Origin of the sequence: Pseudomonas sp. FR229a (genome assembly GCF_030209115.1) — a bacterium.
GTDB lineage: Bacteria > Pseudomonadota > Gammaproteobacteria > Pseudomonadales > Pseudomonadaceae > Aquipseudomonas > Aquipseudomonas moraviensis_A.
On sequence record NZ_JARVSP010000023.1, the window covers coordinates 1 to 115343 of the forward strand.

The 115343-nt window shown below is 62.1% G+C and carries 76 protein-coding genes and 1 pseudogene (1 of these 77 running past the window's edge); 36 read left to right on the forward strand and 41 right to left on the reverse strand.

The window, feature by feature from the left end:
• Positions 1–453 precede the first annotated feature (453 nt).
• The 6 genes from hglS to QRN33_RS18945 all read right to left on the reverse strand — a co-directional run bounded on the left by hglS (position 454) and on the right by QRN33_RS18945 (position 8274).
• Complete coding sequence (gene hglS / locus QRN33_RS18920; protein ID WP_285409535.1) at positions 454–1842, reverse strand: 2-oxoadipate dioxygenase/decarboxylase HglS; 1389 nt, start codon at positions 1840–1842, stop codon at positions 454–456.
• An 88-nt stretch (positions 1843–1930) separates the two neighbouring features.
• Positions 1931–3151 carry a glycolate oxidase subunit GlcF gene (gene glcF / locus QRN33_RS18925; protein WP_285409536.1) on the reverse strand — a complete coding sequence of 407 codons (1221 nt, stop codon included), beginning with the start codon at positions 3149–3151 and terminating at the stop codon, positions 1931–1933.
• 2 nt (positions 3152–3153) lie between these two features.
• Positions 3154–4203 carry a glycolate oxidase subunit GlcE gene (gene glcE / locus QRN33_RS18930; RefSeq protein ID WP_285409537.1) on the reverse strand — a complete coding sequence of 350 codons (1050 nt, stop codon included), beginning with the start codon at positions 4201–4203 and terminating at the stop codon, positions 3154–3156.
• Positions 4203–5702 (reverse strand): glycolate oxidase subunit GlcD, encoded by a 1500-nt coding sequence (gene glcD, locus QRN33_RS18935; RefSeq protein WP_285409538.1) that lies wholly within the window; start codon positions 5700–5702, stop codon positions 4203–4205. Before glcD ends, glcE begins: the two co-directional genes overlap by 1 nt.
• A 169-nt stretch (positions 5703–5871) precedes the next feature.
• Positions 5872–6798: an alpha/beta fold hydrolase gene (locus QRN33_RS18940; RefSeq protein WP_042609516.1), complete on the reverse strand. Its 927-nt coding sequence runs from the start codon at positions 6796–6798 to the stop codon at positions 5872–5874.
• A gap of 21 nt (positions 6799–6819) precedes the next feature.
• Positions 6820–8274, reverse strand: a complete 1455-nt coding sequence (locus tag QRN33_RS18945; RefSeq protein WP_285409539.1) for a flavin-containing monooxygenase — start codon at positions 8272–8274, stop codon at positions 6820–6822.
• A 189-nt stretch (positions 8275–8463) separates the two neighbouring features.
• On the opposite strand from QRN33_RS18945, the gene QRN33_RS18950 reads away from it, so the two are divergent.
• From QRN33_RS18950 to QRN33_RS18960, 3 genes and pseudogenes are all read left to right on the forward strand, one after another.
• Positions 8464–9537 (forward strand): diguanylate cyclase, encoded by a 1074-nt coding sequence (locus tag QRN33_RS18950; RefSeq protein ID WP_285409540.1) that lies wholly within the window; start codon positions 8464–8466, stop codon positions 9535–9537.
• Positions 9538–9750: 213 nt separating this feature from the next.
• Positions 9751–10986: a M20/M25/M40 family metallo-hydrolase gene (locus tag QRN33_RS18955; RefSeq protein WP_116658919.1), complete on the forward strand. Its 1236-nt coding sequence runs from the start codon at positions 9751–9753 to the stop codon at positions 10984–10986.
• A gap of 314 nt (positions 10987–11300) precedes the next feature.
• Positions 11301–11489, forward strand: a pseudogene (locus QRN33_RS18960) (hypothetical protein); the annotation flags it as partial.
• A gap of 120 nt (positions 11490–11609) precedes the next feature.
• On the opposite strand, the gene QRN33_RS18965 reads toward QRN33_RS18960, so the two are convergent.
• The 8 genes from QRN33_RS18965 to QRN33_RS19000 form a co-directional block, all read right to left on the reverse strand.
• Complete coding sequence (locus QRN33_RS18965) at positions 11610–12479, reverse strand: oxaloacetate decarboxylase (protein ID WP_024012471.1); 870 nt, start codon at positions 12477–12479, stop codon at positions 11610–11612.
• 154 nt (positions 12480–12633) lie between these two features.
• The gene (astA, locus tag QRN33_RS18970) at positions 12634–13668 is read right to left on the reverse strand and encodes an arginine N-succinyltransferase (protein ID WP_285409541.1); all 1035 of its coding nucleotides are present in this window, start codon (positions 13666–13668) and stop codon (positions 12634–12636) included.
• Positions 13669–13717: 49 nt separating this feature from the next.
• Positions 13718–14734, reverse strand: a complete 1017-nt coding sequence (locus tag QRN33_RS18975; protein ID WP_285409542.1) for an arginine N-succinyltransferase — start codon at positions 14732–14734, stop codon at positions 13718–13720.
• Between the two features lie 118 nt (positions 14735–14852).
• Complete coding sequence (locus tag QRN33_RS18980; protein WP_065616997.1) at positions 14853–16202, reverse strand: APC family permease; 1350 nt, start codon at positions 16200–16202, stop codon at positions 14853–14855.
• A 68-nt stretch (positions 16203–16270) separates the two neighbouring features.
• On the reverse strand, positions 16271–17023 hold the full coding sequence (locus tag QRN33_RS18985; protein WP_285409543.1) for an N-formylglutamate amidohydrolase: 753 nt from the start codon (positions 17021–17023) through the stop codon (positions 16271–16273).
• Positions 17007–18338, reverse strand: a complete 1332-nt coding sequence (locus tag QRN33_RS18990) for a type I glutamate--ammonia ligase (RefSeq protein WP_083353112.1) — start codon at positions 18336–18338, stop codon at positions 17007–17009. The genes QRN33_RS18985 and QRN33_RS18990 overlap by 17 nt, the downstream gene beginning before the upstream one ends.
• The gene (locus QRN33_RS18995) at positions 18335–18979 is read right to left on the reverse strand and encodes a cysteine hydrolase family protein (RefSeq protein ID WP_064362024.1); all 645 of its coding nucleotides are present in this window, start codon (positions 18977–18979) and stop codon (positions 18335–18337) included. Before QRN33_RS18995 ends, QRN33_RS18990 begins: the two co-directional genes overlap by 4 nt.
• Positions 18980–18981: 2 nt before the next feature.
• Complete coding sequence (locus tag QRN33_RS19000) at positions 18982–19836, reverse strand: MurR/RpiR family transcriptional regulator (protein ID WP_042609526.1); 855 nt, start codon at positions 19834–19836, stop codon at positions 18982–18984.
• A 320-nt stretch (positions 19837–20156) separates the two neighbouring features.
• Here QRN33_RS19000 and QRN33_RS19005 point away from each other — a divergent pair, with 320 nt between their 5' ends.
• Both QRN33_RS19005 and cobF read left to right on the forward strand, forming a co-directional pair.
• Entirely contained in the window at positions 20157–20726 is a 570-nt protein-coding gene (locus QRN33_RS19005; protein ID WP_285409544.1) for a histidine phosphatase family protein, read from the forward strand.
• Entirely contained in the window at positions 20726–21481 is a 756-nt protein-coding gene (gene cobF / locus QRN33_RS19010; protein WP_285409545.1) for a precorrin-6A synthase (deacetylating), read from the forward strand. Before QRN33_RS19005 ends, cobF begins: the two co-directional genes overlap by 1 nt.
• Positions 21482–21701: 220 nt before the next feature.
• Here the strand turns inward: cobF and QRN33_RS19015 are convergent, their stop codons facing one another.
• Genes QRN33_RS19015 through QRN33_RS19025 form a run of 3 tightly spaced genes read right to left on the reverse strand, consistent with a single transcriptional unit; the run spans position 21702 to position 24283 of the window.
• Positions 21702–22883, reverse strand: coding sequence for an acetyl-CoA C-acetyltransferase (locus QRN33_RS19015; RefSeq protein WP_285409546.1), 1182 nt, complete (start codon positions 22881–22883; stop codon positions 21702–21704).
• An 11-nt stretch (positions 22884–22894) separates the two neighbouring features.
• Positions 22895–23560, reverse strand: a complete 666-nt coding sequence (locus tag QRN33_RS19020) for a CoA transferase subunit B (protein ID WP_039762320.1) — start codon at positions 23558–23560, stop codon at positions 22895–22897.
• A gap of 24 nt (positions 23561–23584) precedes the next feature.
• Positions 23585–24283, reverse strand: coding sequence for a CoA transferase subunit A (locus QRN33_RS19025; RefSeq protein WP_042609530.1), 699 nt, complete (start codon positions 24281–24283; stop codon positions 23585–23587).
• 285 nt (positions 24284–24568) lie between these two features.
• Here QRN33_RS19025 and QRN33_RS19030 point away from each other — a divergent pair, with 285 nt between their 5' ends.
• Complete coding sequence (locus QRN33_RS19030) at positions 24569–25489, forward strand: LysR family transcriptional regulator (protein ID WP_083353107.1); 921 nt, start codon at positions 24569–24571, stop codon at positions 25487–25489.
• A gap of 59 nt (positions 25490–25548) precedes the next feature.
• Here the strand turns inward: QRN33_RS19030 and QRN33_RS19035 are convergent, their stop codons facing one another.
• Positions 25549–26166 (reverse strand): DNA-3-methyladenine glycosylase family protein, encoded by a 618-nt coding sequence (locus QRN33_RS19035; RefSeq protein ID WP_285409547.1) that lies wholly within the window; start codon positions 26164–26166, stop codon positions 25549–25551.
• A gap of 58 nt (positions 26167–26224) precedes the next feature.
• On the reverse strand, positions 26225–27307 hold the full coding sequence (locus QRN33_RS19040; RefSeq protein WP_042609533.1) for a bifunctional transcriptional activator/DNA repair enzyme AdaA: 1083 nt from the start codon (positions 27305–27307) through the stop codon (positions 26225–26227).
• Positions 27308–27416: 109 nt separating this feature from the next.
• Here QRN33_RS19040 and QRN33_RS19045 point away from each other — a divergent pair, with 109 nt between their 5' ends.
• Positions 27417–27848: a VOC family protein gene (locus QRN33_RS19045; RefSeq protein ID WP_065617005.1), complete on the forward strand. Its 432-nt coding sequence runs from the start codon at positions 27417–27419 to the stop codon at positions 27846–27848.
• Here the strand turns inward: QRN33_RS19045 and QRN33_RS19050 are convergent.
• Positions 27830–28948, reverse strand: coding sequence for a carboxylate-amine ligase (locus QRN33_RS19050; protein ID WP_285409548.1), 1119 nt, complete (start codon positions 28946–28948; stop codon positions 27830–27832). The two genes, QRN33_RS19045 and QRN33_RS19050, sit on opposite strands and share 19 nt — an antisense overlap.
• 159 nt (positions 28949–29107) lie before the next feature.
• Here QRN33_RS19050 and QRN33_RS19055 point away from each other — a divergent pair, with 159 nt between their 5' ends.
• The 4 genes from QRN33_RS19055 to QRN33_RS19070 all read left to right on the forward strand — a co-directional run bounded on the left by QRN33_RS19055 (position 29108) and on the right by QRN33_RS19070 (position 33311).
• Positions 29108–29386 (forward strand): hypothetical protein, encoded by a 279-nt coding sequence (locus tag QRN33_RS19055; protein ID WP_285409549.1) that lies wholly within the window; start codon positions 29108–29110, stop codon positions 29384–29386.
• A gap of 195 nt (positions 29387–29581) precedes the next feature.
• Entirely contained in the window at positions 29582–30187 is a 606-nt protein-coding gene (locus tag QRN33_RS19060; protein WP_285409550.1) for a biliverdin-producing heme oxygenase, read from the forward strand.
• Entirely contained in the window at positions 30184–32421 is a 2238-nt protein-coding gene (locus tag QRN33_RS19065) for an ATP-binding protein (RefSeq protein ID WP_285409551.1), read from the forward strand. Before QRN33_RS19060 ends, QRN33_RS19065 begins: the two co-directional genes overlap by 4 nt.
• A gap of 302 nt (positions 32422–32723) precedes the next feature.
• A complete protein-coding gene (locus QRN33_RS19070; RefSeq protein ID WP_042609538.1) occupies positions 32724–33311 on the forward strand; it encodes a LysE family translocator in 588 nt (195 codons plus the stop codon).
• A 141-nt stretch (positions 33312–33452) separates the two neighbouring features.
• Here QRN33_RS19070 and QRN33_RS19075 read toward each other — a convergent pair whose 3' ends face one another.
• Positions 33453–34286 carry an AraC family transcriptional regulator gene (locus QRN33_RS19075; RefSeq protein WP_285409552.1) on the reverse strand — a complete coding sequence of 278 codons (834 nt, stop codon included), beginning with the start codon at positions 34284–34286 and terminating at the stop codon, positions 33453–33455.
• 218 nt (positions 34287–34504) lie between these two features.
• On the opposite strand from QRN33_RS19075, the gene QRN33_RS19080 reads away from it, so the two are divergent.
• Positions 34505–34897, forward strand: a complete 393-nt coding sequence (locus QRN33_RS19080; RefSeq protein WP_285409553.1) for a GFA family protein — start codon at positions 34505–34507, stop codon at positions 34895–34897.
• 148 nt (positions 34898–35045) lie between these two features.
• Here QRN33_RS19080 and QRN33_RS19085 read toward each other — a convergent pair whose 3' ends face one another.
• A complete protein-coding gene (locus QRN33_RS19085; RefSeq protein WP_039763251.1) occupies positions 35046–35876 on the reverse strand; it encodes an alpha/beta fold hydrolase in 831 nt (276 codons plus the stop codon).
• A gap of 247 nt (positions 35877–36123) precedes the next feature.
• Between QRN33_RS19085 and QRN33_RS19090 the strand changes: the two genes are divergently transcribed.
• The 5 genes from QRN33_RS19090 to QRN33_RS19110 all read left to right on the forward strand — a co-directional run bounded on the left by QRN33_RS19090 (position 36124) and on the right by QRN33_RS19110 (position 43494).
• Positions 36124–36579 (forward strand): (2Fe-2S)-binding protein, encoded by a 456-nt coding sequence (locus QRN33_RS19090; protein WP_042609542.1) that lies wholly within the window; start codon positions 36124–36126, stop codon positions 36577–36579.
• 22 nt (positions 36580–36601) lie between these two features.
• On the forward strand, positions 36602–38764 hold the full coding sequence (locus tag QRN33_RS19095) for a xanthine dehydrogenase family protein molybdopterin-binding subunit (protein WP_285409554.1): 2163 nt from the start codon (positions 36602–36604) through the stop codon (positions 38762–38764).
• A gap of 1 nt (position 38765) precedes the next feature.
• Entirely contained in the window at positions 38766–39344 is a 579-nt protein-coding gene (locus QRN33_RS19100; protein WP_285409555.1) for a hypothetical protein, read from the forward strand.
• A gap of 149 nt (positions 39345–39493) precedes the next feature.
• A complete protein-coding gene (locus QRN33_RS19105) occupies positions 39494–42400 on the forward strand; it encodes a hypothetical protein (protein WP_252875948.1) in 2907 nt (968 codons plus the stop codon).
• A 131-nt stretch (positions 42401–42531) separates the two neighbouring features.
• Positions 42532–43494 carry a sensor domain-containing diguanylate cyclase gene (locus QRN33_RS19110; RefSeq protein WP_064362011.1) on the forward strand — a complete coding sequence of 321 codons (963 nt, stop codon included), beginning with the start codon at positions 42532–42534 and terminating at the stop codon, positions 43492–43494.
• 147 nt (positions 43495–43641) lie between these two features.
• Here QRN33_RS19110 and QRN33_RS19115 read toward each other — a convergent pair whose 3' ends face one another.
• The 9 genes from QRN33_RS19115 to gloB form a co-directional block, all read right to left on the reverse strand.
• Positions 43642–46764 carry a hypothetical protein gene (locus QRN33_RS19115; RefSeq protein WP_285409556.1) on the reverse strand — a complete coding sequence of 1041 codons (3123 nt, stop codon included), beginning with the start codon at positions 46762–46764 and terminating at the stop codon, positions 43642–43644.
• 149 nt (positions 46765–46913) lie between these two features.
• On the reverse strand, positions 46914–47708 hold the full coding sequence (gene fabI / locus QRN33_RS19120) for an enoyl-ACP reductase FabI (RefSeq protein ID WP_003202751.1): 795 nt from the start codon (positions 47706–47708) through the stop codon (positions 46914–46916).
• Positions 47709–47727: 19 nt separating this feature from the next.
• The gene (locus QRN33_RS19125) at positions 47728–49338 is read right to left on the reverse strand and encodes an ABC transporter ATP-binding protein (protein ID WP_042609547.1); all 1611 of its coding nucleotides are present in this window, start codon (positions 49336–49338) and stop codon (positions 47728–47730) included.
• A gap of 1 nt (position 49339) precedes the next feature.
• Positions 49340–50359 (reverse strand): ABC transporter permease, encoded by a 1020-nt coding sequence (locus QRN33_RS19130; RefSeq protein WP_042609548.1) that lies wholly within the window; start codon positions 50357–50359, stop codon positions 49340–49342.
• 1 nt (position 50360) lies between these two features.
• Complete coding sequence (locus QRN33_RS19135; RefSeq protein ID WP_016774154.1) at positions 50361–51434, reverse strand: microcin C ABC transporter permease YejB; 1074 nt, start codon at positions 51432–51434, stop codon at positions 50361–50363.
• 4 nt (positions 51435–51438) lie between these two features.
• Complete coding sequence (locus QRN33_RS19140) at positions 51439–53280, reverse strand: extracellular solute-binding protein (protein WP_285409557.1); 1842 nt, start codon at positions 53278–53280, stop codon at positions 51439–51441.
• A complete protein-coding gene (locus QRN33_RS19145; RefSeq protein WP_285409558.1) occupies positions 53277–55109 on the reverse strand; it encodes an extracellular solute-binding protein in 1833 nt (610 codons plus the stop codon). Before QRN33_RS19145 ends, QRN33_RS19140 begins: the two co-directional genes overlap by 4 nt.
• Before the next feature lie 312 nt (positions 55110–55421).
• A complete protein-coding gene (locus tag QRN33_RS19150; protein WP_285409559.1) occupies positions 55422–56885 on the reverse strand; it encodes a transglycosylase SLT domain-containing protein in 1464 nt (487 codons plus the stop codon).
• Positions 56886–56984: 99 nt separating this feature from the next.
• A complete protein-coding gene (gloB, locus tag QRN33_RS19155) occupies positions 56985–57752 on the reverse strand; it encodes a hydroxyacylglutathione hydrolase (RefSeq protein WP_083354333.1) in 768 nt (255 codons plus the stop codon).
• Positions 57753–57818: 66 nt separating this feature from the next.
• Between gloB and QRN33_RS19160 the strand changes: the two genes are divergently transcribed.
• The 4 genes from QRN33_RS19160 (at position 57819) to QRN33_RS19175 (ending at position 61024) form a co-directional block, all read left to right on the forward strand.
• Positions 57819–58577, forward strand: a complete 759-nt coding sequence (locus tag QRN33_RS19160; protein WP_041480625.1) for a class I SAM-dependent methyltransferase — start codon at positions 57819–57821, stop codon at positions 58575–58577.
• Between the two features lie 90 nt (positions 58578–58667).
• A complete protein-coding gene (gene rnhA, locus QRN33_RS19165; protein WP_007910572.1) occupies positions 58668–59138 on the forward strand; it encodes a ribonuclease HI in 471 nt (156 codons plus the stop codon).
• A 203-nt stretch (positions 59139–59341) separates the two neighbouring features.
• The gene (gene dnaQ, locus QRN33_RS19170) at positions 59342–60100 is read left to right on the forward strand and encodes a DNA polymerase III subunit epsilon (RefSeq protein ID WP_285409560.1); all 759 of its coding nucleotides are present in this window, start codon (positions 59342–59344) and stop codon (positions 60098–60100) included.
• Positions 60101–60409: 309 nt separating this feature from the next.
• Entirely contained in the window at positions 60410–61024 is a 615-nt protein-coding gene (locus QRN33_RS19175; protein WP_042609553.1) for a GNAT family N-acetyltransferase, read from the forward strand.
• Here QRN33_RS19175 and QRN33_RS19180 read toward each other — a convergent pair.
• Positions 60990–61883, reverse strand: coding sequence for a LysR family transcriptional regulator (locus QRN33_RS19180; protein WP_285409561.1), 894 nt, complete (start codon positions 61881–61883; stop codon positions 60990–60992). The two genes, QRN33_RS19175 and QRN33_RS19180, sit on opposite strands and share 35 nt — an antisense overlap.
• Before the next feature lie 85 nt (positions 61884–61968).
• The gene (locus tag QRN33_RS19185; protein WP_042609555.1) at positions 61969–62199 is read right to left on the reverse strand and encodes a hypothetical protein; all 231 of its coding nucleotides are present in this window, start codon (positions 62197–62199) and stop codon (positions 61969–61971) included.
• A 183-nt stretch (positions 62200–62382) separates the two neighbouring features.
• Between QRN33_RS19185 and QRN33_RS19190 the strand changes: the two genes are divergently transcribed.
• Both QRN33_RS19190 and QRN33_RS19195 read left to right on the forward strand, forming a co-directional pair.
• Complete coding sequence (locus QRN33_RS19190; protein ID WP_042609556.1) at positions 62383–62940, forward strand: NADPH-dependent FMN reductase; 558 nt, start codon at positions 62383–62385, stop codon at positions 62938–62940.
• Positions 62941–63084: 144 nt separating this feature from the next.
• Complete coding sequence (locus QRN33_RS19195; RefSeq protein ID WP_285409562.1) at positions 63085–64368, forward strand: arsenic transporter; 1284 nt, start codon at positions 63085–63087, stop codon at positions 64366–64368.
• A gap of 106 nt (positions 64369–64474) precedes the next feature.
• Here QRN33_RS19195 and QRN33_RS19200 read toward each other — a convergent pair whose 3' ends face one another.
• The gene (locus QRN33_RS19200) at positions 64475–65425 is read right to left on the reverse strand and encodes a DUF1853 family protein (protein WP_064362002.1); all 951 of its coding nucleotides are present in this window, start codon (positions 65423–65425) and stop codon (positions 64475–64477) included.
• Positions 65426–65539: 114 nt separating this feature from the next.
• On the opposite strand from QRN33_RS19200, the gene QRN33_RS19205 reads away from it, so the two are divergent.
• From QRN33_RS19205 to pepN, 6 genes are read left to right on the forward strand one after another with little or no spacing between them, the layout of a single operon-like run.
• On the forward strand, positions 65540–66430 hold the full coding sequence (locus QRN33_RS19205) for an NAD(+) kinase (RefSeq protein WP_041480619.1): 891 nt from the start codon (positions 65540–65542) through the stop codon (positions 66428–66430).
• A complete protein-coding gene (locus QRN33_RS19210) occupies positions 66430–67401 on the forward strand; it encodes a metallophosphoesterase (protein WP_064362001.1) in 972 nt (323 codons plus the stop codon). Before QRN33_RS19205 ends, QRN33_RS19210 begins: the two co-directional genes overlap by 1 nt.
• Positions 67398–68267, forward strand: a complete 870-nt coding sequence (locus QRN33_RS19215) for a rhomboid family intramembrane serine protease (RefSeq protein ID WP_285409563.1) — start codon at positions 67398–67400, stop codon at positions 68265–68267. Before QRN33_RS19210 ends, QRN33_RS19215 begins: the two co-directional genes overlap by 4 nt.
• A gap of 34 nt (positions 68268–68301) precedes the next feature.
• Positions 68302–68562 carry a YeaC family protein gene (locus tag QRN33_RS19220; RefSeq protein WP_042609561.1) on the forward strand — a complete coding sequence of 87 codons (261 nt, stop codon included), beginning with the start codon at positions 68302–68304 and terminating at the stop codon, positions 68560–68562.
• Complete coding sequence (locus tag QRN33_RS19225) at positions 68559–69389, forward strand: DUF2797 domain-containing protein (RefSeq protein ID WP_042609562.1); 831 nt, start codon at positions 68559–68561, stop codon at positions 69387–69389. The genes QRN33_RS19220 and QRN33_RS19225 overlap by 4 nt, the downstream gene beginning before the upstream one ends.
• A gap of 10 nt (positions 69390–69399) precedes the next feature.
• A complete protein-coding gene (gene pepN / locus QRN33_RS19230; RefSeq protein WP_285409564.1) occupies positions 69400–72057 on the forward strand; it encodes an aminopeptidase N in 2658 nt (885 codons plus the stop codon).
• A 264-nt stretch (positions 72058–72321) separates the two neighbouring features.
• Here the strand turns inward: pepN and katG are convergent, their stop codons facing one another.
• On the reverse strand, positions 72322–74598 hold the full coding sequence (katG, locus tag QRN33_RS19235; RefSeq protein ID WP_285409565.1) for a catalase/peroxidase HPI: 2277 nt from the start codon (positions 74596–74598) through the stop codon (positions 72322–72324).
• 220 nt (positions 74599–74818) lie between these two features.
• The gene (locus QRN33_RS19240) at positions 74819–77029 is read right to left on the reverse strand and encodes an LTA synthase family protein (RefSeq protein ID WP_285409566.1); all 2211 of its coding nucleotides are present in this window, start codon (positions 77027–77029) and stop codon (positions 74819–74821) included.
• Between the two features lie 328 nt (positions 77030–77357).
• Between QRN33_RS19240 and QRN33_RS19245 the strand changes: the two genes are divergently transcribed.
• Complete coding sequence (locus QRN33_RS19245; RefSeq protein ID WP_285409567.1) at positions 77358–78374, forward strand: ABC transporter substrate-binding protein; 1017 nt, start codon at positions 77358–77360, stop codon at positions 78372–78374.
• A gap of 948 nt (positions 78375–79322) precedes the next feature.
• Here the strand turns inward: QRN33_RS19245 and QRN33_RS19250 are convergent.
• The 4 genes from QRN33_RS19250 to QRN33_RS19265 all read right to left on the reverse strand — a co-directional run bounded on the left by QRN33_RS19250 (position 79323) and on the right by QRN33_RS19265 (position 82794).
• On the reverse strand, positions 79323–79802 hold the full coding sequence (locus tag QRN33_RS19250) for a copper chaperone PCu(A)C (protein ID WP_285409568.1): 480 nt from the start codon (positions 79800–79802) through the stop codon (positions 79323–79325).
• Positions 79802–80407, reverse strand: a complete 606-nt coding sequence (locus tag QRN33_RS19255) for an SCO family protein (protein ID WP_016774221.1) — start codon at positions 80405–80407, stop codon at positions 79802–79804. Before QRN33_RS19255 ends, QRN33_RS19250 begins: the two co-directional genes overlap by 1 nt.
• Before the next feature lie 156 nt (positions 80408–80563).
• Positions 80564–81928 (reverse strand): efflux transporter outer membrane subunit, encoded by a 1365-nt coding sequence (locus QRN33_RS19260; protein WP_285409569.1) that lies wholly within the window; start codon positions 81926–81928, stop codon positions 80564–80566.
• 71 nt (positions 81929–81999) lie between these two features.
• Positions 82000–82794 carry a helix-turn-helix transcriptional regulator gene (locus tag QRN33_RS19265; protein ID WP_083353086.1) on the reverse strand — a complete coding sequence of 265 codons (795 nt, stop codon included), beginning with the start codon at positions 82792–82794 and terminating at the stop codon, positions 82000–82002.
• A gap of 474 nt (positions 82795–83268) precedes the next feature.
• Between QRN33_RS19265 and QRN33_RS19270 the strand changes: the two genes are divergently transcribed.
• The 5 genes from QRN33_RS19270 (at position 83269) to QRN33_RS19290 (ending at position 114276) form a co-directional block, all read left to right on the forward strand.
• Positions 83269–89679 carry a non-ribosomal peptide synthetase gene (locus QRN33_RS19270; RefSeq protein ID WP_285409570.1) on the forward strand — a complete coding sequence of 2137 codons (6411 nt, stop codon included), beginning with the start codon at positions 83269–83271 and terminating at the stop codon, positions 89677–89679.
• Positions 89680–89840: 161 nt separating this feature from the next.
• Positions 89841–102806 (forward strand): non-ribosomal peptide synthetase, encoded by a 12966-nt coding sequence (locus tag QRN33_RS19275; RefSeq protein WP_285409571.1) that lies wholly within the window; start codon positions 89841–89843, stop codon positions 102804–102806.
• The gene (locus tag QRN33_RS19280; protein WP_285409572.1) at positions 102803–111100 is read left to right on the forward strand and encodes a non-ribosomal peptide synthetase; all 8298 of its coding nucleotides are present in this window, start codon (positions 102803–102805) and stop codon (positions 111098–111100) included. Before QRN33_RS19275 ends, QRN33_RS19280 begins: the two co-directional genes overlap by 4 nt.
• A gap of 66 nt (positions 111101–111166) precedes the next feature.
• Positions 111167–112315, forward strand: coding sequence for a macrolide transporter subunit MacA (gene macA, locus QRN33_RS19285; protein WP_065617027.1), 1149 nt, complete (start codon positions 111167–111169; stop codon positions 112313–112315).
• A 2-nt stretch (positions 112316–112317) separates the two neighbouring features.
• The gene (locus tag QRN33_RS19290) at positions 112318–114276 is read left to right on the forward strand and encodes a MacB family efflux pump subunit (protein WP_285409573.1); all 1959 of its coding nucleotides are present in this window, start codon (positions 112318–112320) and stop codon (positions 114274–114276) included.
• Between the two features lie 10 nt (positions 114277–114286).
• On the opposite strand, the gene QRN33_RS19295 is transcribed toward QRN33_RS19290, so the two are convergent.
• Entirely contained in the window at positions 114287–115009 is a 723-nt protein-coding gene (locus QRN33_RS19295) for a helix-turn-helix transcriptional regulator (RefSeq protein ID WP_285409574.1), read from the reverse strand.
• Positions 115010–115257: 248 nt separating this feature from the next.
• Here QRN33_RS19295 and QRN33_RS19300 point away from each other — a divergent pair, with 248 nt between their 5' ends.
• Positions 115258–115343, forward strand: the start of a protein-coding gene (locus tag QRN33_RS19300) for a Gfo/Idh/MocA family protein (protein WP_285409575.1). It continues 841 nt past the right edge of the window; the window shows 86 of its 927 coding nt (coding positions 1–86); its start codon is at positions 115258–115260; its stop codon lies off the right edge, out of view.

A 115343-nucleotide genomic window follows, 5' to 3' on the forward strand; every position in this document is an offset into this window, starting at 1 on the left:
AAGTTGCGCAGTACTGCGCAACTTCTTGCGCACTTGGCTGCAGGCCTTGCACTGCTTGGGCTGCAGAGGATTTAGGCCCTGAAATATTACGACCTACTGCGCAACTTCTTGCGCAGTTGGGGATTTGCCGGGACCGAGGTGACTGCTTCGCGAGCAGGCTCGCTCCCACATGGAATTCGTGGATCGCCCTAAGGCTTGGGCCTACACCGAACCTGTGGGAGCGAGCCTGCTCGCGAAGGCGGCTGTTCAGGCAAATCATTGGTGACTGATAGACCGCTATCGCGAGCAGGCTCACTCCTACAGGGGGATAAGTGGTTTGCCCCGAAGTCGTGTTCATGCGCGAAACCTGTGGGAGCGAGCCTGCTCGCGAAGGCGGCTGTTCAGGCAAATCATTGGCGACTGATAGACCGCTATCGCGAGCAGGCTCACTCCTACAGGAGAGTGGCGCAAAGCTCAGGTCAGGTTGATACCCAAAGTTTCGGCACATTCTTCAAGCGAACGCCGTTGCGTCTCGGCATACAACTCCAACTCATCAATGGTCGAGCGCCCCAGCGCCTGTTCGAATGCCTGGCGATTGGAATGTTCGGCGTATTGCGTCTGCGCAGAATCGCCAAGGTTCGACTGAAAAATCCCCGCCGCGCTCACCGGCAGGAAATCTTCGTACACCAGCGGCTCCGCTTTCACATAGCCCTCGCGCAGCAATTCATCCAGAGACGATCCCCCCAGTCCTCGCGCCGCCAGGCCCTTATCCGTAGCGAAATAACGAAAGTACGCCAGCCCCTGTTCGCGCATGCCCTCGACGCTGTCAGGAAATTCCACAAAGTGCTGAGTCATCAGCGCGTTGTAATGTGCAGCATTGGCTTCGTTGGGAAAATCGCCCAGTTCGTCGCGGGCTGCATTCAGCAGACGGTCATACAGCGCGCGCCCCTTGGGTGTCAGGGCAGCGCCGCGTTGTTCGATTTCGCCGAACCGGGCGCTGTGGCTGCCAAGGATTTCAGGCTGGTCGCTGAAGGCGATCGGCTCGTCCAGCGCCTTGAAGCTGGTCTGGCGCAGCAGGATCGGGCACTTGCGGCGCGGTGGGCCTTCAATCACCGCTTTGGGTGTGATGCCATGGGCGGGCATCTGCTCCTGCACGGTGTCGATGTCCAGCGTACGTGGCGTAAGGTGATTGATGTGCGGGCCTTTGAACGCCACGACGTCGGCGACCAAGCGGTGCTGGGCGCTGAGTTTCTGGTACTGCGCGCCAGTGACGGTGGCGCTGTGGTGCCAGCGAAAAGTCTCCAGTGCCTGTCGGACAAATTCTGCGGCGTCAGCTTCGTTTAGCCCGCCCGCTGTTTCCGCCTGTTCAATCAGGCGCAACGCGGAGTCGGTAAAAATCGAACGCCGGGCCAGCACCGACTCGGCAAAAGAACGCAGTTCAGGGGCTTCAATCAGCTCCAGGCGCAGCAACGAGGTGAACACACGAAACGGGCTGATTCGCAGCGCCTCTTCATGCACCGCGCGAAACGCCGTCGAATGCACCGGCACGCCCGCCGGCGTCAGGTCGTAATAACCCACCGGCTGCATACCCATCACCGCGAACAGGCGGGCGAGGGTGGCCAGTTCGCTCGCCGTGCCGACGCGAATGGCACCGTGGCGTTCCATGTCCAGCCGCTCGATTTCGCCGGTGCGCCTGAGGTGCCCGGCAATCTCAGGCTGACGTGCCAGCACGTCGCGATTGGTGTTCTCTACCAGTTCCATCAGCGCGCCGTACAGCGGCACCTCTTCGCGGTACATGTCGGACATCGCTCGGGAGAAGCGTTGGCGGATCAGGTCGGGGCTGACGAACGGCTGCACGGTCATGAAAAAAATTCCTGCCACGGTCACGGAATGGATGCCGGAAAAGATCGCAGCCTTCGCCCACGCGGGCAAACGAAGAATCCTACGAACTTCATTCTGCCAACGACTGATCCACCAGCTCGATCCAATGCTTGACCGGCGTGCGCCCGGCGCTGGCCAGATGGCTCTGACAGCCGACGTTGGACGTGACGATCAATTCCGGCCGGCCACTTTCGAGCGCGTTGAGGCGCTGGTCGCGCAGTTGCCGCGCCAGCACGGGTTGGGTCAGCGAGTAAGTGCCCGCCGAGCCGCAGCACAAATGGCCGTCCGCTACCTGAGTGAGGTTGAAACCGAGTCGGGTCAGCACTGCTTCCACCGCGCCGCCGAGTTTCAGTGCGTGCTGCAAAGTGCACGGGCAATGCACGGCGATGCGCCGTTCGCTGGCGGCGCACACCTGTTCCAGCGGTTCCGCCGCGATGACTTGCACCAGATCCCGAGTCATTTCGCTGATCCGCCGTGCTTTTAACGCATAGACTGGATCGCCCGCCAGCAAATGCCCGTAATCCTTGATGAACGCGCCACAACCACTGGCTGTCTGCACGATGGCTTCGGCACCGTTCTGCAGATGCGGCCACCAGGCATCGATATTCTGTCGTGCGCGGTCGAGGCCCTTGGCCTGGGCGTCGAGGTGATAGTCGAGTGCGCCGCAACAACCGGCCTCGCTCACCGGCGTCACGCTGATGCCCAGACGATCGAGGACCCGCGCCGTCGCGTCATTGGTGTTCGGCGACAGCCCCGGTTGCACGCAACCTTCAAGCAACAACACCCGGCGCGCATGCCGTGGAGCGGGGCGCGTACTCGTAACGGCGGCGTGCTGCGGCAGTTTGCTTTCCAGCAGGCGTGGCAGCAGCGGTCGAAAGGTCGCGCCCATTCGCAGCAAGCCCTTGAACAAACGCGGATTCGGCGCCAGCGCGCGCAAGCCTTCGCGCAGCAAGCGCTGGGCTGCCGGGCGCGGCACCGCGTGATCAACCACCGCGCGGCCAATGTCGAGCAGGTTGTGATAATCGACCCCGGACGGACAGGTGGTTTCACAGTTGCGGCACGACAGGCAGCGATCCAGATGCAGCTGCGTCTGCTCGGTGGCCGGCGCGCCTTCCAGCACTTGCTTGATCAGATAAATGCGCCCGCGCGGCCCGTCGAGCTCATCGCCGAGCAATTGATAGGTCGGGCACGTCGCGTTGCAGAAGCCGCAATGCACGCAGGTGCGCAGGATTTTTTCCGCCTCGGCGGCGCGGGGTAATTGGCGCGATTGCTCGCTGAGCGTGGTTTGCATGGCTAGACCTCCGCGTACATTCGTCCGGGGTTGAACAGCCCTTGCGGGTCGAGTTGTGCCTTGAGTTGCCGGTGGTAGCGCAGCAAGGTCGGCGCCAAAGGTTGAAACGGCGAATCGGTGGCGCCATGCGTAAAGCACGTCGCATGGCCGCCAAAGGACTGGGCGAGGGCGTGAATCTCGGTGCTATCAGATTTAAGCCAGCGTTGTGCGCCCGCCCAGTCGATCAGTTGCTCGCCGGGCAGCTCGAGCGGGCCGAGATCGTTTGGCAATGACAGGCGCCACAGCGGCAAGCCTTCGTCGAAAAACCTCAGGCGCTGTTCGTTGAGATCGCGCCAGAAAACCGAATCCAGCGGTTCGCCGCCGAGGCGTTGATGCGCCGCCGTCACCGATCCTTCGCCACCTTCCAGGCGCAAATACAGACTCTGGCCGTCGTGACACGCGGCGCTGATCGGCAGCGGTTGCTGACCCCACTCGGCGAGTTTGCTCAGAGCGCGGACACAATCGATGTCGAGGCGAATGCTCAGGCACTGGCGTGGTTTCGGCAGGACTTTCAGCGACACTTCGGTCAGCACGCCGAGGCAGCCGAAACTCCCGGCCATCAGTCGCGACAGGTCGTAACCGGCGACGTTTTTCATCACTTCGCCGCCGAAGCGCAGATGCTGACCGAGACCGGTGATCACCCGCGTGCCGAGGACGAAATCGCGTACCGAACCGGACCACGGCCGGCGTGGCCCGGACAACCCTGCGGCGATCATGCCGCCGACCGTGGCACTGTCAGCGAAGGACGGCGGTTCGCAGGGCAGCATTTGCCCGGCGTCATCCAGCGCCGCGAGCAGCTCGGACAATGGCGTGCCGGCGCGCACCGTGACCACCAGTTCCGTCGGATCGTACTGGACGATGCCGCGATGGGCGCGGCTGTCGAGCACTTCGCCGGCCACCTCGCGACCAAGAAACGCCTTGCTGTTGCCGCCCTGAATCTTCAACGGCATGGCATTGGCCCGCGCAGCATTCACTTGGTCGAGCAGGGCCTCGGCGGCATCGAAATCAGCCATCAGAATCGCTCCAGCTCGGGGAAGGGCAGTTGCCCGGCGTGGATGTGCATGGCGCCAAATTCGGCGCAGCGGTGCAGGGTCGGAATGTTCTTGCCGGGGTTGAGCAGGCCCTGCGGATCAAATGCAGTTTTGACCGCGTGAAACAGCAGCAACTCGTCGCTGTTGAACTGCGCGCACATCTGATTGATTTTCTCGCGCCCGACGCCGTGCTCACCGGTAATGCTGCCGCCGACCTTCACGCACAGTTCGAGGATCTTGCCGCCCAACGCCTCGGCGCGATGCAGCTCGCCCGGCTGGTTGGCGTCGAACAGGATCAGCGGGTGCATGTTGCCGTCACCGGCGTGGAAAACATTGGCCACGCGCAGGCCAAATTCCTCGCCGAGGCTGGCGATACCTTGCAGCACAGCGGGCAGTTCGCGGCGCGGGATGGTGCCGTCCATGCAGTAATAATCCGGCGACAACCGACCGATCGCCGGGAAGGCATTTTTGCGCCCGGCCCAGAAACGCACGCGTTCGGCCTCGTCCTGAGCCTGGCGCACCTCAGTGGCCCCGGCTGCTGTCATGACTTCGCGCACGCGTTGGCAATCGTCGTGCACGTCGGCTTCGACGCCGTCGAGTTCGCACAGCAGAATCGCCTCGGCATTGACCGGGTAACCGGCGTGGATAAAGTCTTCAGCGGCGCGAATGGCCAGGTTGTCCATCATTTCCAGACCACCGGGGATGATCCCGGCGGCGATGATTTCGGCGACCGCGCGGCCGGCCTTTTCCACTGAATCGAAACTGCCAAGCAAAACCTTGGCGACTTGCGGTTTGGGCAATAACTTCACCGTGACTTCGGTGATGATGCCCAGCAATCCCTCGGAGCCGGTGAACAAGGCGAGCAGGTCAAAACCGGCTGAATCGAGCGCCTCGGAGCCCAGTGTCAGGCGTTCGCCCTCGATGGTCAGCACTTCGATTTTCAGCACGTTGTGCACGGTCAGGCCGTACTTGAGGCAATGCACGCCACCTGCGTTTTCCGCGACGTTGCCGCCGATCGAACAGGCGATCTGCGATGACGGATCGGGCGCGTAATACAGGCCGAACGGAGCTGCGGCCTGGGAGATGGCGAGGTTGCGCACGCCGGGTTGAACCCGCGCGATACGTGCGGCGGGGTCGATATGCAGGATGTTGTTGAAGCGCGCCATCACCAGCAGCAGGCCTTTTTCCAGTGGCAGCGCGCCGCCAGACAATCCCGTGCCGGCACCTCGGGCGACCACCGGCACATTGTTCCGATGGCAAAGTTTCAGCAGGGTTTGCACTTGCTCGATTCGCCGGGGCAGGGCGACCAGCATGGGCGTGGTGCGGTAGGCGGAGAGGCCGTCGCATTCGTAGGGCTTGAGTTCATCCTCGCGCCAGAGAATGTCCAGATCCGGCAGGGCCTGCTGCAGGGTCTTGAGCAGTTCGGCCTTGTTCACTTCGGGCAATGGACCGTCGAGGCGTTCGTCGTAAAGGATGTTCATCGCCCACCGCCGATGTCCTGTTGAAATACCCACCTGTTGCGAGGGAGCTTGCTCCCGCTGGGGCGCGAAGCGGCCCCTCTGCTACCAATGCGCGTCTGATTCAACGCGCCGGGATTGGGTCTGCTGCGCAGCCCAGCGGGAGCAAGCTCCCTCGCCACGAGGTAAGCGTTCATTTTTGCGATCCCAGGAATTGCTGATACCGCCGCGCCGTGTTCGCCGGCTGTTCGACCATCGGCATGTGCCCGACGTGATCCCACACATCCACTTCAAGGTTGGCAATGCCCTTGCTCCAGACCGGCACGCTGCTGACGTCGATCAAGCGATCCTTGCGCCCCCACAGCAGCAGCGCCGGACATTTGATGTCGGCCAGTTTCGGCTCCATCGGCGGGCTGGCATGGAAGTCGCGGAAGATTTCTTCGAGCTCGTCACGTTGTTGCTCGTAGCGCTGGGCGACGGCGTCCAGCACCAGTTTCGGCACCCACGGCGGCGACTCCATGGTCATGGCGTAGAAACGCTGGAATTCTTCACGGGAGTTGATCAGGAACGGATTGTGCCCGCGTGCCAGGTGGCGCTCCATGTCGCTCGGCTCTGGTGCGGTGACGCCGGCCGGGTCGATCAAGGCCAGCGAAGCGATCCGCTCGGGATAGCTCGCCGCGAGCCACGCAGCGATGTAGCCGCCCATGGAGTTGCCGATCACATGGACTTTCTCCACGCCGCAGACATCGAGTAGCTGAATCATGCGTTTGGCCTGAACCGCGATGTCATAACCGCCTCCGGCCTTGAAGCCGGTTTCGCCGTGGCCGGCCAGATCCGGGATGATCACCCGATACTCGCGTACAAAATGCCGGGCGCAGCGCAGCCAGAGGTTTTTGTCGGCGCTGAAGCCGTGCAGCATCAGAATCGCGCTGGACGCCTCGTATGGCCCGCCTTGCCAGGTCGACACAGTCATCTCGGCGATCGGCACTTCGATCTTGTGCAGTTTGTACAACCTGGCCTCGATGGCCATGGCCAGGTCGTACAGCCAATGGCCGACCGCTGGGTAACTCAACCAGCTCCAGGCCACGAAAACCGCGAGGGCGACAAACAGCAAAAGCATCGACGTCTTCCTTATACGTGTTCAGGACAAAATATGGTCGGCCGGTTTCAGCGCTCGGGTCAGCAGGTGATAGCTGAAACTGAAGCCGGGAAACATCGCGATCACATGGCCGCTCTCGCTCTGGTACCAACTGTGGCAACCGCCGGACTTCCACACGGTGCGCTGCATTTCCCGGTGGATCATTGCAGTGTAGGTACGTTCCGCGTCATGGCGCACTTCGATGCTGCGCAGGCCTTTGGCCTGCACGGTGCGAATGCAGTCGAGGATGTAGTTCATCTGCGATTCGATGATGAACAGCGCCGAAGTGTGGCCAATGCCGGTGTTCGGCCCGGTGACGATAAACAGGTTGGGGAAATCCGGCAGGCTGGTGCCCAGGTAGGCGCGCGGATATTCGGCCCAGACATCTCTGAGTTGCACCGCGTTCTTGCCGCTGACCGGGTAGGAAATCACCCCGTCGGTGGCGTCGTAACCGGTCGACCAGACGATCAGATCAACATCGACATGCTCGCCGTCCACCGTGTTGATCCCGCTTTCGTCGATCGAAGCGATGCCATGCTCGCGACTGTGCAGCGTGACGTTGGCGCGGCTCAGCGCCGGGTAATACGTGCTGGAGACCAGCACCCGCTTGCAGCCGATGGTGAAATCCGGGGTGAGTTGCTGCCGCAGCACCGGGTCGGGAACCTGGCGTTTGAGGAACCGCAGCGCATGTTGCTGGACCAGGTGAATCGCCGGTTTCGAGTATTTGAAGGCGATCACCCGGGTTTCGAATTGCCAGTAGATCAGCCAGCGCAGCAGCTTGTACGCCGGCTTCAAGCCGAGCAGCCAACGCTGGAAGCGGCCGAATTTGCGATCGGCACGTGGCAGCACCCAATGCGGCGTGCGCTGGAACACATGCAGGTGTTCGACCTGGGGTGCAATTGCCGGAATCACCTGGGCCGCGCTGGCACCGCTGCCGACAATCGCCACGCGTTTACCGCGATAGTCGTAGCTGTGATCCCAATGGTTTGTATGAAACGTCTTGCCTTGAAAGCGATCCATCCCGGGGAAGTGTGGGATGACCGGCTGACTTAACGGCCCGGAGGCGTTGATCAGGAACTGTGTGTGAAAGATGCCTTTGGCACGGGTGTACACCGTCCAGCACTTATCCGCTTCGTCCCATTCGACGCGCTCGACGTCGGCTTGCAGCTCCACGCGGTCGCGCAAACCGAACTGCTCGATCACTTGCTCGGTGTAGCGCTGCAGTTCTGCCTGTCCGGCAAACATCTGCGACCAGCGGTAGGGTGCGAACGAGAGCGAATACAGCGGCGACGGCACGTCCACCGCTGCCCCGGGGTAGGTGTTCTGGCACCAGGTGCCGCCGAAAAAGTCGCGTCGCTCCAGTATGCGAAAGTCATCGATCCCGGCCTTGACCAGGTTGACCGCCGCGCACTGGCCGCCGAAACCGCTGCCGATGATCAACACATGGTAGGTGTGCATGGGCCCCCTTTTTATAGTTGTTTTTCCTTTTCCCCTGTTTCATTTATAGCCAACTCTGGGCTTCGTGTGCGGCGCTGATAGCGCTCTATTCAGGCCGCTGGCCGGTGATGGCTATTTAGCGGCGCCCTGATAGACTCCGAACACATCCGTGTCGGGGTGAAACCATTGCAGCGCGCGGTCGAGGCCCTTATGGGAAATACGCGGGGAAAGGGACTTTCACTGGCCAGGAGGCTGTACAGGTCGCGGGTGTTCGGGCTGCTGCTCGGGCTCATGTGCGTCAGCGTGGCGATGTATTCCCTCGATCCGCCGCTGTGGGTGTGGGGCCTGATGCTGTTCAATGGCCTGATCTGGCCGCATCTGGCGTTTCAATGGGCGCGCCGCTCGAGCGTGCCGTTCCGCGCCGAACACCGCAACTTGCTGATCGATGCATTCATGGGCGGCTTCTGGGTCGCTGCCATGCAGTTCAATCCGCTGCCCAGCGCAACCACGATTTCGATGATGGCGATGAACAATGTCGCCATTGGCGGTGGCCGATTCCTGCTCGCCGGGACGGCGGCACAGCTATTGGGTATCGGCGTCGGGCTGGTGGTGTTCGCACCGGCGTACATCCCGCCGACTTCGCCATTGCAGCTTTACGCCTGTTTGCCTTTGTTGTTGCTGTATCCGCTGGCGCTTGGCTGGATCTGCTTTCGTCAGGCCTCCACCCTCGGCCGGCACAAGCGTGAGCTGTTGGCGTTGAGTCGCACCGACAGCCTGACCGGGCTGCTCAATCACGGCGCGTGGAAGGATCAACTGAACCTCGCATTCCAGCGCTGTAAGCGCCAGCAGCAAGGCGCGGCGATTGCGTTGATCGACATCGATCACTTCAAGGCGATCAATGACACCTACGGCCATGTCGCCGGCGATATCGTCCTGCGCCAGTTGAGCAAACTGCTCAAGCAGAATCTGCGCGCCACCGATGTCGCCGGGCGCTACGGCGGGGATGAGTTCTGCGTGATCCTGCCGGAACTGCCGCTGTTCAATGCCGCTCAGGCCATGGAAGCCTTGCGCGAACGCTTCGCGATGCTGGGCTATGAGCAGAATCCGGCGTTGAAGGTCAGTCTGAGCATTGGCCTGGCCGCGTATGACCCGAGCCATGCCGACGCCACGCGTTGGCTGGACGATGCCGATCAGGCCTTGTACGAAGCCAAGGCGAGTGGGCGCAATCGGGTCATCTGCAACAGCGACAACAAGCCGAGGCAGGCGCTGCTGGATTCGGTCTGAGGGACACCCCGCCGATTGAAACTGTAGGAGTGAGCCTGCTCGCGATAGCAATCTGTCAGTGATTTGAATGCTGACTGATACAACGCTATCGCGAGCAGGCTCACTCCTACAGGTTTGTTCGGTGTCGGTCTGGAGAGTGTCGCATTCGCTATAGAGCCTTGCGTCAATGTCGGTTACGGTTGAATCCCTCCGATACGAAACAAGGACTGCTTCATGACGTTCTCATTTCCCCGCTCTCTGCTGGCCGCCAGCCTCGGTCTGTCCCTCGCATTCTCGGCCGCAAACGCCGCCGAACCGCACAAACAAGTGCTCGCCGATGCCGAGCAGTATCAGCCCGAAGCCCTGAAATTGTTGGAGCGACTGGTCAATATCGACTCCGGCTCAGGTTATGAGCCGGGCCTGAAACAGGTCAGCGACATTGCCATCGATGAACTGAAAAAACTCGGCGCCACCATCGAACTGGTGCCCAACACCCCGGAAAAATCCAACCACGTGCTGGCCACGCTCAAAGGCACCGGCAAAGCGAAGATCCTCCTGATGGCGCACATGGACACGGTGTTCAAGGAAGGCTCCGCCGCCGAGCGGCCTTTCCACATCAAGGACGGCCGCGCCTACGGGCCGGGTGTAATGGACGACAAGGGCGGCATCGTCGCCGGCATCTACGCATTGAAAGTGCTGAAGAACCTCGACTTCAAGGATTACGCGCAGATCACCTTCCTGCTCGACGCCAGCGAAGAAACCGGCTCGGACGTCGCCACCGACCTGATCAAGAAAACCGCCAAACAGCACGACGTCACCCTCAACCTCGAACCGGGGCGCCCGGCCGATGGTCTGGTGGTGTGGCGCAAGGGCAGTGCGACGGCGCTGGTCGAAGTCAAAGGCAAAGCCGCCCACGCCGGGGTCGCGCCAGAATTGGGCCGGAACGCGGCGATGGAAGCGGCGCACCAGATTCTGCAACTGGGCAAGCTCGGCGATGAGGCGAAGAAGACCACCATCAACTTTACCGTGCTCAAGGCCGGTGATCGCACCAACGTAATCCCGGACCAGGCCACGGCCAAGGCTGATGTGCGCGCGGCGGTGCCGGAAGAGTTCGATCGTATCGAGAAGGATCTGGCGCGGGTCTCGCAGGACAAGTTGATTGCCGAGACCGAGGTGAAAACCTCTCTGCAGCGCGGATTGCCGCCGATGCCGCAGACCGCTGAGTCCGATCGCTTGATGGCCATGGCTCAAGGCATTTACGGCGAAATTGGCCGCAAGCTCACCGAGGAGGGCAGCGGCGGCGCGGCGGATGCCAGTTTGTCCGCAGGCGTAGGGACACCGACGCTGGATGGCTTCGGGATCGTCGGCGGCAATATTCACACGCCGGAGGAATATGCCGAAGTGGCGAGCGTGGCGCCGCGGATTTATCTGTTGTCGCGGATGATCATGGAGTTGGCGAAGCCGCGGTGATGGAATTGGTGGTGTGAATGTTTGGGGCGGGGTGTCAGTTGACTCGCCCCTCACCCTAGCCCTCTCCCCCAGGAGAGGGGACTGACCGCGTTGTTTGTAGTCAATGCGGCAAGCTTGAGATTTTCTGCTGAATTCAATTTCGCATTCAACACGGTCCACCACGTCGGCGCAGATCCTGAGCATCCCCCAATCGGTTCCCTCTCCCTCCGGGAGAGGGCTAGGGTGAGGGGCTTTTATAGTCTCGGTTCGCAGATAACTCTGCGACGATCTTGGCCGGTCGAATACAGAACCTGACCTTTCTGGAGTGAACTCGGGCCGCCTGTGCGATGCACCAGTTTGTTGTCGTGCGGGATCTGGCCGATACCTTTGCCAGCCTTAACCTCAAGGGCATCTCCGATTGTGATTTGACGCGGGTGACCAGCGCGGTTCATCTGCTGATGCGCGAGGGCTGCGCGATTCTGAATGTGATTCAGGCGCGGGCGGCGCAGCGGGAGGAGGGGTAGAAGACGCCGGTTTAGCGGTGCCGCAATAGACGCTTTCGCGAGCAGGCTCGCTCCCACAGGGGACCGCATTTCAACTGTGGGAGCGAGCCTGCTCGCGAAGGGGCCGGTGCAGCGTGTGCATCACTCCTTGACGCTCATGTATTCCTTGGCCCAGAGAATGTATTCCTCCGGCTGGGTATAGGTGTGCGTCAATTCGGTCGCGCTCAGGTCGGCGGCCTGGGTGAAGATCTGCCGCTGTTCGCGCAGGCTGTCGTAAGTCGCTTTGATCGCAGCGAAGTAGGCGCCGTGGCCGTCGATGGTCACGCGTACGCCGAGTTCGGCCAGGCGTTTGTCGTCGCGCAGGGCCGGGTTGCCGTAAGTGACCAGCATCAGCGGCACGGTGAGATGCTCGGCGATCTGTTCCAGTTGATCGAAGTCCTGCACGCCGACCATGCAGATACCGTCAGCGCCCGCCGCCTGATATTGGCGGGTGCGGCTGATGATTTCCTGGTTCGGCAGAATGCCGGCGTTGGTGCGGGCGATGATCGCCATTTCCGTGTCGACCCGCGCTTCCAGCGCCGCGCGGATCTTGCCGACGCCTTCGGCGACGGTGATCAGGTCGGTGGATTTGCGCCCGAATTGTGCGGGCAGCAGGGTGTCTTCGATGGTCAGTGCCGCGACGCCGGCGCGTTCCAGTTCGACGATGGTGCGCATGACGTTAAGAGCGTTACCGTAGCCGTGATCGGCGTCGGCGATCACTGGCAATTGGGCGACGCGGCCGATGCGCGTGGCCTGTTCGGCGAATTCGCTGAGGGTGATCAGGGCGAAGTCCGGGGCGCCGAGCACCTGCAGGGAGGCCACGGAACCGCCGAGGATACCCACTTCAAAACCCAGGTCAGCGGCGATGCGGGCGGACATCGGGTCGAACACCGAAGCCGTGTGATAGCAGGTGTCGGAGGCCAGCAACTGACGGAAATTACGGCGCAAATCTTGATGGGAAAGCCTGGTCATACGAGTTCCACCAATACATAAGGAATGGAGAGGCTTGAGCAAAGGTGTCAACGCCGAAGAATGAAAAGGCTATCACGCGAATGGGTCAGGAATCATGACGAATTTGCGCGGCAGGACTGGCGGCTGAAAGGTTTAATCTCTCGCGCCGGGCATATCAGGCCGCCACGGCGTGTTGCTGTTGATGGGGCAGGAGCACCGCACGCACCGAATTACCCGGCTGAAGTTGCAGGCGTTTGGCGGTGAGACGATCGACCATAAGGCTGTTACCCACCAGTCGCCCGGGCGCCACGGTGATGCGGCAGTTTTCCAGGCGGCGGTTGTGAATCAGCCACAACGGCGCCTTCTCGTCCGGGATGCCGAGGCTCAGGGTCAGTTCGAGACTGTCACGCACCGTGCGAATGCTGCGGATCGGCGCTTCGATGACCGGGCCACCGTCGAAAATGTCGATGTAACCCTGGTGCGCAAAACCTTCAGCCTGAAGGATTTTCAATGCCGGTTGGGTGTTCGGGTGAGTCTGGCCGATCGCCGCCTGTGCCTGTTCGGTCAGCAGGCAGGTGTACAGCGGCTGACGTGGCATCAGTTCGGCGATAAAGGCTTTGTTGCCCAGCCCCGACAAGTGATCGGCGTGGGTGAAATCCATCTGGAAAAAGTGTCGGCCAAGGCTGTCCCAGAACGGCGAGCAACCGTTTTCATCGGCACTGCCGCGCAGTTCGGCGATCATCTTCTCGCCAAACAGATGCGGAAACTCGGCGACAAACAGCAGGCGCCCCAGCGACAACAGGCGGCCATTGCTGCCGCTGCGCTGGTCATGGCGCAGAAACAGCGAGCACAGTTCCGATTGTCCGGTCAGTTCATTGTTGAGGAACAACGTCGGAATCTGCCGCTGAATGCCCAGGTCCGGCGCCGAACTGACGGTCACGCCGAGCCGGTAGTTGTACCAGGGTTCGCGCAGCCCAACCGCGCCAGCCATCGCGCTGACACCGACCACGCGCTGCTCATCATCCTCGAGGACAAACAGATAATCGGCATCGGCACGTTCCACCTGTTCGGCGAACGCCCGTTGCGCCCAACGCACCCGGTGCGCGAGGCGGTCCTCGTTGGCAGGAAGGGTGGTGAAGCCCGGCCCGGCCTGTTCGACGAGCGTCATCAAGGCAGGCAGGTCGCTGACTTTTACCGGACGGACAATCATGCTCCTACTCCTTCTGCGTACCGATTCAGGCACCAACGGCGAATGCGCCTCACAGAGCGACCAACCGTATCGGGCTGCCCTCGCTGACCTTCAGTGCCGCGCAGAGAGCGGGCGTCAGGGGCAGCGGTTGATCGGGCTGATAGTCGAGCTCGGTGACAATGGCCCGGTAGTCATGCAAGGCGTCGTTGCTCACCAGGTAACGGCCTCGGGCGTCTGTCGACGCCTGTTGCCGGACCGTGGCAATCTGGCTGCCAACGATCGAGCGAATGTTTGCGGTACGCGCGTACAACGTAGGGCCGGCGTCGAACAGGTCGATGTAGCTGTTGGTCTCGAAGCCTTCACGCTCGAGGATGTCGAACGCCTCCTGGCCGTCCGGGTGCACGCGGCCGATGCAGTCCTGCGCCGCTTGCGGCAGCATCGGTACGTATATCGGATATTGCGGCATCAGTTCGGCGAGGAACGTGCGGCTCTGCAACCCGCACAGACGCTCGGCTTCGGCGTAGGGCAGGTCGAAGAAATGCTTGCCCAGCGCATCCCAGAATGGCGAGTGGCCGTGCTCATCGCTGTAGCCGACGATCTCGGTGATCACCGCCTCGGAGAACCGCTGCGCATGGGCGGCAATGAACAGCAGGCGCGCCCGCGACAACAGTTCGGAAAACGGCGTGCGCACCAGCGTGGCGTCGATGTGGAACCCGCGCAGCAGGGTGTGCCCGCTAAGGTCATGGCACAGCGACAACGCCGGCACGCCATGCTCGATGTTCAACTCCCGCGAGGCGCTGGTGAAATGGCGATTGCGCAAGCTGTAGAACGGTTCCTTGAAGCCGGCGGTGGCAAGAATTTCCGAGCAGCCGAGCAGTTGCTGGCGTTCGAGGTCTTCCAGCACAAAGAAATAGTTCTCCGGCCCCTGCGCCGTGGCGGCGCTGTCGAACGAGGCGCGCGACCCGGCGATTTTCTCGCGCAGGTGCTCGCTGTCATCCGGCAGCGAGGTCACGCCGATCAGGCTCTCGCGGGCCAGGCGCTGTAGCTGGGGCAGATCATTCTGCTCGACTGGGCGTAAGACCAGCATGGATGTACTCCTGTATCAAAAGGTTCGGCCCGTTCGCCGAACCTGACTATCACTGTCGGTTTCCACGCGTTAAATCGGCGGTCGCCTGATTTGTTGTCAGACGCCGCTCTTTTTCTTGTCAGCCATTGCTCGGATCGGGCAACACCGTGCTGGCGCCGAGCTTGTTGAGGAAGAACAGATAAACCAGACCCAGGGCAATCCAGATCAGGCCGAGTTTCTGCGCATCGACGCCCATGTTGTACATGATGGCCGCGACGATGATGAAGCCGATCACCGGGCAGAGCAGATGGCGCACAACCTGTCCCGACTTCTGCCGACGCCAGTAGTGGTTGATCACGGTCAGGTGCAGGAGCATGAACCCGCTCAGGGCGCCGAAGTTGATCAGCGAGGTGAGGATGTCGACCGCCTCGATGAACAGGTAGCAGATCAGCAGCGACAGCACCGCCACCAGATAGATGCTTAGGTACGGCGTGTTGTGTTTCGGATGGACCCTGGCCAGCACCTTCGGCAATTTGCCGTCGCGGGCCATGCCGAACAGCAGGCGCGACACGGCGGCCTGCGAGGTGATCGCCACGGCCACGCCCCAGGCCAGCGCTGTCGCCACTGCAGTCAGGGTTGCGAGCCAGCTGCCGGCGGCGATTTCAGCGATTTCATAGAACGCGGTGTCGGCGGATTTGAAGCCCATGCCCGCTGCCAGATCGGTGGCAATCCACGTCTGCACCACGAAAATCGTGCCCATCACCGCCAGGGTGATCAGCGCCGCTCTGCCGACGCTGCGGCCCGGGTCTTCCTTGATTTCTTCGGCAAGGGTCGAGATCGCATCGAAGCCGAGGAACGACAGCACGGCGATCGACACCGCTTGCATCAACAAGGCGAAGTTGAAGGTCTCGGGGTGATACAGCGGCGCCAGTGTCAGCTCGCCGTTGCCGCCGCCGTTGTGCAAGGCATTCCAGGCGTAGAACAGGAAGATGCCCAGTACCACCAGTTGCGCCAGCAGGAACAGGATGTTCATCCGCGCGGTAAAGGTGATGCCGCGCAGGTTGACGAACGTTGCGCTGACCAGGAATGCCAGGATGAAGCCAACCTTGGGAATATCCGGGTACAAATGGTTGAGCGCCATCGCCGCATACAGGTACAGCAGCGGCGGAATCAGCAGGTAGTCGAGCAGCATCAGCCAGCCAGCGATGAAACCGACGTGTTGATTAAGGCCGCGTTGCGCGTAGGAATACACCGAACCGGCGATCGGAAACGCCTTGGCCATGCTGCCGTAACTCAGCGCGGTGAACAGCATCGCCACCATGCCGATGATGTAGGCCAGCGGCACCATCCCGGGTGCCTCGGCGTTGACGTAGCCATACACACCGAACGGGGCGATGGGGATCATGAAAATCATCCCGTATACCACCAGATCGGTCAGCGTCAGGCTACGTTTCAACTCTTGCTTGTAGCCGAATTCTTCAATTTCCATGAAGCGCAACTCCTTGTCAGCCATCGGTCGTTTTAGTTGTTCTGTCGGTCGATCATTTACCGCGATTCTTACAGCAAAGGTGCCAGGTAGCCGGCCCAGCGCGAAACCGCTTCGGGGCTGCGCAGCAAGTCATTGCGCACTTCGATCAGTACGGCCTCGAGGCCTCGGGCATCGCCGTGCACCGGTACGGTCATGTCGCCCAGCGGATCGATTCTGTACGGCTGGTTGCCCGCGACTTTCAAAGGATGCACTTGCAGTCCGTCGAGCAGGCGCTGGGCATAGGCTTTGGCCTGGCCGAACAACACGCCGATTTCCAGTGGTCGCGGCTGGCCGTAGTACACCGGCGTAAAACTGTGAATGCCGACCACGCGCACCGCTTGGCCCTGGGTAATACGCTCGTCGATCAGCGTCTGCAAACGTGCATGAAACGGCTTGAACAGGGTCTGCCGACGATACTCGCGAGCCGCCTCATCCAGCTCGCGGTTGCCGGGAATCTGGTAGATCTCGCTTTGCACCGGGATGCTGTCCGGCGCATGGCGCGGGCGGTTGAGATCGATCAACAGCCGTGAGTAATTGGCGCTGAGCAGGGTGGCACCGAGTTGTTCCGACAACTGTTCGGCCAGTTGCAGCGCGCCGATGTCCCAGGCGATGTGTTCCCGCGCGGCGGCCTCGTCCAGGCCCAGGTTGTTCAGGGCATCGGGGATGTAACGACTGGCGTGTTCGCACACGAGGATCAACGGGTTCGTCGAGTCCTCGCGGCTCAGGTTATAGACCGGGCGGGTGAACAACCCCAGTTCGGCGGATTCAGTACAGGCGTGCATAGTGCTCACACAGGTCAGCGGGCGAGAGCTGTTCCGTCAGCGCCAGTTCCTCGGTTTTCAGGGCGTACCAAGTGTCGAGCAGCGGCTTGGGCAGCCATTCATTGAAGGCTGCACTGTCGCGCAGGCAATCCAGCGCCTGCGCCAGCGAGGCGGGCAGGGCGACAATGCCCCGGGCCTTGCGTTGCTCGTCATTGAGTGAATCGGGAATTTCATCGGTGATCGCGTTCAGCGCCAGACGCTGTTCGATGCCCAGGCGCCCGGCGATCAGCAGCGCGGCCATCGCCAGGTGTGGCGAGGCGGTGGCGTCCATGGCGCGGAATTCCAGGTTGAACTGCTGCGCGGCAGACTTGCCGCCCAGGGTCACGGTCGGGCAGATGCGCAGCGCCGCTTCACGATTCTGCTGTCCCAGGCACGCATAGGACGCGCTCCAGTGGTGCGGCTGCAAACGCTGGTACGAGAGCGGCGTCGGCGCAGTGAACGCGCAGAGCGCCGGCAAATAGTGCAGGACTCCGGCAGCCCAGTGCTGACCGATACTCGACAGGCCGTTGCTGGTGCCGGCGTCATACAGCATGGGCTGGCCGGCCAGATCGAGCAGGCTGACGTGCAGATGCACACCGTTGCACACCGCCTCGGGAGCGGTCTTCGGCGCGAAACTCAGCGCCAGGCCCATCTGCCGGGCGATTTCCCGGGTGATTTCACGCACATTGACCGCACGATCCGCCGCCGCCACGCCAAGGGTCGGGCGGCAGGTGATTTCGTATTGGTGCTTGCCGTATTCCGGCAGGAACATTTCCGGCTCGACCCCGCCGGCGCGCAGGGCGCTGAGCAGCCAGCCGGCGAATTCGGCGCCCTGACGCTGCGCTTCGAGAGAGAACGCTGCATGTTCGGCCTCGCCAGCGTGCAGGTTGAATTCATGTTCGAACGCGGCATTGACCTGCAAACCGAGCTCATCGTGATAGCGCTCGATTTCATCACGCAGCAATGTGCGTGGGCAGGCGCCCCACGCCTGGCCGTCGGTCTCGCGGATATCGGCGTGGATGAAATCCAGCGCCGGCGCGTTCGCGTCCGGGCCGTTGCCGACGGTGACGCGGCTGTTCAGATCGGGGATCAGCCGCAGGTCGCCGTACGCGCCCCACGGATTGCTCGAGGCGATGATGTCTTGTGGCGTCAGCGCGCTGTTGGCCGGGACCCAGCCGCAACCCGCTGCCTGATAGTGCTCAAGCTCGTCGGTAGGGAACGAGCGGCCACGGGTGATGCCGATCAGGTCAGTGGTCACCAGAGTGGTCATCGGCAGAGGCGTCAGGCGTGCGCTCATGGCTGCATCTCCTGCAAACGACCGAGCACGGTGTCGGTGTCGGTGATCCAGCAGTAACCCTTGATTGCATTGAGGCAGGCGTGGTGGCGTTCGGCTGTGTAAGTGGCGCAGGCGTCCTCCACCAGCGTCACCAGATAGCCCCGGTCGGCGGCATCGCGCACGGCCATGTCCACGCACTGATCGGTGACGATGCCAGCGATGATCAGATGACGGGTCTGCAAGTTGCGCAGCACGTAGTCGATGTTGGTCGAGTTGAATACCCCGGAGGAGGTCTTTGGCAGCACGATTTCGTTCTCGGCCGGGGTCAGTTCAGCAATCACCTGAGCTTGCGCGCTGCCCTTGGGCAGGTGCATGTCGGACAGCTTGTGATCCAGCGAGCGGTCGCGACCGTCGGCGGTCAGGCTTTCGATGATCGTGTGCAGCACGTTTTGCCGGGCCTGACGAAAGGCGCCAAGCAGCCGTTGCTGATTGGGCACCACCTGGCTGCGCGCACGCTGGAGGAAATACTCGGCATCCGGCCCGCTCAGGTGCGGGTCGAATTGCGGCTCGAGCCAGGCGCGCTGCATGTCCACCAGCAACAATGCGGTGTGATCGAACACAAACGGCAGGTCCCGTGGCGAGCGGTGGGGAAGGCTGAACATCCTTATTTTTCCTCCAGCAGGTGAGTCGCAAAGTCGTTGCGCAGGGCATCGATGCCTTCCAGGCGATCGGCAGGGTCGGGCACGCGCAAGGTCAGGCAGGCGATCAGCGCCTCGACCTGCGCCAGCGCCGGCACCATGGTGTCGAACGGCGACGCCGATTCCACCGGGGCGCTGATGATCAGGTCGGCCATCTCGCGCAGCGGCGAGGCGTAGACATCGGTGAACAGCACCACCCGCGCGTTGTTGTTCTTCGCCGCGGTGGCGACGCGCAGGGCTTGGGTCTGGTAGCGCCGATAGTCGAACACCAGCACCACGTCCTGGCGTTGCAGATCGTACAGACGGTCAGGCAACAGGGCGTTGTCTTCCAGGGCGAAGCAGCCGGGGCGCAGCAGGCGCAGGTGGTTAAGCAGGTAATTGGCCAGCAGGATGCTGAAACGGCCACCGAAGCAGTAGATCTGATGGCGGCTGTCGAGCAGCCATTCCACGAGGATCCGTACGTCTTCGGGTTGGGTCAGGGCTTGAGTGTCAACCAGCAAGCGATGGCTGTCGGCCAGATAATGGGCCCAGGCATCGTTCTTGTTCTGCTGCGAGCGCGGCTGCAATAGCGTGCGTGGTGAACGCAGGCGATGATCCATGTCGCTGAGCAGGGCTTCCTGGAAATCGGCGTAACCGCCAAAACCGAGCTTTTTCACCAGACGCACGATGGTCGGATCGCTGACACCCGCATGTTCGGCCAGGCGCGCCATCGGCCCCAGACCGTTGCGGGGATACTGATCGAGCAGGGCGCGGACCACTTTGCGCTCTGACGGCGTCAGATCCAGGCCGGGGTCAGTGATCAGGTCTCTGAGAGGGGGCATCCGGGCTCCTGCTGGATGGGGGTGTCGAATTCATTTCACAATCCGATAAAAGAGTATTTATGTAATGTGTGCTACATGTCTAGCGAATTTTTGTACAGGTTTGCCAGGCACCAAAAGTGTGCAAGCCGTCCGTGTAACAAGGGCTACGCCGAAGTAGCGTCGGCTTGTAGTCCTTTGCCTGTCACAGTGTCAGACATTGCCTATCCAAGGTTCAGCGGCTGGCGGGCGGGCAATCCTGAAAAATCCGGATTTACGGCACAATGGGCCGCTAACGAATTTCGAACCGTTGCTTTTGATATCTTTCGTCCGAGTACCTGCCTGTGCCAAGTAGCCGTTTGATACTGGTTTGCCATGCGCGAACCATCGCACAAAAATTGGCGCGTTTTCCTACGAACGAGCCTGTTGAAGAGTTGCCCGTGGCGTCTGACGCCATCCGGTCGCGATTCCCGGCGACGCGGCGCCTGGTATGCGGGCCGGAGCTGCGAACCCGGCAAACAGCAGAGTGGTTGGGTGCCGATGGCGAAATCGACCCGGCCCTGCGCGATTGTGACTGGGGGCGCTGGCACGGCCAGTCGATCAAGGATTTGCAAGCCCACCACGCCGACGCGTTGTCAGCCTGGCTGGCCGATCCAGACGCGGCGCCCCATGGCGGCGAATCGGTCGGCCAACTGACACTGCGGGTGGCGCAGTGGCTGGCTACAGTCGCCGCGACGCCCGGGCATGTGGTGGCAGTCACCCATCCGTTTGTCATGCGTGCTGCATTGATGCAGGTGCTGCAAGGCAACGCGTTCAATGCGATCGATGTCGAGCCGCTGTCGGTGATCGAGCTGCGCTTCAACGGCATCTGGCGTCTACGCTTGCCGGGCATGGACCTTGAAGAGGAATTCTGATGAAACAGCTGCTGGTCATCGGCATTGGCGCCGGCAATCCGGACTACATCACGATGCAGGCAGTGAAAGCGCTGAATCGGGTCGATGTGTTCTTTCTGCTGGATAAAGGCCAGAGCAAACAGACGCTGATCGATCTGCGCCGCGAGATCTGTGAGCGCTACATCACCGATCACGCTTATCGCTTTGTCGAAGCCAGCAGTCCTGAGCGCCAGCGGGGCGATGTCGACTACACGGCAAGCGTCGATGCACTGAACCGCGCCAAGCAGCAGGCCTTCGAGCGGCTGATCAATGAGGAATTGTCCGACGGTCAGTGCGGCGGTTTCCTGGTGTGGGGCGATCCGGCGTTGTACGACAGCACGCTGCGCATCCTTCAGGCGATTCAGTCATCAGGCCGCTGTGAATTTGAGTACGAAGTGATACCGGGGATTAGCAGCGTTCAGGCCCTGGCTGCGCAGCACAAGATACCGCTGAACACGATCGGCCGTTCGGTGGAAATCACCACGGGACGGCGATTGGCAGCAGGGCAGGTGAGTGAAGCGGACAGTCTGGTGGTGATGCTCGATGCCGAGGATTCGTACCAGCAGGTGACGGATCGCCAGACCGAGATTTTCTGGGGCGCTTACTTGGGCACACCGGACCAGATTCTGCTCAGCGGAAGACTGGCGGATGTCGCCGATGAGATCGAACGGGTGCGCAAAGCGGCGCGGGCGGAGCATGGGTGGATTATGGATACCTATCTGCTGCGCAAGCCTTGAATGGCTGGCGTCTGAAAAAGCGCTTTCGCGAGCAGGCTCGCTCCCACATTTGGAATGCGTCCCCCCCTGTAGGAGTGAGCCTGCTCGCGATGACGGTGGTACATCCAATACGAATTTCGGACAGGCAAAAAGAAACCCGGTACACCGCAAGGCGCACCGGGTTTTTTGTTGCCGGCCAACGGCGGATGTCGTGGATCCGCCGTCAACCTTGAACTCCGTATCAGGCGCGTTCCAGCGCCAGCGCTACACCCTGGCCGCCGCCAATGCACAAGGTCGCCAGACCTTTTTTCGCATTGCGCTTGAGCATTTCGTGCAGCAATGTCACCAGCACGCGGCAACCCGATGCGCCGATCGGGTGACCAAGAGCGATGGCGCCGCCGTTGACGTTGACCTTGTCCAGGTCCCATTGCAGGTCCTTGGCGACGGCCAGCGATTGCGCGGCGAACGCTTCGTTGGCTTCGATCAGGTCGAGCTGGTCGATGCTCCAGCCGGCTTTGTCGAGGCAGCGGCGGGTGGCGGATACCGGGCCGATGCCCATGATCGCCGGATCGACGCCCGCGTTGGCGTAGGCAGCGATTCTGGCCAGAACCGGCAGGCCCAGGGCTTTGGCTTTCTCGCCACTCATCAGAATCACGGCGGCGGCACCGTCGTTCAGCGATGAAGCGTTGCCAGCGGTGACGCTGCCGTCCTTTTTGAACGCCGGGCGCAGCTTCGCCAGGGATTCGGCGCTGGTGTCGCCGCGTGGCTGCTCGTCGATCTTGAAGGCGACCGGATCGCCCTTGCGCTGGGGAATCAGGATCGGGGTGATTTCATCGACGAAGCGCCCGGCTTCAATGGCGGCGGCAGCTTTCTGCTGGGAAGCAGCTGCGAAGGCGTCCTGCTGTTCGCGGGTGATCTGGTATTTATCGACCAGATTTTCCGCGGTGATGCCCATGTGGTAATCGTTGAACGCATCCCACAGGCCGTCGCTGATCATGGTGTCGACGATTTGCGCGTGGCCCATGCGCAGACCGGTGCGGGCGCCCGGCATGATGTAGTTGGACAGGCTCATGTTTTCCTGGCCGCCGGCAATGATCACCTCGGCGTCGCCGCAACGGATCGCCTGCGCGCCGAGATGCAGAGCTTTCAGGCCGGAACCGCAGACCTTGTTCAGGGTCATCGCCGGTACCGCGTGGGGCAGGCCGGCCTTGATCGCGGCCTGACGCGCCGGGTTCTGTCCGGCGCCGGCGGTCAACACCTGGCCCATGATCACTTCATCGACCTGCGCACCGTCCAGGCCGGTCTGCTCGAGCAACTGGCGGATCACCGCCGCGCCCAGATCGACCGCGGATACGTTGGCCAGGGAGCCCTGAAAACTGCCGATCGCGGTACGCGTGGCGGCAACAATGACGACGTCTTGCATTTTCGAATTCCTCACTCGGCAGCGAACTGCATTTCCGGTACGTGATCCGGGACGATCAGTTTACCAGCGGTTTTGGCGACGATTTCTTCAACGCTGACGCCAGGTGCGCGTTCCTTGAGGACAAAAGCGCCATTTTCGATTTCCAGATAGGCGAGGTCGGTCAGCACGCGCTTGATGCAGCCGGCGCCGGTCAGCGGCAGGCTGCATTTGGCGAGCAGCTTGGATTCACCGTCCTTGGACGCGTGGGTCATGATGACAATGATGTTGTCGGCACCGGCCACCAGGTCCATGGCGCCGCCCATGCCCTTGACCAGTTTGCCGGGGATCATCCACGAGGCAATATTGCCTTCGACGTCGACTTCGAACGCGCCGAGCACGGTCAGGTCGACATGGCCGCCGCGGATCATCGCAAAGGATTCGGCGGAGTTGAAAATCGATGCGCCGATCCGCGCGGTCACCGTTTGTTTGCCGGCGTTGATCATGTCGGCATCGATGGTTTCTTCGGTCGGAAAAGGTCCCATGCCGAGCAGGCCGTTTTCCGATTGCAGCATGACTTCCATGCCTTCGGGGATGTAGTTGGCGACCAGGGTCGGAATGCCGATACCGAGGTTGACGTAGTAGCCGTCCTGCATTTCGCGGGCGACGCGCTGAGCCATTTGTTCGCGGGTAAGTGCCATGTTGTTGTTCTCCGTAGGCCTGAATTATTTGCGGATGGTGCGTTGTTCGATGCGTTTTTCGAACGTGCCGCAAATGACCCGGTCGACGTAGATGCCCGGGGTGTGGATCTGCGTCGGGTCGAGTTCGCCGGGTTCGACGATTTCTTCGACTTCGACCACGGTGATCTTGCCGGCGGTGGCCGCCAGCGGGTTGAAGTTCTGCGCGGTGTGGCGGTAAACGACGTTGCCGAAATGGTCGGCCTTCCAGCCTTTGACGATGGCGAAGTCGCCAGTGATGGATTCTTCCATCAGGTACTTGCGACCTTTGAATTCACGCACTTCCTTGCCCTCGGCGACTGGGGTGCCGACGCCGGTGGCGGTGAAGAATGCCGGAATGCCGGCGCCGCCCGCGCGCATCTTCTCGGCGAGGGTGCCTTGCGGGGTGAGGATGACTTCGATGTCGCCCTTGAGCAGTTGCTCTTCGAACAGTTTGTTTTCGCCGACGTACGAGGCGATGACTTTGCTGATCTGGCGGTCGGTGAGCAGCACGCCAAGGCCGAATCCGTCGACGCCGCAGTTGTTGGAGACGACAGTGAGGTCGCGGGTGCCCTTGCGCTTGATCTCGGCGATCAGGTTTTCCGGAATGCCGCACAGACCGAAGCCACCGGCGATGACGGTCATGCCGTCTTCCAGTCCGGCCATCGCTTCCTCGTAGGAACTCACACGCTTGTCGAAACCTGCCATAGGCACCTCTTTTATTATTTGCGGGCGGCTGGCTAGCCGAATGACGGGAGTGTCTCTCCGTGGAATATATTTGTTAAGTTGATTTTTACGGTTGATTGATTGATAAACATCAATAATCAATGTTTAGGGGATCTCCTGTAGGAGCTGCCGAAGGCTGCGATCTTTTGCCGTTGATTTTCAAGATCAAAAGATCGCAGCCTTCGGCAGCGCCTACAGAGGGCAATCACATCACGGCTTGCAGCTTGCAGCTTGCAGCTCGCCGCTCGCAACTGGAGCAAAGCGACCATGACCATCAAACAGATTCGTGCCTTTCTCGCCGTGGCCCATAGCCTGAGTTTCGCCGTTGCATGCGAACGCCTGCACCTGTCCCAGTCGGCGTTGAGCCTGACCATCAAGGCGCTGGAGGAGGGCCTGGGCGGGCGGCTGTTCAGCCGCAATACCCGGAATGTCGCGCTGACCCCGGAAGGCGAATCCCTGCTGCCGCTGGCGCGCCGATTGATCGCCGACTGGGACAACGCTGAAGACGAGATGCGTCAGCGTTTCAGCCTGCAACGCGGGCGCGTGACGCTGGCGGCGATGCCGTCGTTTGCCGGCAATCTGCTGCCGCCGATTCTCAAGAGCTTTCGCGCGCGCTATCCGAACGTCAACGTCACGGTCAACGACGTGATCAACGAGCAAGTGCTGGAAATGGTCCGCGACCGGCAGGTGGAGCTCGGCGTGGCGTTCGCGCCGATGCAGAGTACGTCGATGACGTTCACGCCTCTGTATGTCGATCGCTTCGTCGCCGTGGTGCCAGCGGATTCAGCGCTGGCCGGCCGCGCCGACATCGATTGGCAGACCTTGCTGGAGCAACCGTTCATCACCCTGCAGCGGCCGTCGACGGTACGGGTGATGCTGGAAGAGCATTTGCACGCGCGCGGGATGAAGTTGCCGGTAGAGTTCGAGAGCCATCAATTGGCGACGGTCGGCCGCATGGTCGCCAGCGGGCTCGGGGTCAGTGCGGTGCCGGCGTTGTGTGCGGGGCAAATGCGCGAGCTGGGTGCGCATTGCCTTACCTTGAACGATTCGGTCGAGCGGGCAATCGGTGTGCTGACCGAGCCGGGCAATGAACTGTCGGCGGCGGCGCAGGCGTTGTTCGAGATTCTCAAGGCTGAAGATCTGCAGCGCCAGTTCGATCTCCCCCTCAGCCCGGAAGCGCGGGAATAGAGCGTCGAACACTGATTCAGTGTGGGAGCGAGCCTGCTCGCGAAAAACGATAACGCGGTCTAGACCTTGGCCACCCGCCACAGATACCAGGCGGCCACTGTCCGATACGGGCTCCACGCCCGGCCGATCTCGATCATCTGTTTGCGCGTCGGTTGCACGTCCAGTCCCTTCAAACGCCGGTAACCCTCACGCACACCGAAGTCATCAGCCGGCAGGATGTCCATGCGTTCCAGGCTGTAGATCAGCAGCATCTCCACGGTCCAGCGACCGACGCCGCGCAGGCTGGTCAGACGTTCGATCAGGGTTTCATCGTCCATGGCCCGCGCAGTCGGGTAATCCGGCACCACGCCATCCAGCGTTGCCTGGGCAATCCCTTGGATCGTCGCGATCTTGCTGGCTGAAAATCCGCAAGCGCGCATTCGCTCGACCTCAGTCGCCAGAATCTGTTCCGGACGCGGAAATGCCTGTCCGGGAAACAACCCCACCAGACGCCCGAGAATCGCATCGCCAGCCTTGGCGTGCAGTTGCTGATAGGCAATCGCGCGCACCAGCGACTCATACGGATCGCGCGCCGGGTGCGGCTGATGCAGGCAGGGGCCGACGGCGCGGATATGGCGCTGCCAGTCAGCGTCTATTACGGCCAGAAAGGCGCTGGCCGCGTCGTACACGTCAGTCATGCGGCCGTGAGTCGAGCGTAATCATCGAAATCCCTTCTCGCTGGATGAGTTGCATGTTTCAGAAAGCCAATTGTTGAGTCATTTGCAGCGCAGCGTTCTCCAACCGCAGCAGAAACGCCTTGCGCGGTTGCCCGCCACCATAACCGGTCAGCGAACCGTCTGCGCCGATCACTCGATGGCAGGGCACTACGATCGATAGCCGATTGTGCCCATTGGCCAGACCCACCGCACGACTGGCGCCGGGTTTGCCCAGTCCCGCGGCGATGGCGCCGTAGGTGCTGGTGTGGCCGTAGGGGATTTGCAGCAGCGCCGCCCACACCTCGCGGGCAAAAGCGCTGCCGGGCAGGTGCAACGGCACGCTGAACTGAGTGAGCCTGCCGGCAAAGTACTCCGCCAGTTGCACCTCGATCTGCTGTAAGTGCGCGTTGTGTCCCGGCGCGACGGCGTAGCCATAACGGTTCTGCAGTGCTTCGACTTCACGGGTCAGCGCCGGGCGATCAAGAAACTCCAACAGCACCAGACCACGGCGCTCGGCCATGGCGATCATTGGCCCTAGCGGCGTGGTCAGGCGGGTGAACAGCAGCGGCTCACTGTTGGCGGCGCGGCCCGGGGTAATGTGGAAGGATTTCTGAAAAGCGTCGCGAAAACCGCTGAGCGACTCGTAGCCGGAGTCGAACGCGGCGTGATCGATCGACGCGCCTTGCCTGATTCCGCCCAGGGCCATGCCGAGGCGACGGGTGCGCAGCCAGGCATGGAAAGTCATGCCGAAATGCTGTTTGAACCAGCGCCGCAGCTTCAATGGTTCGATGCCTTCAGCGAGCAATTGTGCATCGCTCCAGCGCCGTTCGGGATCGGCGTCTACCGCGTTGAGCAGGCGCTGGACCCAGTCCGGGGCGATCGCCGCGGCGTCCAGCGGTTTGCAGCGCAGGCAGGCGCGGTAACCGGCGCACAGGCATTCGTCGGCATGGGCGAAAAATTCGACGTTCTCCGGTTTCGGCTTGCGCGCCGTGCAACTGGGGCGGCAGAAGATCCCGGTGGTTTTCACCGCCGTGAAGAACACGCCTTCATAGGCAGTGTCGCGTTCGAGCATGGCGCGAACCATTTCGGCGTGGGGTGGCAGGACAGCGGCTGGTATGTTCATGGGCTGAGAGTAAATCCGCTTTGTCGATGGCTCCACCGAAAAATCGACAGTGAATTTTTTCGCTGGTGCAGCACAATGAGCGGGTCGCCGCTTTCAAGGAAGCTCACCCATGCATCCGTTTTCCATTCAGCGCATCGATCATGTCGTCCTGCGCGTAGCCGACCTGCAACGCAGCATCGATTTCTACGGCAAAGTGTTCGGTGCCGAAGTGGTCAGGCATAACCAGCCGCTGGGGCTGGTGCACTTGCGGGCCGGCACCTCGATGATCGATCTGGTCGACCTTGCAGGCGAACTCGGGCGCAAGGGCGGCGGCGCGGCTGAGGCGCAGAAACGCAATGTCGACCACTTTTGCCTGCGCATCGAGCCGTTCGATGAAGCGGCGCTTGTCGCTCACCTGCAGTCGTTCGGGCTGACCGTGGAGCAAGCCGCCAGACGTTTCGGCGCCGAGGGCTACGGCCTGTCGCTGTATTGTTTCGACCCGGACGGCAATCAGGTCGAACTCAAAGGCCCGTCCGAAGGCGCTCAGCCAGACGTTTCCTGAAGCAACAGTTCGGTCACTTGCGCCAGCGCCAGATGGCCGTTTTGCGGTTGCTCAGAGGCCAGGTTGAACAGCGCCAGTTGCCGATCGGCGCTGTTGCCGGTGTCAATGATCGCCCGCGCACGTTCAAACAACTGCGCCGCGCCCAACGCCTGCGCGGTCTCGGCAAAACGCTGCTCGGCAAGTTCAAGCCACTGCGCGATCGAACAGTCGCCGTCGATGCCCTCGACCAGAAAGCGCGCATGAGTGCCCAGGCGTTTGGCGCGCCAGCGATTTTCTTCCAGCATCGAGCGCGCGGTCTGGTCGTACAGCAGACCGGGGCGCCGCTGTGCACTGGCATGAGCCACCAATACGCGAAAAAACGCCGCGAGCGTCAGCGCATCATCAACCCGAGGGCAGGCGTCAGTCATGCGCAGCTCGAGCGTCGGAAAGCGCGCCGCCGGGCGCGCACCCCACCAACACTCGCTCGGCTCCGTGATCGCGCCGATGCGCGTGAGAAACGCCAGGTGATCGTCGTAATGGCGCTGATCGGCAAACAGCGGCGGGATACCCATGCGTGGCCACTCGTCGCACGCCGTCTGCCGGTAACTCATGAAGCCGCTGGCGGCGCCATCCCAGATTGGCGACGAACAGCTCAGCGCCAGCAGGAGGGGCGTCCACGGCAGCACTTCGTTCATCACCGCAATCCGATCCAGCGGCTCGATCACTTCGACGTGCACATGCAGGCCTGACAGCACGCTGCGCCGCGCGACATGGCCGTAGCGTTGGAACAGATATTGGAAATGTTCCTCGTCGGTCGGCACCTGCTCGCGCCAGTCGGCCAGCGGATGACTGCCGGCGCTGAGCAGGGCCAGGCCAAACGGTTCGAGGGCTGCCCCCAGGGCCTGACGGCTGCCGCGGAGAAAATCGCCGGCGTGCAGAAAATCGCTGAACACCGGCGAGGCCACCTCGATCTGCCCCTGAAACATCTCCGTGGCAAACCACACGCCCAGCGCCGCCCGGCATGCCTCGATCGCCTGTGGTGGCGGGCTGCCGACCATGCTCAAGGTCTGCCGATCAGTGAGGAAATACTCTTCCTCGATACCGAATCGCGGATGGCTCATGGCGGTGCTCGAGTGAGTGTTTCTCTTCAGAACCCGCCGCAGCAACGGTGGTTCAAGCCAGGCGACCAGTGCCGCGAATGCACCGTTGGTCTTGTCCATTGCACTTGGGCGGCGAGGGCGTTTCCAAACAAGTCCGATCAACGTTTTCTGGAGGCAGACATGAGCAACCCATCCAGCAACGACAAGGCCCTCAATGAGACCGGCAATCCCAACGACGACGGCTTCGCCATCGGCACGGCCGGGCGTGATGAAGATCCCAACGCCACCACCGACTGGGACGTCAGCCGTGACAGCGAAGATGTCATGACACCGGGCGATACTCGCGGTTTGCCCGGTTACCCTGGCGCCGAACACAGTAACCCGTCAAAACGCGTTCCCGACACCAGCGTCCCAGCCAACGGTGATCCATCCGTGCAGAACGACAGCGGCGCTGACTGAAGCGCTGGAGGATGGCAGGATAATGGCGTCGGTCGAACTTTTTCGATCCGGCGCCACTCTGAACGTGTCATAGGGTCGAGGTTCGGCAGAAAAAACGCTTCGGCAGTCAAAAAAGCTGCGTGGCGTGATAAATTCCCACCCCACGCCGTGCCCACCCAGAATGGCCCCTGCCGGGTCCCACCAAGAGCGATCTACATGCAAGCAAAGGCCCGTGAGGTTTATGTGCCACCGGTGCTGCAAGATCTGCGGGCCGGCACAGCCGAACTGCACATCGCACTGGAAAAACGCCTTCCTTTTTTCTCCGACTCCCTCGATACCCGCGCTTTCGAACGCCTGATGGCGGCCTATTACGGTTTCTATCAGCCGCTGGAACGGGCGTTGCTGGCCAGCGGGGCGGTGCCGGACGATTTCAATCTGACGCCTCGTCTGAAGGCCGAAACCTTGCACGCCGACCTGCGCGCGCTGGGCGCGAGCGCCAATGACTTGCCGCTGTGCGAGGACTTGCCGGTGATCGACTCCAGCGCTGCCAGCCTTGGCGTTCTGTACGTGCTCGAAGGCGCCACCCTTGGCGGGCAGATCCTGCGTCGGGAAATCGCCGCGCGGCTGAATCTGGATGCCGACAACGGCGCCGCGTTCCTGGATGTCTATGGCGCTGCCACCGGGCGGCGCTGGCGCGAGTTCATCGAATACCTGAGCAACCGGCCCATGGATGCCAGCGAACGCGCGGCCGTGGTCAGCGCAGCACAAACCACATTCAGCTGTTTCGAGCAGTGGCTCGAGCGCCAGGAGGTACTGGCATGAACCTGCAAGACCAACAAGCCTTTGAAGAACTGCTGGCCAACTGTGCCGACGAGCCGATCCGCTTTCCCGGCGCGATTCAGCCCCATGGTTTGCTGCTGACCCTGAGCGAGCCTGCGCTGCAGATCATTCAGGTCAGCGCCAACGTCGAAACCCTGCTGGCCCGCGCGCCGGAATCGTTGATCGGCCAGCCGCTGCACAGCCTGATCGGCGCCGAACACACCGCGCAAGTGCAGGAAGCCTTGCAGCAGGCGACGTTCTCCGAGGCGGCGCCGCTGCGTTTCGAGCTCAACGGCACCTCGTTCGAAGGTTTGCTGCATCGCCACCAGGGTGTGCTGATTCTTGAGCTTGAGATCCACGTCAAGAATTTCCAGCCGCGCAACGTTGCCGGGGTCAACACCCATCTGGGTCGCATGCTCCAGCGCCTTCAAGCGGCGACCACGCTGCAGGCCTTGTACGACATCAGCGTCAAGGAAATCCAGGCGATGACCGGTTACGACCGGGTGCTGATCTACCGCTTCGAGGAGGAGGGCCACGGCCAGGTCATCGCCGAAGCGTCCGACCCGTCGATGGAAGTGTTCAATGGTCTGTTCTTCCCGGCGTCGGACATCCCCGAGCAGGCGCGCGAGCTGTATCGCACCAACTGGCTGCGGATCATCCCCAACGCCGATTACCAGCCGGTGCCGCTGGTGCCGAAGTTGCGCCCCGACACGCAAACGCCGCTGGACCTGAGTTTCGCCACCCTGCGCAGCGTCTCGCCGATCCACTGCCAGTACATGAAGAACATGGGTGTGCTGTCGTCGATGAGCATTTCGCTGCTCAAGGGCGACAAGCTCTGGGGCCTGATCAGTTGCGGCAATCGCCAGCCGCTGCACGTGCCGCATGAATTGCGCATGGCTTGCCAGACCATCGGTCAGGTCTTGTCGTTGCAGATCAGTGCGATGGAAACCCTGGAACTGACTCGCCAGCGCGAGGAGAAGGTCGAAGCGCTGGCGCGGCTCAACCATGCGATGATCGATTCGCCGCAAAACGTGTTCGACGGCCTCGCCCAGCAGCCGGCGACGCTGATGGCGCTGGTCAATGCCGGCGGCATCGCGATCATCGAAGACAAACAACTGCACCGTTACGGCAACTGCCCGGCGCCGGAAGAAATTCGCGCCCTGCACAAATGGTTGCAGGAGCGCGGCGAGCCGGTGTTCGCCAGTCATCATCTGTCCAGCGTTTATCCGCCGGCGGCGCAGTATCAATCGGTCGCCAGCGGTGTGCTCGCCATGAGCCTGCCCAAACCGGTGGACAATGGCGTGCTGTGGTTCCGTCCGGAAGTGAAGGAAAACATCAACTGGAGCGGCGACCCGCGCAAACCGCTGGACCTGGAAAACTCCGACGCCGGCCTGCGCCTGCGTCCGCGCACCTCGTTCGAGATCTGGAAAGTCGAGATGGCCGGGATCTCCACCAAGTGGAGCCACGGTGATCGGTTTGCTGCCAATGATCTGCGTCGCTCGGCGCTGGAAAACGATCTGGCCCGCCAGGTACGGCGCGAGCAGGAGGCCGTGCGGGCGCGAGACGAACTGGTGGCGGTGGTCTCCCACGATCTGCGCAACCCGATGACTGTGATCTCCATGCTGTGCGGCATGATGCAGAAAGCCTTCAGCTCTGAGGGGGCGCACACCTCGCGGCGCATTTCCACGGCGATCGATACCATGCAACAGGCCACGGCACGCATGAACACGCTGCTCGAAGACCTGCTCGACACCTCGAAAATCGACGCCGGGCGCTATTCCATTACCCCGCAGGCGCTGGACGTCGGGCTTATCTTCGAAGAAGCGCAATCGCTGCTGTCGCCGCTGGCCCATGACAAGGACATCAGCATTTCCTTCCAGGCCGATCCTGACCTGCGCATCCACGCCGACCCTGAACGGCTGTTTCAGGTGCTGTCCAACCTGGTCGGCAACGCAATCAAATTCACCCCGCGCATGGGCACCGTTGGTGTGCACGCCAAGTCGGTGGGCGATGAGATTGTGTTCATCGTGCGTGACAGCGGCGAAGGCATTCCCAAGGAACATTTGCCGCATGTGTTTGATCGCTACTGGACAGTGAAGGAAGGCAATCCGACCGGTACCGGCCTTGGTTTGTACATCACCCAAGGCATCGTCGAAGCCCACGGCGGACAGATCGTCGCCGAGAGCGAGCCGGGGCAGGGTAGCGAGTTCCGCTTCACCGTGCCGCGCCTGGCCTGATCGCCCTGTAGGAGTGAGCCTGCTCGCGATGGCGTCCGTCCCGTCAGCGCTGTTCTGACTGATCCACCGTTATCGCGAGCAGGCTCACTCCTACAGGTCTTGCGGTGGGCTCTGCAATTTGGTTTCACACAAAACCCTGTGGGAGCGAGCCTGCTCGCGAAGACGTCAGCCCAGCCAACACTGGGCTGACTGACCCACCGCTCCTACAGAAGATTCGTATCCTCAGGGTCATTTTCTTCAATACCGCAAATCCCGTGCTCGCTACCGTAGTCACCTCGTTCCTCATTTGAAGCAGGTGTGCAATGAGTCTGATTCTTTCCATGGCGGCGTTTGCCCTGGCCGCTTCCATCACCCCCGGGCCGGTCAATATCGTCGCCTTGAGCTCTGGCGCGCAGTACGGCTTTCGTGCCAGCCAGCGACATGTTGCCGGGGCGACGCTGGGGTTTGTGCTGTTGCTGGTGCTGATGGGGCTGGGACTGCATGAAGTCCTGCAGTTGTGGCCGTTCATGACTCGCGTGGTGCAGTGGGCTGGGGTGGCGTTTCTGCTGTTCATGGCCTGGAAACTCGCCAGCGATGACGGCCAGTTGCACGCCAGCGAGTCCGGCCGCGCGCCGTCGATGCTCTATGGCGCCGTGATGCAATGGCTTAATCCCAAGGCCTGGCTGGCGTGCGTGGCCGGCATGGGCGCGTTTGTCGCCGACGGCGAGGCGCGGCTGGTCTGGCAATTTGCGGCGGTGTATCTGGTGATCTGCTATCTGTCGGTGGGGTGCTGGGTGTATGCCGGGACGTTCTTGCGTGGCTATCTGAGCAACGCGGCGGGGATGCGCTGGTTCAATCGGCTGATGGCGTTGTTGCTGGCGGTGAGCGCGGTTTATCTCCTGATCACCTGATTGACCTGTCGATCACAAGACCCTGTAGGAGTGAGCCTGCTCGCGATAGCGGTGGATCAGTCAATGCAGTGCTGGATGACACACCGCTATCGCGAGCAGGCTCACTCCTACAGGGGATTTGTGTGTTAGCAGAGATTGGGTTCAGCCGCGGTACTGGCCCGGCGTTGCCGCCAGATGCTGTTTGAACACTCGCTGAAAATGCGCCTGATCGGCAAATCCGGCCTGGAGCGCGACATCGGCAATCAACTGGCCGCGGCGCAAGCGTTCGCGGGCGAACTGGATGCGCTGATTGACCAAAAAGGCATGGGGTGTCATTCCGTAACGCTGCTTGAACGCGCGAATCAGGTACGACGGCGACAACTGCGCCGCCGCGCAAATCGCCTCGAGGCTGAGCACTTCGGTGCAATGTGCACGAATGAAATCAGCGGCGCGTTCCAGCTTGAAGTTCGGCTCACGTACAGGCTGATCAGCCGGATTCAGGCGCAGTTGCAAATCACTGAAAAACTCCACTGCCGCGCTGTGTTTCGCCAGCGCCTCCAACTGTTCGTCGACCAACACCTCATACAACCCCGTCAACCTGCCGAACAGCTCGGCATCAGCCAGATGCGTGTCCGAAAAACGCCGGAATTCCAGCTCCGCCGCAAACCCCAACTGGTGCTGCAAATCCGTCAGCCACGGCGTTTCGACATACAACATCACATACGACCACGGCTGATCGTCGATCGGATTACAGGCATGCACATCGCCGGGATTCATCAGCACCACGGTGCCGGCCGCCACCGCAAACTGCGCTTGCTCATGGACATAGGTGCTGCGCCCGGCAGTGATCGCGCCGATGGAAAAGTGCGCGTGGGAATGCCGTGCATAACAGACCTCGCGACCATCAGCGATGGCTCGCGCCTCAATGAAAGGCAGGGCGTCGTCGCGCCAGAAACGCGGGGCTTTGTCGGGGTTCTTCGCAGCGGCGTGTTTCATCGTGATCGTCCCGGCAGGTCAGCGCTTGAGTGTATTAGCTCTGGCCGGCGAATGCCCGTCGCGATTTGCGCGTTGTCCGTATCTTGCGACATCTGCAGCAATCCCCCTCGGCAGGTCGAAAGCAATGATGCAAGCTGCAATAGGCTGGATGGCGTAACACTGCGGTTCTTCGAAGCCTATCTGGATTGTGTTTATCAAAAGTGCGAAGGAGCTAAACCATGAAGACATTCACTGGCGGCTGCCTGTGCGGCGCTGTGCGTTTTCAGGTCACGGGCGAGCCTTATCGCGTCGGGCTGTGCCATTGCCTTGACTGTCGCAAGGTGCACGGCGCGTTGTTTCATGCCTCGGCGATTTTTCCTCAAGACGCGGTGACGATTACCGGCGAAACCCATGACTACCAGGGGCGGCACTTTTGCCCGCGCTGTGGCTCGTCGGTGTTCAATCGATCCGCCGATGAAATCGAAATTAACCTGGGCGCCCTCGACGCGCCGGATCAACTGCTACCCACCTATGAAAGCTGGACGGTACGGCGCGAGTCGTGGCTGCCGGATTTTCCACTGTCCAGGCACTACGGCGGTGATCGTGAAGGCAAGGGGCGCGGAGAGGGGTAGAGGACTTATCCCCATCTCGCGCACACCGACGATCCCTGTAGGAGTGAGCCTGCTCGCGATAGCGGTATGCCAGTCACTCTTGTATTGACTGATCCACCGCTATCGCGAGCAGGCTCACTCCTACAGGGGATCGCGTACGTTCGTGATATTACCCGCGGATAAACGCCAGCAAATCCGCATTGATGGTTTCAGCCTGCGTCGTCGGCATGCCATGCGGAAAACCCGGATACGACTTCAGCGTGCCATTGGGCAGCAGTTTCGCCGACAACGGTCCGGAGTTGGCATAAGGCACGATCTGGTCGTCCTCGCCATGCATCACCAGAACCGGCACCGTGACTTTTTTCAGATCCTCGGTGAAGTCGGTTTGCGAAAAGGCGACGATGCCGTCGTAGTGCGCCTTGGCGCCGCCGATCATGCCTTGCCGCCACCAGTTGGCGATGATCCCTTCCGACGGCTCGGCGCCGGGGCGGTTATAGCCATAAAAAGGCCCGCTCGGCACATCGCGGTAAAACTGCGCGCGATTCGCCGCCAACTGCGCCTGAAAGCCGTCGAACACCGATTTCGGCAAGCCACCCGGGTTGCTTTCGGTCTGCACCATCAACGGTGGTACGGCGCTGATCAACACCGCTTTGCTGACCTTGTCCTGACCATGCCGGGCGATGTAATGGATGACCTCGCCGCCCCCGGTGGAATGGCCGACGTGGACAACGTTGCTCGTACCCAGATGATTGACCACCGCCAGCACATCGTCGGCGTAGTGGTCCATGTCGTGGCCGTCCCAGACCTGACTTGAGCGCCCGTGTCCCCGCCGATCATGGGCAATCACCCGAAAGCCCTGCGCGAGAAAAAACAGCATCTGCGCGTCCCAGTCGTCCGAGCTGAGCGGCCAGCCATGGTGGAAGTGGATCACTGGGGCGTCGCGCGGGCCCCAGTCCTTGTAGAAGATGTCGACGCCGTCTCGAGTGGTGACAAAGCCCATATTCGTTACTCCTGACCTGTGATGGACAACCGCGAGGCTCGCGGACCGGTTGCGCAGAGATACGACGACTCAGTGCGAGCCGTTATCAACTGTAGGAGCAACCCCACGGTCTGCATGACCGCTGGTCACAACGTCTGGCTTCAAGCGTAATTTAGGCTTTGCTGAAAGGGATAAGCGCGGGCGTGCGTAGTTTCTGCCGCCACAGCGACGCCCCTGCGCAACACCGTAAGCCTGAGGAAATCATCCGATGCTGACCCTGAATATCAATGGCAAGGATCAGGAGCTCGATGTCCCCGCCGACATGCCGCTGCTCTGGGTTCTGCGCGATGTCGCGCACCTGACCGGCACCAAGTTCGGCTGTGGCATGGCCCAGTGCGGCGCGTGCACCGTGCACGTTGACGGCGCGCCATTACGCTCCTGTATCACCCCGGCGACTGCCGTCGCCCACGGGCAGAAAATCCTCACCATCGAAGGCTTGTCCACCGATGGTTCGCACCCGGTGCAGCAGGCCTGGGCAGAACTCGACGTGGTCCAGTGCGGTTACTGCCAGTCCGGGCAGATCATGTCCGCCGCCGCGTTGCTGGCGAAAATTCCCAACCCCACCGACAGCGATATCGATCAGGCGCTCTCCGGCAATATCTGCCGCTGCGGCACCTATCCGCGCATTCGCGCAGCGGTCAAACGCGCCGCCGAAATCGGCTGATTCATTCTGTGGGAGATAGACGATGAACAGTCCGCTATCGCGTCGGGGGTTTCTCAAGGGCAGTGCCGTGTTGGGTGGCGGCCTGATGGTGGCGTTTGTGGTGCCCGGGGCCAATCGCTTCGCCCGCGCAGCAGAAGATCAGAACAAGACATTCGCGCCCAATGCGTTCCTGCGTATCGCCGCGGACAACAGCGTCACCGTGCTGCTGGGCCATTCGGAAATGGGCCAGGGCATCTGGACCGGCCTGACCATGCTGATTGCCGAAGAGCTGGACGCTGATTGGTCGAAAATTCGCGTCGAGCACTCGCCAGCCTCGGCGGCGGATTACGGTTTGCCGGCGTTCGGCGGCATGCAGATCACCGGTGGCTCAACCTCGACCTGGATGGAATTCGACCGCTACCGACTGGCCGGGGCGACGGCGCGGCAGATGCTGGTGGAAGCGGCGGCGAAACGCTTCGACGTCGCGCCTTCGACGATTCGCACTGAGTCCGGCGTGGTGATCGCCGGGGACCAGCGCGCGACCTACGGCGAACTGGCCGATGTCGCCGGGCAACTGCCGGTGCCGGATCCGAAAACCATCACCTTCAAGGAGGCCAAGGACTGGAAAGTCATCGGTAAACCGACCAAGCGGCTCGACACCCCGGAGAAAATCACCGGCCGCGCCAAGTTCGGCATGGATGTGCAGTTCGAGGGCCTGATGACCGCGATGGTCGCCCGCGCGCCGGTGTTCGGCGCCACGGTCAAATCCTTCGAAGGCGCCGCAGCGCTGGCGATTCCCGGTGTGCACAAGGTGCTGCAGGTGCCCAGCGGGGTGGCGGTGGTGGCCGAGCATTTCTGGGCGGCGAAGCTGGGGCGCGATGCGCTGAAGGTCGATTGGGATTTGGGCCCGCTGGCCGACATGAGCAGCGAAAAACTGCTGGAAAGCTTCCGCAAACTGGCGGCGACCCCGGGCACTTCCGCCACTCAGGCCGGGGACGCCAAGGCCAATTTCGCCAAGGCAGCGAAGAAAATCGAGGTCGAGTACAGCGTGCCGTATCTGGCCCACGCGCCGATGGAACCGCTCAATTGCACGGTGAAGATCAGCGCCGGCAAATGCGAAATCTGGACCGGCACGCAGTTCCAGACCCTCGACCAGATGGTCGCCAGCAAGATCACCGGGCTCAAGCCTGAGCAGGTCGAGATTCACACGGAATTCCTCGGCGGTGGCTTCGGTCGCCGCGCCAATCCGACCTCGGACTTCGTCGCCGAAGCCGTGCAAGTCGCGAAAGCGGCAGGCCTGCCGGTGAAAACCGTGTGGGCGCGCGAGGATGACATTCGCGGCGGCTATTACCGCTCGATGTACTTGCACAAGGCTCAGGTCGGGCTGGGTGCCGATGGCCTGCCGCTGAGCTGGCAGCATGTGCTGGTCGGGCAATCGATCATGACCGGAACGATGCTCGAGGCGGCAATGGTCAAGAATGGCATCGATGCGACCTCGGTCGAGGGTGTGGCTGACAGTCCGTACATCAAGGATCTGCCTCATCATCAGGTCGACCTGCATTCGCCGCAGACCGGCATCAACGTGCTGTGGCTGCGTTCGGTGGGCCACACCCACACGGGGTTCGTCATGGAATCGCTGATCGATGAACTGGCGACGGCGGCAGGCAAGGATCCGGTGGAGTACCGGCGAACGCTGCTCAAAGCGCATCCGCGGCATCTCGGCGTGCTCAATCTGGCGGTGGAGAAGGCCAACTGGGGCGCGGCGCTACCCGCCGGGCATGCCCTCGGCGTGGCGGTGCACGAGTCGTTCGGCAGCTACGTGGCACAAGTGGCGGAGGTGTCGCAGGACAATCTGGCGATTCGCGTGCATCGGGTGGTGTGTGCGGTGGACTGCGGCATTGCGGTAAACCCGCAGAGCATCACTGCGCAGATGGAATCGTGCATCACCTTCGGCCTCGGCATGGCCCTGCACAGCAAGCTCACCGTGAAGGACGGCGGCGTCGTGCAGTCCAACTACCACGATTATCAGGTGTTGCGGCTCAACGAAATGCCGGTGGTCGAAGTGCACATCGTCCCCAGCAGCGAAAAACCCGGCGGCATCGGCGAGCCCGGCGTGCCACCGACCGCGCCGGCGGTGGCCAACGCGGTGTTTGCCCTGACCGGGCAACGTCTGCGCGAACTGCCACTGCAACTGTCGGGGGTGTGAGATGAAACGACATCTGGTATTGGGCACCGTCGTTTTGCTGGGCCTTGGTGGCTACGCCTCGGACCTGTTTGCCGAGGATCAGCAGGCATTGAAAGCGTTCGGCACGGTGCAGAAAGTCTTCCAGAGCCCGCGCTGCCAGAACTGTCACATTCCCGGCGATTCGCCGTTGCAGTTCGACGCCGGTATCCCTCACGCGATGAATGTGGTGCGCGGCATGGACGGCAAGGGCGCCGCCGGTTTGCCCTGTGCCACCTGCCATGCCGAAAACAATCCGCCGGCCAGTTACGGCCCCCATGCGCCGCCAGGCGCGCCGCACTGGAGCCTGCCACCGGCGGCGCACAAGATGGCCTGGATTGGCCTGCCGTCAGACAAGCTTTGCGCCATGATCAAGGACCGCGCGAGCAACGGCGATCGCGATTTCGCCGCCCTGTTAAAACACGTCAGCGAAGACAAACTGGTGCTCTGGGGCTGGAATCCCGGAGCAGGGCGCGCACCGGTGCCGGTGCCGCACGATATTTTCGTCGAGCAATTCAAGCTCTGGGCCGATGCCGGCGGACCGTGTCCGGTGGCGGGCGGCTGACGCTGAGCGGTGTCGCCCGGTACAGGGGTACGCAACCTGCGAGTTTAGTCCCGCAATCATCCGTTCGCACCTGTCATATCTGACAGGTGCGAACGCCCGGATTTTGCGGTTTCATGGCTTCCGCATCCCCCCAGTCCCGGAGCCTGCCCATGAACACCCTCGTGACGACAGACGAAACGCAATCGCAACCCGTCGAACCGCTGGCGCTGAGGCCACCGGTTTTTTCCAGCATCCGGACGCCCGTCGAGGGCTACGACGGGGGCTTCGGTGTAGGAGCGGTCGAAGGCGGCTTGCGTTTTGCGATCAATCCTTGGGGCGTCATGACGGCGGGGGATGAAGTCAGGGTTTACTGGGGCAATCCGACTGATGAGGTGTGGAGGCACACGCTGTTGACCGGCGAGGAGAACAAGCCGGTGCACGGCCGCATTCCCAGCGGTCATGTGGTACGGGGTGACGTTTATCCGTTGTTTTATTCGATCAAGCGGCTTCATCAGGACTGGGAAGATTCCACCCCGAAACTGAAGGTGCTGGTCAAGCTCGACCGTCCCGGGGGGTTTGATGATGACTACAACGAGGACGGTCATTCACACCTGCTGTACTCCATTCCGCAAACCATCATCGACCATGGTATCGGCCCGGTCGAAGCGGATGCGGGGGTGAATGTCACCATCCTGCCGTATCCTTTCATGCAGATGAATGACTCCATCCACCTTATCTATGGCTCCAAGCGCCTTATCGAGCGCGTCACGCGCGAGCACCTTGAAGACCCGATCAATCATCCACTGATCGTACACATTGACAAGGCGAGCATTGGAGAAGTCGGCGATGGCACGCGGATCAGCGTGCACTATCAGGTGGTCGACGAGGTTGGCAACTATCCTGACGAGCGCTCACCCTGGTCGGCTACCACCTATTTGCTGGTTGATCTCAAACAGAACCGGCTAGGCGCGCCCATCGTGCTGGAGGCTGACCCGGTGACGGGTGAAATCAAGCTGGAAACATTGGGAGAAAAGGACGTCACCGTGCTGGTCAACACTTCGGAAGACCATTTCAGGACTGGGGATATAGTCGTGATGACCTGGACGGGGACCCCGTCCGAAGGATCGCAGGTGGTCCACGGGCCGATCGAATTGCCCGTCGTTCGCGTCGGCCTGCAAGTTGTCTTTCTGATTCCCAACGCCAAGGTCAAGGCCATCGCCATGGGGTCGGCATTGGTGGCGTATACCTTGAAACGTGATGGCGTCCCTGACCGCCCCTCGAAAAACGCGAGTGCCAGTGTCAAGGGCGAGATCAGCAGTTTGCAGGCTCCACAAGTGGTTGAGGCTTCCGGCGGCCACCTGCCCGCGGACGCGCCACGCGCTTCGGTGTCGGTGCCGTATTACCAGGCGCGCCGCCCGGGCGATCTGATCACGGTGCACTGGGAGGGCAAACGTCTCGGCGGCGGCGATACGTATTACCCGATCCGCATCATCGTCGCTGACGAACCGGAAGGCACAGCTATCGTACGCGAGGTGCCGGCGAAGGAAATCCTGCTACTGGACGGTGGTACGGTGAAAGTCCGCTACACCGTTGCCAATGACGATGTGATGCTCAACAGCGTGCGTAACTCGCTGCCGCTGAACCTCACTGTTGGGGATGCCCTGCCCGATCTGCAAAAACCGGATGTGGCTCAGGCGGACGACGAGGACATCCTGCTGCCGGAAGACGCGCCCAATGGCGCTGACGTGACCGCACCATTTGTCGATACGATGAAGGACGACATCGTCGGTCTGCGGTGGGTCGGCTCCACCAGCGGACCCCACCCCAAATATGAAATTCCACTGAGCACGCACAGTGCCGGTTACCCCGTGCCGTTTCACGTGCACCTCGCGCACATCGAGGCCAATCGCAACGGCAAGGTGGACGTGAGCTACTACGTCATTTTTGCCTCGGGTCAGCCGACGCGCTACTCGCAGACCCGCACCCTGAGCATCGGCGAGCCGAAACCGCAATGGGACGCGCCCACCGTGCTGGAAGCCCTCGGCGGACAACTCGACCCCAATGCCCATCAAGGCGGGTTCACTGTAAGGGTCGACACCACCGCGATGCACGACGGCGATGGCATCGATCTGATCATTGAAGGGCGTGCAGGGGAGGGATCAGTTCGGCCGGAGCGGCGATATGTCACGGGAGCAACGCCCATCGACTTTCCGATTGCTGCCTTGATTACCGCCGCAAATCTCGAGAGAGAAGTGAGTATTTGTTATGACGTGGTACGCGGCAGCGGGCCGACGCCTTCCAAAATCTTGCCGTTACGCATCGGCTCATTGCAGAACTTGCCGATGCCGCAACTGGAAGCTATCGATGGCGACTCGTTCAATCCTGCATCCATTCGCGACACCACCCGTGTGATGTGCAACCAATGGCCGTTTCAGTTGTATGGCGCGCTTGTGTGGGTGAGTTACATCGAACAGCTTAGCGATGGGACAACGCGGCAGTACATACCATCTGCGGGCACGCCGAACAATCAGGTCGATGGACTGGCCATGGCGGCCGAAGTGCAGTGGTTGCGGGAGTGCCAGGAAGGTTCAACCCTGAGAGTCGAGCTGAGAGTCGGACTGTTCAAGGCTGCCACGCTAGCGGACGCTGTGAATTGTCCGGTGCGGGTATATGCGGTGAAAAATTTGTTTGATGATTTGACGACGTTTACTCGATCAGAACGAAATGGCTGGTGCGACACAGATCCAAAATACTATGTAAGTAAAATTACTGAAGGAGGTGGTGATTATTATTTGGAATATATTGAATCTCCCGTTATAACTATTTTAAAGAAATTCGTTGGGCTCGCGGTTGGTCAATGCTTTGAACTAAGCTTTGACTATTTTATAAATGGTCAATCCAATATAAGAATAACGAGGTCCGAGTATCCCGATCTGAAAACTGTAGTTTCTCCAACAGGTGGTTGGGAGAGTTTTAAGCTCGAATATGTAAATAGCACGGCGAGCCCAAGCATTAACATATATATAGGGGGTGGACACCCGAAACTTGATAATATCCGGATGAGACAGCTTTCATGACGATTTACATCTATTACCAAAGCTCCATTGCACCCAGCCAACAACCTGTTTCGGGCAGTTAGTGGCGTTGAGGGTGAGCCATCGCGCATTTAGCGCTACTCTAAAGGCGATTGATGCCAATGGAGCATGTGATGCTGGTGCCCGGAAAACCTGCCAATGAAGCTGCACGGATCGACGCGCTGCACGGCCTCAACCTCGACGCGGCGCCTGAAGAGCGTTTCGATCGCCTGACGCGTCTGGCCAAGCGCTTGTTCAATGTGCCGATTGCTCTGGTCACGCTGATCGACAAGGATCGCCAGTGGTTCAAGTCCTGTGTGGGGCTGGATGTCAGCGAGACGTCGCGCGATGTCTCGTTCTGCGGCCATGCGATTTTGCAGAACGAACTGATGCTGGTGCCCGATGCGCGGGAAGATCTGCGTTTTCATGACAATCCGCTGGTCACCGGCGCGCCGAATATTCGCTTTTACGCCGGTTATCCGCTGACCGTGCCGGACGGCAACAAGTTGGGCACCTTGTGCCTGATCGATACCAAACCCCGCAACCTCGACGACGAGGAGCGCGCCTTGTTGCGCGACCTCGCGGAGATGGCCGAGCAAGAGCTGACGGCGGTGCAAATGGCGAGCATGGATGAGTTGACGTTGCTGTCCAATCGCCGCGGTTTCAAGCAACTGGCCCAGCATGCGCTGGATGCCTGTGTGCGTCTGAACCGGCCGGCGACGCTGCTGTTTTTCGACCTTAATGACTTCAAGCAGATCAATGACCTGTATGGCCATGCCGAAGGCGACAGCGCGCTGAAAACCTTCGCCGATGTGTTGCGCATTGCCTTTCGTGAAAGCGATGTGGTCGGGCGCCTGGGTGGCGATGAGTTCGTCGCGTTGCTGACCGGCTCGAGTCACGTCGAAACCACGCGCATCATGGCGCGCCTCAAGGAAATCCTTGAAGAGCGCAACGCCACGCTGCACCGCGGTTATGCAATTCGCTTCAGCGTCGGCCAGATCGAATACGATCCCGCGCGACACGAAACCGTGGACCGGCTGCTGGCCGATGCGGATGGCGCGATGTATGCGCACAAGCAGGCGTTGAAAGGCTGTTAGCGCGGGCGCAATTCATCTGTCGGAGTGAGCCTGCTCGCGATAGCGGTGTGCCAGGCAGCGTGTGCAGTCACAGACAGAACGCTATCGCGAGCGGGCTCACTCCTACAGGATTTGCTGGTGTCGAGTTTCCGCAACGCCCGCCATGACTCAGCGTTTCGGTGGGCTCAGCTTCTGATAAAACCCCAGCCATTTCTCGTGGCAGGCTTCAGCATCCTTGAGATCAGGTGCAACGAGCGCCTCTTGCAAGGCTTTCGCTTCATAAGCTTCGAACAGGTGACGTACTGCCGTCCTGGCGATGGCGTCGACCTTGTTCGACGAAAACGTATCGGGCACTGCGGTGCGTGGTTGTTCCTCCAGCGGTGCGCCTTGGATATCGAGGCGGGTGAGAAATGCTTTGCAGGTGGCATTTGCGCGGGGCAGGGTGCCGTTCCGGTAGGCTTCGGCATCGATGGGCAGCGATTTCGCCGCTTCTTTTGCCAGCGATGGTTTGAGAAGGGTGATATCGATATCACGGCGCAACACCACTTCATCCCTGCAGGTGAAGATCTCGAATACCCTGGCTGGCCGGCCATGCAGCAGCGCCAGCACGCCGAACGCTGCGGTTTTGGCGACATCAGGCTTGTCCGTGGCCGCCGATACCGGCCGCACGGCAAGCAATTCCAGCTCGTGGTCCTCGATGTCGACTCGTTGCGCGAACGGTAAACGACAAAACGCCTCCTTCAGAAACGCGATATGCGCATCCTTCATTTGCTTCAAGCGCGCAGTCAGTGCCGCATGGAAGAAACTGGCTACGTTGTGCAGCCTGGGCAACGACGCAATCATGGGCGCCAATTGCAGCTGCTGATTGCTCGATTGCCATCCCTGCATGTCGCCTGTCAGCTTGCCGGCGATATGCAGATCGCTCAGGGAGTAATGCGTTACCGATGTTTCAGCGTTCAAAGCGGGGACGAACAGCACCTTCGCCGTCAGGTGTGGGTTATCAGCGAAGGCCTTGCGCAGATCCGTCAGGGCAATAGTGGCGGGCGTAGGCGCTGTCGACAGGAAGGCCCGGCGATAAAAACCCGATAGCAGACGATTGTGATTGCGAAAGACCACATCGGCCTGCTTCAGCGTTGCGCTGTCATAAACGGTCACTGCGCATTCCTCATCACGCTGGATCGCACCTCTTGCGACCGCCCAGTCGACAACGACCGAGGCACAGGAGTCCTCGCGCAGAAACGTGTAGAAGTCCGCCGGTGCCGGGCCTTTCGTCAGTTGGCTCAGTTGCTCGTAGGTCATCAAGCGTGCCACGCCCGGCAGGCGGCTTTCGATATACAGCACGACTTGCTTGAACCTTACCCATTCAAGACAACTCATGTAAGAAAGTGACCCCGGAATGTCACGTATCAGAAACTCCGGCGCTATACCGGACAGTAACAGGTGGGTCGCCAGTGTCTTGTTCTTGACCCCGACGAGTTGGGGCTGGCGATCGATGAACCGGCGCACTTCCTCATAACTGTCGCCCCAGAAATCATGGCCTTCCAGACGCTGGCCGACGATTCGGTTCAAGTCCTCGCCGGCGCTCGGCTCCAGGCTGAGAATCAATGCTGCGAGCAACAGACGGTCGCGGTTGGTGGCCAGAAGGCGTTTCTTGTGCGCCGCTGCCCCCAGGCTCTTTACTAATTGATTGCCCAGCGTCCGGGCGCGTGGGGTGATCAGGATGCAACCGATCAAGTAGTCGGCTTTTGCCTTGAGCGTATTGAGCGGCAGATCGGTGTCGATTCCCTCACTGAGGTAATCGATCAACGGCGGCGAGCCCTCGGGCAAATACGATTGCGTGGTGTCGATGATGCTTTGACGTTGTTGCGCCGTGAACCGCTCCGTTTGAGTCCAGGGCTGACCTAACAGGCACCAGTGGTTCATAAGCCCAGGACTCATGTGCAGATTGACTCTGTACCATTTCGCCAGGGCGAGGGCTTGCTCGACAGTTTTCGGCAAAGGGAGATCGTAGAAGCGCAGCATCTGCCCGAGCGTGACGTTGCCGTCCGAGCGCAAGACCCCGCCAGCTTTGCTTGCCTTGGCTTTGAGCTGGTCGCGATAGAGCTTCAGATCCGAGTGCTTTTCCACCTGTGCGGTCAGCGTTACCCAGCCGTGCGGGCTGGCCGTGCCGACGTGACCGGATTCGCTCAAGAGCAGTGGACTGTCGATGGGCAGGCCTTGCTGCCGCAGGATGGCCTGAAAATCAGGGTTGGTACTCAAGACCTGCAATCCACGCTGGCCGAGCGCAATCCACTCTGCCAGCGCAGAGTCCGGATGGGGCTCGCTGAATTCCTCGTAATCGATTCGGGCCGTGGGTGCCTTGTTCCAGCTCAGCGCTATCAGGCGCCGAACGATATGCCTGCCGTCTTCGAGATCGGCAAAGCTTTCGCGATAGCTGCGAATGGGGTCGCCGGTCTGCACATAATCACTGACATAGGGCAACGCGGGCCATGTGTGCCGGCGCAAATCCTGCGCCAGTGACCGGGCGTCGGCCGCATTCTCCGGAACTGGCATGCCATAGCGCGTCAACAGCTCGCCGATTTTGAGCGCCGCACCGGCGGAGGTAGAGGAAGCGGAGGAGGACTTGAGCGATACCAGCGCATCGGCAAGACCTCGTTGCTCGAACGGATCGCTGTCGGTTACCACCTCATCGATTTTCGTCGCGATGCGCTGGAAATCCTCCAATTGCCCGTTGCGTTCGCTGACGACCGCTGAGGTGGTATGGCCTTGCTCATCCATTGCGGGCAAGCCACGGGTCTTCAACTCGGCGACGATCACTTTTGCCTGCGCCTGGTTCTGCGGTTCCGGATAGCCGTAAAACGCCAGGACAACTTCACGAGGGAATCGGTAGAGCGGGTTGGCAGACTTGCCACCTATGTAAGGCAGGCCCAGGCCTGACGAATCGATGCGCTGTGAGATCGACAGCAGCAATGGCGCCATTTGCCACCAGCCGGAATCATCGTCCAGGGTGAATGTACGCACGCGGGTGGCGCCGTTCGATTGTGTGCTCGCCTGCAGTGTGTCGCCCTTCAGACGCAGCGTATCCAGATCGATGTGGAAACGGCTGGCCCAGTCGAGAAATTCCGGGCGTTCGAGGGCTGTCCAGTACAGCTCCATCCATTCGCGCAGCAGGCAGCCGCGGGGGACTTCGAGGGTGCGCGACGGGGTCTCGGGCGTGACCACCGGGACTTCAGTCAACTCGGCAATAAGGTTCTGGATCAGCGTCTGTACATGTACCGGTGTGTCGTTCATCTGCGCCTCCCAGGCGGTTGATAAGCATCAAGCGACGAGTATCGAAGGAGGGGCGCGGTGGCTGGCGGTACATATGTAGTGCGATGAGTTTTTCCGCGGGCATAAAAAAACCCGCCGGATGCGGCGGGTTTTTCCTGACTACATGAAGATCACTCTTCGATGTTGCCCATGGCGGTGGTGTTGAAACCGCCGTCGACGTACATGATTTCACCGCTGATGCCCGACGCCAGGTCGGAGCACAGGAAGGCGCCGGCGTTGCCGACTTCTTCGATGGTGACGTTGCGGCGCAGCGGAGTCTGCGCTTCGTTGGCGGCCAGCATCTTGCGGAAGTTCTTGATGCCGGAAGCGGCCAGGGTGCGGATCGGGCCAGCCGACACGCAATTGACGCGGGTGCCGTCCGGGCCCAGGGAACCGGCCAGGTAACGGACGCCGGCTTCCAGCGAAGCCTTGGCCATGCCCATCACGTTGTAGTTCGGCATGGTGCGCTCGGCGCCCAGGTACGACAGGGTCAGCAGGCTGCCGTTGCGGCCTTTCATCATTTCGCGACCGGCCTTGGCCAGCGCCACGAAGCTGTAGGCGCTGATGTCGTGAGCGATGCGGAAACCTTCACGGGTGGTGGCTTCGGTGAAGTCGCCGTCCAGTTGGTCGCCCGGTGCGAAGCCGACGGAATGCACGATGCAGTCCAGGCCGTCCCACTTCTTGCTCAGTTCTTCGAAGACCTTGGCGATTTCTTCATCGCTGGCCACGTCGCACGGGAAGCACAGCTCAGGGCTCGAACCCCAGCCTTGTGCGAATTCTTCGACGCGACCCTTGAGTTTGTCGTTCTGATAAGTGAAGGCAAGCTCAGCGCCCTCGCGATGCATGGCGGCAGCGATGCCGGATGCGATGGACAGCTTGCTGGCGACACCGACGATCAGTACGCGCTTACCGGCGAGAAAACCCATGTGTTGCTCCTCTTTCAGGTTATTGCGCAGTGGCTGGTGCCAGAAAAGCGGCTTCCAGCAACTGCTGTGTATACGGATGTCGGGGGGCGGCAAAGATACTTTGCGCGTCTCCCTGTTCGACCACTTGGCCATGCTTGACCACCATCAGCTGGTGGCTCAGCGCTTTGACGACAGCCAGATCATGGCTGATGAACAAATACGTCAGGTTGTACTTGGCTTGCAGTGAACGCAACAGCTCCACCACTTGCCGCTGCACCGTCCGGTCGAGCGCCGAAGTCGGCTCGTCCAGCAGGATCAGCGCCGGTTTCAGCACCAAAGCCCGGGCAATGGCGATTCGCTGCCGTTGCCCACCGGAGAATTCGTGGGGGTAGCGGTGCCGGGTTTCCGGATCCAGACCTACCTCCTTCAATGCCGCGATGATCGCCGCTTCCTGTTCGGCGGCGGTGCCCATCTTGTGTATCCGCAGGCCTTCGCCAACGATGTCATTGACGCACATGCGTGGGCTCAGGCTGCCAAACGGGTCCTGAAACACCACCTGCATTTCCCGGCGCAGCGGACGAACCTCGCTTTGCGTCAGGCAGTCTAGCTGCTTGCCTTCAAAGCGGATCGCGCCCTGGCTGCCGATCAGGCGCAAAATTGCCAGACCGAGGGTGGATTTGCCGGAACCGCTTTCGCCGACAATCCCCAGGGTCTGACCCTGAGGCAGGCTGAAATTGATGCCGTCCACTGCCTTGACGTAATCCACCGTGCGCTTGAGCAGGCCTTTCTTGATCGGGAACCAGACTTTCAGGTCCTCGACTTCGAGCAGCGGCGCACCGATTGCATTGGTTGCCGGGCCGCCGCTGGGCTCTGCGCCGAGCAGTTCCCGAGTGTACGGATGCTGCGGCGAACGGAACAGCTCTGCGCACGATGCCTGTTCGACGATGCAACCGCGCTGCATGACACATACGCGATGCGCAATTCTTCGCACCAGATTCAAATCGTGACTGATCAGGAGCAGCGACATGCCCAATCGAGCCTGAAGATCCTTGAGCAAATCGAGGATTTTCAGCTGAACGGTCACGTCCAGGGCGGTGGTCGGTTCGTCGGCAATCAGCAATTCTGGCTCATTGGCCAGGGCCATGGCGATCATCACGCGCTGGCGCTGGCCGCCGGACAATTCATGGGGCAGGGCCTTGAGGCGCTTGTGCGGCTCGGGAATGCCGACCATTTCCAGCAGCTCAAGGGTGCGTCTGGTCGCCACTTTGCCGCTCAGGCCCTTGTGAATGCCGAGGATCTCGTTGATCTGCTTCTCGATCGAGTGCAGCGGATTCAGCGAGGTCATCGGTTCCTGAAAAATCATCGCGATGCGGTTGCCACGAATGTGGCGGATGGTCTTTTCGCTCAGATCCAGCAGATTCTGCCCTGCATAGTTGATGCTGCCGGCCGGATGCCGCGCCATGGGGTAGGGCAGCAGGCGCAGGATCGAGTGTGCGGTCACCGATTTGCCCGAGCCCGATTCGCCGACCAGCGCCAGGGTTTCGCCACGCTTGATGTCGAAGCTCACGCCCTCGACCACACGATGCACCCGCTCGCCGAAACCGAATTCGACGGCGAGGTCGCGCACTTCGATCAGATTGTCCTGATTCATTTCACTTCCTCGGGTCGAAAGCATCGCGAGCGGACTCGCCGATGAACACCAGCAAACTCAACATCAATGCCAGCACGGCAAACGCGCTCATGCCCAGCCAGGGCGCCTGCAGGTTGGATTTGCCCTGGGCGACCAGTTCGCCCAGCGACGGGCTGCCCGCCGGCAAGCCGAAACCGAGGAAATCCAGCGCGGTGAGGGTGCCGATAGCGCCGGTGAGAATGAACGGCATGAAGGTCATGGTCGAGACCATGGCGTTGGGCAGGATGTGGCGGAACATGATCGCGCCGTTCTGCATGCCCAGCGCCCGCGCGGCGCGCACGTACTCCAGATTGCGCCCGCGCAGGAACTCGGCGCGCACCACGTCGACCAGGCTCATCCACGAGAACAGCAGCATGATCCCCAGCAGCCACCAGAAATTCGGCTGGACGAAACTGGCGAGGATGATCAGCAGGTACAGCACCGGCAGGCCCGACCAGATTTCCAGAAAACGCTGGCCGGCCAGATCCACCCAGCCGCCATAAAAACCCTGCAGTGCCCCGGCAATCACGCCGATGATCGAGCTCAGCACGGTCAACGTCAGCGCAAACAGCACGGAGATGCGGAACCCGTAGATCACCCGCGCCAACACGTCGCGGCCCTGATCGTCGGTGCCCAGCAGGTTGTCCGCCGAGGGCGGCGCCGGCGCCGGGACTTTCAGGTCGTAGTTGATGCTCTGGTAGCTGTAGGGGATCGGTGCCCACAGAATCCACGCGTCCCTGGCCTTGAGCAGCTCACGGATGTACGGGCTCTTGTAGTTGGCCTCCAGCGGGAATTCGCCACCGAAGGCGGTTTCCGGGTAGCGCTTGATCGCCGGGAAGTACCAGTTGTTGTCGTAATGCACGACCAGCGGTTTGTCGTTGGCAATCAGCTCGGCGCCCAGACTCAGGCCGAACAGGATCAGAAACAGCCACAGCGACCACCAGCCACGCTTGTTGGCCTTGAACAGTTCGAAGCGCCGACGGTTGAGAGGGGACAGGTTCATCTCAATGCTCCCGGCTTGCGAAGTCGATACGCGGATCGACAAAGGTGTAGGTCAGGTCGCCGATCAGTTTCACCACCAGCCCGAGCAGGGTGAAGATGAACAGCGTGCCGAACACCACCGGGTAATCACGGTTGATCGCCGCTTCGAAACTCATCAGGCCGAGGCCGTCGAGGGAGAAAATCACTTCCACCAGCAGGGAGCCGGTGAAGAAGATGCCGATGAACGCCGACGGGAAACCGGCAATCACCAACAGCATGGCGTTGCGGAACACGTGGCCGTAGAGCACGCGATGGCGAGTCAGGCCCTTGGCCTTGGCGGTGACCACGTACTGTTTGTTGATTTCATCGAGGAAGCTGTTTTTGGTCAGCAGGGTCATGGTCGCGAAGTTGCCGATCACCAGCGCGGTTACCGGCAATGCCAGGTGCCAGAAGTAATCGAGGATCTTGCCGCCCAGGCTCAGCTCATCGAAGTTGTTCGAGGTCAGCCCGCGCAGGGGGAACCAGTCGAGATAACTGCCGCCGGCAAACACCACGATCAGCAGGATCGCAAACAGAAACGCCGGGATCGCATAGCCGACGATGATCGCCGAACTGGTCCAGACGTCGAAGTGGCTGCCGTGCCGCGTCGCCTTGGCGATGCCCAGCGGAATCGACACCAGGTACATGATCAGCGTGCTCCACAGCCCCAGCGAGATCGACACCGGCATCTTTTCCTTGATCAGGTCGATGACCTTGGCGTCGCGGAAGAAACTGTCGCCGAAATCCAGCTGCGCGTAGTTCTTGACCATGATCCACAAGCGTTCCGGGGCCGACTTGTCGAACCCGTACATGTGCTCGATTTCCTTGATCAGCGCCGGGTCCAGCCCTTGCGCGCCACGATAGGACGAGCCAGCCACGGCCACCTCGGCACCGCCGCCGGCAATCCGGCTGGTAGCGCCTTCGAAGCCTTCGAGCTTGGCGATCATCTGCTCGACCGGCCCGCCGGGCGCGGCCTGGATGATCACGAAGTTGATCAGCAGGATGCCAAACAGGGTCGGAATGATCAGCAGCAGTCGCCGAAAGATATACGCCAGCATCTGATTACTCCGTGCCCGCAGGGTCGGCTTGCAGTTGGGTTTCGACTTCTACGGCCGGTTTGGCGTCAGGCTTGACCCACCAGGTGTTGATGCCGATGTCGTACTTGGGCGAGGTTTTCGGGTGGCCGATGTGGTTCCAGTAGGCCACGCGCCAGCTCTTGATGTGCCAGTTCGGCACCACGTAGTAGCCCCATTGCAGTACGCGATCCAGCGCGCGGGCGTGGGCCACCAGGCTTTTGCGCGAGTCGGCGTTGATCAGGCTTTCCACCAGTTGGTCAACGGTCGCATCCTTCAGGCCCATGCTGTTGCGGCTGCTCGGTTTGTCGGCGGCGGCGCTCATCCAGTACTCGCGCTGTTCGTTGCCCGGCGAGTTGGACTGCGGAAAGCTGCCGACCATCATGTCGAAGTCCCGCGAACGCACGCGATTGATGTACTGCGAGACGTCGACGCGGCGGATCACCAGATCGATGCCGAGGTCGCTGAGGTTGCGCTTGAACGGCAGCAGCACGCGTTCGAACTCGGTCTGGGCGAGGAGGAATTCGATCACCACCGGTTTGCCGGCGGCATCGACCATTTTGTCGTCGACAATCTTCCAGCCGGCCTCTTGCAGCAGTTGATACGCCTCGCGCTGCTGGGTGCGGATCATGCCGCTGGCGTCGGTCTGCGGATTTTCAAAGGCTTCGCTGAACACCTGGGCCGGCAGTTTGCTGCGGAACGGTTCGAGGACGGCCCGCTGATCGGCATCGGGCAGACCGGTGGCGGCCATTTCCGAGTTTTCGAAATAACTGCGGGTGCGCACGTAGGCGCCGTTGAACAGTTGCTTGTTGGTCCATTCGAAGTCGAACAGCAGCCCGAGCGCCTGACGCACGCGCACATCCTGGAACAGTGGGCGGCGCAGGTTGAAGACGAAGCCCTGCATGCCGGTCGGGTTGCTGTTGGGGATCAATTCCTTGATCAAACGGCCCTCGGTGACCGCCGGAACGTTATAGGCGCTGGCCCAGTTCTTCGCGGTCATCTCCAGCCAGTAATCGAATTGCCCGGCCTTCAGCGCTTCGAGGGCGACGGTGTTGTCGCGGTAGTAATCGGTGGTCATCGTGTCGAAGTTGTAGAAGCCACGGTTGACCGGCAAGTCCTTGCCCCAGTAATCCTTGACCCGCTCGTAACGTACCGAGCGTCCGGCCTTCACTTGGGTGACCTTGTACGGGCCGCTGCCCAGCGGGATTTCCAGATTGCCCTTGTTGAAGTCGCGACTGGCCCACCAGTGTTTCGGCAGGACCGGCAATTGGCCGAGGATCAGCGGCAGTTCGCGGTTGTTGCTGTGTTTGAACTTGAACAGCACTTTCAACGGGTCTTCGACGATGGCTTCGGCGACGTCGTTGTAATAGCCGCGAAACATCGGCGAGCCTTCCTTGGTCAGCGTCTCGAAGCTGAACACCACGTCTTCGGCGCGCACCGGGTGGCCGTCGTGGAAACGCGCTTCCGGGCGCAGATAGAAACGCACCCAGCTGTTGTCGTCGGCTTTCTCGATCTTGCTGGCGATCAGGCCGTATTCGGTGAACGGCTCGTCGAGGCTGTGTTTGGTCAGGGTGTCGTAGATCTGCCCGATGTCATCGGCGGGCACGCCTTTGTTGATGAACGGGTTGAGGCTGTCGAAGCCGCCGAAACCGGCCTGACGAAACACGCCGCCCTTGGGCGCATCGGGATTCACGTAGTCGAAGTGCTTGAAGTCGGCCGGGTATTTCGGCGGCTCGTTGTACAGGGTCACGGCGTGTTGCGGGGCAGCACAGGCCAGCCCGGCGAACAGCAAGCCGCTGGCCTGCACGAGCAGGGTGCGAACAGGGTTCATCGATCTTTCTCCGAAGACTTCAGCCACCACGCGCTCAGGCCCAGGGTGTAGGGCGGCGTGGTGACAAAGGCCAACCGGTTGCGGTAGGCCAGACGGTGATAATTGAGGTACCAGTTGGGAATGCTGTAGTGCTGCCAGAGCAGCACGCGGTCGAGCGCCTTGCCGGCGGCGACCTGCTCGTCGCGGGTGCGCGCGGCGAGCAATTGTTCAAGCAGATGATCGACCACCGGATTGGCGATGCCCGCGTAATTCTTGCTGCCCTTGACGTTCACCTGGCTGGAGTGGAAGTACTGCCACTGCTCGAGGCCCGGGCTCAAGGTCTGGCCCAGTGTCATCGAGATCATGTCGAAATCGAATTGATCGAGGCGCTGTTTGTACTGCGCGCGATCGACGGTGCGCAGGCGCGCGTCGATGCCGATACTGTTGAGGTTCTCGATATACGGCTGGTAGAGACGCTCCAGGCTCGGATTGACCAGCAGCAGTTCGAAGCGCAGCGGTTGGCCTTGGGCGTTCTGCAAGCGCTGACCGTTGAGCTTCCAGCCGGCGTCCGCGAGCAATGCCAACGCCTTGCGCATGGTTTCCCGGGGAATGCCGCGACCGTCGGTTTGCGGCAGGGTGAATGGCTCGGTGAACAGCCTTGTCGGAAGCTGATCCTTGTACGGCTTGAGCATCAGCCATTCGTGCCCGACCGGCAGGCCCGAGGCGGTGAATTCGCTGTTGGGGTAGTAACTGGTGGCGCGCTTGTAGGCGTCGCTGAACAGCGCGCGGTTGGTCCACTCGAAGTCGAACATCAGGCCCAGCGCTTCGCGAGTCTTTACGTCGGCGAACGTCGCGCGGCGGGTGTTGATGAACAGGCCCTGAGTCTGAGTCGGGATCTGATGCGGGATCTGCGCCTTGATCACCTCGCCACGCCGTACGGCAGGGAAGTTGTAACCGTTGAGCCAGTTCTTCGCCTGATGCTCGATGTAGACGTCGAACTCACCGGCCTTGAACGCTTCGAAAGCCACATCGCTGTCGCGGTAGAACTCGACTTCCATGCGATCGAAATTGTACTTGCCGCGGTTGACCGGCAGGTCCTTGCCCCAGTAATCCTTGACCCGTTCGAAGATCAACTGCCGCCCCGGCGTGACCGAAGTGATGCGGTACGGCCCGCTGCCCAGCGGTGGTTCGAAGGTGGTGGCCTTGAAATCGCGATCTTTCCAGTAATGCTGCGGCAGCACCGGCAATTCGCCCAGGCGCAGGATCAGCAGCGGATTGCCCGAGCGTTTGAACACAAAGCGAATGCGCTGCTTGTTGAGAATGTCGACCCGCAGCACTTCCTGCAGCGCCGTGCGATACAGCGGATGGCCTTCCTTGAGCAGCAGGCGATAGGAGAATGCTACGTCGTAGGCGGTAATCGGCGCGCCGTCATGGAAGCGCGCCTCGGGGCGCAGATTGAAGACGACCCAGCTGCGATCTTCGCTGTACTCCACCGATTGTGCGATCAAACCGTAGCTCGACGCCGGCTCGTCGCCGGACGGCGAATACTGCCCGGTGCCGACCATGAGCGGCTCGTTCAGCTCGTTGATGCCGTACTGGAGAAAATTCGCTGTGGTGACCGGGCTGGTGCCCTTGAAGGTGTAAGGATTGACCGTATCGAAGGTGCCAAACGCCATCACCCGCAACGTGCCGCCCTTGGGCGCTTGCGGGTTGACCCAGTCGAAGTGGGTAAATCTGGCCGGGTACTTGAGCGTGCCGAACTGCGCATAACCATGACTTTCGGTAATCGTCGCGCTTGCGGTAGAGCTCAAGGCCAGGCTGATCAGGAGCAGGGAGAGGGCACGCTTCAAGTCAGATCCGATCCAGCGGCTTGGGCTTTGTGGGCCGTACAGTAACAGCTTGTCTGGACAGGAAAAAGATGCGGGTTAAAGAGCCCCTCACCCTAACCCTCTCCCGGAGGGAGAGGGGACTGATCGTGGTGTCAGGGCGAATTGCACCGACGTGCGAAACCGAGTCGAACTCAGATTTTGAAAAGCCTGGAGATCGGCTCCCTTTCCCCCTCGCCCCCTTGGGGGAGAGGGCTGGGGTGAGGGGGATGGATCTTCAGGGCGCCACAAAACTTCATCCAAAAAAAAGCCCCCGAAATCTCAGGGGCTCTTCTGTCAGTGCGGCTGATAAACCGTGAGCATCTGCCCAGGCTTGAGTGCCTTGCCCGCACCCGGGTTCCAGCGCTTGAGATGTTGCATCTCGACGTTGAAACGCTTGGCCACCACATACAGGGTGTCGCCGCGCTTGACCTTGTACTGGGTCTGCTGCTTGCTCTCGTCCTTGCCTTTGGTCTTGGTATTCGCCGCGACCACGGTGTTTACCCGACCGGACTTGCGCGCCGGTGCACGTTTGGTGTTGTCCTGCATGACCAGGGTCTGGCCGACCTTGAGGTTCTTGCCGGTCAGCTTGTTCCAGCGCTGCAGATCCTTCACCTCGACCTTGTTGGCTTTGGCGATGGAGCCGAGGTTGTCGCCACGCTTGACCCGATAAGCGCGCTTGAGTTGCGCCACTTCAGACGGATCGGCGCCTTCGAATACCGGCTTCAGCGAGCGCGGGCTGATCAGCTCGTCCGGGCGCATGGTCTGCAGACTCGCGGTCAGCAGTTGCGCCTTGGACGTCGGCACCAGCAAATGCTGCGGGCCATCGATGGTGGTGCGCTGTTTGAAGGCCGGGTTGAGCTGGAACAGCTCGTCTTCGTCGATGTTCGCCACCGCAGCGACCTTGGACAGGTCCATGCGCTGGTTGATTTCGACGACCTGGAAGTACGGTTCGTTGGCGATCGGGTTGAGGTTGACGCCGTAGGCTTCCGGCGCCAGTACCACCTGCGACAGTGCCAGCAGTTTCGGCACGTAGGCCTGGGTTTCCGCTGGCAGCGGCAGGTTCCAGTAATCGGTGGGCAGGCCGAGCTTTTCGTTGCGCTCGATCGCCCGGCTGACCGTGCCTTCACCGGCGTTATAGGCCGCCAGAGCGAGCAGCCAGTCACCGTTGAACATGTCGTGCAGACGGGTCAGGTAGTCCATCGCCGCTGTGGTTGAAGCGGTGATGTCGCGACGGCCATCGTAGAAACGCGTCTGGCGCAGGTTGAAGTAACGCCCGGTGGACGGAATGAATTGCCACAGGCCCACGGCATCGGCACGGGAATAGGCCATCGGGTTGTAGGCGCTCTCGATCACTGGCAGCAAGGCCAGTTCCAGCGGCATGTTGCGTTCTTCGAGGCGTTCGACGATGTAATGAATATAGAGGCTGCCGCGTTCGCCGGCATTCTCGAGGAAAGAGGGGTTACTGGCGAACCACAGGCGTTGTTGCTCGATGCGCGGATTGACGCCAATGCCTTCCTGCAACTGGAAGCCCTGGCGCATGCGTTCCCAGATGTCCTGGGGCGCCACGGGAGTGGGCTTCTCGGTCAGCCAGATCGGCTTCTGCTTGGCTCGCGCAGCAATGTTCGGCGTGTGCGTCGCTTCAGTCTGCGGAGCGTGGCTGGAACAACCCGCCAGCGTGGCGGACACAGCCACCGCGATGGCTTGCGCCAGGCGGGTCAAAGCATCTGAATTGACGGACTTACGTATGGATGACGACATTGGCTGGAAGTAAGTTCCGGGCAAAAATGTCGGGCGATTCTAGAAAGCGCACCCCCTGCGGTCAACCATTGAGAATTTCCCTGCCCGACAGCCACTTGCTCAGAACGTGTCTTTCCAGGCTCGCAACACTGCAAACACCTCGCTCGGCGCCCGGTTTTGAGCGCCTTCCCGTTCGTCCACTTTTTGTGTAACCAATGTTTCAGAAGTGCGTAAAAACGGATTGGTGAGCTTTTCCAGGGCCAGCGTCGACGGCAGCGTCATCACGCCGTTCTGCCGTTGCTGAGTAACCTTTTCCAGACGAGCGGCAGTGTGCGGATTGCCTGGCTCGACGGCGGCGGCAAATTTGAGATTACTCAAAGTGTATTCATGGGTGCAGTAGACCAGCGTATCTTCCGGCAGGGCCGCGAGACGGCTGAGCGAGTGATACATCTGCTCGGGTGTGCCTTCGAACAGCCGGCCGCAACCGGCGGCGAACAGGGTGTCGCCGCAGAACAGCAGACCATGGTGGTAATAGGCGATGTGCCCCAGGGTGTGGCCGGGCACCGCATAGACATCGAAGTCCCAGCCGAGCACGCTGACGCTGTCGTTGTCTTTCAGCGCTACGTCGCGCGCCGGGATGCGTTCGCTGGCCGGGCCGTAGACTTTGGCACCGGTCGCCGCTTTCAGGCGCTCGACACCGCCGACATGATCATGGTGATGGTGGGTAATCAGGATGTCGCTGAGCACCCAGCCCGGATGCGCGTCGAGCCACGCCTGCACCGGGGCGGCGTCGCCCGGATCGACCACCGCACAGCGCTGGGTCTGATGATCCTGTAACAACCAGATGTAGTTGTCGGTGAAGGCGGGCAGGGCACTGATCTGTATCATCGTCGGAATTCGCCAAGCGGAAAACATTGGCGCATCTTAGTAGTTCCTGGCGCGTTGGAGAATGACATGACCGATAAAGCGTTCGCTCAGGCCGATCCCGACTGGCTGGCATTGATCAGCGCCGCCCGCGAATGGCTGTCGGGGCCGCTCGGGCAATTTCTGCTGGATGAAGAACGGCGCATGCTCGATGACGAGCTCGGCCGGTTCTTCGGCGGTTATCTGGTGCATTACGGCCCGTCCGCCGAAACCCCGCCCGCTGCGCCGCAAGTGCAGCGCAACGTGCGGCTCGGGGCGCCGTTGCCCGGGGTCGAGATCGTCTGCGAAGAGCAGGCCTGGCCGTTGAGCGAGCATGCTGCCGACGTGGTGGTGATGCAGCACGGTCTGGATTTCTGCCTGTCGCCCCACGGCTTGCTGCGTGAAGCGGCCAGCAGCGTGCGTCCGGGCGGGCATCTGCTGATCATCGGCATCAACCCCTGGAGCACGTGGGGTCTGCGGCATTTCTTCGCCAACGATGCCCTGCGCAAGGCGCGCTGCATATCGCCGTCGCGGGTCGCCGACTGGCTCAATCTGCTGGGCTTCGCGCTGGAGAAACGCCGCTTCGGATGCTATCGTCCGCCGCTCGCGTCGCCCAAGTGGCAGAACCGTCTGGCCGGTTGGGAACGCAAGGCCGGTGACTGGCAATTGTCCGGCGGTGGCTTCTATCTGCTGGTGGCGCGCAAGATCGTGGTGGGGCTCAGGCCGTTGCGCCAGGAGCGCCGCGAGCCGATGGGCAAGCTGATTCCGCTGCCGATGGCCAAGGTCAACCGCCGCCGCATCGAACCGTAAACCCTCTTTTATTTGTGGCCGGGCTTGGCCCGGCCGCGGTCATTGTCGATCCGTGATTGGCAGGACAGGCATTTTTCTGGAAAGACTGGCATGAGCGAAAGCGTGGAAAGCGTCGACACCGTAGAACTGTTCACCGACGGCGCCTGCAAGGGCAACCCCGGCCCCGGTGGCTGGGGCGCTCTGCTGGTGTGCAAGGGCGTTGAAAAGGAACTGTGGGGCGGCGAGGCCAACACCACCAACAACCGCATGGAACTGCTCGGCGCGATCCGCGGCCTCGAAGCACTCAAGCGTCCCTGCGAAGTGCTGCTGGTGACTGACTCGCAATACGTGATGAAAGGCATCAACGAGTGGATGGCCAACTGGAAGAAGCGCGGCTGGAAAACTGCCGCGAAAGAACCGGTGAAGAACGCCGATCTGTGGAAAGAACTGGACGAGCAGGTCAACCGCCACAAAGTCACCTGGAAATGGGTGCGTGGACACATCGGCCATCACGGTAACGAGCGGGCGGACCAGCTGGCCAATCGTGGCGTGGATGAGGTTCGTGGGTACAAACAGTCCTGAGTTTTCCTGATAGTCCGTGGTGCCTCATTCGCGAGCAGGCTCGCTCCCACGGGGGAATGTATTCCAGACCTTGAATTGGAATACATTCCAATGTGGGAGCGAGCCTGCTCGCGAAGGGCTCGCCACGGTCTGACTGAAACACCCCACCGAGCGTGTTAACATCCGCGCCTTTGCACGATTGACCCGTTGAGAGCTGAGCACTGATGGCCACCAGATCCGTTGTACTCGATACCGAAACCACCGGCATGCCGGTGACCGATGGTCACCGGATCATTGAAATCGGTTGCGTCGAACTGATCGGTCGGCGCCTGACGGGCCGGCACTTTCACGTTTATCTGCAGCCGGATCGCGAGAGCGACGAGGGGGCGATCGGTGTGCACGGCATCACCAATGAATTCCTCGTCGGCAAGCCGCGCTTTGCCGAGGTCGCCGACGAGTTCTTCGAATTCATCAAAGGCGCGCAGCTGATCATCCACAACGCGGCGTTCGACGTTGGCTTCATCAACAACGAATTCGCCTTGATGGGCCAGCACGATCGCGCTGACATCACCCAGCACTGCACGATCCTCGACACCCTGATGATGGCCCGGGAACGTCACCCGGGGCAGCGCAACAGCCTCGATGCGTTGTGCAAACGTTACGGCGTCGACAACTCCGGCCGTGAGCTGCACGGCGCCTTGCTCGACTCGGAGATTCTCGCCGACGTCTACCTGACCATGACCGGCGGCCAGACCAGCCTGTCGCTGGCCGGCAACGCCTCCGACGGTAATGGCACGGGCGAGGGCGCGGATAATTCGGCCACGGAAATCCGTCGCCTGCCGGTCAATCGCCAGCCAGCACGCATCATCCGCGCGACCGAAGACGAACTGGCGGCGCATCTGGTGCGGTTGGAAATCATCGCCAAATCGGCGGGAGCGCCGGCGTTGTGGACGCAGATTGCCGAGGCTGATGCGCAGGCCTGAATGATCGAAAAATCAAAAGAACTGAAGATCAAAAGATCGCAGCCTTCGGCAGCTCCTACGGGGATTGCATTCCAGAGTTGAGAGACGAGGAAGGCTGCGATTTTTTGCGTTTGGCGACATGAAGCCAAGTTGCCACCCTCGCCACATTCGCTGCAACCCTCTACCCTGAGTGCATTGGCGGGTGCAGATCTGCCGCCTCAGGACACTGAGCCTCATGTACAAACAGTTGAAATTTGCGCTGGCAATCATCCATCGCGACATCAAGGTCGACAGCGTCGGCTGCGTCAAGGAATGAGGACCTTTCCCAGTATGCAACCGGTCATGAATCCGAAATACCCAGGGTTGTCGGTGCGCGTCGCCGACGAAGGTTTTGCGCCGTATATCTGGGGCAGCGACTTCAGTTTCGAGGTCGCTGCCTATGGCGCCGCCGTGATCGGCAAACCGGTCGCACAATGGCCGGTGACGCCGATCGTGCCGTACCGCAAGTGCTACGGCATCGATCCGGAGGAGTTCAGCGCCTTTCACAACGCGCCCGACAGCGCGATTTTCATGGCGTACCTGGACGACGAGCCGGTCGGCCATCTGGTGATCAGCACCAACTGGAACGGCTTCGCCCACATCGATGAACTGGCGGTGCACGCCCCGGCCCGGCGCCACGGGGTGGCCAAGGCGCTGCTCGATGTGGCGCAGTTCTGGAGTCGCAAGAAAAAGCTGCCGGGCATCATGCTCGAAACCCAGAACAACAACCTCGGCGCCTGTCGGCTGTATGAGCGCTGCGGTTACGTGATTGGCGGCATCGATCAACTGCGCTATCGCGGCATCGATCCACACACCGCCGAAGTCGCGTTGTTCTGGTATCGCCTGTTCGACAACCCGTTGGAAAAACCCCTCAGCTCGACAGCATCGCCTCGGCTTGTTCCGTGATGATCGCCAGCAGCGACTGAATCGCCGCTGACGGCGCGGCGTGCTTGAAGGTCAGGGCGTAGAGGCTGATCGGCACCGCCGGTGACAGCGGACAAACGTCCAGCCCACCGGCGCGAGCGCCCAAAGCGGTGAACGGATCGACGATGGCCAGGCCTTCGCCGGCCTCGACCATGCTGCGCATCATCTGATGGGTCTGCACGCGGGTCTGAATGCTCGGTGCCGGGCGCAACGCCTGCAGCTTGTTTTCCAGTGCCGGACTCAGCGGATCCTGACCTTCGAGACCGACCATGGCCTGACCGGCCAGGTCTGCCAGAGAAATATATTTCTGTTTCGGTTGCAGCCAGCCGTGCGGCGCAAGCAATTGCAGCTTGCCCTGGGCCAGCGGCTGACAGTGGATGTCGGGGTGTTCGGGATCGTGCAGGCTCAGGCCCAGATCGCTTTCGCGCAGTAACAGGCTGCGGACGATGTTGCGTGTCGGCGCGCTGAGCAGGCTGCAAGGTGCGTCGGGCAAGCGTCGGCGCAGGGTCGCAAGACTTTGTGGCAGTAATTGTTGGGCCAGCGGCGGGGTGCCAATGATGCGCAAGGGCGGGGCGAGGTATTGCTTGAGGCTGCTGGCCAGACGCTGCACCGGCTCCAGCGCTTCATAGACGTGGGCGATTTCCACCTGCAGAGCGCGCGCTTCGGGCGTCGATTGCAGGCGCCCGCGAACGCTGGCAAACAGCATGAACCCCAGCTGACTCTCGGCTTCGCGCAAACGCTCTTCGACCTCGGTCACGGGCAATTGCAGCCATTCGGCGGCGGTGACCAGGTGACCGGTCTGCAAGAGCGCCTGAATCACTTCGATGTGGCGTAAACGCATGCGTGAAGTCCATGTTCAGCAGGTGGGGTCAGACGCTGAATCCTACCCCAAGTCTGCACGCATGACTTCTGCTCATAACGCAGGGTTATTGAGCGACGGTTGGCTCAGGTTCGCGGATCAGGGTAATGCCTGATTGAACCAAGAGAAACTCGCTGTCACTGACCTTGTTGACGCGATCGCCAATGGCCAGTCTGTAAATGGGCTCCGAGCCAGTGGATCCGCCTGCAGACGGGTTCGATTCCTGGAATTCATGCACGGAATAAACACGGCCTTCCGCGTCTCTTGCATGAAACTGACCGACGAGTACTGCTGCCATCTGCTTAGAACCTCTGGAGATAAAACGCTTGATTTGCGGCTTTGTAGACCGTCACCAAGCTCGGTAAGTTTTCTTACAGGAAAAAAATATTCTTAGCGCAGGAAAAACCAATGATCACTGGTGAAAGCGTCACTGGATCATCTATAACTAGCGACTCTTCCCACAGACCATCGAGAGTCTTCCATGAGCAATGTCTACAACGTCGCTGTAGTGGTCGGTAGCCTGCGCAAAGCATCGATCAATCGCAAAGTCGCACTGGCCCTCGCCGAACTGGCACCGGCCAATCTCAAGCTCGAGATTGTCGAAATCGGTGAACTGCCGTTGTACAACGAGGACATCGACGGCGATTCTCCGCCCGCAGCCTACAGCACTTTCCGTCAGAAAGTGGCGTCATCCGACGCAGTGCTGTTTGTCACCCCCGAGTACAACCGCTCGATCCCGGCACCGTTGAAGAACGCCATCGACGTCGGCTCCCGTCCTTATGGCCAGAGCGCGTGGAGCGGCAAGCCCGGCGCGGTGATCAGCGTATCGCCAGGCGCCATCGGCGGTTTCGGCGCCAACCAGCACCTGCGCCAGACCTTTGTTTTCCTCGATATCCATTGCCTGCAACAGCCGGAAGCGTATCTGGGCGGTGCGGGCAATGCGTTTGACGAAGCGGGCAAGCTGAGCGAATCGGTGAAGCCGTTCCTGCAGAAATTCATCGATGCCTACGGCCAGTTCGTAGAGCAACACAAGAAATAATCTCGTACACGGTCCCATGTAGGAGTGAGCCTGCTCGCGATAGCGGTCTTTCAGCTGACAATAATGCTGACTGATACACCGCCATCGCGAGCAGGCTCACTCCTACAGTTTTGTCTATCAGACTTTTCATGAAGGCTTCTGCGAATGCTCGCTGCGTCACTGATCTTCCTGCTGACCATCACCCTCGTCATCTGGCAACCCAAAGGCCTCGGCGTCGGCTGGAGTGCAATGCTGGGCGCCGTGCTGGCGTTGATCTTCGGCGTCGTTCATCTCACGGATATTCCGCTGGTCTGGCAGATCATCTGGAACGCCACCGGCACCTTCGTCGCACTGATCATCATCAGCCTGCTGCTCGACGAGGCCGGCTTTTTCAATTGGGCGGCGCTGCATGTGGCGCGTTGGGGGCGGGGCAGTGGGCGCAAGCTGTTTGCCTTCATGGTGCTGCTCGGCGCGCTGGTCTCGGCGCTGTTCGCCAATGACGGCGCGGCGCTGATTCTCACGCCGATCGTGATTTCAATGCTGCTGGCGCTGCGATTTTCGCCAGCGGCGACCCTGGCCTTCGTCATGGGCGCCGGATTTATCGCCGATACGGCGAGCCTGCCGCTGGTGGTGTCGAACCTGGTCAACATCGTTTCCGCGGACTTCTTCCATATCGGCTTCAACCGCTATGCCGCGGTGATGGTGCCGGTCAACTTCGTCAGCGTTGCGGCGACGTTGGGCATGTTGCTGTGGTTCTTTCGCCGCGACATTCCTGCGTCTTACGACCCTGAACAACTGGAAAACCCGAGCACTGCGATCCACGACAAGGCGACGTTCCAAGCCGGTTGGGCGGTGCTGGTGATCCTGTTGATCGGCTGCTTCGCCCTCGAACCGCTGGGCATTCCGATCAGCGCAATTTCCGCGGTGTGCGCCGCGCTGCTGCTGGGTATCGCCGCGCGCGGCCACAAGATCTCCACGCGCAAAGTGATGAAAGAAGCGCCGTGGCAGATCGTGATTTTCTCGCTGGGCATGTACCTGGTGGTGTACGGCCTGCGCAATGCCGGACTCACCAGTTACCTCGCCGGGTGGCTGGACGTATTCGCCGGCCACGGCGTGTGGGGTGCGGCCATGGGCACCGGGGTTTTGACGGCGCTGTTGTCGTCGATCATGAACAACCTGCCGACTGTGCTGATCGGCTTGCTGTCGATCGACGCGAGTCAGGCCAGCGGGGTGATCAAGGAGGCGATGATCTATGCCAACGTGATTGGCAGCGACCTGGGGCCGAAGATCACCCCGATCGGCAGTCTGGCGACCTTGTTGTGGCTGCATGTGCTGGAGCGCAAGGGCATCCATATTGGCTGGGGCTATTACTTCCGTGTCGGAATTGTGTTGACCGTACCGGTGTTGCTGGTGACGTTGGCGGCGTTGGCTTTGCGGCTTTCGCTGTAGACCGGGCTGACCCCAATCGCGAGCAGGCTCACTCCTACAATTTGAAATGCGTTCCCCTGTAGGAGTGAGCCTGCTCGCGATGGCGGTGGGTCAGACACCACAAATCTCAGGCTTGGCCGGGGACATTCGGCCAGAGATCCGCCACCAGGAACAACCGCTCCGCCTCTTCCCATTCCCCTTGGGCATTCTCGGTCAGGCGCACCATCAATTGCGCCGGGGCCAACGCTGGCAGGTCTTGCAGCCACAAACGCAAATGCTCATCCGCCCAGACCTGGTCCGCCGGGTAGTGCGCCGGCGCCAGCCAGGCGTGGCGGGGCAGGGGTTGCCAGCGTCCTGGCGGACGTTGCGCGACAAACGCCGGCCAGTCCTGCTGATGCAGCCAACTGCCACGCAGATGTTGCGGATGGGCGCCGTTCGGTGAGTCGGCCTGCCCCGGCCACGGATACAGCAGATAACCGCCCAGCCACAATTGCGCGCTGAAGGTTTCGATATCCAGTGCCGCCAGCACTTCGCGGCTTTCCGGACGCGCCGAGATCGGTAATTGATGCTCGGCCAGATGCGCCAGTTTGCGATCCAGCCGGTCATGGCAGCCTGGCCCGAGCCACTGCGCCGGATCGCGGCCATCGCCAGCCTGCGGTCCGAGGTAGAGCTTGATCGCCAGTTCCAGATGGTGCACGCCGTCGCGGTCACGCAGCAGCATGTCCAGTTCGCCGAGGGTGTGCCCGGCGCGGCGGATCGGCAGGTTGGCGGCGATCAGGTCGATGCCCGGTGCGTGCTCCACGGCGAACTGCCACAGGCGTTCGTAATACAGGCCCAGACGCCGGGTGCGCGCCTGGGATAGCCATTGCAGCAGGCCGTAACTGTCGCGGTCGAGCTGACGCAACCAGTGTTCGAGACGCTGCGGGTCGTGCACCCAGTCGCTGCCGGCCAGCGGATGACGCTGCGGCCACGGCGTGTCGGCGAGCATCGGCGGCGCGAGGATCACCCACGCCAGGTCCCGCACTTCGGGATGGCGTAATTGATGGGGCAGCTGAAGCAAATCGGGAAACAGGATCATCTTGCGAGCATAGCCTTAAACCTGAGCCCACCCTTGAGGCTGAAAGGATTTTGTCTATCTGGCGCTTTCGCCCATAATCGGGTTTTCGCGTTTTCGATTGTCCGCAGAGGTCCCATGGAGCAATTTCGTAATATCGGCATCATCGGTCGCCTGGGCAGTTCCCAGGTGCTGGATACCGTCCGCCGACTGAAACGCTTTCTGCTCGACCGTCACCTGCATGTGATCCTCGAAGACACCATCGCTGAAGTCCTGCCGGGCCACGGCCTGCAAACCTCGTCGCGCAAGATGCTCGGCGAAGTCTGCGACATGGTCATCGTCGTCGGCGGTGACGGCAGCCTGCTCGGCGCCGCGCGGGCGCTGGCCAGGCACAATATTCCGGTTCTGGGCATCAACCGTGGCAGCCTTGGCTTCCTCACTGATATTCGCCCGGACGAGCTGGAAATTAAGGTCGCCGAAGTGCTCGACGGCCACTATCTGGTGGAAAACCGCTTCCTGCTGCAAGCCGAAGTGCGTCGCCATGGCGAGGCCATCGGGCAGGGCGATGCGCTCAACGATGTGGTGCTGCACCCGGGCAAATCGACGCGGATGATCGAGTTCGAGTTGTACATCGACGGCCAGTTCGTCTGCAGCCAGAAGGCCGACGGCCTGATCGTCGCCACGCCCACCGGGTCCACTGCCTACGCGTTGTCTGCCGGTGGTCCGATCATGCATCCCAAGCTCGACGCTATTGTGATTGTGCCGATGTACCCCCATACCTTGTCGGGACGGCCAATCGTGGTCGATGGCAACAGTGAGCTGAAAATCGTCGTGTCCAAAGATATGCAGATCTACCCGCAGGTCTCCTGCGACGGTCAGAACCACTTCACCTGCGCACCGGGCGACACCATTACCGTGAGCAAGAAAGCGCAGAAACTGCGCCTGATTCATCCGCTCGATCACAATTACTACGAGGTGTGCCGGACCAAGCTTGGCTGGGGCAGCAAGCTGGGGGGTGGAGGCGACTGATGCTCGATCCCGCGCGCAGTTACGACCTGATCGGTGACGTGCACGGATGCGCTCTGACCCTCGAACACTTGCTGGACCGTCTCGGTTATCACAAGCAGGGCGGGGTCTGGCGCCATCCTTCACGCATGGCGGTGTTCGTCGGCGACATCATCGACCGTGGCCCGCGGATTCGCGAGGCGCTGCATATCGTCCACGACATGGTCGAGGCGGGGCAGGCGCTGTGCATCATGGGCAACCATGAATTCAACGCGCTCGGTTGGGTGACTCCGGCGCCACCGGGCAGCGGGAAGCAGTTCGTGCGCGAACACACCAAGCGCCATGCGCGCCTGCTGCAGGAAACCCTGACGCAATTCGAAAACCATCCGGGCGACTGGCATGACTTCCAGCAGTGGTTCTACGAGCTGCCGCTGTTCGTCGATGCCGGACGCTTCCGCGTCGTCCACGCCTGCTGGGATGCCGGCTTGATCGAGCCGCTGCAGGCGTTGTTCCCCGACGGCTGCGTCGATGAGCATTTCCTCCAGGCGTCGGCGGTTCCCGGCAGTTTCGCCTGCACCGTGTTCGACCGCTTGCTGCGTGGCACCGATATGCGCCTGCCGGGCGGCCTGACCATGACCAGCGGCGACGGTCTGGTGCGTTCGTTCTTCCGCACCAAGTTCTGGGAAGACGACCCGAAAACCTACGGCGATATCGTGTTCCAGCCAGATGCGTTGCCGGAACCTGTCGCGCAAACGCCGTTGACGTCCATTGAAAAGAATTCCCTGCTGCGCTATGGCGTCGACGAGCCGTTGCTGTTCGTCGGCCACTACTGGCGCAGCGGCAAACCGGCGCCGATCCGCCCGAACCTCGCGTGCCTGGATTACAGCGCCGTGCTCTACGGCAAACTGGTGGCCTATCGTCTGGATCAGGAAACGCGCCTGGATCCGCAAAAATTCGTCTGGGTCGATGTCGAGCGGCCGGAGGTGCTGCAATGAGTGCGGTAGCGGTATTGCGCCTGCCGTTGGCGGTGGATTTGAGCGGCTTCGTCAAGCTGCTGCAACGTATGCAAGTGCCCCATCGGGTCAGCGAAGAAGCGGGCGAGCAGGTGCTGTGGGCGCCGGAGGAAATCAGCGAGGACGTGCGTTCGCTGTACGAGCGCTTCCCGGCCGGCGACCCGGATCAGCAACTGGACATGCCTGGGGGCCAGACCTTCAAAAGGCCGGGTTTTGCCGAGCAGCTGAAACACGCCAGGGCCACCGGATTCATTCTGCTGTTGAGCCTGATCGTCGGCGGTCTGACCTTTCTCGGCGAAAATCTGGAAACGCTGCGCTGGCTGACCTTCCTCGATTTCCGCGTGATTGGCGAGTACATCCACTTCACGCCGCTGGCCGACAGTCTGGCGGCAGGGCAGTGGTGGCGGCTGATCACGCCGATGCTGATCCACTTCGGCATCCTCCATCTGGCCATGAACGGCATGTGGTACTGGGAGCTGGGGCGGCGCATCGAGTCGCGCCAGGGCAGCATCAACCTGATCGGCCTGACGCTGCTGTTCAGTCTGGTCTCCAACTACGCGCAGTTCGTCTGGAGCGGCCCGAGCCTGTTTGGTGGGCTGTCCGGCGTGCTCTACGGTTTGCTCGGGCATTGCTGGATCTTCCAGTTGCTGGCGCCGAACCCGGCCTATCGCCTGCCGCGCGGTGTGCTGGTGATGATGCTGGTATGGCTGGTGGTGTGCATGTCCGGGCTGGTCTCGCTGATCGGTTTCGGCCAGATCGCCAACGCCGCGCACCTGAGCGGGTTACTCATCGGATGCTTCACCGGTTTGTTGGGCGGTTTGTATAACCGCCGTAAACTGGCCGTCTAAAATTTTTGCTTCAGTAAAGAGCACGGAGACCCTGATGTCCTCTTTCAACGACATGATCAGCAACATCACCCCGGACATCTACGAGAGCCTGAAACTGGCCGTGGAAATCGGCAAATGGTCGGACGGCAACAAACTCACCGCCGAACAGCGCGAGCTGTCGTTGCAGGCGATGATCGCCTGGGAAATCCAGAACCTGCCGGAAGACCAGCGCACCGGTTACATGGGCCCGCAAGAGTGTGCGTCGAAGTCGATCGAAGTGCCGAACATCCTGTTCAAGTCGGATGCCATCCATTGATCGAGATTGGCCGCGGTGCAATCAGCAAAATGTCGGCGCGCCTGGACGGGCCGAACGTGCAGTACGCGTTTCGTCTGGATGACGTCGAGGTGCCGGTCAATCCGTTGATCGGCAGTACGCTGCGTCTGGAGTTCCTCGGAGCAATCCATTGCAGCCATTGCGGGCGCAGGACCAAAACCAGTTTCAGTCAGGGCTATTGCTACCCGTGCATGACCAAACTGGCGCAGTGCGACCTGTGCATCATGAGCCCCGAGCGCTGCCATTTCGACGCCGGCACCTGCCGCGATCCGGAGTGGGGCGAGAAATTCTGCATGACCGACCATGTGGTTTACCTGGCCAATTCGTCAGGCATCAAGGTTGGCATCACCCGTGCTACGCAGTTGCCGACCCGCTGGCTCGATCAGGGCGCGAGTCAGGCGCTGCCGATCATGCGCGTGTCGACACGCCAGCAATCGGGGTTTGTCGAAGACCTGTTCCGCAGCCAGGTGGCGGACAAGACCAACTGGCGCGCATTGCTCAAGGGCGACGCGGCGGCGGTGGATCTGGCGCAGGTGCGCGATCAGTTGTTCGAAAGCTGCGCCGAAGGCCTGCAAGGTTTGCAGGAGCGATTCGGCCTACAGGCAATTCAGACGATTGCCGATGTCGAACCGCTGGAAATCCGCTATCCCGTCGAACAGTACCCGGCGAAAATCGTCAGCTTCAACCTGGACAAGAACCCGATTGCCGAAGGCACGCTGCTGGGGATCAAGGGCCAGTACCTGATCTTCGACACCGGCGTGATCAACATTCGTAAATACACGGCCTACCAGCTCGCCGTGCATCAATAAGGATTCCAGCATGCGCACCGAACAACCGAAGATGATTTACCTCAAGGACTATCAGGCGCCCGAGTACCTGATCGACGAAACGCACCTGACCTTCGAGTTGTTCGAGGACCACAGCCTGGTTCACGCGCAACTGGTGATGCGCCGCAACCCCGAGCGCGGCGCCGGCCTGCCGCCGCTGGTGCTCGACGGCCAGCAACTGGAGTTGCTCTCGGTGACGCTGGCGGACCAGGAGCTGAGCGCTGCCGACTATCAGGTCTCCGACAGCCACCTGACCCTGCAGCCAACCAGCGAAACCTTCACGCTCGACACCAGCGTGCGCATCCACCCGGAAACCAATACCGCGCTGGAAGGCCTGTACAAGTCCGGCACGATGTTCTGCACCCAGTGCGAGGCCGAAGGTTTCCGCAAGATCACCTATTACCTCGACCGCCCGGACGTGATGAGCAAGTTCACCACCACAGTGGTGGCCGAACAGCACAGCTACCCGGTGCTGCTCTCCAACGGTAACCCGATCGCTTCCGGCCCTGGCGAAGACGGCCGGCACTGGGCGACCTGGGAAGATCCGTTCAAGAAACCGGCGTACCTGTTTGCGCTGGTCGCCGGTGATCTGTGGTGCGTCGAAGACACCTTCACCACCATGAGCCAGCGCAATGTCGCGCTGCGCATTTACGTCGAGCCGGAAAACATCGACAAGTGCCAGCACGCGATGAACAGCCTGAAGAAATCCATGCGCTGGGATGAAGAGGTCTACGGTCGCGAGTACGATCTGGACATCTTCATGATCGTCGCGGTCAACGATTTCAACATGGGCGCGATGGAGAACAAGGGCCTCAACATTTTCAACTCCAGCGCCGTGCTGGCCCGCGCCGAAACCGCCACCGACGCCGCGCACCAGCGGGTCGAGGCGATCGTTGCCCACGAATATTTCCACAACTGGTCGGGCAACCGCGTGACCTGCCGCGACTGGTTCCAGCTGTCGCTCAAGGAAGGCTTCACGGTGTTCCGCGACGCCGGTTTCTCCTCGGACATGAACTCGGCGACGGTCAAGCGCATTCAGGACGTGGCCTATCTGCGCACCCACCAGTTCGCCGAAGATGCCGGCCCCATGGCCCACGCCGTGCGCCCGGACAGCTTCATCGAGATTTCCAACTTCTACACCCTGACCGTGTACGAAAAGGGTTCGGAAGTGGTTGGCATGATCCACACCTTGCTCGGTGCCGAAGGCTTCCGTAAGGGCAGCGATCTGTATTTCGAACGCCACGACGGTCAGGCCGTGACCTGCGACGACTTCGTCAAGGCCATGGAAGACGCCAATGGCGTCGACCTCAGCCAGTTCAAGCGCTGGTACAGCCAGGCCGGCACGCCACGTCTGGCAGTGTCCGAGTCCTATGACGCCGCCGCGAAAACCTACAGCCTGACCTTCCGCCAGAGCTGCCCGCCGACCCCGGACAAGGTGGAAAAACTACCGTTCGTGATTCCGGTCGAGCTCGGCCTGCTCGACAGCCAGGGCAACGAAATCGCCCTGCGTCTGGCTGGTGAAGCCTCGGCACAAGGCACCACTCGGGTGATTTCGGTCACCGAAGCCGAACAGACCTTCACTTTCATCGATATCAACGAACAGCCGTTGCCATCGCTGCTGCGTGGCTTCTCGGCGCCGGTGAAACTGAGCTTCCCGTACAACCGCGATCAACTGATGTTCCTTATGCAGCACGACAGCGACGGCTTCAACCGCTGGGATGCCGGTCAGCAATTGTCGGTGCAAGTGCTGCAGGAATTGATCGCTCAGCATCAGAAGGGCGAGAGCCTGACGCTCGATCCGCGTCTGGTGTCGGCGCTGCGCACGGTGCTGTCCGACGAGTCGCTGGATCAGGCGATGGTTGCCGAAATGCTCTCTCTGCCGGGTGAGGCGTATCTGACCGAGATCAGCGAAGTGGCCGACGTCGAGGCGATTCATGTCGCGCGCGAATTTGCCCGCAAGCAACTGGCCGAAGGCTTGTTCGAAGCGCTGTGGCTGCGTTATCAGGCCAACCGCGATCTGTCGAAAAAGACTCCGTACGTAGCCGAGGCCGAGCACTTCGCCCGACGCGCGCTGCAGAATATTGCCCTGTCGTACCTGATGCTCAGCGGCAAGCCGGAAGTCCTGGCGGCAGCGCTGGAGCAGTTCGAGACGGCCGACAACATGACCGAGCGCCTGACTGCGCTGGCGGTGCTGGTCAACTCGCCGTTCGAAGAGCAGAAGGCCGTGGCTTTGGCCAGTTTCGCCGAGCACTTCAAGGACAATCCGCTGGTCATGGATCAGTGGTTCAGCGTGCAGGCCGGCAGCACCTTGCCAGGCGGGCTGGAGCGCGTGAAGGCGTTGATGCAGCACCCGGCGTTCAACATCAAGAACCCGAACAAGGTGCGCGCACTGATCGGTGCCTTCGCCGGACAAAACCTGATCAACTTCCACGCGGCGGACGGCTCCGGCTATCGCTTCCTCGCCGATCTGGTGATCGAACTGAACGGCTTCAACCCCCAGATCGCCTCACGCCAACTGGCGCCGCTGACCCGCTGGCGCAAATACGACAGCGCGCGTCAGGCGCTGATGAAGGGTGAGCTGGAGCGGATCCTGGCGTCCGGAGCGTTGTCCAGCGACGTGTATGAAGTGGTAAGCAAAAGCCTGGCGTAACCCGATCCTGTAGGAGCTGTCGAGTGAAACGAGGCGGCGATCTTTTGATTTTGATGATCACCGCCCCTCACCCTAACCCTCTCCCAGAGGGAGAGGGGACTGACCGAGGTGCCTTTTTCTATCCGCCGACCTGAATTACCGAGTCGAACTCAGGATCTGAAAAGCCCTCGATCGGCTCCCTTTCCCCCTCTCCCATTGGGAGAGGGCAAAGCAGACACAAAAATGCCGCTCAACGAGCGGCATTTTCATTGGCACAAGAAACAGCTATTTACGCAGGTCAAACCGGTCCAGATTCATCACCTTCGTCCATGCCTTGACGAAATCGTTGACGAACTGCGTCTTCGCGTCGGAACTGGCATACACCTCGGCCAAGGCGCGCAATTGCGCATTCGAGCCGAACACCAGATCCACCCGCGTCGCCGTCCATTTCGCCGCTCCGGTCTGGCGATCGCGACCCTCGAACTCGTCGGCATCCCGCGAGGTCGGCGTCCACTCCACACCCATGTCCAGCAGGTGGGTGAAGAAGTCATTGCTCAGCGCTTCGGGTTTGTCGGTGAATACGCCATGCTTTGTCTGCCCGACGTTGGTGTTCAACACCCGCAGACCACCCACCAGCACGGTCATTTCCGGCGCGGTGAGGGTGAGCAATTGCGCCTTGTCGATCAGCAGGGTTTCCGCCGCAACCGTGTATTTGCCTTTGCTGTAATTGCGGAAACCGTCGGCGATCGGTTCGAGGAAGCCGAACGATTCGACATCGGTCTGCTCCTGCGAAGCATCGACGCGGCCCGGTGAGAATGGCACCGACACCGAATGCCCGGCGTTTTGCGCGGCTTTCTCCACCCCGGCATTGCCGGCCAGCACAATCAAGTCAGCCAGCGAGATCTTCTTGCCACCGGCCGCGCCGTTGTTGAACTCGTTCTGAATGCCTTCGAGTGTGCTCAGCACCTTGTCCAGTTGCTCCGGCTGGTTGGCCTGCCAGAACTTCTGTGGGGCCAGACGCAAGCGCCCGCCGTTGGCACCGCCGCGCTTGTCCGAGCCGCGGAAGGTCGATGCTGCCGCCCACGCGGTGGAGACCAGTTGCGAGACCGACAGTCCTGAATCCAGCACCTTGTTCTTCAGCGCCGTGGCGTCGCTGTCATCGATCAGCGCATGGGTTACGTCGGGCAGCGGGTCTTGCCAGAGCAATTCCTCTTGCGGCAGTTCCGGGCCGAGGTAGCGAGAGAGTGGCCCCATGTCGCGATGGATCAGCTTGTACCAGGCGCGGGCGAACGCGTCGGCGAGCTGATCGGGATTGGCCAGGAAGCGCCGCGAGATCTGCTCATAGGCAGGATCGAAGCGCAGCGCCAGGTCGGAGGTGAGCATGGTCGGCGAGAGCTTCTTGTTCGGATCGTGAGCGTGGGGAACGGTGCCGGCACCGGCGCCGTTTTTCGGTTGCCATTGATTGGCGCCCGCCGGGCTTTTGCTCAGCTCCCATTCGAAGCCGAACAGGTTTTCCAGATAGTTGTTGCTCCACTGCGTTGGCGTGGTGGTCCAGGTGACTTCCAGGCCGCTGGTGATGGTGTCCGCGCCTTTACCGGTGCCGAAGGCGTTTTTCCAGCCCAGACCTTGTTGTTCAAGGCCGGCCGCTTCCGGTTCGGCACCGACATTGTCGGCAGGGCCGGCGCCGTGGGTTTTGCCGAACGCGTGGCCGCCCGCAATCAGCGCCACGGTTTCTTCGTCGTTCATGGCCATGCGGCCGAAGGTTTCGCGAATGTCCTTGGCCGAGGCCACCGGGTCCGGGTTGCCTTCAGGACCTTCCGGGTTTACGTAGATCAGGCCCATCTGCACGGCGGCGAGGGGATTTTCCAGATTGCGTTCGCCCTGATCGGTGCGGCTTTCTTCACGGCCATGCAAATCAGGCTCAGCCACCAGCGTGCCGTCGCCGGGCTCTTGAACCGGGCCATTGCTCTTGCCGTAACGGTTGTCGCCGCCCAGCCACTCGGTTTCCGAGCCCCAATAAACGTCTTCATCCGGCTCCCAGACATCCGCGCGGCCGCCGGAGAAACCGAAGGTCTTGAAGCCCATGGATTCCAGGGCGACGTTGCCGGTGAGCACGATCAGGTCGGCCCAGGAAATGTTGCGTCCGTATTTTTGCTTGATCGGCCAGAGCAGGCGGCGGGCCTTGTCGAGGCTGACGTTGTCCGGCCAGCTGTTGAGCGGCGCAAAGCGTTGCTGACCGGAACCGGCACCACCCCGGCCATCGGCGGTGCGATAGGTCCCGGCGCTGTGCCACGCCATGCGCACGAACAACGGACCGTAATGGCCGAAGTCGGCTGGCCACCAGTCCTGGGAGTCGGTCATCAGCGCTTTGATGTCTTGTTTCAGAGCCTGGAAGTCGAGGCTTTTGAAGGCTTTGGCGTAGTCGAAGTCCTGGCCCAGCGGATCGGACTTGGGTGAATGCTGGCTGAGGATCTTGAGGTTGAGTTGGTTCGGCCACCAGTCACGGTTCGTCGTACCGCCACCGGCGGCGTGGTTGAACGGGCATTTCGATTCGTTTGCCATGTTCGTATCCCTATCAGGTCTGCGGCCGGCTCGTGCCGACTTCGGACTGGTAAGGCTAGACCCGAGTTGGCAACTCAGCTAATAGCCCGACTATTGGACACTGATAGGCAAACTCTTTCGCCGCACATGCAGGAGCTGCCGAAGGCTGCGTTTTTTTGATCTTGTTGTTCACCGATAAATCAAAAGCAAAGATCGCAGCCTTCGGCAGCTCCTACAGGGGTTAGCTCGATTGCGCGGTGTCGTCCTCCGGCACGTCGTCGAGGATGTCGTCCTGGCCAGGCAATTCGGTGATGACGCTGAAGTCGCTGACTTCAACCGCGCCATTCCCATACCCCAACAAATGAAACGAAAAGGCCTTGCGCGGTTGTGGGTTGTCGAAACTGAAATCCATCTCCAGTGGCTGATCCGCCGTGGCGACCATTTCTGCCGGCAGGCCCAGTTGCACGTCCTGTTCGAATTCCTTGGCCTTGAGCTGAATGTACGCGGCCTGCTGCGGATCGACCGAGCGTACGGTGAGGCGGACGCGGGTGTGCGAGCCTTTGGGCATTTCCAGGTACTGCGCGCCGATCAGGTTGTCGGCCCAGTCATCCTTTATCTGCGCTTGCAGAGGGATGATGTTGTTGCTGCCGAACTGGTAGCGATGGTTGAGCGGCGTGCGCAGCAAGGACAGGTCCAGGGCGTCGGCGCGCGCGGCGATCTGCCGGGCCGGGTGGCCGCTGTAGGTGCCTTTATAGGTGGCGCTTTCGGCGATGAAGCCGGGGCTTTGGTAATAGCGGCAGCGGCGCGGCAGGTCGCACTCGGAGAAAATGCCCTGACCGTTGTGGTAGCGCAGTTTGCCGTTGGTGAACGACATGATTTCGCGCCCGGAATCGTAGTCGCGAAACAGCGACCGGCCGCTCAGCGCCGTCGGTACAGGCAGGTCGAAATAGTCGAGGATCGAAGTGCTCAGATCGACGTGGCCGTACACCCCGGCATTCAGGCGCGGCAGTTGCGCTTGCTCCGGCGCCAGCGTCAGGTTGAAACCCCACGACGAGGCCAGCCGCACGCCGTCGATTCCGTGGGATTCATCCGAGGTGATCACCACCAGTGTGTCTTTCAGAATGCCCTGGCGTTCCAGCCCCGAAAGAAACTGGTCCAGCGCATCGTCGAGGTAACCAACGGCGGCCTGCTTCGGCGTCTCATAGCGCTGCAGATAATCGTCCGGTGCGGAGTAGGGCTGGTGGGTGCCGACTGTCAGCAGCGTGAGCATCCACGGCTGTTTGTGATTTTTCAGTTGGCCGACGTAATTCAGCGCGCCTTCGAAAAACGCCTTGTCATCCTTGCCCCACGGGAACTCCAGATAGTTGCTGTTGCTGAACCATTCCAGGCCATGGGTCGCATCGAAACCGATGTGCGGCATGATCTTGTCTTTGGCCATGAAACGCAGTCCGGCGCCCTGTAAATAGTGGGTGCTGAAACCGTGCTCGCGCAGCTGCGCCGGCAGGCAGGCCTGATTGCGCTCGTTGAGAGTGAGCATTTCCACGCCCTTGGGCGTGCCGTTGTTGAGCTTGTCGTAGTCACCGCAGAGCATGGCGTACAGACCGCGAATGGTCTGATGGGTGTGCAGCACGTAATCCGGTGTGTTCATGCCGCGCTCGGCCCAGCGGCTGAGGTTGGGCATCAGGTCTTCCTGATAATGACTGCCGATCGCCTCGCGGTTGGCACGGATGTAGGCGCCGGGAATGCCTTCCAGGGCGATGATCAACACGTTGCGCGCCTGACCCGGCGCGGTCAGCAGCTTCTGGCCATTGAGGTCGACGTCGGTGAGCCCCGCCATTGCGGGCGTCGGCTCTTCGAGGTCACCGTCCAGCCATTCCTCGGCCTGGATCTGCAGGTCGGCGACTTCACTGGCGAGCAGTTGATGCGGCAGGTTGTACAGGCGCCATGCGTCGCCGTCGTTCGGCCACAGGTTTTGCGCAGCCCAGTGTGCGGCGAACAACACCATTGGCGCGGCCCAGAACGCGCGCGGCAGTGCCGGACGAGAAAGACCACGTCCGGCCACTTGAGTGAGCAGCCAGAAACTCAATGCCCCCAACAAAGCGAAAGCCAGGGCAGGGTGCGCAAGTCCGCCGCCGGTGGAATTCTCGACGAACTGCGGGTCGATCAAATAGTGAATATCCGAAGGCGTCGGCAGGCGGCCGACGGCGCTGACCAGTTCTGCCGTGGCGATCGCCAGCAGCGCCCAGAACACCAGCACCGGCAAGGCCAGCCACCAGGCGCGACGATGCAGTGCTACCACCAGCAGACTGCCGACGGCCAGATCCGATAAAAAGCCCAGCGGTGTCGACCAGCCCAACGCCGCGCGCAGGCACACCGGTACGATCAATAACAAAACGATCAGGGACAGGAGGCGGGCATTCGGCCGCCGCAGCCAGTTGAAAAGAGCACTCACAAAAAAGGCCTGCATGTCATCAAAGGGTCAAAAAAGTGTGGGTGATGATACCAAGGACAGGCGGGCTGATCGGCTTTTTAAACCTGCGGCTGGCGAACCTTTAAATGTCGTGGGGCCAGATCGGGCACGGGTTCCGGAAGTATTGCCGCTTTACAGTCAGCGCAGTTTTTTGTTTCAGACTGTTGTAAGTACGTCCGCCTGTCGCGATATCCACGCGACAGACATCAAACCGCTCAGTGCTATCGATATGCGATAAAGATATTTAATTTCTATTTTTTATAGCTATAAAGTCAGGCCTTTCAGCCCACCCCCATGCTGCGAGGTTGTCATGGCCACACCGTTCAAACGTTCCGCGCTGACTCTGTTGGCCGCTACTCTGGCAGCGGGCGCGCTGTTCAGTAGCGGCGCCCAGGCCGAAGGCAAAATCAGCATCGCCCAGCAATTCGGCATTGGTTACCTGATTCTCGACGTCGTGCGCGACCAACAACTGATCGAGAAACATGGCAAGGCCCAGGGCCTGGAGATCAAGGTCGACTGGAACAGTATTTCCGGCGCCACCGCCATGAACGAAGCGCTGCTGACCGGTGCGCTGGACGTGGTCTCGGCCGGCGTGCCGCCGATGCTCACCGTGTGGGACCGCACCAAGGGCAAACAGAACGTCAAAGCCATCGCCGCGCTGGGTTCGATGCCCAATTATCTGCTGACCAACAACCCGAACATCAAAACCCTCAAGGACTTCAGCGACAAAGATCGCATCGCCGTGCCAGCCGCGGGCGTGGGGTTCCAGTCGCGCACGCTGCAGATCGAAACCGCCAAGGAATTCGGCGACGACCAGTTCAAGAAGTTCGACAACATTTCGGTCAGCCTGCCGCACCCGGACGCCACCGCCGCGCTGATCGCCGGCGGCTCGGAAATCAACTCGCATTTCTCCAGCCCACCGTTTCAGTATCAGGCTCTGCAAACCCCTAACGTGCACAAAGTGCTGAGTTCCTACGACATCCTCGGCGGCCCGGCGACGTTCAACGTGCTCTACACCACAGAAAAATTTCACGACGAAAACCCGAAAACCTACAAGGCGTTCTACGACGCACTGGCTGAAGCCGAGAAAATCATCAAGGCCGACAAACCCGCCGCCGCCCAGGCCTATATCCGCGTAGAACAATCGAAACTGCCGCTGGCCCTGGTCGAGCAAATCGTCAAAGACCCGGAAATCGACTTCACCGTCGTACCGCAACGCACGTTCATCTATGCCGAGAAATTGCAGGAACTGGGTGTGTTGAAAAACAAGGCGGCGAGCTGGAAGGATTATTTCTTTGAAGAGGCGCATGGTGGTGCGGGGAGTTGAGGGATTGGGCATCACCCGGCACTACTGTGGGAGCGAGCCTGCTCGCGAAAGCGTCAGGTCATTCGACATCTTCGTGACTGACACACCGTGATCGCGAGCAGGCTCGCTCCTACAGGGGATTTGCGGCGGATGCGGAATCGGGCATCACCCGGCACTACTGTAGGAGTGAGCCTGCTCGCGATGGCGTCAGTTCATTGAACATTTTCGTGACTGACACACCGTGATCGCGAGCAGGCTCGCTCCTACAGGGGATTTGTGGCGGATGCGAAATGGGGCATCACCCGGCACTACTGGGGGAGCGAGCCTGCTCGCGAAAGCGTCAGGTCATTCGACATTTTCGTGACTGGCACACCGTGATCGCGAGCAGGCTCGCTCCTACAGGGGATTTGCGGCGGATGCGAAGTGGGGCATCACCCGGCACTACTGTGGGAGCGAGCCTGCTCGCGATGGCGTCAGGTCATTCGACATTATCGTGACTGACACACCGTGATCGCGAGCAGGCTCGCTCCTACAGGGGATTTGCGGCGGATGCGAAATGGGGCATCACCCGGAACTAGTGTAGGAGTGAGCCTGCTCGCGATGGCGTCAGTTCATTGAACATTTTCGTGACTGACACACCGTGATCGCGAGCAGGCTCGCTCCTACAGGGGATTTGTGGCGGATGCGAAATGGGGCATCACCCGGCACTACTGTAGGAGTGAGCCCGCTCGCGATGGCGTCAGGTCATTCGACATTTTCGTGACTGACACACCGTGATCGCGAGCAGGCTCGCTCCTACAGGGGATTTGCGGCGGATGCGAAGTGGGGCATCACCCGGCACTACTGTGGGAGCGAGCCTGCTCGCGATGGCGTCAGGTCATTCGACATTTTCGTGATTGACACACCGTGATCGCGAGCAGGCTCGCTCCCACAGATTTTATGTCAGGCGAATAGCATGTCCGTCAGCGATCAATGCATCTTGCTGTGATCGTGGCCGCCCATGTTGGTCAGCGCGCGAACCGGTGCTTTGACCTCAATGATTTCTTTCTCGCCCTTGGCGTTTTCCACGGTCAGGGTCAGCGGTACGCTTTCGCCTTCCTTCAACTGACCGGTCAGGCCCATCAGCATGACGTGGTAGCCGTTCGGGTCGAAGCTCACGGCTTTGCCGGCAGGCAGGTCAACCGACTTCACCGGGCCCATGGTCATGACGTCGTTCTTCATGCTCATCTCATGAATCTGCACATCCTTGGCCACTGGCGAGGCGACGCTGAGCAGTTTGCTGTCGCTGTCGGCGGTGACGGTCATGAACGCGCCGCTGGCAGACTGGGTCGGCACGGTCGCACGGACCCAGGCGTCGTCGACTCTGGTCTGCGCCGACGCCTGAAAGGCCAGGCCGAGCAGGGACAGTGCACACACGGTGCGTTTGATGTGGTTCAGAACGGGATGCATCAGCAGACCTCCATAACAGTAAGCAAATCTTCCGTGCACTCTTGGGCTGTCAGCGAAGTGGACAGGCCCAGGCGCAACTCACCACGCGAGTCGTAGACGTAGCTGGTGGACGTATGGGAGATGGTGTAGGTGTCGCCGGCCGGGACTTTTTCGTAGAACACGTCGAATTCCTTGGCGGTGGCCTTGGTTTCCTCAAGCGTGCCGTACAGCGCGACGAAGCTCGGGTCGAAGGCTTTGACGTAGGCGTCGAGGATCTGCGGCGTGTCGCGTTCGGGATCGAGGGTGATGAACACCACTTGCAGGCGGTCGCCGTCGCGGCCCATGAGTTTCTTGATCTGCGCGGCGCGGGCCAGGGTGGTGGGGCAAACGGCCGGGCATTGGGTGAAGCCGAAAAAGATCATCGGCATCATCCCGCGAAAGCTCGACAGCGACATGGTTTCGCCTTCAGGGTTCTTCAGCTTGAAGGTGCGTCCGAGGATCTTGTCGCTCAGATCCTTGCCGTACTTGTACGACAGTTGGCCACGGGTATCGCAACCGGCGAGCAGGCCGAGCCCGAGCACGCCCATTCCCGCAAGTACCTTGCGGCGAGTCAACAAAGCCGTCATCTAATACCGCCTTTTGCAGCCCGCAAGTCGGCAGGACTGGCGGGGGGTTAACCGTAAAAGCGCCGCATGATAGCAAACTGAGGCTGATCGCCGGCCGCCGATCGCCGCGCGGTGCCGGATCGGGCGACAAAAGGTGTAAGAAGAAATGACCGAAGATCAGCGCAGCGCCGGCTCCTCCGTCTGCCAGCCACCGCCCAGCGCGGTGTACAGATTGACCTCTGCAACCAGTTGCGCGAGGCGGTCGCTGATCAAGGCTTGTTGCGAAGTGAACAGCGAACGCTGCGCATCGAGAAAGGTCAGGCTGCTGTCGACGCCGTTGCGATAACGGTTCTGCGCCAGGTTGTAGTAGTCCTGCGTGGCTTGCACCAGATCGCCCTGGGCCTGCAGTTGCTGCGCATAGCTGCTGCGCGCCGCCAGTCCGTCGGCGACTTCCTGAAACGCCGTCTGGATCGATTTTTCATACTCGGCGACGGCCACGTCTTTTTGCAGCCGCGCGTAATCCAGACTCGCCCGCAGGCTGCCGGCATTGAAGATCGGCAGGCTGATCTGCGGCTGGAACGTCCACGCGCCGGAGCCTGCGCTGAACAGCCCGGAGAGATCGCGACTGGCGGTGCCGGCACTGGCGGTCAGGCTCACGTTGGGGAAAAACGCTGCGCGCGCCGCGCCGATGTTGGCGTTGGCGGCTTTGAGCCGGTATTCGGCCTGGAGAATGTCCGGGCGCCGTTGCAACAGATCCGACGGCAGCCCGGCCGGCAGCGGCGATACCAGCTCACTGGCCAGTGGCAGCGCCGGCAATTGCTCGGGTACCGGCGCACCCACCAGTAAGGTCAGGCTGTTCAGGTCCTGGGCTACCAGACGCTGATAGCGCGCCAGATTGACCCGCGAACTGTCGACGCTGGTCCGCGCCTGCGCCTGCTCCAGCGCCGAAGACTTGCCAGCCTCACGGTTGCGCGTGGTCAGGTGCAGGCTCTGCTCGTCCGCGGCGAGGGTGTCGCGGCTCAGTTCCAGCAATTGCTGATCGGCGCGCCAGGTCAAATAGGCGCTGGCAACGTTGGCCACCAGACTCAGCTCGGCACTGCGTCGCGCTTGCTCAGTGGCGAGCCAGCTCTGCAACGCTTGTTCGCTGAGGCTGCGCACCCGACCGAACAGGTCCAGCTCATAAGCACTGATGCCCAGATTGACCGTGTACGCCGAGGTGATTTGCGCCGGGCCGCCGGTGACGCTGGACGGCAGGCGCTGGCGCAACTCGTTGGCGTTGGCCGACACCGCCGGCAGCAGGTCGGCGCGCTGAATGCGGTATTGCGCCTGAAACGCTTGAACATTCAGCGCTGCCACGCGCAGGTCGCGATTATTGCTCAGCGCGGTTTCGATCAGTTGCTTGAGGGCCGGGTCGTTGAACAGCGTGTGCCAGTCTTCGCGGTTCGTGGTCGGCTGGGTCGCCACCGGGTACTGCGCGGCGCTTGGCGACGGCGGTCGCTCATAATCAGGGATCAGCGAACACCCGGCCATGAGTAGAGCCATGCACAATAGGGGAAGGCGTAAGCTCGAACACCTGCGTTTCGGCTGCACATGCGGTAAAGGTCGAGAAGGGTTCAAGCGCCGGCCATCCATTTTGCCAGGCCATGTCGCCCGCTGACACCCAGTTTGGCGGCAGCGCGCTTGAGATACGTCTCGATCGAGCTGTTCTTGACCCGCAGTTTTTCCGCCATTTGCGGCACGGTGGCGCCGGTCAGCAGACCCAGACAGACTTCCTTCTCGCGGGCCGACAGGACAATGGCGCTCAACGCCAGCCGCTCATCGAAGACCTGCGCCAGCGGCGCCTGCTCCAGCTCGGCCAGCGCCGGGCGAGGCAAGCGGGCGAGGCTTTGTCGGGTCATTTGCGCGTGCCGCTCGATCAGCGGCAGCAAGGTGTCGGACAGGCTTTTCAGAAACGCCAGCTCCGGCAGGGAGAACACCCGCTGGGTATGCGGCCGGTACACCGAGATCACACACCGGCGATTGGACGTGCGTGACACCAGATTGCATTGATGCACGCCGTGTTGCGGATGGCGTGGCAGCAAGGAGGCTTTCAACTGGATCAGCAGTGAGTCGTTCATCTCGATCATTTTCTGCAACAGCGGATGATCGTCCGGTCGCTCGATCGCTGCATGGCATTCGCCAGCCGAAGGCAGGCCCGCACAGCCCAGCGGTTTGATCTCGACCACGCTGGCCTGACGCTCATCCAGCGTCCACTCACTGAGGTCGAGGCGGTTGACCGGCACCAGCGTGTCGACCAACTGGAACATGTTGCTGGCGAAATGATCGTCGCCGGTGCTGGCTATCAACTCTCCAAGTTGCCAGTAGAAATGCGGGTTTTCCATGTTGCGAATACTGCCGGTCAGATTCATATCCTTCTCATCCCTGGTTCAGAGTCATCACCGCTTCGTCTACCGTTCATGCACACGTCACCGCGCAATCATTTCTCCTTGAACTGAGCTGCAGCGGAATTTAATCCTATGCATTTGTCCTGCGTCTGTAGGGGAAAACAGGGACACAAAGTGCCACTATTTCCGCTGAGATGCTGATGGCAGGCGGCTGCGCTCAATCGGCATGCGTGACTGATGAGTCATGCCGAACGCCCGGATTATCGGCAGATGAAGTCGTCCCGGCGTCGACTGCCCAGCGAAAAGCGCTACTTCGGAATGGTGTTTTTCCTACAGATTTTTCAGTCGTTGCTTCAGCAAACAGGGCGCGGCGCCCCTGAGTTCGGGGGGTTCAGGGCGAGTGGGGCAGGGAAGCGTTGCGCTTGTCCGGGTTTCAGGTGTCATCCCGTAAACGGGGCCGATGCTTGAATATCCGGCAAATCACATGAGATGGATCTTATGCAGCCTACTTCTGCTCCCGCAGCGGACGATCTGTCCGTGCCTCGCGAAACCTTTGCGCTGACCGCCGCCCAACGAGATATCTGGCTCGATCAACTCAGTCGCGGTGATTCGCCGCTGTACAACATTGGCGGATACGTAGAGCTAAATGGCCGGCTAGACCCAGCGGTCATGCAGGCAGCGCTGCAATCGCTGGTCGCCAACAATGATGCGTTACGCACCGTCCTGTTCCCGGGCGCCGGGGCCGATGGCATGCCCCTGCAAACTTTCGCCTCGACGATGCCGGTGGCCGTGCCGCTGTTTGATCTAGCGGCGCTGGACGATGCGCAAGCGGCGGCGCAGGCGTTGGTAAAGCAGCAAATGCAGCAGGTCTATCGCCTGGACGGCGAGCCGTTGTTCCGTTTCTGTCTGATTCGTCTGGACGAAGAGCGTCATTGGCTGGCGACCCAGGCCCATCACCTGATTCTCGACGGTTGGGGCTTTGGCCAGATGCTCAAGTCGCTGGGCGAGATCTACAGTGCACTAAGCGAGGGACAACCAGCGACCCTTTCGGCGCCGTCCTATGTCGATTTCATTGCCGACAACGCGCGCTATCAGGGTTCGGATCGGCACGCCCGCGATCGCGCCTATTGGCTGGACAAGTACCGGACGCCGCCGGAGCCGTTGCTCCTGCCGCGCCATCGTCAGGATTCCGGCCAAGTGTCGCGAGCGGCGCAGGCACATGTGCAAGTCATGCCCGCGTTGCTGCATCAGCGCATGCAGCAAGCGGCGCGAGAGCATGGCGCTTCGGCGTTTCATGTTTTCTTGGCGGCCTTGCACGTGTATTTCAGCCGCACCGCGCAGCGCGACGATTGGGTGGCGGGCCTGCCGATTCTCAACCGCTCCGGTGCCCGTTTCAAAAACACCCTCGGCCTGTTCGCCCAGGTCAGCGCGGTGCGCCTGGATTTTGCTCGGGACTTGCCATTTGCGCAGTTGGTGCAAGCCATCGCCGCGCAACTGAAACAGGATCTGCGCCATCAGCGGTTTTCCCTGAGTGAAATGAATCGCGCGCTCGGCCTGCTGCGCGAGGACCGCGCCCAATTGTTCGAAGTATCGGTGTCCTACGAGCAGGACGACCACGATTACCGCTACGGCGCGGCCTCGGCGCGCACCGTCAAAGTCTCCAACGGCCACGAAGCCACACCGCTGGCGATCCATCTGCGCAGCAATCGCTTCGACGCTCAGGCCTGGCTGCATCTGGTCTACGACCAGGCGTACTTCGATGCCCAGGAAGTTGAAGCGCTGGGCGCACGGTTGCTGTTGATTCTCGAGCAGGGGCTGGAGCAACCGGCGCTGTCGACGGCAGAGTTCTGTCTGAGCACCGCAGACGAAGCGCAGCTGTTGCAGCAATGGAACGACACGCGGATGGATTTTCCGCAGGGCCAGAGCATTGCCCAGCGTTTCAGCGCGCAAGCAGACCAGCGTCCTGACGCCATCGCTGCTGTTTATCAAGGGCAGCAACTGACCTATGGCCAACTCAACAGCCAAGCCAATGACCTCGCCCGACATCTGCTTGAACTCGGGGTAAAACCCGATGATCGCGTCGCCGTGGTCGCCCGGCGCGGGCTCGATACGCTGGCGGGACTGCTCGCTGTGCTCAAGGCCGGCGCAGCTTATGTGCCGATCGACCCGGCGCAGCCGCGCGAGCGTTTGAGCTATTTGCTGACGGACAGCGCACCGCTGGCCGTGCTGATCCACAGTGATTTGCGCGCTCGCTTGCCGCTGCTGCAGGTGCCGGTGATTGCCCTTGATCAACCTGATTGGCCGACCGCCAACGAGGCTGACCCGGTAGTGGCGGGAGTGACCGTGGACAACCTCGCCTACGTGATTTACACCTCCGGCTCCACCGGCCTGCCCAAAGGCGTAATGGTCGAGCATCGCACGCTGGGCAATCTGATCGACTGGCATTGTGAGGCCTTCAGCCTCGGCCCCGGCCAGCACACCTCCAGCCTCGCCGGATTCGGCTTCGACGCGATGGCCTGGGAAATCTGGCCGGCCCTGTGTGCTGGCGCGACCCTGCATCTGGCACCGGCCCGTGAAGGCAGCGAAGACATCGATGCGCTGCTGACTTGGTGGCGTTCGCAACCGCTGGATGTGAGTTTCCTGCCCACGCCCGTCGCCGAATATGTCTTCAGCCGCAAAATCAAGCATCCGACCCTGCGCACCCTGTTGATCGGCGGCGATCGTCTGCGCCAGTTCAATCGTGCGCAGTCATTCGAAGTGATCAACAACTACGGCCCGACCGAGGCCACTGTGGTCGCGACGTTCGGCAGAATCGAGCCAGGACGAGCGCTGCATATCGGCCGACCAGTGAGCAACGCCACGGTGCATGTCCTCGACCAACAGCAGCGGCCACTGCCGATCGGCGTTACCGGCGAGCTGTACATCGGCGGCGCCGGTATTGCCCGGGGATACCTGAATCGCCCGGAGCTGACGGCCGAACGCTTTCTGCGCGACCCGTTCAGTACTGACCCGGCGGCGCGCCTGTATCGCAGCGGCGATCTGGTGCGCTGGCGCGCCGACGGCACCCTTGAATATCAGGGGCGCAGCGATGATCAGGTGAAAATCCGTGGTGTGCGTGTGGAACCGGGCGAAGTCGAGGCCGCGCTGAGTCGCCATGACGCGGTTCAGGAGGCAGTGGTGCTGGCGCGGGACGGCCAGTTGCTGGCGTGGTTCAGCGAACGCCGACCGGTGCAAGTCCTTGAGTTGCACACCTTTCTGCAAGCGCATTTGGCCAGTGCCCTGCTGCCGCAGGCGTACGTGCGTGTGCCGGCGATGCCGCTGACCGCCAATGGCAAAATCGACCGCAAGGCCTTGCCGGCCCCGGGCGCGGAAGCGTTGATACGCCGTGAATATGAAGCGCCCCAGGGCGAAGTGGAAAGCGTATTGGCGCAGATCTGGGCCGAGGTTTTGCAAGTAGCGCGAGTCGGGCGCCACGACCATTTCTTCGAACTGGGCGGGCACTCGCTGCTGGCAGTGAGCCTGATCGAACGTATGCGTCAGCTCGGCATGAGTTGTGATGTGCGCGTGTTGTTTGGCCAACCGACGCTCGCTGCACTGGCGGCGGCCGTTGGCAGTGGGCGCGAAATCGAAGTGCCGGCCAATCGCATTGCCGCCGGTTGCACCGCTATCAGCCCCGACATGCTGGCGCTGATCGAGCTGGATCAGGCCACTCTCGATCGCGTTGTCGCCAGCGTGCCCGGCGGCGCGGCCAACGTGCAGGATATCTACCCGCTGGCGCCGCTGCAGGACGGCATCCTTTATCACCACATCACCGCCGCGCAGGGCGATCCGTACCTGCTGCAATCACATTTGGCGTTTGCCAGTCTGGAGCGCGTCGAGGCCTTCGCCGACGCTTTGCGTGCGGTCATGGCGCGCCACGACATTCTGCGCACCGCGGTGGTCTGGGAGGGGCTGGTCACGCCAGTGCAAGTGGTGCTGCGCCACGCCGAACTGCCGCTGCAGGAGATCGAAATCGATCCTGCCCAGGGCGACGTTCTTGAGCAATTGCATCAGCGCTTCGATGCCCGGCGCTATCGCCTCGACGTCAGTCAGGCACCGCTGCTGCGCTTGCTGTTTGCCCATGATCCCGGCAACTCGCGGCTGGTCGGCGTGTTGCTGTTCCATCACCTCGCGCTCGATCACATAGCCCTTGAAGTGCTGCGCGCAGAAATGTCCGCCAGCCTCGCCGGACTGCGCGAGCCTCTGCCGCCGGCGGTGCCGTACCGCAATTATGTGGCGCAAGCGCGGCTGGGCGTCAGCGAAGCGGAACATGAGGACTTCTTCCGTGAAATGCTCGGCGATATCGATGAGCCGACCTTGCCGTTCGGTTTGCACGACGTACAAGGCGATGGCCGGGGTATCGAAGAATCGCAGCAACATCTGGCCAGCGAACTGGATGGCCGACTGCGCCAGCAGGCGCGCCGACTCGGTGTCAGCGTCGCCAGCCTGATTCATCTGGCCTGGGCGCGGGTACTGGCGGCAACCTCGGGGCAGGAGCGCGTGGTGTTCGGCACGGTGTTGATGGGCCGCATGCAGGGCGGCGCTGGCGCTGATCGTGCGTTGGGGGTGTTCATCAATTCCTTGCCGTTGCGCGTCGATGTCGACGCTGCGGCGCGAACCGCCGTGCAGGCGACCCACCGGCGCTTGACCGGTTTGCTCGGGCACGAACACGCATCGCTGGCACTGGCCCAGCGCTGCAGCGGCGTGGTCGCGCCGACGCCGCTGTTCAGCGCACTGCTCAACTATCGCCACAGCGAGCCGCAGCTCGGCCAGGCAGAAGGGCCGCAGTGGCAGGGCATCGAAACCCTCGCCAACGAAGAACGCACCAACTACCCGCTGACCCTGAGCGTCGACGATTTTGGCGATGGTTTGCAGTTGACCGCCAGAGCCGCGACCAGCATCGGCGCGCGCCGCATCGGCGACTACATGCACACGGCCCTGGGCGGGCTGATCGAGGCACTGGAGCATGACTCGGATCTACCGCTGAGCCGACTGCCGATTCTGTCACCGGCAGAGCGAGATCAGTTGCTGACCTGCTTCAACGCCACCGCAGTTGACTGCCCACTCGAGCAACCGCTGCACGTGTTGTTCGAGCAGCAGGTGCAACACCGACCGGACGCGACTGCCTTACAGGCCGGCGACGCGCACCTGAGCTGGCGGCAACTCAACGAACAGGCCAACCGTCTGGCCCGTCACCTGCGTGAGCAAGGCGTGGGACCCGATGCGCGGGTGGCGATCTGTGTCGAGCGCAGTCTCGAGCTGGTGATCGGCCTGCTGGCGATTCTCAAGGCTGGTGGCGCCTACGTGCCGCTGGACCCGGATTATCCGCTGGCGCGTCTCGAATTCATGTTGCGCGACAGTGCCCCGGTGGCAGTGCTGCTGCATGCAGCGACCCGCGACCTGCTGGGGGACACGGATGTAACCGTGGTCGACCTCGACCGCAGCACTTGGGACGAGGCATCAAGCGATAATCTGCAGGTGGCGGACCTGAGTGCGGCGAACCTGGCTTACATGATCTATACCTCGGGCTCTACCGGCACGCCCAAGGGCGTGATGATCGAGCATCGCAGTGTCTGCAACCTGATGCACTGGGGCTCGCAGATCCGCCCGCCGACCGAGGACGGCGCGCTGTTGCAAAAGGCGCCGTTCAGTTTCGACAGTTCGGTATGGGAGATTTTCTGGCCGTTGAGCGCCGGTCTGCGCCTGGTGCTGGCGCGCCCCGACGGCAACCGCGATTCGGCCTACGTCACGCAAGTGATTCGTGAACAGCGCATCAGCGTGGTCAAGTTCGTCCCGGCGTTGTTGCAGCAGTTCCTCGAGCAGGAAGACGTCAGCAGCTGCACCAGCCTCACCGACGTGTTCTGCGGCGGCGGCGACCTGACCATCGCCATGGTCCGTGCCGTGCGCGATCGCTTGCCGTGGGTGCGCCTGCACAATGTGTACGGCCCGACCGAAACCACGGTCGACAACAGCGCCTGGACCCTCGAACCCCATGAACCGCTGCCCGAGCGGGTCATCCCGATCGGCAAGGCACTGTGCAACACGCGGCTGTATGTGCTCGATCGCAACGATCAGCCGGTGCCACTGGGCGTCAGCGGCGAGCTGCACATCGCGGGCGTTGGCGTCGCCCGCGGTTATCACCAGTTGGCGCAGATCCAGGCCGAACGCTTTATCGACAGCCCATTTGTGGCGGGTGATCGCTTGTATCGCAGCGGCGATCGGGTGCGCTATCAGGCAGACGGCAATCTCGAGTTTCTCGGCCGCACCGACTTCCAGCTGAAACTGCGCGGCCTGCGTCTGGAACCGGGAGAAATCGAAGCGCGGCTGCTCGAGCATGCTGCCGTGCGCCAGGCCGTGGTGCTGGTGCGCGATGAGCGCCTGGTCGCCTATTTCACCGTGGGCGAAGGCCACCCGGCGCCTGCCATCGACGCGCTGCGTGAGCATGTCTTGCAGCAATTGCCCGAGTACATGGTGCCAGCCGCCTTCGTGCTGCTGGCGGCGATGCCACTGACGCCGAATGACAAGGTTGATCGCAAAGCCTTGCCGGCCCCCGGCGCCGAACACCTGCTCAGCCGCGCCTACGTGGCGCCGGAGGGCGACCTCGAACAGGCCGTGGCGCGGGTCTGGGCCGAGACGCTGGGCATCGAGCAGATCGGGCGCAACGACAATTTCTTCGAGTTGGGCGGGCATTCGTTGCTGGCGGTCAGTCTGGTGGCACGCATGCGTCAGGCCGGGCTGCACGTCGACGCCCGCACGCTGTTCAGTCAGCCGACGCTGGCGGCACTGGCGGCGCAGACCTCGCGGCAGACGCACAAGGTCGACATCGCGCCCACCACCATTCCGCAGCTCAACCGCAAGCGGCGGATCTGACCGGGCCAGGGCGTCTGCGCTGCTGTGCGGAGCGGGGCTTGTCCCGGCTTCCCATGTCAGACAGCGCCGCGCCGATGTTTTAGTTTTTCCGGGCTGCGCGCGGTGAGCACGGACTCGCTGCTGCGTGCGCCTTTTTTCTTGTCTTTACAGCAGGTTATCCCATGCATTTCAGCGAACTGATGGCAGTTATTTCGACCCATGCGATCCGCCTTCAACAGGAAGATGAAGACCTGGTCATTCTGGGCAGTGACGACGCGCTGGATGATGCGTTGTGGGACAGCCTCGCCGCTCACAAGGCGCAACTGCTGGAACTGGTCGCGCAGCACAACGGTGACTGGTTGAGTCCGGCGTATCGCATCACCCCGGACATGCTGCCGCTGGTGGCGCTCGATCAGGTCAGCCTCGACCGCATTGTCGCCGGTGTGCCGGGCGGTGCGGCGAATGTGCAGGACATCTACCCCTTGGCGCCCTTGCAAGAGGGCATGCTTTATCTGCATCTGGCGGCAGCGGCGGGCGACCCGTACGTGTCGCAGGCGCGCTTTGCCTTTGCCAATCGTGAGCGCCTGCAAGCCTTTGCCGATGCGCTGCAATGGATGATCGGCCGCCACGACATCCTGCGCACTTCGTTTGTCTGGGAGCGCCTGGACGAACCGTTGCAAGTGGTCCAGCGCAAGGCTGCGCTGCACTGCGAAGAGCTCGAATTGAACGGCAATGGCGAGGTGCTCGAGCAACTGTTACAGCGCCACGACCCGCAGCATTTCCGTCTCGATGTGCGGCAGGCACCGCTGCTGCGCCTGGTGTTTGCCGACGATCCGGGCAATGGCCGCGTGGTTGCCTTGTTGCTGTTCCATCACCTGATCATGGATCACCTCGCGCTGGACGTGATCCGTCGCGAAGCCCAGGCGTTTCTGCTCGGGCACAGCGCGCAAGTGGCGGCGCCAGTGCCGTATCGCGATCATCTGGCGCGGGCGCGGCTGGCCGCAAATGAATCGGCCCACGAGGAATTTTTCCGCGAGATGCTCGCCGACATCGACGAGCCGACGCTGCCCTGCGGCTTGCGCGATGTGCAGGGCGACGGCCACTCGATCGAAGAAGTCTCGCTGCTGCTCGACGGCGCCCTGAGTCGCCAATTGCGCGAGCAGGCGCGGCAACTGGGGGTGAGCGTGGCCAGTGTCATGCACCTGGCCCTGGCGCGGGTTCTCGGCGAATTGTCCGGGCGCACGGCGGTGGTGTTCGGCACCGTGCTGCTCGGGCGCATGGCGGCCGGCGAGGGTGGTGAACACGCGCTGGGGATGTTCATCAACACCTTGCCACTGCGGGTCGATGTCGGCGCCGACGACGTGCGCGCCGGCGTGCTGTTGACCCACCGCCGCCTGACCGCGCTGCTCGGCCATGAGCAAGCCTCGCTGGCGCTGGCGCAACGTTGCAGTGCGGTGGCAGTGCCGACGCCGCTGTTCAGCGCGATCCTCAACTACCGTCACAGCAGCGTCGATGAAGTCGCCGAAATCATCGAGATCGCCCCGGGCGTGCAAGTGCTGGGCGCGCGCGAACGTACCAATTATCCGCTGACCGTCAACATCGATGACCTGGGCGAAGACTTGCGTATCACCGCACTCGCAGAGTCGAGTCTGGGCGCGCAACGCATCGCCGATTATCTGCAGGCCACCCTGCAAGGCCTGGTCGATGCGTTGCAGACGAGCATGCCGACGCCGCTGCACAGCGTCCGGATTCTGCCGGCCGCCGAGCGCGAACGGCTCTTGCACGGCGCCCATGCAGCGCTTGCGCATTTCCCCGATACGCCATTGATTCATCAGCAATTCGAAGCGCACGCCCAGGCCCGGCCGGATGCCACCGCGTTGCTGTTCGACGGGCAGAGCCTCAGCTACGGCGAACTCAATCACCGCGCCAACCAGGTCGCTCATCATCTGCTGGGGCTGGGAATTCGCCCCGACGATCGCGTGGCGATCTGCGTCGAGCGTGGCCCGCAAATGATCATCGGCCTGCTCGGTGTGCTCAAGGCCGGCGCCGCGTATGTGCCGATCGACCCGGCCTATCCGCAGGAGCGAATCGCTTTCACCCTGCAGGACAGCGCCCCGGTGGCACTGCTGCTGCAAGCCGCCACCCGAGAGCGGGTCGGCGCGCTGCCAGTGCCGCTGATCGATCTCGACGATCACACTCTGCGCGGCGAATCCGAGCGCAATCCGCAAATCGCCGGGCTGACTCCGGCGAGTCTGGCCTATGTGATCTACACCTCCGGCTCCACCGGTTTGCCCAAGGGCGTCATGGTCGAGCATCGCAACGTGGCGCGGCTGTTTTGCGCCACAGCGCACTGGTTTCAGTTCAATGAGCGCGACGTCTGGGCGCTGTTCCACTCGTTCGCCTTCGATTTCTCGGTGTGGGAAATCTGGGGGGCGCTGGCCTTCGGCGGGCAACTGTTGCTGGTTCCGCAAACCGTCAGTCGTGCGCCCGATGAATGCTATGCGCTGCTGTGCCGCAGCGGCGTCACCGTGCTCAATCAGACCCCTGGCGCGTTCCGCCAGTTGATCGCCGCGCAGGGCCGCAGTGGGTTGCAGCATTCGCTGCGTGAAGTGATTTTCGGCGGCGAGGCACTCGAGCCCGGACTGCTCAAACCGTGGTACGCCCGGGTCGGCAACGCCGGCACGCGGTTGGTGAACATGTACGGCATCACCGAAACCACCGTGCACGTGACCTATCGGCCGCTGCAGGCCGCCGATGCGCAATTGGTCGGTGTCAGCCCGATCGGCGGGCCGATTGCCGACCTGCAACTGTACGTGCTCGATCCTCAAGGCGAACCGGTGCCGGTCGGTGTGACCGGCGAGTTGTATGTCGGTGGCGCGGGCGTGGCGCGCGGATATCTCAACCGTCCTGAGCTGACCGCCGAGCGCTTCATTCGGGATCCGTTCAGCCGCGCCGCCGATGCGCGCCTGTACAAAACCGGGGATCTGGCGCGCTGGGCCGCCGACGGCAGTCTCGACTATCTGGGGCGCAACGATGATCAGGTGAAGATCCGCGGTTTTCGCATTGAGCTCGGCGAGATCCAGGCACGCCTGTCGGCCTGCGCCGGTGTGCGCGACGCCGTGGTCATCGCCCGCGAAGACAGCCCCGGCGACACGCGACTGGTGGCGTACTGGACCGCTGCCGAAGGCGAAGAACCGAGCGTGGCGCAGCTGCGCGATACGCTGCTCGACTCGCTGGCGGACTACATGGTGCCCAGCGCCTTCGTGCGCCTCGACGCCTTGCCGCTGACCGCCAACGGCAAACTCGACCGCAAGGCACTGCCGGCGCCGGACAGTGATGCGTTTGCGCGACGCGGATTCGAAATGCCCCAAGGCGCGGTGGAAAGCCTGATTGCCGGCATTTGGCAGAGCCTGCTCGGGGTCGAGCAGGTGGGTCGGCATGACAACTTTTTCGAGCTCGGCGGGCATTCCCTGCTGGCGGTGAAGCTGATCGAACGCATGCGTCAACACGACTTGCACTGCGATGTGCGAGTGCTGTTCGGCCAGCCAAGCGTGGCGGCGCTGGCGGCTACCCTCGGCGCGACACAAGTGCATGCCGTACCGGCCAATCGTATCGAAGCCGGTTGCACGGCGATCACCCCGGAGCAATTGCCGTTGGCCGATCTCGATCAGGCTGGCATCGACACAGTGATCGCCAGTGTGCCCGGCGGTGTCGGCAATGTTCAGGACATCTACGCACTGGCACCGTTGCAGGCGGGCATTCTCTACCACCACCTCGCCAGCCACAGCGGCGATCCCTACGTGCTGCAGGCGCAATTTGCCTTTGCCGGCCTGGCGCAGATCAAGGACTTCGTGCGCGCCTTGAACAGCGTGATTACCCGTCATGACATTCTGCGCACCAGCGTGGTCTGGGAGGGGCTGGAGGCGCCGGTGCAAGTGGTCTGGCGCGGGGCGCCGCTGAATCTTGAGCGGGTCGATGCCGACGAGCTTGCCGGCGACGCACTGGAGCAGATGCAGGCGCGTTTCGATCCGCGTCACTATCGCCTCGATCTGACCCAGGCGCCGCTGATGCGTTTTGCCTATACCGAAGACCAGGCCAATCAGCGCTGGGTCGGCATCCTGCTGATGCATCACATCGTCCTCGACCACACCGCACTCGAAGTGCTGGTGGCGGAAATGAACGACCTGCTGCTCGGGCGCACGGATGATCTGCCGCCAGCCGTGCAATACCGCAATTACGTGGCCCAGGCCCGCGCGGGCGCCGATGACGAAGCGCACGCGGAGTTCTTTCGCGACATGCTCGGCGACATCAGCGAGCCGACACTGGCGTTCGGTGTGCAGGATGTGCTCGGCGACGGCAGCGCCATCGTTGACAGCCAATTGGCCCTCGACGATGGCCTCGGACAACGTTTGCGCGGGGTGTCGCGGCGCCTCGGCATCAGCATCGCCAGTCTCGTGCATCAGGCCTGGGCGCAGGTGCTGGCGCAGTTTTCCGGTCAGCAGGACGTGGTCTTCGGCACCGTTCTGCTGGGTCGCATGCAGGGCGGCGCTGGCGCCGATCGTGCGTTGGGCATGTTCATCAACACCTTGCCGTTGCGCGTCACTGTCGGCGCCGAATCGGTGCAGGACAGCGTGCGTGTCACCCACCAACGCCTGGCGCAGTTGCTCGGCCACGAGCAGGCGTCACTGGCGTTGGCCCAGCGCTGCAGCGGTGTCGCCGCGACGTCGCCGCTGTTCAGCACGCTGCTCAATTACCGTCACAGTCAGGCGGACGCGGCTGCAGTGGAATGGGACGGCATCGACATTCTCTGCTCCCGCGAGCGCAGCAATTACCCGCTGGTGGTCAGCGTCGATGACCTCGGCGATGGTTTCCTGCTGAACGTGCAGGCGGTGCCGCAGGTGGACGGCGTGCGGGTTTGCGATTATCTGCAAACCGCACTGCACAGTCTGGTGAACGCCCTCGAATACTCGCCGACGCTGCCCGTGCAGCAGTTGTCGATTGTCTCGCCGGGCGAACGCCAACAAGTGTTGTTCGGCTTCAACGACACCACGCAACCATTCCCGCCCGCGCAGACCGTGCAGCGTCTGGTCGAGGCGCAAGCGCTGGCGAATCCCGACGCCTGGGCGGCGGTGCAGGGCGAGCAGCGTCTGAGTTACGCGCAGCTGAACCAGCGCGCCAATCGTCTGGCCCAGCACCTGATCGGCCTCGGCGTGCAGCCGGACGATCGTGTCGCCGTATGCCTGCGCCGCAGCCCGCAGATGCTCGTCGCGTTGCTGGCAATTCTCAAGGCCGGCGCGGCTTACGTGCCGGTCGATCCGGCCCATCCCCGCGAGCGCATCGCCTATCTGCTGCAGGACTGCGATCCGCTGGCAGTGCTGGCCGAGGCCTCGACCCGCGACTTGCTCGGCACGGTGCCGCTGATCGATCTGGACAATAACGGCTGGGCAAATTTGTCCGACGCCAACCCGCAGTTGCCGGCGCTGACCCCGGCCCATCTCGCCTACGTGATCTACACCTCCGGCTCTACCGGCCAGCCAAAAGGCGTCATGGTCGAACACCGCACTCTGGAAAACCTTGTGCACTGGCACGCCGCAGCCTTCGATCTGCACGCCGGCAGCCATACCGCCAGCGTCGCCGGGTTCGGTTTCGACGCCATGGCCTGGGAGGTCTGGCCGGCCTTGTGCGTGGGCGCGACCCTGCACTTGCCACCGGCATCGATCGGCAATGAACACCTCGATGAATTGCTCGAATGGTGGCGCGCGCAGCCATTGCAAGTGAGCTTCCTGCCGACCCCAGTGGCCGAGTACGCGTTCACCCGCGAGTTGAGCCATCCGACCCTGCGCACGTTGTTGATCGGCGGCGACAAGCTCCGGCAGTTCCCGCGTAACCAGACCTTCGACGTGATCAACAACTACGGGCCGACCGAAGCCACGGTGGTGGCGACGTCCGGGCGCATTGAGGCGGGGCAGGCGTTGCACATCGGTCGGCCGATCGCCAATGCCAAAATCTATCTGCTCGACAGTCAGCAACAACCGGTGCCGGTGGGCGTGCAGGGCGAACTGTACGTCGGTGGCGCCGGGGTCGCTCGTGGCTACCTGAATCGCCCGGCACTGAGTGCCGACATGTTCCTCGAAGATCCGTTCAGCGATGAGCCACATGGGCGCATGTATCGCACTGGCGATCTTGCCCGTTGGCGCGCCGACGGCACGCTCGAATATCTGGGGCGCAATGACGATCAGGTGAAACTGCGCGGCGTGCGCATCGAGCCGGGGGAAATCGAAGCTGCGCTGAGTACGCACAGCGCCGTGCAAGACGTAGTAGTGCTGGTCCGTGACGGGCGCTTGCTGGCGTGGTTCAGCGAGCGCAGCGCGGTAGACATCGCTGATCTGCGCCGCCACTTGCAGAGCCGACTGCCCGAGGCACTGATCCCCGCCGCTTATGTCCGCGTCGAGGCGATGCCGCTGACCGCCAACGGCAAGCTTGACCGCAAAGCCTTGCCGGAGCCGGATCACAGCGCCTGGCTCAGCCACGAATACGCAGCGCCGCAAGGTCCATTGGAGCAGGCGTTGGCGCAGATCTGGAGCGATCTGCTGAAGGTCGTGCAGGTCGGTCGGCATGACAATTTCTTCGAACTGGGCGGGCATTCGTTGCTCGCCGTCAGCCTGATCGAGCGCCTGCGCCAGCTCGGCCTGAGCGCCGATGTGCGGGTGCTGTTCAGCCAGCCGACCCTCGCCGCACTGGCGGCGGCGCTGGGCAGCGGTCGCGAAATCGAGGTGCCGGCCAATCGCATTACCGATGACTGCCGCCACATCACCGCGGACATGTTGAGCCTGAGCGAACTGGACCAGGCCAGTGTCGAACGCATCGTCGCCACGGTGCCGGGCGGCGCGGCCAACGTGCAGGACATTTATCCTCTGGCGCCGCTGCAGGAGGGCATTCTTTATCACCACATCAGCGCCGGCGCGGGCGATCCGTATCTGCTGCAATCGAGTCTGGCCTTTGCCGACATCGACCGCCTGTATGCCTTCGCCAAAGCCCTGCAGGGCATTATCGAGCGCCACGACATTCTGCGCACCAGCGTGGTCTGGGAGGGATTGCCGAGCCCGCAGCAAGTGGTCTGGCGACGGGCGCCGTTAGCGGTCGACGGTGTGGCGCTGGACCCGGCAGAAGGTGATGTGCTTGCCCAGTTGCAAGGGCGTTTCGCCGCCCGGCACTGGCGCCTCGACCTCGGTCAGGCGCCGCTGATGCGCCTGGTGTATGCCGATGACCCTGAGCACAAACGGGTCGTCGCCATGTTGCTGTTCCATCACATCGCCCTCGATCACACGGCGCTGGAGGTGGTGCGGCAGGAGATGCAGGCCAGCCTGCTCGGCAATAGCGAGCCACTGCCCGCAGCAGCGCCGTATCGCAATTACGTGGCACAGGCTCGCCACGGCGTCAGCGAGCAGGAACACGAGATATTCTTCCGCGAGATGCTCGGCGACGTCGACGAGCCGACCCTGCCGTTCGGTTTGCGTGAAGTTGAAAATGACGGCAGGGACATCGAAGGGCATGTCAGCGCAATGCCGCTTGAGTTAAGCAGGCGTTTGCGGGCGCAGGCGCGCAGTTTCGGGGTCAGCGCGGCCAGTCTGTTCCACCTCGCCTGGGCGCAGGTGTTGGCGGCCACCGCCGGGCAGCCGCGCGTGGTGTTCGGCAGCGTGTTGCTCGGTCGCCTGCAGGGTGGTGCGGGGGCCGATCGGGCACTGGGGATGTTCATCAATACCTTGCCATTGCGTGTCGACGTTGATGAGGCCAGCGTCGGTGCGACACTGCGCGGCGTGCATCAGCGGCTGGCTGCGCTGCTCGGTCACGAACACGCTTCACTGGCGCTCGCCCAGCGTTGCAGTGCGGTTGCCGCACCGTTGCCGCTGTTCAGTTCGGTGCTGAATTATCGGCACAGCGCCTCGCGCCAGTCTGACGAGGAGGCGTGGCAGGGGATCGAGTTTCTTGCTCATGAGGGGCGCAGCCATTATCCACTGACGCTGAGCATCAACGATCTCGGCGAGGGCTTTGATTTGTCGGTGCTGACGCCCGCCGAGGTTGGTGCGCAACGGGTCTGCGAGCTGATGCACAGCGCGCTGGCAGTGCTGGTGGCGGCTCTGGAGCAGGATCCCGAACAGGCACTGGATCGGCTGGTGATCCTGCCGCCATCCGAGCGCGAACGAGTGCTCACACAGTTCAACGCCAGCGCTGTGGCCTTCCCGCCAGCGCAGACGGTGCACCGCCTGTTCGAAGCGCAAGCGCTGCTCAACCCGCACGCGCTGGCGCTGCACGCGGGCGAACACCAGCTGACCTATGCGCAGCTCAATCAACAGGCCAACCGCCTCGCGCATTACCTGCTCGAGCTGGGCGTTCGGCCCGACGCGCGGGTGGCGATCTCCACCCGGCGTGGCCCGCACATGCTGCTGGCCATGCTCGCGGTGCTCAAGGCTGGCGCGGCCTATGTGCCGATCGACCCGGCACATCCGGCCGAACGCATTGCCTATCTGCTGGCCGACAGCGCACCGCTGGCGCTGCTGGTGTCCGGCGTGGAACCGGGCAGGGTGGCGGTGCCGGTGATCGATCTTGGCGACGAGCGTTGGCATGACCGGCCGGACCGCAATCCTGAAGTCGGCGGTTTGACGGCCGATCATCTCGCCTACGTGATCTACACCTCGGGCTCCACTGGCCAGCCAAAAGGCGTAATGGTCGAACACCGCACCCTGGAAAACCTGGTGCACTGGCACGCCGCAGCCTTCGATCTGCGCGCCGGCAGCCATACCGCCAGTGTCGCCGGATTCGGTTTCGACGCCATGGCCTGGGAGGTCTGGCCGGCCTTGTGCGTGGGCGCGACGTTGCACCTCCCGCCGGCGTCGATCGGCAATGAACACCTCGATGAGTTGCTCGAATGGTGGCGCGCGCAGCCGTTGCAGGTGAGCTTCCTGCCGACGCCAGTGGCGGAATATGCCTTCAGCCGCGAGCTGGGCCATCCGACCTTGCGCACGCTGTTGATCGGCGGCGACAAGCTCAGGCAATTCCCGCGTGACCAGAATTTCGAAGTGATCAACAACTACGGCCCGACCGAGGCAACGGTGGTGGCGACCTCGGGGCGCATCGCGGCCGGGCAGGCGTTGCATATTGGCCGACCGATTGCCAATGCCAGGGTGTATGTCCTCGATGGCCGGCAGCAGCTGTTGCCGGTTGGGGTCAGAGGCGAGTTGTACGTCGCCGGCGCAGGCGTGGCCAGGGGGTACCTGAACCGCGATGAGTTGACCGCCGAGCGCTTCCTCGCCGACCCGTTCAGCCATGAGCCTGGGGCGCGCATGTATCGCACCGGCGACCTTGTGCGCTGGCGCACCGACGGCACGCTGGAGTATCTGGGGCGCAATGACGATCAGGTCAAACTGCGCGGCGTGCGCGTGGAACTCGGCGAAATCGAAGCGGCGCTGGCCAGTCATCCGGCGCTGCAGGACGCTGTGGCACAAGTGCGCGACGGGCAGTTGCTGGCGTGGTTCACCGCGCGTGGGCCGCTCGATCTCGAGGACCTGCGTGAGCATTTGCAATCGCGCTTGCCGCAAGCGTTGCTGCCGGCGGCCTACGTGCGCCTCGACGCCTTGCCGTTGACCACCAACGGCAAACTCGACCGCAAGGCCTTGCCGGAACCGGAGCAAAGCGCCTGGCTCAGCCGTCAGTACCAAGCGCCGCAGGGCCCGGTGGAAACCGCGCTGGCGCAGATCTGGAGCGAGGTGCTCAGGGTTGCGCAGGTTGGCCGCCACGATAACTTCTTCGAGCTCGGCGGGCACTCGTTGCTGGCGGTCAGCGTCATCGAACGCATGCGTCAGATCGACCTGACTACCGACGTGCGTGTGCTGTTCAACCAGCCGACACTGGCGGCGCTGGCGGCGGCGGTCGGCAGCGGCCGCGAGATTGTGGTGCCGGCCAACGGCATCGCCGCGAACTGCACCTACATCACGCCCGACATGCTCAGCCTGCTGCAACTGGATCAGGCCAGCATCGAGCGCATCGTCGCCACGGTGCCGGGCGGTGCGGCCAATGTGCAGGACATTTACCCGCTGGCGCCGTTGCAGGAAGGCATTCTCTACCACCACATCACCGCCGGGCAGAACGACCCGTACGTGCTGCATTCACGGTTGACGTTCGCCAGTGTCGAGCGCGTCGAGGCGTTCGCCCGTGCGTTGCGTCAGGTCATGGCGCGCCATGACATCCTGCGCACTTCGATCGTCTGGCAGGGCCTCGCCGCGCCGGTGCAAGTGGTGTGGCGCGAGGCGCAATTGCCGGTGGAGGAAGTCGCGTTCGAGCAACTGTCGACGCGTTCGCTGGATCTCGGCAAGGCGCCGCTGATCCGCTTGTTGTACGCCCGCGATCCGGCGACCGGACAAGTGGCCGGCCTGCTGTTGTTCCATCACATCGCCCTCGATCACACGGCACTGGAAGTCGTGCGCGAAGAAATGCAGATCAGCCTCGCTGGCGAACAGCGCTCGCTGCCCCCGGCGGCGCCGTACCGCACCTATGTAGCGCAGGCGCGGCTGGGCATCAGTGAGGCGGAGCACGAAGGGTTCTTCCGCGACATGCTCGGCGATGTCGATGAACCGACGCTGCCGTTCGGTCTGCATGAGGTCAATGCTGCGGCGGGTACTTATGAGGAAGCGGCGCTGGCACTGCCCGATGCGCTGGCACAGCGTCTGCGCAGTCAGGCGCGACAGCTGGGCATGAGCGTCGCCAGCGTGTTTCATCTGGCCTGGGCGCAAGTCCTGGGCGCCACCTCCGCCCAGCAGCGGGTGGTGTTCGGCACCGTGCTGATGGGCCGGATGCAGGGCGGGGCGGGGGCGGATCGCGGGCTCGGCATGTTCATCAATACCTTGCCGCTGCGCGTCGATCTGGGCGCGCAGACGGTGCGCGGGGCCCTGGCGGCCACCCATGAGCAACTCACCGGCCTGTTGGCGCATGAGCATGCTTCGCTGGCGCTGGCCCAGCGTTGCAGCCGGATCGCCGCACCGGCGCCGTTGTTCAGCGCGATGCTCAACTATCGCCATGGCAGCGCGACGCCAGCGCAAGCGCACCCGGCTTGGCAAGGCATCGAGACCTTGCACAGCGAGGAGCGCACCAACTATCCGCTGAGCCTCAACGTCGACGACTTTGGCACGGGTTTCAGGCTCAGCGCGATCACCTCGGCGGAGGTCGGTGCGTTGCGCATCTGCCGCTATATGGAAACAGCGTTGCAGCGCTTGGTCGATGCCCTGGAACAGACGCCGCAGCAACCGATCGAGCAGTTATCGGTGTTGCCGGATGCCGAGCGTCAGCGCTTGCTGTTCGACTTCAACGCGACGGCGGTCGATTACGACTTGCAGCAAACCCTGCACGGTCTGTTCGAAGCTCAAGTGCTGCGCACGCCGCAGGCCGTCGCCGTGCAGATGGCTGATCAACAGGTGGATTTCCAGCAACTCAACGAGCGCGCCAATCGTCTGGCCCACCACCTGATCGGACTCGGGGTGCAGGCGGACTCGCGGGTGGCGATCTGCGTCGAACGCAGTGTCGCCATGGTTGTTGGCCTGTTGGCGATCCTCAAGGCTGGCGGCGCTTATGTACCGCTGGACCCGGACTACCCGGGCGAACGCATCGCCTACATGCTTGCCGACAGCGCACCGCTGGCGGTGCTGGTGCAAGGCAGCACGGCTGCGCTGGCCGGTGCACTGGCGGTGCCGGTGATCAATCTGGAGCAGGAGACCTGGCGCGATTTGCCGGCGAGCAATCCGCCGGTCAGCGGCCTGACGTCGGCGAATCTGGCCTATGTGATCTACACCTCTGGCTCGACCGGTCAACCGAAAGGCGTGGCCAACGAGCACGGCGCAGTGGTCAACCGTTTGCTGTGGATGCAGGATGCCTGCGCGCTGACGGCGGCGGACACCGTGCTGCAAAAAACGCCATTCAGTTTCGACGTATCGGTCTGGGAGTTTTTCTGGCCGCTGATGACCGGCACACGCCTGCTGCTGGCGCGTCCTGGCGGGCACAAGGAACCGGTCTACCTGAGCGAGCTGATCGAGCGCGAACAGGTCACGACTGTGCATTTTGTGCCATCGATGCTCGACGTGTTCCTCGCCCACGGCCAGACCGAGCGCTGTGCCGGGTTGCGCCAGGTGATGTGCAGCGGTGAGGCGTTGCCCGGCAGTCTGGTGCGGCGTTTCAAACAGCAGTTGCCCGCCAGTCAGTTGCACAACCTGTATGGCCCGACCGAAGCGGCGGTGGACGTCACCGCGTGGAATTGCGCCGGGCCGCTGCTGGACACGCCGGACAATACGCCGATCGGCAAACCGATCGCCAATACGCGGATGTACATCCTCGACGCGCAGCAACAACCGGTGCCGCAAGGCGTTGTCGGCGAGCTGTATATCGGTGGCGTGCAGGTGGCGCGCGGCTATCTGAACCGCGCCGAGCTCAGCGCCGAACGTTTTCTGCGCGACCCGTTCAGCGCCCAGGCGCAAGCGCGTATGTACCGCACCGGCGATATCGCTCGCTATCGTGCCGACGGCAATATCGAATACCTCGGGCGCAATGACGATCAGGTGAAGATTCGCGGCCTGCGCATCGAACTGGGTGAAATCCAGGCCTGCCTGAGCCGGATCGACGGCGTCCAGGAGGCGGCGGTAGTGGCCCGCGAAGACGTGCCGGGGGACAAACGCCTGGTGGCGTACTACACCGGCTCGCGGCTGGACATCGACATCCTGCGTGCGACGTTACTGCACGGTTTGCCGGACTATATGGTCCCGGCGACTTTCGTTCATCTCGATCGGTTGCCGCTCAGCCCCAACGGCAAACTCGATCGCAAGGCGTTGCCCGCACCGAATCAGGATGCGCTGATCAGCCGGCCGTATGAGGCGCCGGTCGGCGAGCTGGAAATCACCCTGGCGCGGCTGTGGTGCGAGTTGCTCAATGTCGAACGGGTAGGGCGGCATGACCACTTTTTCGAGCTGGGCGGGCATTCGTTGCTGGCGGTGAGTCTGGTCGGCCGGTTGCAACAGGAAGGCATGGAGGCCGACGTGCGGGCGTTGTTCGAACAACCGACGCTGGCCGGTTACGCAGCAATCACGGAAAGAATGGAGATCGTCCTGTGAACCTCAATCCCTTGTTGGCGACACTCAAAGCCCGCGACATCCAGTTGACGGTCACGGACGACCAGTTGCGCGTCAATGGCAACAAGCAGGCGCTGGGCGATCCGGCATTGCTGGCGTCGTTGCGCGAACACAAGGCGGCGCTGATCGAGCTGATCAAGGCCGGCGAATATTCAGCGGCCAGGGTCGGCCAGGTCGAGGTACCGGCCAATGGTATTGCGGCCGGCTGCACCCACATCACCCCGGCAATGCTGACCCTCGCGCAACTGAGCCAGGAGAGCCTCGATCAGCTTCTCCAAGGCATTCCCGGCGGCGCTGCCAACGTGCAGGACATCTATCCGCTGACGCCGTTGCAGGAAGGCATTCTCTATCACCACGTCAGCGCGCAACACGGCGACCCCTACGTCATGCAGGCGCATTTCGCGTTCAGCGGAGCGCAGCGTTTGCAGGCATTCGTCGATGCCTTGCAGACGGTCATCGACCGCCACGACATCCTGCGCACCGCAGTGTTCTGGGAAGGTCTCGACACGCCGTTGCAAGTGGTCATGCGTGAGGCGCGCCTGCCGCTGGAAGAAGTGCGGCTGGAGGCCGATGGCGGCGATGCGTTGGCACAATTGCACGCCCGTTTCGACGCCCGCCAGTTTCGCCTCGACGTCACCCGCGCGCCGCTGTTGCGGCTGGCGCATGCCTGGGATGAACGCGAGCAACGCATCGTCGCGATGCTGCTGTTTCATCACATGGCGATGGACCACTCGGCACTGGCGGTGGTCAGCGAGGAATTGCAGGCTTGCCTGAGCGGGCACGCCGCGCGGTTGGGCGCGCCGGTGCCGTTTCGCAATTACGTGGCGCAGGCACGCCTGGGCATCAGCGAGGCGCAACACGAAGCGTTTTTCCGCGACATGCTGGTTGACATCGACCAGCCGACGCTGCCCTACGGCTTGCAGAGTGTGCACGGCGACGGCAGTGACATCGTCGAATTCAGTCAGGCGCTCGAGCCGCCACTGGAGCGTCGCTTGCGCGCGCAGGCACGCCGCCAGGGCGTCAGCGTCGCCAGCCTGTTCCACCTCGGTTGGGGCCAGGTGCTGAGCGCCCTCACCGGGCAAGCGAGCGTGGTGTTCGGCACGGTGCTGATGGGGCGCATGCACAACGCCGAAGGCACCGAACGAGCGCTGGGCATCTTCATCAACACCTTGCCGCTGCGGGTCGACATCACGGCGCTGGCGGTCAGTGAGGCGATCAAGGCTACGCACGCGCGGCTGACCACGTTGATGCGTCACGAACATGCGCCGCTGGCATTGGCGCAGCGTTGCAGTGGCGTGGTCGCGTCGTCGCCATTGTTCAGCACGCTGCTCAACTATCGGCACAGCGCTTCCAGCGCCAATGCCAGCGCCGAAGCACTTGCCGCGTGGGAAGGCATCAGCGTGCTGCGTTCGGAAGAACGCACCAATTATCCGCTGACCCTGAGCATCGATGACTTCGGCGACCGCTTCAGCCTGACCTTGCTGGCCACCCGCGCCGTTGAGGGTGAACGTCTCTGCGCCTATCTGCTGCACGCAGTGGAACAAGTGCTGTCGGCGCTGGAACACGCGCCGGAGACGCCGCTGAATCGGTTGTCGGTACTGCCCGCCGCCGAACGCGAGCAACTGTTGCACGGGTTCAATGCCAGTCAGGTCGATTACCCGGCGGCGCTGCCGATCCAGCAGCGTTTCGAAGCGCAAGTGCTGGCGCGGCCGGATGCGCTGGCGGCGGTGCATCTGGGCGAGTCGCTGACGTTTGCCGAGTTGAACCACCGCGCCAATGCGCTGGCGCACCAGTTGATCGACTTGGGCGTGCAGCCTGATGACCGCGTTGCCATCGTCGCCCGCCGCGGGCTGCACGCGCTGGTGGGTTTGCTGGCGATCCTCAAGGCCGGCGCCGGTTATGTGCCGGTCGATCCGGCGCACCCGGCCGAACGCCTGCTGCATCTGCTGCGCGACAGTGCCCCGGTCGCGGTGTTGACCAGCGCCGATCTGCGCGACCGCTTGCCGCTGCTGGCGGTGCCGGTGCTCAATCTCGACCCGCGCACCTGGCCGCTGGGCATCACCCGCAACCCGCAGCTGCCGAATCTGCAGGCCAGCCATCTGGCCTACGTGATCTACACCTCCGGCTCGACCGGTTTGCCCAAGGGCGTGATGGTTGAACACCACACCCTGTCCAACCTCGTCGATTGGCACTGTGCGGCCTTTGACCTGTGTGCCGGCCGCCACACTTCGAGCCTCGCCGGATTCGGTTTCGATGCCATGGCCTGGGAGGTCTGGCCGGCGCTGTGCGCGGGGGCGACCTTGCACATTGCGCCGGCCCATGACGGCAGCGAAGACATCGACGCCTTGCTCGACTGGTGGCGCGCGCAGCCGCTGGACGTGAGTTTCCTGCCCACGCCGGTGGCCGAATACGCCTTCAGCCAACACCTGGAACACCCGACCTTGCGCACGCTGCTGATCGGCGGCGACCGCTTGCGCCAGTTCTCGCGCAACCAGCGTTTCGACGTGATCAACAATTACGGCCCGACCGAGACCACGGTGGTCGCCACTTCCGGGCGCATCGACAGCGCTGATGCGTTGCACATCGGCAAACCGGTGAGCAATGCCACGGTGTATCTGCTCGACGAGCAACAGCGCCCGGTGCCGATCGGCGCGGTCGGCGAGTTGTACATCGGCGGCAGCGGCGTCGCCCGGGGTTATCTGAACCAGCCGCAGCTGACCGCCGAACGCTTCCTGCACGATCCATTCAGCAGTGCGCCGCAGGCACGCATGTACCGCTCCGGCGACCTTGCGCGCTGGCGCTGCGACGGCACCCTGGAGTACCTCGGGCGCAACGACGATCAGGTGAAAATTCGCGGCGTGCGCATCGAACCGGGAGAGATCGAAAACCGCCTCAATCAGCTGCCCGGAATTCAGCAAGCGGTGGTCGTGGCCCGTGAGGATCAGCCGGGGCAGCCGCGGCTGGTGGCGTATTTCACCGAGCAGGCTCAGGTGCAGGCGCTGGCCGTGGCTGAACTGCGCGCGCTGCTGCTGAGCCAACTGCCGGAATACATGGTGCCGTCCGCCCTGGTCAAACTCGACGAACTGCCGCTGACCGCCAACGGCAAACTCGACCGCAGAGCCCTGCCGAAACCCGAACGCTCGGCGCTGTTCGCCCGCGAATACGCCGCGCCGCAGGGCGAAGTTGAGACCGCACTGGCGGACATCTGGGCCGAGGTGTTGCAGGTCGAGCGGGTAGGGCGCGAGGACCATTTCTTCGAACTGGGCGGGCATTCGCTGCTGGCCATGCGCATGGTCGCTCAGGTCAGGCAGCGACTGGGCGTCGAGCTGGTGCTCAGCGACCTGTTTGCCAACGCCGAGCTGGCGGCGGTGGCGCAGGTGTTGACCGAGGCCGGGCGCTGCACGCAACCGCCGATCCTGCCGGTACCACGTGAAACGGCGCTGCCGCTGTCGTTTTCGCAGCAGCGCTTCTGGTTTCTGACGCAGATGGAGGGCGCCAACACCGCCTACAACATCCCGATCGCCCTGCGCTTGCGCGGTGCCCTCGACGCCGCTGCCCTGCAACGCGCGCTGGCGCGTATCGTCGCGCGCCACGAGACATTGCGCAGCCGCTTCGCTCCGCTGGATGGCGACGCTCAGGTGCTGATCGCGCCGGTCGACAGCGGCCTGCTGTTGCGCGTCGAGGATCTGCGCCAGCACTCGCAGGCGGACGAGGCATTGCAGGCACTGATTCAGGGCGAAGCCTCGGGGCCGTTCGATCTGCTTGATGACCCGCTGATACGCGGACGTCTGGTGCGTCTGGCCGATGATCATCACGTGCTGCTGCTGACCTTGCACCACATCATTTCTGACGGTTGGTCGATGGGCGTGCTGACCCGTGAACTGATGGCGCTGTATCAGGCATTCAGTCAGGGCGAAGACGATCCGTTGCCGGCGCTGACCCTGCAATACAGTGACTACGCGGTGTGGCAGCGGCGCTGGTTGAGCGGGGAGGTATTGCAGCGTCAGAGCGAATACTGGCAACGCACCTTGCGCGAGGTGCCGGCCTTGCTCACCCTGCCCACCGATCGGCCGCGACCGGCGCAGCAGGACTACGCCGGCAGCAGCATTGACCTGCAACTGGATGAGCGTTTGAGCGCCGGGCTCAAGGCCTTGAGCCAGCGCCACGGCGTGACGTTGTACATGACCCTGCTCAGCGCCTGGGCAGTATTGCTCGGGCGTCTGGCCGGGCAGACCGATGTGGTCGTCGGCTCGCCGGTGGCCAACCGCAATCGGGTCGAAGTCGAGGGCATGATCGGCCTGTTCGTCAACACCCTGGCGCTGCGCATCGATACCTCCGGCGAGTTGACCGGCGCAGCGCTGCTGGCGCGGGTCAAGGCGCTGACGTTGCAAGCCCAGGCGCATCAGGATCTGCCGTTCGAACAAGTGGTGGAAATCACCCGGCCGGTGCGAAGTCTGGCGCACAGTCCGTTGTTCCAGACCATGTTCAACTGGCGCAACAGCGACGGCCCGGCGCTGGCCCTGGGCGATCTGACCCTGGAAGCGGTGGCCGAGCCGAGTCACTTTGCCAAGTTCGACCTGACCTTGACCCTCGGCGACACGCCCGAGGGCATTGGCGGCTGGCTGGAATACGCCACGGCGCTGTTCGATGAAGCCACGGTGCAGCGTTTCGTCGGTTACCTGCGGCAATTGCTGCAGGCCATGGTTGCCAACGATCAGGCGCTGCTCGATCAGGTGCCGCTGGTGCAGGACGAAGAACGCCAGCGCTTGCTGGTGGACTTCAATGACACCGAGCGCGAGTACCCGCAGAACGACACGGTGCAGCGGTTGTTCGAAGCGCTGGCCTTGCAACAACCCGACGCTGTCGCCGCGCTGCATGGCGAGCAGACGCTAAGCTATGCCGAGTTGAACCGCAGGGCCAATCGGCTGGCGCATCATCTGCTCGGCGAGGGCGTGAAACCCGGCGATGCGGTGGCGATCCTGTTGCCGCGCTCGCTGGATCTGCTGATCGCGCAACTGGCGATCGGCAAGTGCGCGGCAGCGTGGGTGCCGCTGGATATTCATGCACCGAGCGAGCGTCTGGCGTTCATGGTCGAGGATTGCCAGGCGGCCGCGCTGCTGAGCCACAGCACAACCACGCTGACGTTTGCCGCACGGCGCATCGATCTTGATCGGCTGGCGCTCGGCGCTCAGCCCAGCCACAACCCGGATCTGCCGCAGTCGGCAGCGTCGCTGGCGTACATCATGTACACCTCCGGCTCCACCGGCATGCCCAAAGGCGTGATGGTCCCGCACCGGGCGATCACCCGGCTGGTGATCAACAACGGCTACGCCGATTTCAATCGGCAGGACTGCGTGGCATTCGCCTCCAACCCGGCATTCGACGCGAGCACCATGGACGTCTGGGGCGCACTGCTCAACGGCGCGCGAGTGGCGATCATCGAGCATGCCACCTTGCTCGATCCGCAGGCGTTCGGCGCCGAACTCAAGCGCAGCGGCGCGAGCATCCTGTTCGTTACCACCGCGCTGTTCAACCAGTATGTGCAGCTGATTCCCGACGCCCTCAAGAGCTTGCGCATTCTGCTCTGCGGCGGCGAGCGCGGCGATCCGGCGGCGTTTCGCAAGTTGCGCGCCGAGGCGCCGCAGCTGCGTCTGGTGCATTGCTACGGGCCAACGGAAACCACCACTTACGCCACCACGTTTGCCGTGCAGAGCGTCGCCGAGGATGCCGACAGCGTGCCGATCGGCGGGCCGATTTCCAACACTCAGGTGTATGTGCTTGATGGCTGTCAGCAACCGGTACCGTTCGGCGTTACCGGTGAGTTGTACATCGGCGGGCAGGGCGTTGCCCTGGGTTACCTCAATCGTCCCGAGCTGACGGCGGAGAGATTCCTCCACGACCCGTTCAGCCGACGGCCCGAAGCGATGATGTACCGCACCGGCGATCTGGTGCGCTGGCTCGCGCCGGGGCAACTTGAGTGCATCGGTCGCAATGACGATCAGGTGAAGATTCGCGGTTTCCGCATCGAGCTGGGCGAGATCGAAAACCGCCTGCTCAGTTGCCCCGGCGTTAAAGAGGCGGTGGTACTGGCGCGGCGAGACGGCACGCAAACACGCTTGGTCGCCTATTACAGCGCCGCCGATGCCGAGCTGCAAAGCGCCACGCTGCGCGCGTTGTTGCAGGCCCGGCTGCCGGAATACATGGTGCCGTCGGCGTGGGTGCGACTGGCGACGTTGCCGCTGAACAACAACGGCAAAATTGATCGCAAGGCCCTGCCGGCACCGACGCAAGAGGCAATGCTCAACCGCGTGTACGAGGCGCCGGGCAATGCCGTGGAAAGCCGTCTCGCCGAGTTGTGGCGCGAGGTTCTCCAGGTTGAACGGGTGGGTCGCCACGACAACTTCTTCGAACTGGGCGGGCATTCGCTGCTGGCGGTGCGGCTGGTCAACGAGATGCAGCAGGCCGGTCTGCCGATGACCCTGGCCGAGCTGTTCCAGCACCCGAGCATCGAGGCGGCGGCTGCGCTGCTCGCTGAACGTGACGGCGTCATCGAGGAGGAACCGGGGCTGATCGTGGTACGCGCTGGCGATCTCGGCACGCCGTTGTTTCTGGTGCATGAATTCAGCGGTCGCGACGTGTATTTCCCGGCGCTGGGACGGCACATCGATGGGAGTTTTCCGATTTACGGTTTGCCCGGCATCGAGTTCGGCCAGCCGCAACTGCGCACCCTCGAATGCCTGGCCACCCGCATGGTCGGGATCATTCGTCGCAGACAGCCCCACGGGCCTTATCGACTGGCAGGCTGGTCGTTTGGCGGGGTGCTGGCTTATGAAGTCGCCCAGCAATTGCTGGGGCTGGACGAAAGGGTCGAGTTCATCGGCCTGATCGACAGCTATGTGCCGCGCCTGGCCGATCCGCACAAGGCTCGCTGGAACGATGCCCACGTGCACAAGCGCCAATTGCTTCTGCATTGCACTGCGCATTGGCTTGGCCTTGGCGACGATGGCCAGCGCGGGTTGACGGCGCTGACAGCGTTGCAAGCCGAACTGGAAAGCCTGACCTTCGCCGAACTGCTCGAGCGCTGCCAACAGCAGCAATTGCTCCATCCCGAGTTGGCGGTTGCCACGGCAGCGGATGCCTGGCATTACCTTGATCGCGAAGTGGCGCACGGACACGCGCTGGCGCATTACCGCATCAGTCCGCTGCCGGTGCCGCTGCATGTGTTCCGCGCGCAGCAACGGTCGGCGGTAATGGCGCCGCTCAGCCCGACCCTCGGCTGGGCCGAAGATCTGCCGAATGCCGAGTTGCACTGCATCGATGTGCCCGGCGATCACCAGAGCATGATGAAAGCGCCGCATATTCAAGCGCTGGGTCAGGCCATCGGTCAGGCACTGGAGGCGGCCCAGGCGCCGGCATTGCCGGTCTATCAACCGTTGGTGACCATCCAGACTGGCGACAGTGCCCGGGCGCCGATCTTCTGCGTGCCGGGTGCCGGCGACAGTGTCACCGGCTTCATTCATCTCTCCGAGGCCCTCGGTTCCGAGTGGCCGATCCATGGTCTGCAACCGCGCGGGCTGGACGGCGGCGCGGTGCCGCACAGTCAGGTCGAGGCGGCGGCGCGGTTTTACCAGCGCGCTATTGAGCAACTCTATCCGCACGGCCCGCTGCACTTGATCGGACATTCCTTCGGCGGCTGGGTGGCACATGCCATGGCCGCGCAATTGCAGGCCGAGGGGCGCGAAGTGGCGTCATTGACGCTGATCGACAGTGAATCCCCCGGCGGCAACGGGGTGATCGGCAAACCCTACACCGCGACCGCTGCATTGCAGCGGCTGATCGAGGCGTTGCAACTGTCGTCAGGCACCTCCCTGGGCATCGATGCCGAGGTTTTCGCCGAGGCCGATGACGCCACGCAATTGCGTTTGTTGCACGAAGGCATGGTGCGTGCGGGGGTGCTGTCGGCGCGGACAACGCCGCAGTCCTTGCTTGGCTCGACGCGTACCTTCGCCAGCGCCCTGCGCACGGTTTATCAACCGCGTCAGCGTTACAGCGGCCCGGTGCGCTTGGCGCTGGTGGACGATCCGACACTGGATGCGGCGGGCAATCAGCGCGAGCAGGCGGCGATGGTAGAAGGCTGGCGTCGCGAGGTGACGGATCTGACGGTGTGGTACGGCCCGGGCAACCATTTCACGTTGCTCAAGGCACCCAACGTAATGAGTTTCGCCGCGTGGTGGCACGAGGGGCTGAAACGGCCGGCCAAGGCAATGCTCTCCTGATTGATGTGGACGTCTTGCAGCCCGGTCGCTGGCCGGGCTCAACCCTGAACGGATTTGTGGTCATTTATGGAAAAGTCGAAGTTGCGCAAAGTCGCTATGGGTGTGGCGCTGACGGCGGTGGCCGGGTTGTTGTTGTACGCGGTGCAGGCACCGGCGGAGGCGCCGCAGTATCTGACCGCGACGGTGGAGCGCGGTGATATCGAGAACGCGGTACTCGCCACCGGGTTGCTCGAGGGCATCAAGCAGGTCGATGTCGGCGCGCAGGTGTCGGGGCAATTGAAGTCGCTCAAGGTCAAGGTCGGCGACAAGGTGAAGAAGGGCCAGTGGCTGGCGGAAATCGATCCACTGGTACTGCAGAACACACTGCGTCAGGCGCAGGTCGACGAAGAGAACCTGCAAGCGCAGAAGCGTGCGACCCAGGCCCAGTTGCGCCAGACCAAGGCGTTGTTCGAGCGTTATCGGAATCTGCAGGAGGACGCTTCGATCTCCCGTCAGGATTTCGAAACCGCGCAATCGAATTACGAAGTGCAGCAGGCCAACCTGTTGTCGCTGGACGCGCAGATCAAGAGTGCGCACATTCAGATCGACACCGCCAAGGTCAATCTGGCCTATACGCGAATCATTGCGCCCATCGACGGCGATGTGGTCGGTATCGTCACCCAGGAAGGCCAGACTGTCATCGCTAACCAGTTGGCGCCGATCCTGCTCAAACTGGCTGATCTGGACACCATGACTGTCAAGGCGCAGGTCTCGGAAGCGGATGTGATTCACATCGCGCCGGGGCAGGAGGTGTATTTCACCATTCTTGGCGAGGACAAGCGCTACTACGGCAAGCTGCGCGGCACTGAACCGGCACCGCAGAACTTCCTCGAAACGCCGCCGGCCGGGACGCCGAAGCAGAACACGGCGGTGTTTTACAACGCACTGTTCGAGGTGCCGAACCCGGATCATCGCCTGCGCATTTCCATGACTGCGCAAGTCCGCGTGGTGCTCGACACCGCCAAGTCCGTGCTGACCATTCCGGTGGCGGCGCTCGGTGCGCGCAACAGTGACGGCAGCTATCCGGTGCGGGTGCTCGACGCCAAGGGCCAGGCCCAGGCCCGCACGGTGCAGATCGGGATCAACAACAACGTCAAGGTGCAGATCAACGACGGCCTGGCGGAAGGCGACCGCGTGGTGATCGGTGATCCGGTGTCCGCCGTGGCGGGGTCCTGACCATGGCCGAAGCCCTGCTGCAACTGAGCGGCATCACCCGCAGCTTTACTGCGGGCGACCGCGAATTCCTGGCGCTGAAAAACATCGATTTGACGATCCACGCCGGGGAAATGGTGGCGATCATCGGTGCGTCTGGCTCTGGCAAGTCGACCCTGATGAATATCCTCGGTTGCCTGGATTACGCCACCGCGGGCAGTTACAAAATCAACGGCCGGGAAACCCGCGACCTCGACAGCGAGGCGCTGGCGGAACTGCGCCGCGATTACTTCGGGTTCATCTTCCAGCGTTATCACTTGCTGCCGCACCTCAGCGCCATGCACAACGTCGAGATTCCGGCGATCTACGCCGGAACCCCGGAGCCGCAACGCCATGCCCGCGCCCGTGAGCTGTTGGCGCGGCTGGGTCTGGAGCGACACCTGACGCATCGGCCGAGCCAGCTCTCCGGGGGGCAGCAGCAGCGCGTGAGCATTGCCCGCGCGTTGATGAACGGCGGTGAAGTGATCCTCGCCGATGAACCGACCGGCGCCCTCGACACCACCAGCGGCAAGGAGGTCATGCACATTCTGCAAGAGCTGCACGCCGCCGGGCACACGGTGATCCTGGTGACCCACGACCCGAAAGTCGCGGCGAATGCCGAGCGGATCATTGAGGTCAGCGACGGCGAAATCCTCAGCGACCGCCGTAATGTGCCGGACAGTGACGCGTCGGCGAACGACGGTCGGCTCGCGCCGCACGCGACCGCAGTGCGACGTCTGGTCGCCAGCCTCGGGCTGTTCAAGGAAGCCTTCAACATGGCCTGGGTCGCGTTGATTTCTCATCGCATGCGCACCTTGCTGACCATGCTCGGCATCGTCATCGGCATCACTTCGGTGGTATCGATCTCGGCGATCGGCGAGGGCGCCAAGCGTTACGTGCTCAAGGACATTCAGGCGATCGGCAGCAACACCATCGATATCTATTCCGGGACCAGTTTCGGCGACAGCCGATCCGCCGCCATCGAAACCCTGGTGCCCGCCGATGTTGCAGCGCTCAATCAGCTGTATTACGTCGACAGTGCGACGCCAGTGGTCGGGCGCAATCTGCTGTTGCGTTACCGCAACATCGATGTCGATGCGCAGGTCAATGGCGTCAGCGATCTGTACTTCCAGGTGCGCGGGATCAAGATGGCCGCCGGCATTCACTTCAGCGAAAGCGATGCGCGGCGGCAGGCCCAAGTGGTGGTCATCGATCACAAGACCCGCCAGCGTCTGTTCGGCGAGCAGGTCGATCCGCTGGGGCAGGTGATTCTGATCGGCAATCTGCCGTGCACGGTGATCGGTGTGGCGGCGGAGAACAAGAACCTGTTTGCCGCGAGCAAATCGCTTAACGTCTGGGTGCCCTACGAAACCGCTGCCGGGCGCCTGCTGGGCCAGCGTTATCTGGACAGCATCAGCGTGCGCATCAAGGATGGCCAGCCGAGCAAAGTGGTGGAAGACAACGTCAACAAACTGATGCTGCAGCGTCACGGCACCAAGGATTTCTTCACCAACAACCTCGACAGCATCATGCAGACCGTGCAGAAGACCAGCCGCTCGCTGGCGTTGCTCCTGTCACTGATCGCAGTGATTTCGCTGGTGGTCGGTGGCATCGGCGTAATGAACATCATGCTGGTGTCGGTCACTGAGCGTACCCGCGAGATCGGTATCCGCATGGCGGTCGGCGCCCGGCAGTCGGACATTCGTCAGCAGTTCCTGGTGGAAGCGGTAATGGTCTGTCTGATCGGTGGCGCGATCGGCATTTCCCTGTCGTATGCCATCGGCCATCTGTTTTCGCTGTTCATCAAGGAATGGGAGATGGTGTTTTCAATGGCCTCGGTAATGACGGCGGTGTTCTGTTCGACCCTGATCGGTGTGGTGTTCGGCTTCGTGCCCGCGCGCAACGCTTCGCGGCTCGACCCGATCGAAGCGCTGGCGCGGGACTGACCTCGCGTGGTCAGGGGGAGGCCGCGCTGTCCTGCGGCGAATACATCCACTTCATCAGCGAGTGCCGGCCGCTGATGCCCAGTTTGATCGCGGCGCGCTTGAGGTAACTCTCGACGGTGTTGACCTTCAACTGCAACTGCGCGGCCAGTTCCGGCGCGGTGTGCCCGGCGAGCAGGCCGATGCACACTTCGCTTTCGCGGTTCGACAGCTTCAGCCCCAACTGCTGCAAACGCTCGTCGAAGCGCAGGCGCAAGGTCTCCAGCCCGCTGGTTTCGCTGGCTGGCGCCAGACTTTGCGCATCGATTTCAAGCGGCTGCACAGCGTTGATGTGTTTTTCCACCATCGGCAGCAGGACCGGGGAGATGTCCTGCAACAGGCTGCGTTCCTGAGCGGAAAAACGTTCCGACTGATCGTTGCGGTACACCGAAATCACGTAGCGGTAACCGTCCTTGCGCCGGGTCAGGTGCAATTGCGTGGCGTCGGCGGCGGTCGAGGATGGCTCGGGTGGCGGTCGGTCGCTGTGCTCGCTGAACAGGGTATCGGCTCGCAGCGCCTCGTCCTTCATCGGCTCGGGTTCGCAGCGCTGCGTCACCGGTTCGACGCGCATCTGGCGGATATGTGTGGCGTCCACCGCCAGTTGCGTGCGGATCAAGTCATGCAGCATGCGCGGGAAATGGCGGCTGCCGGTGCTGGCGATGACCTTGCCGATGTGCGGGAACAGGTGTGAGTTCATGTCTTCATCCGTGAGTGGCATTGGGCGGAGCGTGTTCCTGCGGCACCCGGCGTAGAGCTCCTTGGCCGGAAAAAATCTGCAGGTTTGGATCCTATCCTAGTACAACGTTTCAACTTGCGTTTAATCAAGCGCCAATGTGTGCGTTGCGATGATGCGCGATTTAAATAGTATGACGATTGGAGGCTAGCGCAGAAACACGTACTCTTGCCGCTGCGCTGCAAAGACCAAAACAACAACAGGAGTCTGTAATGCAACCGATTCGTCTCGGCCTGGTGGGCTACGGCAAGATCGCCCAGGATCAACACGTCCCCGCCATCCTCGCCAACCCGGCATT

What these genes read in the sequence shown, in the direction of transcription:
- hglS (WP_285409535.1), bottom strand. Translation starts at nt 1,842, where the DNA reads ATGACCGTGCAGCCGTTCGTCAGCCCCGACCTGATCCGCCAACGCTTC.
- glcF (WP_285409536.1), bottom strand. Translation starts at nt 3,151, where the DNA reads ATGCAAACCACGCTCAGCGAGCAATCGCGCCAATTACCCCGCGCCGCC.
- glcE (WP_285409537.1), bottom strand. Translation starts at nt 4,203, where the DNA reads ATGGCTGATTTCGATGCCGCCGAGGCCCTGCTCGACCAAGTGAATGCT.
- glcD (WP_285409538.1), bottom strand. Translation starts at nt 5,702, where the DNA reads ATGAACATCCTTTACGACGAACGCCTCGACGGTCCATTGCCCGAAGTG.
- QRN33_RS18940 (WP_042609516.1), bottom strand. Translation starts at nt 6,798, where the DNA reads ATGCTTTTGCTGTTTGTCGCCCTCGCGGTTTTCGTGGCCTGGAGCTGG.
- QRN33_RS18945 (WP_285409539.1), bottom strand. Translation starts at nt 8,274, where the DNA reads ATGCACACCTACCATGTGTTGATCATCGGCAGCGGTTTCGGCGGCCAG.
- QRN33_RS18950 (WP_285409540.1), top strand. Translation starts at nt 8,464, where the DNA reads ATGGGAAATACGCGGGGAAAGGGACTTTCACTGGCCAGGAGGCTGTAC.
- QRN33_RS18955 (WP_116658919.1), top strand. Translation starts at nt 9,751, where the DNA reads ATGACGTTCTCATTTCCCCGCTCTCTGCTGGCCGCCAGCCTCGGTCTG.
- QRN33_RS18965 (WP_024012471.1), bottom strand. Translation starts at nt 12,479, where the DNA reads ATGACCAGGCTTTCCCATCAAGATTTGCGCCGTAATTTCCGTCAGTTG.
- astA (WP_285409541.1), bottom strand. Translation starts at nt 13,668, where the DNA reads ATGATTGTCCGTCCGGTAAAAGTCAGCGACCTGCCTGCCTTGATGACG.
- QRN33_RS18975 (WP_285409542.1), bottom strand. Translation starts at nt 14,734, where the DNA reads ATGCTGGTCTTACGCCCAGTCGAGCAGAATGATCTGCCCCAGCTACAG.
- QRN33_RS18980 (WP_065616997.1), bottom strand. Translation starts at nt 16,202, where the DNA reads ATGGAAATTGAAGAATTCGGCTACAAGCAAGAGTTGAAACGTAGCCTG.
- QRN33_RS18985 (WP_285409543.1), bottom strand. Translation starts at nt 17,023, where the DNA reads ATGCACGCCTGTACTGAATCCGCCGAACTGGGGTTGTTCACCCGCCCG.
- QRN33_RS18990 (WP_083353112.1), bottom strand. Translation starts at nt 18,338, where the DNA reads ATGAGCGCACGCCTGACGCCTCTGCCGATGACCACTCTGGTGACCACT.
- QRN33_RS18995 (WP_064362024.1), bottom strand. Translation starts at nt 18,979, where the DNA reads ATGTTCAGCCTTCCCCACCGCTCGCCACGGGACCTGCCGTTTGTGTTC.
- QRN33_RS19000 (WP_042609526.1), bottom strand. Translation starts at nt 19,836, where the DNA reads ATGCCCCCTCTCAGAGACCTGATCACTGACCCCGGCCTGGATCTGACG.
- cobF (WP_285409545.1), top strand. Translation starts at nt 20,726, where the DNA reads ATGAAACAGCTGCTGGTCATCGGCATTGGCGCCGGCAATCCGGACTAC.
- QRN33_RS19015 (WP_285409546.1), bottom strand. Translation starts at nt 22,883, where the DNA reads ATGCAAGACGTCGTCATTGTTGCCGCCACGCGTACCGCGATCGGCAGT.
- QRN33_RS19020 (WP_039762320.1), bottom strand. Translation starts at nt 23,560, where the DNA reads ATGGCACTTACCCGCGAACAAATGGCTCAGCGCGTCGCCCGCGAAATG.
- QRN33_RS19025 (WP_042609530.1), bottom strand. Translation starts at nt 24,283, where the DNA reads ATGGCAGGTTTCGACAAGCGTGTGAGTTCCTACGAGGAAGCGATGGCC.
- QRN33_RS19030 (WP_083353107.1), top strand. Translation starts at nt 24,569, where the DNA reads ATGACCATCAAACAGATTCGTGCCTTTCTCGCCGTGGCCCATAGCCTG.
- QRN33_RS19035 (WP_285409547.1), bottom strand. Translation starts at nt 26,166, where the DNA reads ATGACTGACGTGTACGACGCGGCCAGCGCCTTTCTGGCCGTAATAGAC.
- QRN33_RS19040 (WP_042609533.1), bottom strand. Translation starts at nt 27,307, where the DNA reads ATGAACATACCAGCCGCTGTCCTGCCACCCCACGCCGAAATGGTTCGC.
- QRN33_RS19045 (WP_065617005.1), top strand. Translation starts at nt 27,417, where the DNA reads ATGCATCCGTTTTCCATTCAGCGCATCGATCATGTCGTCCTGCGCGTA.
- QRN33_RS19050 (WP_285409548.1), bottom strand. Translation starts at nt 28,948, where the DNA reads ATGAGCCATCCGCGATTCGGTATCGAGGAAGAGTATTTCCTCACTGAT.
- QRN33_RS19055 (WP_285409549.1), top strand. Translation starts at nt 29,108, where the DNA reads ATGAGCAACCCATCCAGCAACGACAAGGCCCTCAATGAGACCGGCAAT.
- QRN33_RS19060 (WP_285409550.1), top strand. Translation starts at nt 29,582, where the DNA reads ATGCAAGCAAAGGCCCGTGAGGTTTATGTGCCACCGGTGCTGCAAGAT.
- QRN33_RS19065 (WP_285409551.1), top strand. Translation starts at nt 30,184, where the DNA reads ATGAACCTGCAAGACCAACAAGCCTTTGAAGAACTGCTGGCCAACTGT.
- QRN33_RS19070 (WP_042609538.1), top strand. Translation starts at nt 32,724, where the DNA reads ATGAGTCTGATTCTTTCCATGGCGGCGTTTGCCCTGGCCGCTTCCATC.
- QRN33_RS19075 (WP_285409552.1), bottom strand. Translation starts at nt 34,286, where the DNA reads ATGAAACACGCCGCTGCGAAGAACCCCGACAAAGCCCCGCGTTTCTGG.
- QRN33_RS19080 (WP_285409553.1), top strand. Translation starts at nt 34,505, where the DNA reads ATGAAGACATTCACTGGCGGCTGCCTGTGCGGCGCTGTGCGTTTTCAG.
- QRN33_RS19085 (WP_039763251.1), bottom strand. Translation starts at nt 35,876, where the DNA reads ATGGGCTTTGTCACCACTCGAGACGGCGTCGACATCTTCTACAAGGAC.
- QRN33_RS19090 (WP_042609542.1), top strand. Translation starts at nt 36,124, where the DNA reads ATGCTGACCCTGAATATCAATGGCAAGGATCAGGAGCTCGATGTCCCC.
- QRN33_RS19095 (WP_285409554.1), top strand. Translation starts at nt 36,602, where the DNA reads ATGAACAGTCCGCTATCGCGTCGGGGGTTTCTCAAGGGCAGTGCCGTG.
- QRN33_RS19100 (WP_285409555.1), top strand. Translation starts at nt 38,766, where the DNA reads ATGAAACGACATCTGGTATTGGGCACCGTCGTTTTGCTGGGCCTTGGT.
- QRN33_RS19105 (WP_252875948.1), top strand. Translation starts at nt 39,494, where the DNA reads ATGAACACCCTCGTGACGACAGACGAAACGCAATCGCAACCCGTCGAA.
- QRN33_RS19110 (WP_064362011.1), top strand. Translation starts at nt 42,532, where the DNA reads ATGCTGGTGCCCGGAAAACCTGCCAATGAAGCTGCACGGATCGACGCG.
- QRN33_RS19115 (WP_285409556.1), bottom strand. Translation starts at nt 46,764, where the DNA reads ATGAACGACACACCGGTACATGTACAGACGCTGATCCAGAACCTTATT.
- fabI (WP_003202751.1), bottom strand. Translation starts at nt 47,708, where the DNA reads ATGGGTTTTCTCGCCGGTAAGCGCGTACTGATCGTCGGTGTCGCCAGC.
- QRN33_RS19125 (WP_042609547.1), bottom strand. Translation starts at nt 49,338, where the DNA reads ATGAATCAGGACAATCTGATCGAAGTGCGCGACCTCGCCGTCGAATTC.
- QRN33_RS19130 (WP_042609548.1), bottom strand. Translation starts at nt 50,359, where the DNA reads ATGAACCTGTCCCCTCTCAACCGTCGGCGCTTCGAACTGTTCAAGGCC.
- QRN33_RS19135 (WP_016774154.1), bottom strand. Translation starts at nt 51,434, where the DNA reads ATGCTGGCGTATATCTTTCGGCGACTGCTGCTGATCATTCCGACCCTG.
- QRN33_RS19140 (WP_285409557.1), bottom strand. Translation starts at nt 53,280, where the DNA reads ATGAACCCTGTTCGCACCCTGCTCGTGCAGGCCAGCGGCTTGCTGTTC.
- QRN33_RS19150 (WP_285409559.1), bottom strand. Translation starts at nt 56,885, where the DNA reads ATGTCGTCATCCATACGTAAGTCCGTCAATTCAGATGCTTTGACCCGC.
- gloB (WP_083354333.1), bottom strand. Translation starts at nt 57,752, where the DNA reads ATGATACAGATCAGTGCCCTGCCCGCCTTCACCGACAACTACATCTGG.
- QRN33_RS19160 (WP_041480625.1), top strand. Translation starts at nt 57,819, where the DNA reads ATGACCGATAAAGCGTTCGCTCAGGCCGATCCCGACTGGCTGGCATTG.
- rnhA (WP_007910572.1), top strand. Translation starts at nt 58,668, where the DNA reads ATGAGCGAAAGCGTGGAAAGCGTCGACACCGTAGAACTGTTCACCGAC.
- dnaQ (WP_285409560.1), top strand. Translation starts at nt 59,342, where the DNA reads ATGGCCACCAGATCCGTTGTACTCGATACCGAAACCACCGGCATGCCG.
- QRN33_RS19175 (WP_042609553.1), top strand. Translation starts at nt 60,410, where the DNA reads ATGCAACCGGTCATGAATCCGAAATACCCAGGGTTGTCGGTGCGCGTC.
- QRN33_RS19180 (WP_285409561.1), bottom strand. Translation starts at nt 61,883, where the DNA reads ATGCGTTTACGCCACATCGAAGTGATTCAGGCGCTCTTGCAGACCGGT.
- QRN33_RS19185 (WP_042609555.1), bottom strand. Translation starts at nt 62,199, where the DNA reads ATGGCAGCAGTACTCGTCGGTCAGTTTCATGCAAGAGACGCGGAAGGC.
- QRN33_RS19190 (WP_042609556.1), top strand. Translation starts at nt 62,383, where the DNA reads ATGAGCAATGTCTACAACGTCGCTGTAGTGGTCGGTAGCCTGCGCAAA.
- QRN33_RS19195 (WP_285409562.1), top strand. Translation starts at nt 63,085, where the DNA reads ATGCTCGCTGCGTCACTGATCTTCCTGCTGACCATCACCCTCGTCATC.
- QRN33_RS19200 (WP_064362002.1), bottom strand. Translation starts at nt 65,425, where the DNA reads ATGATCCTGTTTCCCGATTTGCTTCAGCTGCCCCATCAATTACGCCAT.
- QRN33_RS19205 (WP_041480619.1), top strand. Translation starts at nt 65,540, where the DNA reads ATGGAGCAATTTCGTAATATCGGCATCATCGGTCGCCTGGGCAGTTCC.
- QRN33_RS19210 (WP_064362001.1), top strand. Translation starts at nt 66,430, where the DNA reads ATGCTCGATCCCGCGCGCAGTTACGACCTGATCGGTGACGTGCACGGA.
- QRN33_RS19215 (WP_285409563.1), top strand. Translation starts at nt 67,398, where the DNA reads ATGAGTGCGGTAGCGGTATTGCGCCTGCCGTTGGCGGTGGATTTGAGC.
- QRN33_RS19220 (WP_042609561.1), top strand. Translation starts at nt 68,302, where the DNA reads ATGTCCTCTTTCAACGACATGATCAGCAACATCACCCCGGACATCTAC.
- pepN (WP_285409564.1), top strand. Translation starts at nt 69,400, where the DNA reads ATGCGCACCGAACAACCGAAGATGATTTACCTCAAGGACTATCAGGCG.
- katG (WP_285409565.1), bottom strand. Translation starts at nt 74,598, where the DNA reads ATGGCAAACGAATCGAAATGCCCGTTCAACCACGCCGCCGGTGGCGGT.
- QRN33_RS19245 (WP_285409567.1), top strand. Translation starts at nt 77,358, where the DNA reads ATGGCCACACCGTTCAAACGTTCCGCGCTGACTCTGTTGGCCGCTACT.
- QRN33_RS19250 (WP_285409568.1), bottom strand. Translation starts at nt 79,802, where the DNA reads ATGCATCCCGTTCTGAACCACATCAAACGCACCGTGTGTGCACTGTCC.
- QRN33_RS19255 (WP_016774221.1), bottom strand. Translation starts at nt 80,407, where the DNA reads ATGACGGCTTTGTTGACTCGCCGCAAGGTACTTGCGGGAATGGGCGTG.
- QRN33_RS19260 (WP_285409569.1), bottom strand. Translation starts at nt 81,928, where the DNA reads ATGGCTCTACTCATGGCCGGGTGTTCGCTGATCCCTGATTATGAGCGA.
- QRN33_RS19265 (WP_083353086.1), bottom strand. Translation starts at nt 82,794, where the DNA reads ATGAATCTGACCGGCAGTATTCGCAACATGGAAAACCCGCATTTCTAC.
- QRN33_RS19270 (WP_285409570.1), top strand. Translation starts at nt 83,269, where the DNA reads ATGCAGCCTACTTCTGCTCCCGCAGCGGACGATCTGTCCGTGCCTCGC.
- QRN33_RS19275 (WP_285409571.1), top strand. Translation starts at nt 89,841, where the DNA reads ATGCATTTCAGCGAACTGATGGCAGTTATTTCGACCCATGCGATCCGC.
- macA (WP_065617027.1), top strand. Translation starts at nt 111,167, where the DNA reads ATGGAAAAGTCGAAGTTGCGCAAAGTCGCTATGGGTGTGGCGCTGACG.
- QRN33_RS19290 (WP_285409573.1), top strand. Translation starts at nt 112,318, where the DNA reads ATGGCCGAAGCCCTGCTGCAACTGAGCGGCATCACCCGCAGCTTTACT.
- QRN33_RS19295 (WP_285409574.1), bottom strand. Translation starts at nt 115,009, where the DNA reads ATGAACTCACACCTGTTCCCGCACATCGGCAAGGTCATCGCCAGCACC.